At 41.8% G+C, this 95,929-nt stretch carries 93 protein-coding genes, 19 tRNA genes, 1 rRNA gene, 1 pseudogene, 1 riboswitch and 2 other annotated features (1 of these 117 only partly in view); of the genes and pseudogenes, 88 read left to right on the top strand and 26 right to left on the bottom strand.

What is annotated here, in order from left to right:
- Positions 1-46 precede the first annotated feature (46 nt).
- The 18 genes from rrf to ACUW6H_RS05015 all read left to right on the top strand — a co-directional run bounded on the left by rrf (position 47) and on the right by ACUW6H_RS05015 (position 1,658).
- Positions 47-162, top strand: a 5S ribosomal RNA gene (gene rrf, locus ACUW6H_RS05100).
- Positions 163-167: 5 nt separating this feature from the next.
- Positions 168-240, top strand: a tRNA-Val gene (locus tag ACUW6H_RS05095).
- Between the two features lie 2 nt (positions 241-242).
- Positions 243-315: transfer RNA gene (locus tag ACUW6H_RS05090), tRNA-Asp, on the top strand.
- 24 nt (positions 316-339) lie between these two features.
- Positions 340-412, top strand: a tRNA-Lys gene (locus ACUW6H_RS05085).
- A gap of 5 nt (positions 413-417) precedes the next feature.
- Positions 418-499 (top strand) — tRNA-Leu (locus ACUW6H_RS05080).
- Positions 500-511: 12 nt separating this feature from the next.
- A tRNA-Thr gene (locus ACUW6H_RS05075) sits at positions 512-584 on the top strand.
- Between the two features lie 22 nt (positions 585-606).
- Positions 607-678: transfer RNA gene (locus tag ACUW6H_RS05070), tRNA-Gly, on the top strand.
- A gap of 7 nt (positions 679-685) precedes the next feature.
- Positions 686-771 (top strand) — tRNA-Leu (locus ACUW6H_RS05065).
- Between the two features lie 11 nt (positions 772-782).
- Positions 783-856, top strand: a tRNA-Arg gene (locus ACUW6H_RS05060).
- Positions 857-871: 15 nt separating this feature from the next.
- Positions 872-945, top strand: a tRNA-Pro gene (locus ACUW6H_RS05055).
- Between the two features lie 5 nt (positions 946-950).
- A tRNA-Met gene (locus ACUW6H_RS05050) sits at positions 951-1,024 on the top strand.
- A 13-nt stretch (positions 1,025-1,037) separates the two neighbouring features.
- Positions 1,038-1,111, top strand: a tRNA-Ile gene (locus ACUW6H_RS05045).
- A gap of 9 nt (positions 1,112-1,120) precedes the next feature.
- Positions 1,121-1,210, top strand: a tRNA-Ser gene (locus ACUW6H_RS05040).
- Between the two features lie 11 nt (positions 1,211-1,221).
- Positions 1,222-1,295 (top strand) — tRNA-Met (locus ACUW6H_RS05035).
- 3 nt (positions 1,296-1,298) lie between these two features.
- Positions 1,299-1,371 (top strand) — tRNA-Phe (locus tag ACUW6H_RS05030).
- Between the two features lie 15 nt (positions 1,372-1,386).
- Positions 1,387-1,457: transfer RNA gene (locus ACUW6H_RS05025), tRNA-Gly, on the top strand.
- A gap of 33 nt (positions 1,458-1,490) precedes the next feature.
- Positions 1,491-1,564: transfer RNA gene (locus ACUW6H_RS05020), tRNA-Ile, on the top strand.
- A gap of 6 nt (positions 1,565-1,570) precedes the next feature.
- A tRNA-Ser gene (locus tag ACUW6H_RS05015) sits at positions 1,571-1,658 on the top strand.
- An 84-nt stretch (positions 1,659-1,742) separates the two neighbouring features.
- Here ACUW6H_RS05015 and birA read toward each other — a convergent pair.
- The gene (gene birA / locus ACUW6H_RS05010) at positions 1,743-2,678 is read right to left on the bottom strand and encodes a bifunctional biotin--[acetyl-CoA-carboxylase] ligase/biotin operon repressor BirA (RefSeq protein WP_454362091.1); all 936 of its coding nucleotides are present in this window, start codon (positions 2,676-2,678) and stop codon (positions 1,743-1,745) included.
- 275 nt (positions 2,679-2,953) lie between these two features.
- Here birA and ACUW6H_RS05005 point away from each other — a divergent pair, with 275 nt between their 5' ends.
- The 4 genes from ACUW6H_RS05005 (at position 2,954) to ACUW6H_RS04990 (ending at position 7,049) form a co-directional block, all read left to right on the top strand.
- Entirely contained in the window at positions 2,954-4,147 is a 1,194-nt protein-coding gene (locus tag ACUW6H_RS05005) for an O-antigen ligase family protein (RefSeq protein WP_454362104.1), read from the top strand.
- Positions 4,148-4,291: 144 nt separating this feature from the next.
- A complete protein-coding gene (locus ACUW6H_RS05000) occupies positions 4,292-4,735 on the top strand; it encodes a MarR family winged helix-turn-helix transcriptional regulator (RefSeq protein WP_084938931.1) in 444 nt (147 codons plus the stop codon).
- Between the two features lie 72 nt (positions 4,736-4,807).
- Positions 4,808-5,536: an ATP-binding cassette domain-containing protein gene (locus tag ACUW6H_RS04995; protein WP_447266585.1), complete on the top strand. Its 729-nt coding sequence runs from the start codon at positions 4,808-4,810 to the stop codon at positions 5,534-5,536.
- Complete coding sequence (locus tag ACUW6H_RS04990; protein WP_454362088.1) at positions 5,529-7,049, top strand: ABC transporter permease/substrate-binding protein; 1,521 nt, start codon at positions 5,529-5,531, stop codon at positions 7,047-7,049. The genes ACUW6H_RS04995 and ACUW6H_RS04990 overlap by 8 nt, the downstream gene beginning before the upstream one ends.
- An 85-nt stretch (positions 7,050-7,134) precedes the next feature.
- On the opposite strand, the gene ACUW6H_RS04985 is transcribed toward ACUW6H_RS04990, so the two are convergent.
- Together ACUW6H_RS04985 and ACUW6H_RS04980 are read right to left on the bottom strand one after the other, a co-directional pair.
- Entirely contained in the window at positions 7,135-7,467 is a 333-nt protein-coding gene (locus ACUW6H_RS04985) for a glucuronide permease (RefSeq protein ID WP_454362086.1), read from the bottom strand.
- Between the two features lie 26 nt (positions 7,468-7,493).
- Positions 7,494-8,048, bottom strand: a complete 555-nt coding sequence (locus tag ACUW6H_RS04980) for a TetR/AcrR family transcriptional regulator (RefSeq protein WP_454362084.1) — start codon at positions 8,046-8,048, stop codon at positions 7,494-7,496.
- A 132-nt stretch (positions 8,049-8,180) separates the two neighbouring features.
- Here ACUW6H_RS04980 and ACUW6H_RS04975 point away from each other — a divergent pair, with 132 nt between their 5' ends.
- A complete protein-coding gene (locus ACUW6H_RS04975; protein WP_454362082.1) occupies positions 8,181-9,071 on the top strand; it encodes a cation diffusion facilitator family transporter in 891 nt (296 codons plus the stop codon).
- A gap of 35 nt (positions 9,072-9,106) precedes the next feature.
- Here the strand turns inward: ACUW6H_RS04975 and galR are convergent, their stop codons facing one another.
- Complete coding sequence (gene galR / locus ACUW6H_RS04970) at positions 9,107-10,111, bottom strand: DNA-binding transcriptional regulator GalR (protein ID WP_454362080.1); 1,005 nt, start codon at positions 10,109-10,111, stop codon at positions 9,107-9,109.
- A 164-nt stretch (positions 10,112-10,275) separates the two neighbouring features.
- On the opposite strand from galR, the gene ACUW6H_RS04965 reads away from it, so the two are divergent.
- From ACUW6H_RS04965 to ACUW6H_RS04955, 3 genes are all read left to right on the top strand, one after another.
- Positions 10,276-11,454 carry a galactokinase gene (locus ACUW6H_RS04965; RefSeq protein ID WP_454362078.1) on the top strand — a complete coding sequence of 393 codons (1,179 nt, stop codon included), beginning with the start codon at positions 10,276-10,278 and terminating at the stop codon, positions 11,452-11,454.
- 18 nt (positions 11,455-11,472) lie between these two features.
- Positions 11,473-12,954 (top strand): UDP-glucose--hexose-1-phosphate uridylyltransferase, encoded by a 1,482-nt coding sequence (locus ACUW6H_RS04960; RefSeq protein WP_454362076.1) that lies wholly within the window; start codon positions 11,473-11,475, stop codon positions 12,952-12,954.
- Between the two features lie 69 nt (positions 12,955-13,023).
- The gene (locus ACUW6H_RS04955) at positions 13,024-13,428 is read left to right on the top strand and encodes a PaaI family thioesterase (RefSeq protein ID WP_454362074.1); all 405 of its coding nucleotides are present in this window, start codon (positions 13,024-13,026) and stop codon (positions 13,426-13,428) included.
- Positions 13,429-13,455: 27 nt separating this feature from the next.
- Here ACUW6H_RS04955 and ACUW6H_RS04950 read toward each other — a convergent pair whose 3' ends face one another.
- From ACUW6H_RS04950 to ACUW6H_RS04935, 4 genes are all read right to left on the bottom strand, one after another.
- Positions 13,456-14,718, bottom strand: coding sequence for a nucleobase:cation symporter-2 family protein (locus ACUW6H_RS04950; protein ID WP_454362072.1), 1,263 nt, complete (start codon positions 14,716-14,718; stop codon positions 13,456-13,458).
- Entirely contained in the window at positions 14,718-15,299 is a 582-nt protein-coding gene (locus tag ACUW6H_RS04945) for a xanthine phosphoribosyltransferase (protein WP_447266576.1), read from the bottom strand. Before ACUW6H_RS04945 ends, ACUW6H_RS04950 begins: the two co-directional genes overlap by 1 nt.
- A 120-nt stretch (positions 15,300-15,419) precedes the next feature.
- Positions 15,420-15,515: riboswitch (purine riboswitch) on the bottom strand.
- 133 nt (positions 15,516-15,648) lie between these two features.
- Positions 15,649-16,035, bottom strand: coding sequence for a bleomycin resistance protein (locus ACUW6H_RS04940; protein WP_454362069.1), 387 nt, complete (start codon positions 16,033-16,035; stop codon positions 15,649-15,651).
- Between the two features lie 11 nt (positions 16,036-16,046).
- A complete protein-coding gene (locus ACUW6H_RS04935) occupies positions 16,047-16,874 on the bottom strand; it encodes an exodeoxyribonuclease III (RefSeq protein WP_454362067.1) in 828 nt (275 codons plus the stop codon).
- 133 nt (positions 16,875-17,007) lie between these two features.
- Between ACUW6H_RS04935 and ACUW6H_RS04930 the strand changes: the two genes are divergently transcribed.
- From ACUW6H_RS04930 to trpA, 14 genes are all read left to right on the top strand, one after another.
- Complete coding sequence (locus ACUW6H_RS04930) at positions 17,008-17,463, top strand: DUF3290 family protein (protein ID WP_000675331.1); 456 nt, start codon at positions 17,008-17,010, stop codon at positions 17,461-17,463.
- Entirely contained in the window at positions 17,460-18,095 is a 636-nt protein-coding gene (locus tag ACUW6H_RS04925; protein WP_000174450.1) for a DUF421 domain-containing protein, read from the top strand. Before ACUW6H_RS04930 ends, ACUW6H_RS04925 begins: the two co-directional genes overlap by 4 nt.
- 54 nt (positions 18,096-18,149) lie before the next feature.
- Positions 18,150-19,895 carry an ABC transporter ATP-binding protein gene (locus ACUW6H_RS04920; RefSeq protein WP_000022585.1) on the top strand — a complete coding sequence of 582 codons (1,746 nt, stop codon included), beginning with the start codon at positions 18,150-18,152 and terminating at the stop codon, positions 19,893-19,895.
- Positions 19,885-21,627, top strand: coding sequence for an ABC transporter ATP-binding protein (locus tag ACUW6H_RS04915; protein ID WP_454362064.1), 1,743 nt, complete (start codon positions 19,885-19,887; stop codon positions 21,625-21,627). The genes ACUW6H_RS04920 and ACUW6H_RS04915 overlap by 11 nt, the downstream gene beginning before the upstream one ends.
- A 104-nt stretch (positions 21,628-21,731) precedes the next feature.
- Complete coding sequence (locus ACUW6H_RS04910) at positions 21,732-22,424, top strand: sugar transferase (protein ID WP_454362062.1); 693 nt, start codon at positions 21,732-21,734, stop codon at positions 22,422-22,424.
- 42 nt (positions 22,425-22,466) lie between these two features.
- Complete coding sequence (locus ACUW6H_RS04905) at positions 22,467-23,693, top strand: DegT/DnrJ/EryC1/StrS family aminotransferase (protein ID WP_454362060.1); 1,227 nt, start codon at positions 22,467-22,469, stop codon at positions 23,691-23,693.
- Between the two features lie 42 nt (positions 23,694-23,735).
- Positions 23,736-23,961, top strand: a binding site (T-box leader).
- Positions 23,962-24,122: 161 nt separating this feature from the next.
- On the top strand, positions 24,123-25,301 hold the full coding sequence (gene trpB / locus ACUW6H_RS04900) for a tryptophan synthase subunit beta (protein WP_049484649.1): 1,179 nt from the start codon (positions 24,123-24,125) through the stop codon (positions 25,299-25,301).
- Positions 25,298-25,523: a binding site (T-box leader), on the top strand. It overlaps the preceding gene by 4 nt.
- 71 nt (positions 25,524-25,594) lie before the next feature.
- On the top strand, positions 25,595-26,956 hold the full coding sequence (trpE, locus tag ACUW6H_RS04895) for an anthranilate synthase component I (RefSeq protein ID WP_454362057.1): 1,362 nt from the start codon (positions 25,595-25,597) through the stop codon (positions 26,954-26,956).
- A complete protein-coding gene (locus ACUW6H_RS04890) occupies positions 26,953-27,519 on the top strand; it encodes an aminodeoxychorismate/anthranilate synthase component II (RefSeq protein WP_454362055.1) in 567 nt (188 codons plus the stop codon). Before trpE ends, ACUW6H_RS04890 begins: the two co-directional genes overlap by 4 nt.
- 10 nt (positions 27,520-27,529) lie before the next feature.
- Positions 27,530-28,534 carry an anthranilate phosphoribosyltransferase gene (gene trpD / locus ACUW6H_RS04885; protein ID WP_454362053.1) on the top strand — a complete coding sequence of 335 codons (1,005 nt, stop codon included), beginning with the start codon at positions 27,530-27,532 and terminating at the stop codon, positions 28,532-28,534.
- Complete coding sequence (trpC, locus tag ACUW6H_RS04880) at positions 28,531-29,298, top strand: indole-3-glycerol phosphate synthase TrpC (protein WP_454362051.1); 768 nt, start codon at positions 28,531-28,533, stop codon at positions 29,296-29,298. The genes trpD and trpC overlap by 4 nt, the downstream gene beginning before the upstream one ends.
- Positions 29,285-29,884, top strand: a complete 600-nt coding sequence (locus ACUW6H_RS04875; RefSeq protein WP_454362049.1) for a phosphoribosylanthranilate isomerase — start codon at positions 29,285-29,287, stop codon at positions 29,882-29,884. The genes trpC and ACUW6H_RS04875 overlap by 14 nt, the downstream gene beginning before the upstream one ends.
- On the top strand, positions 29,862-31,085 hold the full coding sequence (gene trpB / locus ACUW6H_RS04870) for a tryptophan synthase subunit beta (RefSeq protein WP_454362047.1): 1,224 nt from the start codon (positions 29,862-29,864) through the stop codon (positions 31,083-31,085). The genes ACUW6H_RS04875 and trpB (ACUW6H_RS04870) overlap by 23 nt, the downstream gene beginning before the upstream one ends.
- On the top strand, positions 31,078-31,854 hold the full coding sequence (gene trpA, locus ACUW6H_RS04865) for a tryptophan synthase subunit alpha (protein WP_454362045.1): 777 nt from the start codon (positions 31,078-31,080) through the stop codon (positions 31,852-31,854). Before trpB (ACUW6H_RS04870) ends, trpA begins: the two co-directional genes overlap by 8 nt.
- Here trpA and ACUW6H_RS04860 read toward each other — a convergent pair.
- On the bottom strand, positions 31,826-32,485 hold the full coding sequence (locus ACUW6H_RS04860) for a prepilin peptidase (protein WP_454362043.1): 660 nt from the start codon (positions 32,483-32,485) through the stop codon (positions 31,826-31,828). The genes trpA and ACUW6H_RS04860 overlap by 29 nt on opposite strands.
- Before the next feature lie 69 nt (positions 32,486-32,554).
- Between ACUW6H_RS04860 and ACUW6H_RS04855 the strand changes: the two genes are divergently transcribed.
- The 3 genes from ACUW6H_RS04855 to ACUW6H_RS04845 all read left to right on the top strand — a co-directional run bounded on the left by ACUW6H_RS04855 (position 32,555) and on the right by ACUW6H_RS04845 (position 34,228).
- Positions 32,555-33,010: a GNAT family N-acetyltransferase gene (locus ACUW6H_RS04855; protein WP_454362041.1), complete on the top strand. Its 456-nt coding sequence runs from the start codon at positions 32,555-32,557 to the stop codon at positions 33,008-33,010.
- Positions 33,011-33,112: 102 nt separating this feature from the next.
- Entirely contained in the window at positions 33,113-33,637 is a 525-nt protein-coding gene (locus tag ACUW6H_RS04850) for a thiol-disulfide isomerase (RefSeq protein WP_217970971.1), read from the top strand.
- Positions 33,638-33,706: 69 nt separating this feature from the next.
- Positions 33,707-34,228, top strand: coding sequence for a hypothetical protein (locus tag ACUW6H_RS04845; RefSeq protein WP_217970970.1), 522 nt, complete (start codon positions 33,707-33,709; stop codon positions 34,226-34,228).
- 217 nt (positions 34,229-34,445) lie between these two features.
- On the opposite strand, the gene ACUW6H_RS04840 is transcribed toward ACUW6H_RS04845, so the two are convergent.
- From ACUW6H_RS04840 to ACUW6H_RS04820, 5 genes are all read right to left on the bottom strand, one after another.
- Positions 34,446-34,649 (bottom strand): CsbD family protein, encoded by a 204-nt coding sequence (locus ACUW6H_RS04840; protein ID WP_000102421.1) that lies wholly within the window; start codon positions 34,647-34,649, stop codon positions 34,446-34,448.
- Between the two features lie 41 nt (positions 34,650-34,690).
- Complete coding sequence (locus tag ACUW6H_RS04835) at positions 34,691-35,275, bottom strand: Asp23/Gls24 family envelope stress response protein (RefSeq protein ID WP_000072931.1); 585 nt, start codon at positions 35,273-35,275, stop codon at positions 34,691-34,693.
- An 11-nt stretch (positions 35,276-35,286) separates the two neighbouring features.
- Entirely contained in the window at positions 35,287-35,457 is a 171-nt protein-coding gene (locus ACUW6H_RS04830; protein WP_000454669.1) for a DUF2273 domain-containing protein, read from the bottom strand.
- A gap of 10 nt (positions 35,458-35,467) precedes the next feature.
- Positions 35,468-36,031: an alkaline shock response membrane anchor protein AmaP gene (gene amaP / locus ACUW6H_RS04825; protein WP_000045615.1), complete on the bottom strand. Its 564-nt coding sequence runs from the start codon at positions 36,029-36,031 to the stop codon at positions 35,468-35,470.
- Between the two features lie 98 nt (positions 36,032-36,129).
- On the bottom strand, positions 36,130-36,366 hold the full coding sequence (locus ACUW6H_RS04820; RefSeq protein WP_033630119.1) for a GlsB/YeaQ/YmgE family stress response membrane protein: 237 nt from the start codon (positions 36,364-36,366) through the stop codon (positions 36,130-36,132).
- A gap of 296 nt (positions 36,367-36,662) precedes the next feature.
- Here ACUW6H_RS04820 and ACUW6H_RS04815 point away from each other — a divergent pair, with 296 nt between their 5' ends.
- Complete coding sequence (locus ACUW6H_RS04815; RefSeq protein WP_454362036.1) at positions 36,663-38,144, top strand: M protein trans-acting positive regulator PRD domain-containing protein; 1,482 nt, start codon at positions 36,663-36,665, stop codon at positions 38,142-38,144.
- Positions 38,145-38,299: 155 nt separating this feature from the next.
- Here ACUW6H_RS04815 and ACUW6H_RS04810 read toward each other — a convergent pair whose 3' ends face one another.
- A complete protein-coding gene (locus ACUW6H_RS04810; RefSeq protein ID WP_454362034.1) occupies positions 38,300-39,445 on the bottom strand; it encodes a low temperature requirement protein A in 1,146 nt (381 codons plus the stop codon).
- Between the two features lie 803 nt (positions 39,446-40,248).
- On the opposite strand from ACUW6H_RS04810, the gene ACUW6H_RS04805 reads away from it, so the two are divergent.
- Positions 40,249-41,538, top strand: a complete 1,290-nt coding sequence (locus ACUW6H_RS04805) for a membrane protein (protein WP_001062787.1) — start codon at positions 40,249-40,251, stop codon at positions 41,536-41,538.
- Between the two features lie 9 nt (positions 41,539-41,547).
- A complete protein-coding gene (locus ACUW6H_RS04800; protein ID WP_001055021.1) occupies positions 41,548-42,636 on the top strand; it encodes an AI-2E family transporter in 1,089 nt (362 codons plus the stop codon).
- A gap of 140 nt (positions 42,637-42,776) precedes the next feature.
- On the opposite strand, the gene ACUW6H_RS04795 is transcribed toward ACUW6H_RS04800, so the two are convergent.
- The 4 genes from ACUW6H_RS04795 to ACUW6H_RS04780 all read right to left on the bottom strand — a co-directional run bounded on the left by ACUW6H_RS04795 (position 42,777) and on the right by ACUW6H_RS04780 (position 45,390).
- A tRNA-Lys gene (locus ACUW6H_RS04795) sits at positions 42,777-42,849 on the bottom strand.
- Positions 42,850-42,911: 62 nt separating this feature from the next.
- Positions 42,912-43,427 carry a DUF308 domain-containing protein gene (locus tag ACUW6H_RS04790; protein ID WP_000672739.1) on the bottom strand — a complete coding sequence of 172 codons (516 nt, stop codon included), beginning with the start codon at positions 43,425-43,427 and terminating at the stop codon, positions 42,912-42,914.
- Between the two features lie 354 nt (positions 43,428-43,781).
- A tRNA-Lys gene (locus ACUW6H_RS04785) sits at positions 43,782-43,854 on the bottom strand.
- Positions 43,855-44,118: 264 nt separating this feature from the next.
- A complete protein-coding gene (locus ACUW6H_RS04780) occupies positions 44,119-45,390 on the bottom strand; it encodes a replication-associated recombination protein A (protein ID WP_454362102.1) in 1,272 nt (423 codons plus the stop codon).
- Positions 45,391-45,505: 115 nt separating this feature from the next.
- Between ACUW6H_RS04780 and ACUW6H_RS04775 the strand changes: the two genes are divergently transcribed.
- From ACUW6H_RS04775 to ACUW6H_RS04735, 9 genes are all read left to right on the top strand, one after another.
- Positions 45,506-45,976: a DUF3013 family protein gene (locus tag ACUW6H_RS04775; protein ID WP_454362031.1), complete on the top strand. Its 471-nt coding sequence runs from the start codon at positions 45,506-45,508 to the stop codon at positions 45,974-45,976.
- Between the two features lie 18 nt (positions 45,977-45,994).
- On the top strand, positions 45,995-47,056 hold the full coding sequence (locus ACUW6H_RS04770; RefSeq protein WP_454362029.1) for a site-2 protease family protein: 1,062 nt from the start codon (positions 45,995-45,997) through the stop codon (positions 47,054-47,056).
- Position 47,057: 1 nt separating this feature from the next.
- Positions 47,058-47,489, top strand: coding sequence for an NUDIX hydrolase (locus ACUW6H_RS04765; RefSeq protein WP_454362027.1), 432 nt, complete (start codon positions 47,058-47,060; stop codon positions 47,487-47,489).
- The gene (locus ACUW6H_RS04760; RefSeq protein ID WP_454362025.1) at positions 47,482-47,955 is read left to right on the top strand and encodes a GNAT family N-acetyltransferase; all 474 of its coding nucleotides are present in this window, start codon (positions 47,482-47,484) and stop codon (positions 47,953-47,955) included. The genes ACUW6H_RS04765 and ACUW6H_RS04760 overlap by 8 nt, the downstream gene beginning before the upstream one ends.
- Before the next feature lie 137 nt (positions 47,956-48,092).
- Positions 48,093-49,043 (top strand): 50S ribosomal protein L11 methyltransferase, encoded by a 951-nt coding sequence (gene prmA, locus ACUW6H_RS04755; protein ID WP_454362100.1) that lies wholly within the window; start codon positions 48,093-48,095, stop codon positions 49,041-49,043.
- A gap of 1 nt (position 49,044) precedes the next feature.
- Entirely contained in the window at positions 49,045-49,788 is a 744-nt protein-coding gene (locus ACUW6H_RS04750) for a 16S rRNA (uracil(1498)-N(3))-methyltransferase (protein ID WP_454362023.1), read from the top strand.
- 10 nt (positions 49,789-49,798) lie between these two features.
- On the top strand, positions 49,799-51,595 hold the full coding sequence (gene pepF / locus ACUW6H_RS04745) for an oligoendopeptidase F (RefSeq protein ID WP_454362021.1): 1,797 nt from the start codon (positions 49,799-49,801) through the stop codon (positions 51,593-51,595).
- Positions 51,596-51,928: 333 nt separating this feature from the next.
- Positions 51,929-54,487, top strand: coding sequence for a hypothetical protein (locus ACUW6H_RS04740; RefSeq protein ID WP_269456850.1), 2,559 nt, complete (start codon positions 51,929-51,931; stop codon positions 54,485-54,487).
- Positions 54,488-54,705: 218 nt separating this feature from the next.
- Positions 54,706-55,374, top strand: coding sequence for an MIP/aquaporin family protein (locus tag ACUW6H_RS04735; RefSeq protein ID WP_000714829.1), 669 nt, complete (start codon positions 54,706-54,708; stop codon positions 55,372-55,374).
- Positions 55,375-55,469: 95 nt separating this feature from the next.
- On the opposite strand, the gene trxA is transcribed toward ACUW6H_RS04735, so the two are convergent.
- The 3 genes from trxA to ACUW6H_RS04720 form a co-directional block, all read right to left on the bottom strand.
- A complete protein-coding gene (trxA, locus tag ACUW6H_RS04730; RefSeq protein ID WP_454362019.1) occupies positions 55,470-55,784 on the bottom strand; it encodes a thioredoxin in 315 nt (104 codons plus the stop codon).
- A gap of 14 nt (positions 55,785-55,798) precedes the next feature.
- On the bottom strand, positions 55,799-56,020 hold the full coding sequence (locus ACUW6H_RS04725) for a DUF4649 family protein (RefSeq protein ID WP_000570263.1): 222 nt from the start codon (positions 56,018-56,020) through the stop codon (positions 55,799-55,801).
- A 100-nt stretch (positions 56,021-56,120) separates the two neighbouring features.
- Positions 56,121-56,501: a MarR family winged helix-turn-helix transcriptional regulator gene (locus ACUW6H_RS04720; protein WP_454362016.1), complete on the bottom strand. Its 381-nt coding sequence runs from the start codon at positions 56,499-56,501 to the stop codon at positions 56,121-56,123.
- Positions 56,502-56,697: 196 nt separating this feature from the next.
- Here ACUW6H_RS04720 and ACUW6H_RS04715 point away from each other — a divergent pair, with 196 nt between their 5' ends.
- Positions 56,698-57,072 carry a CidA/LrgA family protein gene (locus ACUW6H_RS04715; RefSeq protein ID WP_000781325.1) on the top strand — a complete coding sequence of 125 codons (375 nt, stop codon included), beginning with the start codon at positions 56,698-56,700 and terminating at the stop codon, positions 57,070-57,072.
- Positions 57,069-57,764, top strand: coding sequence for an LrgB family protein (locus ACUW6H_RS04710; protein ID WP_454362013.1), 696 nt, complete (start codon positions 57,069-57,071; stop codon positions 57,762-57,764). Before ACUW6H_RS04715 ends, ACUW6H_RS04710 begins: the two co-directional genes overlap by 4 nt.
- A 31-nt stretch (positions 57,765-57,795) precedes the next feature.
- Here the strand turns inward: ACUW6H_RS04710 and ACUW6H_RS04705 are convergent, their stop codons facing one another.
- Genes ACUW6H_RS04705 through ACUW6H_RS04695 form a run of 3 tightly spaced genes read right to left on the bottom strand, consistent with a single transcriptional unit; the run spans position 57,796 to position 59,605 of the window.
- Positions 57,796-58,524 (bottom strand): hypothetical protein, encoded by a 729-nt coding sequence (locus ACUW6H_RS04705; protein ID WP_454362011.1) that lies wholly within the window; start codon positions 58,522-58,524, stop codon positions 57,796-57,798.
- Between the two features lie 15 nt (positions 58,525-58,539).
- Complete coding sequence (locus ACUW6H_RS04700; protein WP_096406263.1) at positions 58,540-59,235, bottom strand: ABC transporter ATP-binding protein; 696 nt, start codon at positions 59,233-59,235, stop codon at positions 58,540-58,542.
- 4 nt (positions 59,236-59,239) lie between these two features.
- On the bottom strand, positions 59,240-59,605 hold the full coding sequence (locus tag ACUW6H_RS04695; protein ID WP_049505637.1) for a GntR family transcriptional regulator: 366 nt from the start codon (positions 59,603-59,605) through the stop codon (positions 59,240-59,242).
- A gap of 140 nt (positions 59,606-59,745) precedes the next feature.
- Between ACUW6H_RS04695 and nrdR the strand changes: the two genes are divergently transcribed.
- From nrdR to ACUW6H_RS04555, 28 genes are all read left to right on the top strand, one after another.
- Positions 59,746-60,219 (top strand): transcriptional regulator NrdR, encoded by a 474-nt coding sequence (gene nrdR / locus ACUW6H_RS04690; protein WP_454362009.1) that lies wholly within the window; start codon positions 59,746-59,748, stop codon positions 60,217-60,219.
- Positions 60,220-61,383, top strand: a complete 1,164-nt coding sequence (locus ACUW6H_RS04685; protein ID WP_454362007.1) for a DnaD domain protein — start codon at positions 60,220-60,222, stop codon at positions 61,381-61,383.
- Entirely contained in the window at positions 61,384-62,280 is an 897-nt protein-coding gene (dnaI, locus tag ACUW6H_RS04680; RefSeq protein ID WP_454362005.1) for a primosomal protein DnaI, read from the top strand.
- Positions 62,277-62,990: an NADPH-dependent oxidoreductase gene (locus tag ACUW6H_RS04675; protein WP_454362003.1), complete on the top strand. Its 714-nt coding sequence runs from the start codon at positions 62,277-62,279 to the stop codon at positions 62,988-62,990. The genes dnaI and ACUW6H_RS04675 overlap by 4 nt, the downstream gene beginning before the upstream one ends.
- Before the next feature lie 13 nt (positions 62,991-63,003).
- Positions 63,004-64,314: a ribosome biogenesis GTPase Der gene (gene der / locus ACUW6H_RS04670; protein WP_454362001.1), complete on the top strand. Its 1,311-nt coding sequence runs from the start codon at positions 63,004-63,006 to the stop codon at positions 64,312-64,314.
- A 227-nt stretch (positions 64,315-64,541) separates the two neighbouring features.
- Complete coding sequence (locus tag ACUW6H_RS04665) at positions 64,542-65,393, top strand: TPM domain-containing protein (protein WP_454361999.1); 852 nt, start codon at positions 64,542-64,544, stop codon at positions 65,391-65,393.
- Between the two features lie 160 nt (positions 65,394-65,553).
- Complete coding sequence (locus ACUW6H_RS04660; RefSeq protein WP_454361997.1) at positions 65,554-66,150, top strand: LemA family protein; 597 nt, start codon at positions 65,554-65,556, stop codon at positions 66,148-66,150.
- Positions 66,151-66,273: 123 nt separating this feature from the next.
- Positions 66,274-66,612 carry a hypothetical protein gene (locus tag ACUW6H_RS04655; protein WP_454362098.1) on the top strand — a complete coding sequence of 113 codons (339 nt, stop codon included), beginning with the start codon at positions 66,274-66,276 and terminating at the stop codon, positions 66,610-66,612.
- A 19-nt stretch (positions 66,613-66,631) separates the two neighbouring features.
- Entirely contained in the window at positions 66,632-66,922 is a 291-nt protein-coding gene (locus ACUW6H_RS04650; RefSeq protein WP_454361995.1) for a hypothetical protein, read from the top strand.
- A 143-nt stretch (positions 66,923-67,065) separates the two neighbouring features.
- On the top strand, positions 67,066-67,821 hold the full coding sequence (locus tag ACUW6H_RS04645) for a DNA alkylation repair protein (RefSeq protein WP_454361993.1): 756 nt from the start codon (positions 67,066-67,068) through the stop codon (positions 67,819-67,821).
- Positions 67,822-67,952: 131 nt separating this feature from the next.
- Entirely contained in the window at positions 67,953-70,466 is a 2,514-nt protein-coding gene (secA, locus tag ACUW6H_RS04640) for a preprotein translocase subunit SecA (protein WP_454361991.1), read from the top strand.
- Positions 70,467-70,545: 79 nt separating this feature from the next.
- The gene (locus ACUW6H_RS04635) at positions 70,546-71,577 is read left to right on the top strand and encodes a 3-deoxy-7-phosphoheptulonate synthase (protein ID WP_454361989.1); all 1,032 of its coding nucleotides are present in this window, start codon (positions 70,546-70,548) and stop codon (positions 71,575-71,577) included.
- 1 nt (position 71,578) lies between these two features.
- On the top strand, positions 71,579-72,610 hold the full coding sequence (locus tag ACUW6H_RS04630) for a 3-deoxy-7-phosphoheptulonate synthase (RefSeq protein WP_000864036.1): 1,032 nt from the start codon (positions 71,579-71,581) through the stop codon (positions 72,608-72,610).
- A gap of 45 nt (positions 72,611-72,655) precedes the next feature.
- Positions 72,656-73,018 (top strand): holo-ACP synthase, encoded by a 363-nt coding sequence (acpS, locus tag ACUW6H_RS04625; protein ID WP_454362096.1) that lies wholly within the window; start codon positions 72,656-72,658, stop codon positions 73,016-73,018.
- The gene (gene alr, locus ACUW6H_RS04620) at positions 73,008-74,111 is read left to right on the top strand and encodes an alanine racemase (RefSeq protein ID WP_454361987.1); all 1,104 of its coding nucleotides are present in this window, start codon (positions 73,008-73,010) and stop codon (positions 74,109-74,111) included. The genes acpS and alr overlap by 11 nt, the downstream gene beginning before the upstream one ends.
- Positions 74,112-74,131: 20 nt before the next feature.
- On the top strand, positions 74,132-76,147 hold the full coding sequence (recG, locus tag ACUW6H_RS04615; protein ID WP_454361985.1) for an ATP-dependent DNA helicase RecG: 2,016 nt from the start codon (positions 74,132-74,134) through the stop codon (positions 76,145-76,147).
- Between the two features lie 310 nt (positions 76,148-76,457).
- Entirely contained in the window at positions 76,458-76,940 is a 483-nt protein-coding gene (locus tag ACUW6H_RS04610) for an acyl-CoA thioesterase (protein ID WP_000894824.1), read from the top strand.
- A gap of 255 nt (positions 76,941-77,195) precedes the next feature.
- Positions 77,196-78,179 (top strand): acetylxylan esterase, encoded by a 984-nt coding sequence (locus ACUW6H_RS04605; RefSeq protein ID WP_454361982.1) that lies wholly within the window; start codon positions 77,196-77,198, stop codon positions 78,177-78,179.
- Positions 78,180-78,504: 325 nt separating this feature from the next.
- On the top strand, positions 78,505-82,005 hold the full coding sequence (locus ACUW6H_RS04600; protein ID WP_454361980.1) for an SIALI-17 repeat-containing surface protein: 3,501 nt from the start codon (positions 78,505-78,507) through the stop codon (positions 82,003-82,005).
- A gap of 229 nt (positions 82,006-82,234) precedes the next feature.
- Complete coding sequence (locus ACUW6H_RS04595; protein WP_001135647.1) at positions 82,235-82,933, top strand: N-acetylmannosamine-6-phosphate 2-epimerase; 699 nt, start codon at positions 82,235-82,237, stop codon at positions 82,931-82,933.
- A 114-nt stretch (positions 82,934-83,047) separates the two neighbouring features.
- Complete coding sequence (locus ACUW6H_RS04590) at positions 83,048-84,376, top strand: ABC transporter substrate-binding protein (RefSeq protein WP_049537111.1); 1,329 nt, start codon at positions 83,048-83,050, stop codon at positions 84,374-84,376.
- A 218-nt stretch (positions 84,377-84,594) separates the two neighbouring features.
- Positions 84,595-85,461 carry a carbohydrate ABC transporter permease gene (locus tag ACUW6H_RS04585; RefSeq protein ID WP_001209416.1) on the top strand — a complete coding sequence of 289 codons (867 nt, stop codon included), beginning with the start codon at positions 84,595-84,597 and terminating at the stop codon, positions 85,459-85,461.
- A gap of 15 nt (positions 85,462-85,476) precedes the next feature.
- Positions 85,477-86,316, top strand: coding sequence for a carbohydrate ABC transporter permease (locus ACUW6H_RS04580; RefSeq protein ID WP_001192118.1), 840 nt, complete (start codon positions 85,477-85,479; stop codon positions 86,314-86,316).
- Between the two features lie 444 nt (positions 86,317-86,760).
- The gene (locus ACUW6H_RS04575) at positions 86,761-87,213 is read left to right on the top strand and encodes a YhcH/YjgK/YiaL family protein (RefSeq protein ID WP_000575446.1); all 453 of its coding nucleotides are present in this window, start codon (positions 86,761-86,763) and stop codon (positions 87,211-87,213) included.
- A 20-nt stretch (positions 87,214-87,233) separates the two neighbouring features.
- Positions 87,234-87,878, top strand: coding sequence for a YesL family protein (locus tag ACUW6H_RS04570; RefSeq protein ID WP_454361976.1), 645 nt, complete (start codon positions 87,234-87,236; stop codon positions 87,876-87,878).
- Between the two features lie 170 nt (positions 87,879-88,048).
- The gene (locus tag ACUW6H_RS04565; RefSeq protein WP_454361974.1) at positions 88,049-88,966 is read left to right on the top strand and encodes a dihydrodipicolinate synthase family protein; all 918 of its coding nucleotides are present in this window, start codon (positions 88,049-88,051) and stop codon (positions 88,964-88,966) included.
- A gap of 17 nt (positions 88,967-88,983) precedes the next feature.
- The gene (locus ACUW6H_RS04560; RefSeq protein ID WP_125828291.1) at positions 88,984-89,868 is read left to right on the top strand and encodes an ROK family protein; all 885 of its coding nucleotides are present in this window, start codon (positions 88,984-88,986) and stop codon (positions 89,866-89,868) included.
- A 369-nt stretch (positions 89,869-90,237) separates the two neighbouring features.
- Positions 90,238-91,002 (top strand): class I SAM-dependent methyltransferase, encoded by a 765-nt coding sequence (locus ACUW6H_RS04555; protein ID WP_454361971.1) that lies wholly within the window; start codon positions 90,238-90,240, stop codon positions 91,000-91,002.
- Between the two features lie 291 nt (positions 91,003-91,293).
- Here ACUW6H_RS04555 and ACUW6H_RS04550 read toward each other — a convergent pair whose 3' ends face one another.
- On the bottom strand, positions 91,294-92,145 hold the full coding sequence (locus tag ACUW6H_RS04550; RefSeq protein WP_125828289.1) for a MurR/RpiR family transcriptional regulator: 852 nt from the start codon (positions 92,143-92,145) through the stop codon (positions 91,294-91,296).
- Between the two features lie 255 nt (positions 92,146-92,400).
- On the opposite strand from ACUW6H_RS04550, the pseudogene pbp2b reads away from it, so the two are divergent.
- The 3 genes and pseudogenes from pbp2b to ACUW6H_RS04535 all read left to right on the top strand — a co-directional run.
- Positions 92,401-94,442: pseudogene (gene pbp2b, locus ACUW6H_RS04545) on the top strand (penicillin-binding protein PBP2B).
- Positions 94,443-94,452: 10 nt separating this feature from the next.
- Positions 94,453-95,049 carry a recombination mediator RecR gene (gene recR / locus ACUW6H_RS04540; RefSeq protein WP_454361969.1) on the top strand — a complete coding sequence of 199 codons (597 nt, stop codon included), beginning with the start codon at positions 94,453-94,455 and terminating at the stop codon, positions 95,047-95,049.
- Positions 95,050-95,224: 175 nt separating this feature from the next.
- Positions 95,225-95,929: the 5' portion of a D-alanine--D-alanine ligase gene (locus ACUW6H_RS04535; RefSeq protein ID WP_454361967.1), read on the top strand. The gene runs 339 nt beyond the window's last position; only the first 705 of its 1,044 coding nucleotides appear in the window; its start codon is at positions 95,225-95,227; its stop codon lies off the right edge, out of view.

Genomic DNA, 95,929 nt, shown 5'->3' with positions numbered 1-95,929 from the left:
CTTGTGATTTGATAGATATTCAATTTTGAGTAGGTATTACTCAGAGTTAAGTGACGATAGCCTAGGAGATACACCTGTACCCATGCCGAACACAGCAGTTAAGCCCTAGAACGCCGGAAGTAGTTGGGGGTTGCCCCCTGTGAGATATGGAAGTCGCTTAGCTCTTTGGGAGTTTAGCTCAGCTGGGAGAGCATCTGCCTTACAAGCAGAGGGTCAGCGGTTCGATCCCGTTAACTCCCATAGGTCCCGTAGTGTAGCGGTTATCACGTCGCCCTGTCACGGCGAAGATCGCGGGTTCGATTCCCGTCGGGACCGTTTAAGATAACGGAAGTTATTTTAGACTCGTTAGCTCAGTTGGTAGAGCAATTGACTTTTAATCAATGGGTCACTGGTTCGAGCCCAGTACGGGTCATCTTTGCGGGTTTGGCGGAATTGGCAGACGCACCAGATTTAGGATCTGGCGCTTAACGGCGTGGGGGTTCAAGTCCCTTAACCCGCATAATAGAAATCAGCCGGCTTAGCTCAGTTGGTAGAGCATCTGATTTGTAATCAGAGGGTCGCGTGTTCAAGTCATGTAGCCGGCATTTTTTTATATAAGAGGTCGATGCGAACGTAGTTCAGTGGTAGAACACCACCTTGCCAAGGTGGGGGTCGCGGGTTCGAATCCCGTCGTTCGCTTAGAGAGGCCGGGGTGGCGGAACTGGCAGACGCACAGGACTTAAAATCCTGCGATTGGTAACGATCGTACCGGTTCGATTCCGGTCCTCGGCATATATTGATGGGCACCCTTAGCTCAACTGGATAGAGTACCTGACTACGAATCAGGCGGTTAGAGGTTCGACTCCTCTAGGGTGCATTTTTCTATTTAACTCGGGAAGTAGCTCAGCTTGGTAGAGTACTTGGTTTGGGACCAAGGTGTCGCAGGTTCGAATCCTGTCTTCCCGATTGATGGCGGTGTAGCTCAGCTGGCTAGAGCGTCCGGTTCATACCCGGGAGGTCGGGGGTTCGATCCCCTTCGCCGCTATAATGATCTTGTTGGACCTTTAGCTCAGCTGGTTAGAGCTCTCGGCTCATAACCGAGTGGTCGTAGGTTCAAGTCCTACAAGGTCCATTCAAAAATGGAGGATTACCCAAGTCCGGCTGAAGGGAACGGTCTTGAAAACCGTCAGGCGTGTAAAAGCGTGCGTGGGTTCGAATCCCACATCCTCCTTTTTATATTAACGCGGGATGGAGCAGCTCGGTAGCTCGTCGGGCTCATAACCCGAAGGTCGTAGGTTCAAATCCTGCTCCCGCAATTTGGCTCGGTAGCTCAGTTGGTAGAGCAATGGATTGAAGCTCCATGTGTCGGCGGTTCGATTCCGTCTCGCGCCATATTTAATCTTCTATGCGGGTGTAGTTTAGTGGTAAAACTACAGCCTTCCAAGCTGTTGTCGCGAGTTCGATTCTCGTCACCCGCTTTGAACTTTGTTCAAATACCAAGTTTTTAACTTGGGCGCGTAGCTCAGGTGGTTAGAGCGCACGCCTGATAAGCGTGAGGTCGGTGGTTCGAGTCCACTCGTGCCCATTAATAGGAGAATTACTCAAGAGGCTGAAGAGGACGGTTTGCTAAATCGTTAGGTCGGGTAACTGGCGCGGGGGTTCGAATCCCCCATTCTCCGTAATTTAAGAGTGTTAACTCTTTTTTTGTTGCCTTTGTAAGATAAGTTATCCCCCTCTTAGTTTATAAGAGGGGGGATTTTTAATTACCAACTTGTTAGGGAAATCTCTCCACTATTTAGCCAAATGCTTTTTTTGTCTTCTAGTTCGACTTGAAGTTGACCGGTGTTTGAGATATCTTTTGCCATTCCTTTTTCATTTTGTCCATTTCGCTGGAAGGTGATTTTCTTTCCCAGTACGATTGATCTCTCTTTATAGAGATAGAATAGCTCGTCTGGATCCGTATTGTAGAAACAATTCCATATTTCGCTGATGAGCTCATTACGACTAATTGGTGCAGGTGGCATAAATAGGCTACCTGCTTTTTCTTTTAGTTCTTCTGGAAAGTCTTCTATAGAAAAATTTATACCAAGTCCGATAATGACATCTGTAACCAAGCCTGTCTCAACTGAAGTCATTGCTTCGGTGAGGATACCTGCTATCTTTTTATTTTTAAAGTAGATGTCATTTACCCATTTGATATCGACTTCTATCATAGTTAGATTTTTAATGGCTTTGTAGACTGCTGAGGCAACAAGGAGTGTATAGGATGGAAGTTTTTCATAGGGAAGATTGGGTTGAATATGCAGAGACATATAGATCCCACCCTGAGATGGGGAATAGTAGGGACGCTGAAAGCGGCCACGACCTGCTGTTTGACAGGTTGAAAGATAGAGTGTATTTCCTTTGTTTCCAGCTTCAATCCCTTCTTTTGCATCTGTTTGTGTTGATTTGGTCTCAGGTTTGTAGCGAATGGTTAAGTTGGTTTTCTCCTGAATCAAACCAGGCAATATCAGATCGCCTTGGATAAGCTTGTAACCTCTATTTTTAATACTGTCGATCATGAGCCCTTCTTGTTGGAGGCGTTGGATTGCTTTCCATATGGATGTCCGACTTAGATTCAGTTCTTCGCCAATTTTTTCTCCGCTGACATAGTCGTTTTCTCTGGTTAGTATTTGGTAGACTAGTTGGTGTGATTTCATTGATTTTCCTTTTTAACTGTCGTTCAATAGTAGTTATTTTCAACTTTATTATATTCTACCATAGCTTTTCCTTTTTTAGAAGTTTCCTTCTTTTTCTCTAGCAACTACTGGACTGGAATGTCTTTGAATATAACAGAGTATACTTTGATACTTCCGTAAAAGTTTTTTCTTTTTGATAACGTGTTCATTGTTCCCAAATGACGGAAAAAATGGTAGAATATAAAGATAGTTTAGCATTTATCTTCTGGAGAAATCCAGAACAGAAAGGATCCGTTTTGAAATCAATTGGATTACTGGATAAGATAAGAGGGCTTTCGAGAAAAGATTTCTTTTTGTATCTGATGATCATGAGTATCTTTTTACCTTTTTATTTGTTCTTAGCACTCTTTGCTTTATATTTGATAGGTTTACTTGTTACTGGGGAGATGAAGGGAATTATCAAAGGATTAGCCAAACATCCTGTACTTCTCTTTTTTATTGCCTACAGTAGTGTCATTTCCATTGTTGCCAAGAACTGGCTTGGTCTAGCAGCATCTTTCCTGATGCTCCTATTTCTTATTTTCTTTAGTTTTTACCAGAAGCGTCTGACGCATGCTTTCTTTCGACTGATACTCCAGACGGTTTTGTTTGGTAGTGTTGTCTCTGCCGCTTTTGCTACTTTGGAGCATTTCCAAATTGTAAAGAAATTTAACTACGCCTTTCTTTCGCCCAATATGCAAGTATGGCACCAAAACCGTGCAGAGGTCACCTTCTTTAATCCTAACTACTATGGGATCATTTGTTGCTTCTGTATCATGATTGCCTTTTATCTCTTTACAACGACGAAGCTAAGATGGTTGAAAGTCTTTTGTGTGCTAGCAGGTTTTGTGAATCTATTTGGTTTGAATTTTACACAAAATAGAACAGCATTTCCTGCCATCATCGCTGGTGCCATCATTTATCTCTTTACAACCATTAAAAACTGGCGTGCCTTTTGGCTCAGTATTGGAGTTTTCGGGATTGGCCTTTGTTTCCTCTTCTCAAGCGATTTGGGTGTCCGTATGGGAACGCTAGATTCTTCAATGGAAGAGCGTGTTTCAATTTGGAATGCGGGTATGACTTTGTTTAAACAAAATCCGATCTGGGGTGAGGGACCACTAACCTATATGAATTCCTATCCTAGAATTCATGCACCTTACCACGAACACGCGCATAGTCTTTACATCGATACTATTTTAAGTTATGGTTTAATTGGAACCATTCTCCTATCCATTTCTTCGGTTATCCCGGTTCACATGATGATGGATATGAGTCAGGAGTCTGGTAAACGACCAATTATCGGTCTTTATCTCTCCTTCCTGACAGTAGTCGCTGTACATGGAATTTTTGACTTGGCTCTCTTCTGGGTACAGTCAGGATTCATCTTCTTGCTAGTTATGTGCAGTTTACCACTGGAACATCGAACCTTGGTATCCGAAATGACAGATTAAGTTAATAAATAGTGAAGATCTTCTACTTTAGGTAGGAGGTCTTTTTTGTTGGTGGAAATTATTTCTAAATCGAAATAGTTGACAGATGGAATGATAAGTATTACAATGAAATATAATTCGATATAGAAATAAATTGGAGAGGTCATGAAAGATAGTCATTTAGTAGCCCACCATATTCGTTTATTGAATGGGCGGCTATTTCAAAAGTTATTAAGTCAGGATTCTGAGGCTCTTTATCGGAGTGAACAGGGTAAGATTCTCACGGTGTTATGGAAGAGTGAAACGGGTTGCGCTACGGCGACAGATATTGCACTTGCGACAGGATTGACCAATAATACGCTGACAAGCATGATTAAGAAACTTGAGGAGCAAAATCTGGTCATCATTAGCCCATGTGGAATAGATAAGCGAAAGAAATATGTCAAGTTGACAGAGCAAGGTTGGTCCCAGAAAGAAGTTGGCAATCGTGTCAGTAAAAAATTGGATGCTATTTTTTATAAAGGTTTCTCTGAGGAAGAAATTCGTCAGTTTGAAAATTATCAGGAACGTATTTTAGAAAATTTGAAAGAAAAAGCTAATGAGGTTTAGAATGGGGTAAATTAGTTATTAAAAGTTTGGTAACTTGACAAACCGAGGAAAATTTTAAATTGAGGACAAAGAATGATAGAATACAAAAATGTAGCGCTACGCTACACAGAAAAAGATGTTTTGAGAGATGTCAATTTACGGATTGAGAATGGGGAGTTCATGGTTTTAGTTGGACCTTCTGGGTCCGGTAAGACGACCATGATCAAGATGATTAACCGTCTCTTGGAACCAACTGATGGAAATATTTATATGGATGGCAAGCGCATCAAAGACTATGATGAGCGTGAACTTCGTCTTTCTACTGGTTATGTTTTACAGGCTATTGCTCTGTTTCCCAATCTAACAGTTGCGGAAAATATTTCCCTCATTCCTGAGATGAAGGGCTGGACTAAGGAAGAAATAGCGACGAAAACAGAAGAGCTTTTGGCTAAGGTTGGCTTGCCAGTAGCTGAGTATGGGCATCGACTTCCAAGTGAACTGTCTGGTGGGGAGCAGCAACGGGTCGGCATTGTCCGTGCCATGATTGGTCAGCCTAAGATTTTGCTTATGGATGAGCCCTTTTCGGCTTTGGATGCTATTTCGAGAAAACAGTTGCAGGTTCTGACGAAAGAATTGCATAAAGAGTTTGGGATGACAACTGTTTTCGTCACTCATGATACGGATGAGGCATTGAAATTAGGTGATCGTATTGCTGTTTTGCAAGATGGAGAGATTCGTCAGGTGGCGAATCCCGAGACGATTTTAAAAGCGCCTGCCACGGACTTTGTAGCAGACTTGTTTGGAGGTAGTGTTCATGGCTAATTTGATATCAACTTTTCAGGATCGTTTTGGTGATTGGGTAACAGCCCTATCTCAACATTTGCAGTTGTCACTTTTGACCTTGTTACTGGCTATTTTGCTTGCAGTCCCCTTAGCGGTATTTCTTCGTTATCATGAAAAGTTGGCAGATTGGGTTTTGCAGATTGCAGGGATTTTCCAGACCATCCCGTCTCTTGCCTTGTTGGGACTCTTCATCCCCTTGATGGGAATTGGGACCTTACCGGCCTTGACAGCTCTAGTGATCTATGCGATTTTCCCGATTTTGCAAAATACCATCACGGGGTTAAAGGGAATTGATCCAAGTCTGCAAGAGGCTGGGATTGCCTTTGGGATGACCAGGTGGGAGCGCCTCAAGAAGTTTGAAATTCCACTTGCCATGCCTGTTATGATGTCAGGTATTCGGACAGCAGCGGTCTTGATTATCGGTACGGCAACCTTGGCAGCCTTGATTGGGGCAGGAGGGCTGGGATCCTTTATCCTTTTAGGAATCGACCGCAATAATACCAGTCTGATTTTGATTGGGGCCCTTTCTTCAGCAGTGCTAGCCATTGCCTTTAACTTCCTACTAAAAGTGATGGAAAAAGCGAAATTGCGGACGATTTTCTCTGGTTTTGCCTTGGTGACAATCTTGCTCGGTTTGTCTTATAGTCCAGCTCTATTAGCCCAAAAAGAGAAAGAGAACTTGGTGATTGCTGGGAAATTGGGGCCTGAACCAGAAATTTTGGCCAATATGTATAAACTCTTGATTGAAGAAAATACAGAGATGACGGCAACGGTTAAACCGAATTTTGGGAAAACAAGTTTCCTCTATGAAGCTCTGAAAAAAGGGGATATTGACATCTATCCTGAATTTACCGGTACGGTGACTGAAAGTTTGCTTCAACCCTCACCTCAAGTGGGGCATGAGCCAGAACAGGTTTATCAGGTGGCGCGTGATGGTATTGCCAAACAGGATCATCTGGCTTATCTCAAACCTATGTCTTATCAAAATACCTACGCTGTAGCTGTTCCGAAAAAGATTGCTCAAGAATATGGCTTGAAGACCATTTCGGACTTGAAAAAAGTGGAAGGGCAGCTGAAGGCTGGGTTTACTCTGGAGTTTAATGACCGTGAGGATGGCAATAAGGGCTTGCAATCAATGTATGGTCTCAATCTCAACGTAGCGACCATGGAGCCAGCTCTTCGCTATCAGGCAATTCAGTCAGGCGATATTCAAATTACGGATGCCTATTCGACGGATGCAGAATTGGCGCGTTATGATTTGCAGGTCTTGGAAGATGACAAGCAACTCTTCCCACCTTATCAAGGGGCTCCTCTGATGAAAGAAGCTCTTCTCAAGAAACACCCTGAGTTGGAGAAAGTTCTCAATAAATTGGCTGGTAAAATTACTGAAAGCCAGATGAGCCAGCTCAACTACCAAGTTGGTGTAGAAGGCAAGTCAGCAGAACAAGTAGCCAAAGAATTTCTACAAGAACAAGGCTTGTTGAAGAAATAAAAGGAAAGTCAGTGGTAGTCACTAGCTCCCTTCTTTAGCAGGCAAAATCCCATCTCGTCTATAATTCGAGATGGGATTTTTAATGTTAGAGTAAGATAAACAAGAGCGTGATCAAAGCCGCTAGTGTGCCCCTTATAATGTGGTGCGATATATGTTGACTTTCTTGCTGTTGCCCATTCCAGTAAGCACCGTAGCAGATGATGCTAGAGCCCACTATCCATAAGACGACAGTTGCAAGCGGGATAAAGAAAAAGATAGCAAGAGCTAGTGAGGTGAGACAGCTCCCTACCAAGATACACATATTTCCCCGACAGTAGTTTTTTTCTTTCATGGCTGCGAAAGCAGCTGCGAGATGGAGAAGTGAAAAACCGAGAGCTAGTACAATTGTCAGAATTCCTAGGATAATAGAAGTTAACATGGTTGATTCCTTTCTTCGTAACAGGATTAGATATCAAGTGATTTTGTAGAAGTCATCTCAATCACATCTAAGTAAAATCTCACTACTTGATCTTCTGTATAAGATTTTCCTTTTTTTAGCCACCAGGTTAGTGTTTCGATAAAATTAGTTACTACAAAATGTTTGAGGTAGGAGGCTGGTATGTTCGGATAGGCCTCTTGCAAATCCTCCGCTACCATGGGGTAAACATGGTGTTCGAGTTCCTTGTGTAGTTGGCGGAGAAAGTAGTCGTTTTTTGAAAAAAGAAGACTAGTGACATGGTCCTGGTTTTTTTGAAAATGTAAAAAGATATGTGCGAGGTAGCCTTCTGTAGTTAAGTGTTCTTCCCTTTCAAAGAGATGATGAAAGAGGTAGCGACAGAGCTCATCTAAAAGCAGTTCCTTGCTCTCGTAGTGACAGTAAAAGGTCGAGCGCCCAACATCTGCCAAGTCAATGATATCTTGGACAGTAGTGGCATCATAGCCCTTGTCGTTCAAAACTTGTAGAAAAGCTTGATAAATGGCTTTTTTCGTCTTACTAACCCGACGATCTCTTTTTTGCATATAGACACTTGAGGCTAACTGTTCAGAACTGAATAAGGCTGACAGTTTGCTTCTATCCTTTCTTTGGATTTTATTAGATAATACAAATGAAAGAAGTATGTATATACCCATTATACCAAAGGAGGAGGAGAAATGAGTTCTAAAACATCTATCTGGCTAGCCTTTTTCTTGAATCTATCATTTTCTGTTATCGAATTTATTTTTGGGGTCATCTTCAATTCAAGCGCTGTATTAGCGGATGCGGTTCATGATTTGGGTGATGCCCTTGCCATAGGCGTATCAGCTTGCTTGGAAACTATTTCCAATCGTCAGGAAGACAAACGTTACACTCTTGGTTACAAACGTTTCAGTCTGCTAGGTGCCATGCTGACTGCCTTGATCCTTTTGACAGGATCTGTCATGGTGCTCTTGGAGAATATTCCTCGCCTCCTATCCCCCCAACCTGTCAACTACCAAGGGATGCTGTGGTTGGGGTTTCTTGCGATTCTTATCAATCTCTTGGCTAGTTTGGTCGTTCGTAAGGGTCAGACCAAGAACGAAGCTATCCTGACCTTGCATTTTCTAGAAGATATTCTGGGTTGGCTAGCGGTCATTCTGGTTGCTGGTATTTTGTATGTTACTGACTGGTATTTTCTTGATCCGCTTTTATCGCTTTTGATTTCTTGCTTTATTCTCTGGAAAGCCATTCCTCGCTTTTGGAGCGCACTGAAAATTTTCCTAGATGCTGTGCCAGAAGGGGTTGAGACAAGTGATTTGGAGAAGGATTTAGAGGCTCTACCCAATGTCAAAAGTGTCAATCAACTTAGCATTTGGTCCATGGATGGTCTAGAGAACAATGCCATTGTCCACATTTGTATCAAAGACTGGGAGCAGATGATGGAAACCAAAGAAGCAGTGCGTCAACTCCTAGAAGAAAGAGGCGTGCAGAATATTACTATTGAAGTAGATAGCAGTCAAAGCAACCATGCGCAACATAAGCGGAGGGTAACAGCCTTAGAGCAGAATCATGGGCATCATCATTAGAAAAGACGACCTCTTATTGAGGTCGTTTTGATATCCTATTCATTCCTTGTACTCTCTCTCAATGTCAGTCTGGTGCCCAGCATGGTTAGGCTAGGGATTTTGCGACCGTGAAGGACTTCTTTGTTAAGAATATCCATACCTGCTCGGCCCATTTCTTCGGTATAGACGGTAATGCTAGAAAGAGGAGGATAGACCTGCTTGGTCAGGCTAGTATCGTTAAAAGAAATGAGACTGACACGGTCTGGCAAGCTAATTCCAGCTTCTTGAAGGGCACGAAGGGCACCGATGGCTAAACTATCGCTGGCTGCGAAAAAGGCTGGTGGTAGTTGTTCTCCTAGCTTGTGAATGGCCTCCTTCATCAAGTCATAGCCAGACTGGGCAGTAAAGCTCCCCTGAAAGACCAGTTCTTCATGGTAGATTCCTTTTGCTTGGGCAATGTCTTTGAAATTTTCAAGTCGCTTATCCTGGATAATTTCTTCCTGGTCGGTTGTTTCCTCAAGGCCTGTGAGAATCCCGATACGATCAAGCCCTTGTCTGAGGAAGTGATCGACAACTTGTTTTACAGCAGTGTGAAAGTCAGTGATAATACAGGTATGTCCTAATGAGAGGGTATCGCTGTCTATAAAGACTAGAGGTTTTTGGTATTCTTCAAAAGCAGAAATCTGAGCTCGGCTAAATTTTCCGATGCAGAGAATGCCAATCACTTCCTCGCTTAATGTAAAAGGATGGTCATTAAAATAGCGCAAGATGTCATAGTCCAACTCTTGGGCTCTTTTTTCAATACCGAGACGAATCTGATAATAGTAGAGGTCGTCTAGCTCCCCTTGTTCGCTGACCCATTGGATAATGGCAATCTTCTGCTTGGGTTTGTGGGATTCGCCTGTCTTGAGGTGCTTGGTATAGCCCAGCTCTTCAGCAACGGTTAAAATACGATGTCTGGTTTCTTCTGTGACAGATAGGCTCTGGTCGCGATTGAGGACACGGGATACGGTCGCGATAGAGACAGAGGCTAGCTGTGCAATGTCTTTTAAGGTAGCCATAAATCCTCCTCCTTTTAGGTTAGTATATCATATTTTTCTTCTTTTTACCGGTTGTTTAGTAAAACTTTAGTAAAAAGGATTGACCTTGGTAAAAGCCTCGGATACAATAGAAGAAAACGATTACACGTTAAGGTGACTTAACGGACAGTCAAAGGAGAATTTATATGACACAACATCTTACTGCTGAAGCCCTTCGCAAAGACTTTCTTGCCGTTTTTGGTCAAGAAGCAGACCAAACTTTCTTTTCACCAGGTCGTATCAATTTGATTGGTGAACACACGGATTACAATGGTGGACATGTTTTCCCAGCGGCTATTTCCTTGGGAACCTATGGAGCGGCTCGCAAGCGTGACGACCAAATCTTGCGTTTCTACTCAGCCAACTTTGAGGACAAGGGTATCATCGAAGTGCCTCTTGCTGACCTCAAGTTTGAAAAAGAGCACAACTGGACCAACTATCCAAAAGGTGTCCTTCATTTCTTGCAAGAAGCTGGCCATGTCATTGACAAAGGTTTTGATTTCTATGTCTTTGGGAATATCCCAAATGGTGCTGGTTTGTCTTCTTCAGCATCCTTGGAACTCTTGACAGGGGTTGTGGCAGAGCATCTCTTTGATTTAAAACTAGAGCGTTTGGATTTGGTTAAAATCGGAAAACAGACAGAAAACAACTTTATCGGAGTCAACTCAGGCATCATGGACCAATTTGCTATTGGTATGGGAGCTGACCAACGTGCCATTTACTTAGATACCAACACTTTGGAATACGACTTGGTACCACTTGATTTGAAAGACAATGTCGTTGTTATTATGAACACCAATAAACGTCGTGAATTGGCAGATTCCAAATACAATGAACGCCGTGCTGAATGTGAAAAAGCTGTGGAAGAATTGCAAGTTGCCTTGGATATTCAGACCTTGGGTGAATTGGATGAGTGGGCATTTGATCAATACAGCTACCTGATTAAAGACGAAAATCGTTTGAAACGTGCTCGCCATGCTGTGCTTGAAAACCAACGTACCCTTAAAGCTCAAGCAGCCCTTCAAGCAGGTGATTTGGAAACATTTGGACGCTTGATGAATGCTTCTCACGTCTCTCTAGAACATGACTATGAAGTAACTGGTTTGGAATTGGATACCCTTGTTCACACAGCTTGGGCTCAAGAAGGTGTTCTCGGTGCTCGTATGACAGGGGCAGGTTTTGGCGGATGTGCCATTGCCTTGGTTCAAAAAGACGCTGTTGAGGCATTTAAGGAAGCTGTAGGTAAACACTACGAGGAAGTAGTTGGATATGCTCCAAGCTTCTATATCGCTGAAGTTGCAGGTGGCACTCGCATCCTTGATTAATCAAAAGGAGGCTCTATAGTGACATTAGTAGATAAATTTGTAACACATATCATTTCTGAAAGTTCATTTGAGGAAATGGATCGAATCTATCTGACCAACCGTGTCTTGGCACTAGTGGGCGATGGTGTTTTGGAAATTGAGACGGATTTGGATAAAGTGATTGACCTCAAAGACAAGTTGATTGAGGAAGCGGTTCGATTAGAGACGATTGAGGATAGTCAGACTGCGCGTGAGATTCTCGGTGTTGAACTGATGGACTTGGTAACGCCTTGTCCAAGTCAGGTCAATCGTGACTTCTGGGCAACCTATGCCCAATCTCCCGAACAGGCAATAGCAGATTTTTACCAACTTAGTCAAAAAAATGACTACATCAAACTCAAGGCCATTGCTAAAAACATTGCTTATCGTGTGCCGTCTGATTACGGAGAACTGGAAATCACGATTAATCTCTCTAAGCCTGAAAAGGATCCTAAGGAGATTGCTGCGGCTAAGTTGGTGCAAGCTAGCAATTATCCTCAGTGTCAGCTTTGTTTAGAGAATGAGGGCTACTATGGCCGGATCAACCACCCAGCTCGAAGCAACCACCGTATTATCCGTTTTGAAATGGCGGGTCAGGAGTGGGGCTTCCAGTATTCGCCCTATGCTTACTTTAATGAGCACTGTATTTTCTTAGATGGACAGCATCGTCCCATGGCCATTAGTCGGCAGAGCTTTGAGCGTTTGTTGGCTATCGTAGAGCAGTTTCCAGGCTATTTTGCGGGTTCAAATGCGGACTTACCAATCGTTGGTGGTTCTATCCTAACCCATGACCACTATCAGGGAGGGCGTCATATCTTTCCTATGGAATTGGCTCCTCTGCAAAAGGCCTTCCGATTTACTGGTTTTGAACAGGTCAAGGCTGGGATTGTCAAGTGGCCTATGTCAGTGCTTCGTTTGGCTTCGGATTCCAAAGAGGATTTGACCAACTTGGCTGACAAGATTTTGCAGGAATGGCGCCAGTATTCAGATCCTAGTGTGCAGATTTTAGCAGAGACAGACGGGATACCGCATCATACTATCACACCGATTGCCCGCAAACGTGATGGACAGTTTGAGTTGGACTTGGTCTTGCGGGACAATCAGACTTCGGCAGAGCATCCTGACGGCATCTATCATCCTCACAAGGATGTCCAACATATCAAGAAGGAAAATATCGGCTTGATTGAGGTCATGGGCTTGGCTATCCTTCCACCACGTCTGAAAGAAGAAGTGGAGCAAGTCGCTAACTACCTAGTGGGAGAAGATGTCTCAGTTACCGCTTATCATCAGGAATGGGCAGATCAACTCAAATTCCAACATCCAGATCTGACGGATAAAGAAAAAGCCCTTGAAATCGTTAAGGACTCTGTGGGTGCTATCTTTGCTCGTGTACTTGAGGATGCGGGAGTCTACAAGCAAACGGAGCAGGGACATGCAGCCTTTATGCGCTTTGTTGAACAGGTTGGAATTTTACCAGACTAAGAAATTTTTCTTGCCTAGTCTTGTAAAAAGTAGTAGTATGATATAGTGTTTGAAATTTAGGAGGAAAATATGAAAGATTTTCATTTTGACGCTATATCAGCTTTTGAAAATTATGAAATTAAAGAGATGAAAGATGGCCACGTTGAGGTGACGACCAAAGTAGTGGACTCGTCGCTCAACTACTATGGCAATGCTCATGGTGGCTATCTCTTTACCCTCTGTGATCAGATTAGTGGATTGGTGCTCATCTCGCTAGGACTAGACGTAGTGACGCTCCAATCCTCCATCAACTATCTCAAGGCAGGGAAACGCGATGATGTGTTGACCATAAAAGGAGAATGTGTCCATCAAGGCCGTACAACCTGTGTCGTGGATGTTGCTATCACCAATCAAGAGGGTAAAAATGTCTGTAAGGCAACCTTTACCATGTTTGTTACAGGCCAGCGTTCAGATGAGAGACAGGTGAGGATATAGAAAAAAAGAGGTTTTCACCTCTTTTTCTTATTTCTTTTTCCGATTTAATACGGCATTGAGTACAATGGCAAGTAGGCTGGCTACGACGATTCCGTTTGAGAAGAACATTTGGAAGGCTGTTGGCATGCTAACAAAGAGATTACTGTTATTTAGACCTACACCAGCGGCGATTGATACAGCTGCGATAAGGAAGTTGTGTTCATTGTTAGCAAAGTCAACGCGGGCTAGGATTTGCATCCCTTGAAGGGAAACAAAACCAAACATGACTAGCATGGCACCACCAAGGACAGGACTCGGAATGATTTGGGCAAGGGCACCAAACTTAGGTAGGAGTCCAAGGAGGACTAGGAAACCAGCTGCATAATAGATTGGCAGGCGAGTCTTGATACCTGACAATTTAACCAAACCAACGTTTTGTGAAAATCCTGTATAAGGGAAGGTGTTAAAAATTCCTCCGAGAAGTACGGCTAAACCTTCTGCACGGTAACCGTTGCGAAGGCGCGTGCTGTCGATTGGGTCATTGGTGATATCAGACAAGGCTAGGTAAACACCAGTCGACTCCACCATGGAAACCGTTGCGATGATACACATCATGACAATAGATGAGATTTCAAAGGTTGGCATTCCAAAGTAGAGTGGAGTTGGGACATGGACAAGCGGTGCTGCTGCAACAGGGGAGAAATCAACCAAGCCCATGGCAGCAGCAATGGCAGTTCCAACAACCAGACCAATCAAAATAGAGATAGACTTGATAAATCCTTTGGTAAAGATGTTGATCAAGAGGATGATTAGAACAGTGATGGCTGCAAGCAAGAGACTTTGACCAGTTGGCTCTGGAACGTTATTTCCCATATTTCCAATAGCGACAGGAATCAAGGTTAAACCAATCGTGGTAATGACAGAGCCTGTTACGATAGAAGGGAAAAGATTAGCTACTTTTGAGAAGATGCCTGAAATCAGAACTACATAAATCCCTGAAACGATAAGAGCACCAAACATAGCACCGCTACCGTGGCTTTGCCCAATCATAATCAAGGGAGCGACTGACTGGAAGGCCACTCCGAGAACGACTGGTAGTCCAATCCCAAAGTATTTGTTGAGTTGGAGTTGGAGGAAGGTCGCCACCCCACACATGAAGATATCTGTGGAGATTAGGTAGGTCAACTGCTCAGCTGAATAGCCAAGAGCTGTCGCAATCATGATAGGAACCAGGATAGAACCTGAGTACATGGCGAGAAGGTGCTGAAGCCCTAGAACCGCGGCTTGCGAGTGTTTTTCTTGTTGTTGCATTAGAGATCTGCCTCCTTAAATACGACCTGACCGTTTTCAAAACGTTCTAAACGAGCGAGTGATAGAACTGGATAGCCAGCTTTCTCGAGCAAATCACGACCATCTTGGAAGGATTTTTCAATCACGATTCCGATGGCTTCGACTTTGGCGCCAGCTTGTTCGATGATGTGGATCAAGCCTTTGGCAGCTTGTCCATTTGCTAGGAAATCATCGATAATCAAGACCTTGTCCTCAGGTGAGAGGAATTTTCCAGCGATAGAAACGGTGCTGGTCACTTGCTTGGTAAAGGAGTAAACTTCGGCAGTTAAGATGCCTTCGTTCATAGTGATGTTTTTAGCTTTTTTGGCGAAAATCATGGGAACGTTTAAGGCTTCAGCTGTAAAAATGGCTGGGGTAATACCTGACGCTTCAATCGTTACAACCTTGGTAATGCCAGCAGAAGCAAATTTGTCCGCAAATACCTTACCAATCTCTCGCATCAAGCTAAAGTCAACTTGGTGGGTTAAAAAGGAATCTACCTTGAGGATGTTGTCACCCAAGATATGCCCATCCTGAAGGATGCGCTCTTCTAATAATTTCATAAGACCTCCTAAAGTCTAAAAGATGCTTCATTTGCTTGTCCAGAGATTCTAGTATGTAATAGAAAAAGGACCTACTTAATCCCCTAAGCAAGTCCCCAAAATAGGCATGGCCAAAACCATACCTTCAGCTGACATACTCATTGTTAGGTGTTCCGGCACCTTGTAGAAACGTCGTGCCAATTCACGACATAAACAAGTAAAATGATATTCAATTTTAAATAGGCTGCTGCCAATGTTTTTATTTTACACCAATTAGCTTTATAAATCAAATATTTCATTAGCAAACAGATTATAAAAGCGAACGAATAAAAGGCTGCAACGCTAGAAAGTATTGTAGCCTTTTGTTCTTTTATTCGCTAAATCTTAAAAAATAACCATCTGGATCCAAAACTGCAAATTCGTGAGGATAGATATAATGATCCCCAACACGAAATGTTCGTTTAGTCAAAGGACGATAAATAGGATAGTTGGCTTCCAGCAGTTTTTGGTGGAGCTGAGGGACATCTTCAATGCCAAAGGAAATGTTGACACCGCGCCCGAAAGGATAGGTTAGTTGGGCTAATTCTTCAGTGCTGCCTTCTTCTAGCATAAGTTGGCAGTCTTTAAGCGAGAGGAAGAGAAATTTCTCCTCTGGACGCTCGTATTCGACAGAAAATCCCAGCAAGTCGCAGTAGAAGTGGCGTGACTTTTCGAGGTCAGATACTACAAATTCAGGAATGACAGCTTGATAGTCCATTAGCTTTCTCCTTAGAGTTCAATTTCCAATACAATGGGCGTATGGTCTTGACGAGTTCCTGAGTCAATCATGTCAGACTTGGTCACCTTGTCAGCCATGCGATTGCTGGTGAGCCAGTAGTCGATTCTCCAGCCTGTATTGTTGATTTTAGAAGTCTTACTGCGTTGCGCCCACCAGGTGTAACGCTCAGGGATATCGCCGTGCAAATGGCGGAAGGTATCGGTAAAGCCTTTAGCTAGCAGGTTGGTGAAGCCAGCGCGTTCTTCGTCAGTAAAGCCTGGTGAACGGCGGTTGCTGGCAGGGTTTGCAAGGTCGATTTCCTTGTGGGCTACGTTGTAGTCACCCGTCGCAAGGACCGGTTTTTGTTGATCTAGTGTTGCCAAGTATTCAGCGTATTTAGCGTCCCAGACTTGACGCTCTTCCAAGCGTTTGAGACCGTCTCCAGCGTTTGGTGTGTATACTTGGGTTACGAAAAATGCATCAAATTCCAAGGTGATGATGCGACCTTCCAAATCCATGGTAGAAGGAGCACCGATTTCTGGGAAGCTGATCGTTGGTGTGAGTTCTTTTTTATAGAGGAACATGGTTCCAGCATAGCCTTTACGAGCAGGTTCTTGGGAAGAACGCCAAGTGTTTTCATAACCTGGGAAGAGTTCTTCAAGTACTTCTAGGTGTTTCTTTGTAGGGCCCTTGGCAGAAAGCTTGGTTTCCTGAATAGCGATAATATCAGCATTTTCGGCTACCAAGGTTTGTAGGACTTCTTGGGACAATTTTGCACGAGCTGAGTCGCTCGTTAGGGCTGCATTGAGGGAATCAATATTCCATGAGATGAGTTTCATAAAGTTACCTTTTTCATTCAGATTATAGATTTTATTATACCAAAAAAAGGTCCATTTCCCCAACGTATGGCTTGAAAAATCACTCTCTTTCGTTTATAATTAAGAATGATTTTATGAAAGGGAGTGAAAATAAATGAAATTTTACTCATATGACTATGTACTTAGCCAAATCAGTCAGCAAAATGGCATCATGATTGGCTTTGGAATTGTTCTCCTAGCTATCACAGGATTTTTTGCTTTTAAAGCCTATCGAGATAAAAAGGGGACCAAGTTTCGGGAATTGGTCATGATTTTGGCCTTGACCTTGGTGGCCATGCTTTTGGTGACAATCTCAAAATACCAGACCAATCAAGCCTCTAACAACCAATTTCAAACTTCACTTCATTTCATAGAGGTTGTTTCCAAAGACTTGGGAGTGGATAAATCAGAAGTTTATGTCAATACTTCTGCAGCCACTGATGGAGCGCTTGTCAAGGTAGGTCCAAATTTCTACCGCGCCATGAACGGGAGCCAACCAGACAAGTATCTTTTAGAGAAATTAGAATTGCATCAAACAGACGCTATTGAATTGGTGGAGGTAAATAAATGACACTCAATTATATGGAAATTTTAATCAAACTGGCCTTGGGTCTTTTCTCGCTTGTTTTTGTTATCAATGTGACAGGAAAGGGAAATCTGGCGCCTAACTCTGCGACAGACCAAATTCAGAACTATGTTCTCGGTGGTATTATCGGTGGGGTGATTTACAATAGTTCTATTAGCATTCTGCAGTACGCAGTGATTTTGATGATGTGGACGATTTTGGTCTTGACCCTCAAGTGGCTCAATAACAATGTTCGTTTTGTCAAACGCTTGATTGATGGAAAACCAACTCTCCTTATCAAAAATGGGCAGATTGACCCAGAAGCCTGTCGTTCAGTTGGTTTGTCTGCAGCAGAAGTTGCTCTCAAACTTCGTAGCCAAGGGATTTTCCAGATGAAACAGGTCAAATGCGCTGTGCAGGAGCAAAATGGCCAACTCATCGTGGTCCAAATGGGGGATGAAAATCCTAAGTATCCAGTTGTGACTGACGGTGTGATACAAGTCGATGTTTTGGAGTCGATTGGTCGTAACGAAGAGTGGTTGCTTGATAACCTCAGCAAGCAAGGGCATGACAATGTAGCCAATATCTTTATCGCTGAGTATGACAAGGGTGCGGTCACAGTCGTAACCTATGAATAAGAAAAACCTGGGGTCTTGGCCTCAGGTTTCTATTTGCAATCAGAAAGGGATGTTATGTCCATTATTCAAAAACTTTGGTGGTTTTTCAAGTTAGAAAAACGCCGTTATCTAGTCGGGATTGTGGCCCTGGTTTTGGTTTCCGTTCTCAATCTCATTCCACCTATGGTTATGGGACGAGTCATTGATGCTATCACATCAGGGCAATTAACCCAGCAGGCCCTCCTTCTTGACCTATTTTACTTGCTTCTTGCGGCCTTTGGGATGTACTATCTGCGCTATGTTTGGCGTATGTATATCCTTGGGACTTCCTACCGTTTGGGACAGATTATGCGCTCTCGCTTGTTTGAGCATTTCACAAAAATGTCTCCAGCCTTTTATCAAACCTATCGGACTGGGGACCTGATGGCACACGCAACCAACGATATCAATGCCCTAACGCGTCTGGCAGGGGGCGGTGTTATGTCTGCCGTGGATGCCTCTATCACGGCTTTGGTGACCTTGCTGACCATGCTCTTTAGCATTTCGTGGCAAATGACGCTAGTTGCCATTCTACCCTTACCTTTCATGGCTTATGCGACCAGTCGTCTAGGGAGAAAGACCCACAAGGCTTTTGGCGAATCGCAAGCCGCCTTTTCTGAACTCAATAACAAGGTGCAGGAGTCCGTATCAGGTATTAAAGTGACCAAGTCTTTCGGTTACCAGGCGGACGAGTTGAAGTCCTTTCAGGCAGTCAATGAATTGACCTTCCAGAAGAACCTGCAAACCATGAAATACGATAGTCTCTTTGACCCTATGGTTCTCTTGTTTGTTGGTTCATCCTATGTCTTAACCCTCTTGGTCGGTTCTTTGATGGTTCAGAAAGGGCAAATCACGGTTGGGAATCTGGTCACCTTTATCAGTTATTTGGATATGTTGGTCTGGCCTCTTATGGCTATTGGTTTCCTCTTTAATATTACTCAGCGAGGAAAGGTTTCTTATCAGCGGATTGAGGATCTTTTATCTCAGGAATCACCTATAAAAGATCCTGAATGTCCTCTGGACAGTATCGAAAATGGACGTTTGGAGTACGCCATTGACAGCTTTGCCTTTGAAAATGAGGAGACACTGACGGATGTTCACTTTAGTCTGGAAAAAGGGCAAACCCTAGGCTTAGTCGGGCAGACAGGCTCTGGGAAAACGTCCTTGATTAACCTTCTCTTGCGAGAATACGATGTGGATAAGGGAGCTATTTATCTAAACGGTCATGATATTCGGGACTATCGTCTGACAGACCTTCGCAGTCTCATGGGCTATGTCCCTCAGGATCAGTTTCTCTTTGCGACCTCTATCTTAGACAATATCCGCTTCGGTAATCCGAACTTGCCCCTTTCAGCAGTTGAGGAAGCGACTAAGCTAGCTCAAGTTTACCAAGATATTGTAGACATGCCTCAGGGCTTTGATACAGTTATCGGTGAAAAAGGAGTCAGTCTTTCAGGTGGTCAAAAGCAACGTCTGGCTATGAGTCGGGCTATGATTTTAGACCCTGATATCTTGATTCTAGATGATTCCTTGTCCGCCGTGGATGCCAAGACGGAGTATGCCATCATCGACAATCTCAAGGAGACGCGGAGGGATAAGACAACCATTATCACAGCCCATCGCCTCAGTGCAGTTGTCCATGCAGATCTGATTTTGGTTCTGCAAAATGGCCAAATCATAGAACGGGGCACGCACGAAGACCTGCTAGTCCTAGATGGCTGGTATGCCCAAACCTACCAGTCTCAGCAGTTGGAAATGAAAGGAGAAGAAGATGCAGAATAAGAAAGAACAATGGGCTGTATTGAAGCGCTTGATGTCCTATCTCAAGCCCTACGGCCTCCTGACCTTTTTGGCACTCAGTTTTCTCCTAGCGACGACGGTCATTAAAAGTGTCATTCCCCTTGTGGCTTCCCACTTTATCGATCAGTACCTCAGCAATATTAATCAACTGGCCGTGACCGTTTTGCTGGTCTACTATGGTCTTTATATCCTACAAACTCTGGTCCAGTATGTCGGGAATCTTCTCTTTGCGCGGGTGTCCTACAGTATTGTTAGAGATATTCGTCGCGATGCCTTTGCCAATATGGAGAAACTGGGTATGTCTTACTTTGACAAGACGCCAGCAGGCTCCATCGTTTCTCGTTTGACAAATGATACCGAAACCATCAGTGATATGTTTTCGGGGATTTTATCCAGCTTTATCTCAGCAGTTTTCATTTTTCTAACAACCCTTTATACCATGTTGGTGCTGGATTTTCGTTTGACAGCTTTAGTCCTGCTCTTTCTACCCTTGATTTTCCTGTTGGTCAATCTCTATCGGAAAAAGTCAGTGAAAATCATCGAAAAAACCAGAAGTCTCTTGTCAGATATCAATAGTAAGCTGGCAGAGAATATCGAGGGAATCAGGATTATCCAGGCCTTTAATCAAGAGAAGCGCCTGCAGGCAGAATTTGATGAAATCAACCAAGAACATTTGGTCTATGCCAACCGTTCTGTAGCCTTGGATGCCCTCTTTTTGAGACCTGCCATGAGTTTGTTGAAACTCCTAGGCTACGCAGTTTTGATGGCCTATTTTGGCTACCGTGGGCTTTATCTGGGAATAACAGCAGGAACTATGTATGCCTTTATCCAGTACATCAATCGTCTCTTTGACCCCTTGATTGAGGTGACGCAAAACTTTTCAACCCTTCAAACTTCTATGGTTTCTGCAGGCCGTGTTTTTGCCTTGATTGATGAGAGGACCTATGAGCCTCTTCAAGAAAATGGACAAGCCAAAGTCCAAGAGGGTAATATCCGTTTTGAACATGTGTGTTTCTCATATGATGGCAAACACCAGATCCTAGATGATATTTCCTTTTCGGTTAAGAAGGGAGAAACCATTGCCTTTGTAGGACATACAGGTTCCGGGAAATCTTCGATTATCAATGTTCTCATGCGTTTTTATGAATTTCAGTCAGGCCGCGTTCTCTTGGATGGTGTGGATATCCGAAACTACAGTCAGGAAGAGCTGAGAAAGAACATTGGTCTGGTCTTACAGGATCCCTTCCTCTATCATGGAACCATCAAGTCCAATATCGCCATGTATCAAGATCTTAGTGATGATCAGGTCCAGGCTGCGGCTGCCTTTGTAGATGCAGATTCCTTTATTCAGGACCTTCCGCAGGGTTATGATGCACCTGTGTCTGAGCGTGGTTCGAGCTTTTCTACTGGTCAGCGCCAGCTTCTTGCCTTTGCTAGAACAGTCGCCAGTCAGCCTAAAATCCTGATTTTGGATGAAGCGACAGCCAATATTGACTCTGAAACAGAAAGTTTGGTTCAAGATTCCCTAGCCAAGATGAGACAGGGGCGGACAACCATTGCTATTGCTCATCGCCTTTCGACCATCCAAGACGCCAACTGCATCTATGTCTTGGACAAGGGGCGCATCATCGAGAGTGGAACCCATGAGGAACTCTTGGCCTTGGAAGGAATCTATCACAAGATGTATAGCTTACAGGCAGGGGCCCTATCATAAAGAAGAATTCCTCTAAATCACAGATTTCTTGCACCGCCTTTTCCATTTTGTGGTATAATGAAAAATGTTGATAAATAGTATAATAAAAACAAAGGAGAAACAGCATGCTGAAATGGGAAGACTTGCCCGTGGAAATGCAATCAAGCGAGGTTGAGTCTTATTACCAGCTTGTCTCTAAAAGGAAGGGTTCGCTGATTTTCAAGCGTTTCCTGGATTGGGTTCTGGCCCTGTTTTTGCTAGTTTTGACTTCTCCCGTCTTTCTTATCTTGAGCATTTGGATCAAGTTGGATAGCAAGGGACCTGTCATTTACAAGCAAGAGCGCGTGACCCAGTACAACCGTCCGTTCAAGATTTGGAAGTTCCGTACTATGGTGACGGATGCGGATAAAAAAGGAAGTCTGGTGACTTCAGCTAACGACAGCCGCATTACCAAAGTGGGAAATTTCATTCGCCGTGTGCGCTTGGACGAACTGCCTCAGCTGGTCAATGTCCTTAAGGGCGAGATGTCCTTTGTCGGTACACGACCTGAAGTGCCACGTTACACCGAGCAGTATAGTCCTGAAATGATGGCGACCTTGCTCTTACCAGCAGGAATCACCTCTCCAGCCAGCATCAACTACAAGGATGAGGATACGATCATCAGTCAAATGACGGAGAAAGGTCTGTCAGTTGACCAGGCCTATGTCGAACACGTCCTTCCTGAAAAGATGCGCTATAACCTCGCCTATCTCCGAGAGTTTAGTTTCCTTGGAGACATCAAAATCATGTTTCAAACCGTGTTTGAAGTGCTAAAATAAAGTAATCATGAGAAAATGAGTACAGATAAAAGGAGCAAATCAATGCCAAATTACAATATTCCATTTTCACCACCCGATATTACCGAAGCTGAAATTGCTGAAGTAGCGGATACCCTGCGTTCTGGTTGGATCACAACAGGTCCGAAGACAAAAGAACTAGAGCGTCGCTTATCTCAATACACACAGACACCTAAGACTGTCTGCCTTAACTCTGCGACTGCCGCTCTTGAGTTGATTTTGCGTGTTTTGGAAGTGGGACCTGGTGATGAGGTCATCGTTCCAGCTATGACTTATACAGCTTCTTGCAGTGTCATCACACACGTAGGAGCGACACCTGTCATGGTGGATATCCAAGCAGATACGTTTGAGATGGATTATGACCTACTTGAGCAAGCTATCACTGAGAAAACTAAGGTTATCATCCCAGTAGAGCTTGCAGGGATTGTGTGCGACTATGACCGTTTGTTCCAAGTTGTGGAGAAGAAACGGGACCTCTTTACAGCTACTAGCAAGTGGCAAAAGGCCTTTAACCGTATCGTGATTGTATCAGATAGTGCCCATGCTTTGGGATCTACTTACAAAGGGCAACCGGCTGGTTCCATCGCTGACTTTACTTCCTTCTCATTCCATGCCGTTAAAAACTTTACAACTGCTGAGGGAGGAAGTGCGACTTGGAAAGCCAATCCAGCGATTGACGATGAAGAGATGTACAAGGAATTCCAAATCCTTTCCCTTCATGGTCAAACCAAAGAAGCCCTTGCCAAGATGCAACTTGGCTCATGGGAATACGATATCGTAACCCCTGCCTACAAGTGCAACATGACAGATATCATGGCTTCCCTTGGTCTAGTACAATTGGATCGTTACCCAAGTTTGCTTAACCGTCGTAAGGAAATCGTAGACCGTTATGATCGCGGATTTGCGGGTACTCGTATTCACCCACTTGCACACAAGACTGATACTGTCGAATCTTCACGCCACCTCTACATCACCCATGTAGAAGGAGCAAGTTTAGAAGAACGCAACCTTATCATTCAAGAATTGGCCAAGGCGGGAATTGCAAGTAATGTTCACTACAAACCGCTTCCACTCTTGACAGCCTATAAGAATCTTGGCTTTGATATGGCAGATTATCCAAGATCCTATGCCTTCTTTGAAAATGAAATCACACTTCCTCTTCACACTAAATTAAGCGATGAAGAAGTTGATTACATCGTTCAGACTTTGGTGAGAATTTCTGAAGAAATCCTCGGTTCTGGAAAAAAATAATAAAAAATCTTGACAAAAAGCGGACAATAGCATATAATATTCTCAACAAATCAGAAAAGTAACTATTTTTGATCTTCAGGGAGCCTGTGGTGATTGTGAACAGGTGGTTGGAAGTAGTGAAAGTGGGCTGATTTTAAAAATGAATTTGAAACAATGAAAATTCGGTGCGCACACCTTACAGTGCAACTTGTTGTTAGACAAGGCAGAGATGTAAAGGGGAATAGTCCCTTTATAATTGAGGTGGCACCGCGTTACCAACGCCCTCACATGGAATAATTTTCTGTGTGTGGGCTTTTTCTTTCGGTCATTTTGTTTATCTTTTATTAGGGCGTTAAGTCGCTTTGATGAACTTGAGTTCTATCTGCAGCTCCTTGCCTACTACTAAAAGCAAACAAAAAGCTGAATTAATATGGAAAGAGGAAAAATTTTATGACAACTAAAGGTTATTTTGGACAATTTGGTGGTAGTTTTGTACCGGAGCCGATTCAGGCTTTGTTGGATGAGTTGGAAATGACATTTGACAAATACAAGGATGATCCAGAGTTTTTGGCAGAATTTCGCCATTACTTGAAGGATTATTCTGGTCGTGAAACACCGCTTTATTTTGCGGAAAGTTTGACAGACCACCTAGGTGGAGCTAAGATTTATCTCAAGCGCGAAGACCTTAATCACCTTGGTTCTCACAAGCTCAACAACGTTTTAGGACAAATCCTTCTTGCCAAACGTATGGGCAAAAAACGAGTGATCGCAGAAACAGGAGCTGGTCAGCACGGTGTTGCGACTGCAGCTGCTGCAGCCAAGTTTGGTATGGCCTGTGATGTCTTTATGGGGGCAGAGGATGTGGAGCGTCAACGTCTCAATGTTTTCCGTATGGAGATGATGGGAGCAACTGTTCACGCAGTTGAAACGGGAACGCGAACTCTCAAGGATGCGGTTGATGCAGCCTTTGGAGCATGGATGAATGACCTTGAAGCCTTCTACGTTTTGGGATCTGCTGTAGGCCCTCATCCTTATCCTACCATTGTTCATGAATTCCAAAAAGTCATCAGTGAGGAATCTCGTCGTCAAATCTTAGAAAAAGAAGGACGCTTGCCAGACTACGTTATTGCCTGTGTAGGTGGTGGTTCCAATGCCATCGGTGCTTTTTCGCAGTATGTGGCTGATGAAGAAGTCAAATTGGTTGGGGTTGAAGCTGCTGGGCATGGACTTGATACAGACAAGCACGCAGCAACTATGACAAAAGGTAGTGTCGGAATTGTTGACGGAATGAAGACCTATGCAGTCTTTAAGGAAGATGGAGAGCTGGCGCCAGTTTACTCTATCTCAGCTGGTTTGGACTATCCAGGGGTTGGCCCAGAACACGCCTACTTCAAAGATTCTGGCCGCGTAGAATACGTAGCAGCGACAGATGAAGAAGCTGTTCAAGCCTTGCTTTTACTAAGCAAGACTGAAGGGATTATCCCAGCGATTGAAAGTTCGCACGCCATCGCAGAAGCGGTTAAACGTGCACCGAAACTAAGTAAGGATGAGATTATCATCATCAATGTCTCTGGTCGTGGAGACAAGGACGTAGCTGCTATTGCAGACTACCTAGAAGCTAAAAAATAAAAGATGGAAAAATTACAGTCTTTTCTCTCACAGAGAGCTTGTGGTTGCTGGAAACAAGCAGAGAAAGCTGTAAGGTTGGGTCTATCTGAAACGAGAGAAGAAAACATAATTCTCAAGGGAGTGCCCTTTATCGCACAGCCTGTTGCAGGAATGTTCTGAGACAGGAATGAGAGATAGGAGAAATCCTATAATTGAGGTGGCACCGCGAATTTCGTCCTCACGCAAGTTATTTTGCGTGGGGATTTTTCATACAGTCGCCACGGACTAGAAGTAGAACTGAAAGGGAAATTACAATGGAACGAATCATTCATGGGGATGTCTTATCACCAATCTTGGCTTATATGCGCTTAAAAGGACAACACAAGGTGATCTTAGAAAGTATTCCGAGAGACAAGGAAACCGCTCGTTTTTCTATCCTAGCCTATAATCCAGTTTTTGAGATTCAGTTTGAAAATGGAGTCCTTTATCAAAATGGTCAAGTGATTGATCGGGATCCTTTGGATTTCCTTTATGAAGTGACTCATAAGAGCCAACACCATTCAGATCTCCCTTTTGGTGGGGGAGCTATTGGCTTTGTCGGTTACGATATGATTTCGCTTTATGAAGAAATTGGCCAAATCCCTGAGGATACCATTGGAACGCCAGACATGCATTTCTTTGTCTATGAGAGTTATATGGTCTTTGACCACAAGAAAGAAAAAATTCATGTCATAGAGGATGCTCTTTATAGCGATCGCAGTCAAGAAGATTTGGAAGCAGCCTTGAAGCAAGTGCTGGAGGAATTACGCATTCCTGCTCCAAATGAATTTGAAGATTTGGATCTATCTCCGTTGAACTTCAAACCGCATATCGCTCCTCAGAAGTTTGAGGAAATGGTGGAAACTTCTCGTGACTTGATTCGTAATGGTGATATGTTCCAATGCGTGCTCAGCCAGCGTTTCTCAGCAGAAGTTACTGGAAATCCATTTGACTTCTACAGAAATCTCCGCGTGACCAATCCATCTAATTACCTCTATTTCTATGATTTTGGGGATTATCAAATCATCGGTGCTAGTCCAGAAAGTTTGGTTTCTGTCAAAAACGGTATCGTGACAACCAATCCGATTGCAGGTACGCGACCAAGAGGAGCTACGGATGAAGAAGACAAGGCCTTGGCGACAGACCTGCTTTCTGATGAGAAGGAAACAGCAGAACATCGGATGTTGGTAGACTTGGGGCGTAACGATATTGGCCGCATTTCTGAAACAGCCAGTGTTCAAGTCACCAAGTATATGGAAGTGGAGCTCTTCCGATATGTCATGCATTTGACCAGCGTGGTCAAGGGACGTTTGCTTCCAGACCTCACTGCCATGGATGCTTTGAAAGCTACACTTCCAGCTGGAACAGTTTCAGGAGCACCAAAGATTCGGGCCATGAGACGGATCTATGAACTGGAAACAGAAAAACGCGGTGTATACGCAGGAGCAATCGGCTACTTGTCTGCGACGGGTGATATGGATTTCGCCATTGCCATTCGAACTATGATTCTCAAAAATCAAACAGCCTATGTTCAGGCTGGGGCAGGGATTGTCTATGACTCTATTGCCCAAAGCGAATACCAAGAAACCATTAACAAGGCTAAATCTATGACTAGAATTGGAGAACTAAGACCATGATTTTATTGATTGACAACTATGATTCTTTTACTTATAACTTGGCGCAGTACATTGGGAATTTCGCAGAAGTGCAGGTCTTGAGAAATGATAATCCTAAGCTGTATGAAGAAGCTGAAAAAGCAGATGGCCTGGTCTTTTCTCCCGGTCCTGGTTGGCCAGTGGATGCCGGAAAGATGGAAGACATGATTCGTGACTTTGCAGGTAAGAAGCCAATGCTAGGGATTTGTTTGGGTCATCAAGCTATCGCAGAAGTCTTTGGTGGGAAGCTAGGTTTGGCCCCAAAAGTCATGCATGGGAAACAGAGCCATATCAGCTTTGAAGCGCCATCTGTTCTCTATCAAGGCATTGAGGATGGTCGTCCAGTCATGCGTTATCACAGTATTTTGATTGAAGAAATGCCAGAAGAGTTTGAAGTGACAGCTCGTTCGACTGATGACCAAGCTATTATGGGAATTCAACACAAAAACCTTCCAATTTATGGATTCCAGTACCATCCAGAAAGTATCGGAACGCCAGATGGCTTGTCTTCTATTCGGAATTTTATCGAGAAGGTTGTAAAGTGAGGAAACTAGGATGAAAGAGATTATTGAAAAATTAGCAAAATTTAAAAATTTATCAGGTGTGGAAATGACGGATGTCATCGAGCGTATCGTAACTGGGCGTGTAACCGAAGCGCAGATTGCTTCTCTCCTCTTGGCCCTTAAGATGAAGGGGGAAACACCTGAAGAACGCACAGCCATTGCACAAGTCATGAGAGGGCATGCCCAACACATTCCAACTGAAATTCATGATGCTATGGACAACTGTGGTACAGGTGGGGACAAGTCCTTCAGCTTTAACATTTCCACAACTGCAGCCTTTGTCTTGGCTGGCGGCGGCATTCATATGGCCAAGCACGGTAACCGTTCGATTTCTTCTAAATCGGGTTCGGCAGATGTCCTTCAAGCATTAGGCATCAATCTTGACCTCAAACCAGCTGAACTAGGTAAGGTTTTCGATAAAACTGGAATCGTCTTTCTCTTTGCTAAAAATATGCACCCAGCTATGAAGTACATCATGCCCGCTCGTTTGGAGTTGGGAATTCCAACGATTATGAACTTGACTGGTCCCCTGATTCACCCAATGGCTTTGGAAACACAGCTTCTTGGCATTAGTCGTCCAGAACTGCTAGAAAGTACAGCTCAGGTTTTGAAAAATATGGGTCGCAAACGTGCCATTGTGGTTGCTGGACCAGAAGGGCTAGATGAAGCAGGCTTGAATGGAACAACCAAGATTGCTCTTCTTGAAAATGGCGAAATCACCTTGTCAAGCTTCACTCCAGAGGATTTGGGGATGGAGCGCTACGCTATCGAAGATATTCGTGGAGGGAATGCTCAGGAAAATGCAGAAATCTTGCTTAGCGTTCTTAAAAACGAACCAAGTCCATTCTTGGAAACGACAGTTTTAAATGCTGGTCTTGGTTTCTATGCCAATGGTAAGGTAGCTAGTATCAAGGAAGGAGTTGCCTTGGCCCGTCAAGTAATTGCTAGTGGCAAGGCCCTTGAAAAACTCAGACTGTTACAGGAGTACCAAAAATGAGTCAGGAATTTTTAGCACGAATCTTAGAGCAGAAGGCGCGTGAGGTCGAGCAGATGGAGCTGGAGCAAATCCAGCCCTTGCGTCAGACCTATCGCTTGGCAGAATTTTTGAAGAATCACCGTGACCGTTTGCAGGTAATTGCTGAGGTCAAGAAGGCTAGCCCTAGTTTGGGAGATATCAATCTCGATGTGGATATTGTGCAACAGGCCCAGACTTATGAAGCAAATGGAGCAGTGATGATTTCGGTTTTGACAGATGAAGTTTTCTTTAAAGGGCATTTGGATTATCTGCGGGAGATTTCTAGTCAGGTACAGATTCCGACGCTCAACAAGGACTTTATCATCGATGAAAAGCAAATCATCCGTGCTCGCAATGCCGGCGCGACAGTTATCCTGCTCATCGTGGCTGCTTTGTCAGAAGAACGCCTCAAGGAACTATATGACTACGCGACAGAGCTTGGTCTGGAAGTCTTGGTGGAGACTCACAATCTTGCTGAACTAGAGGTGGCCCACAGACTGGGTGCTGAGATTATTGGGGTTAATAACCGCAACTTGACCACCTTTGAAGTCGACTTGCAGACCAGTGTAGACTTGGCTCAGCACTTTAAGAAAGGTCACTATTACATTTCTGAATCTGCTATTTTCACAGGGCAGGATGCAGAACGAGTAGCAGAATCCTTTAACGGAATTTTGGTGGGGACAGCTCTCATGAAGGCAGAAGATGTGGCCCAGAGAATCAAGGAGTTGCAGATTGACAAAGGTTAAGATTTGTGGACTATCGACCAAAGAAGCGGTGGAGACAGCCATTTCAGCAGGGGCAGATTACATTGGTTTTGTCTTTGCACCTAGTAAAAGACAGGTGACCTTGGAAGAGGCTACAGAGCTGGCAAAGCTCATTCCTGTAGATGTAAAAAAGGTTGGTGTATTTGTTTCACCAAGTCGAGCTCAACTGCTAGAAGCGATTGAAAAAGTTGGCTTGGACTTGGTTCAAGTTCACGGTCAGGTAGCAGATAATTTGTTTGAGGATTTACCTTGTGCCAGCATTCAGGCTGTGCAGGTAGATGGAAATGGTCATGTCCCCAATTCTCAGGCAGATTATTTACTCTTTGATGCCCCTGTGGCAGGGAGTGGCCAGAATTTTGACTGGGGTCAACTGGATACGACAGGACTAGCTCAGCCCTTCTTTATCGCAGGTGGGCTTAATGAAGACAATGTAGCAAAAGCAATTCAACACTTTACTCCCTATGCAGTAGATGTATCAAGTGGAGTGGAGACAGATGGACAAAAAGATCATGAAAAGATTAGAAGATTTATAGAGAGGGTAAAGCATGGCATATCAAGAACCAAATAAAGAAGGATTTTACGGAAAATTCGGCGGACGTTTCGTCCCAGAAACATTGATGACAGCAGTTTTAGAGTTGGAGAAGGCTTACCGTGAAAGTCAGGCGGACCCAAGTTTCCAAGAGGAATTAAACCAGCTCTTACGCCAGTATGTAGGACGTGAAACTCCCCTTTACTACGCAAAAAACTTGACCCAGCATATTGGCGGAGCCAAGATTTATCTCAAACGGGAAGACCTCAACCATACAGGGGCTCACAAGATTAACAATGCCTTGGGACAGGTTCTTCTGGCTAAACGCATGGGCAAAAAGAAAATTATCGCAGAAACAGGTGCTGGTCAGCACGGTGTAGCAACTGCAACAGCTGCAGCCCTCTTTAACATGGAATGTACCATCTATATGGGTGAGGAAGATGTCAAACGCCAAGCCCTCAATGTCTTCCGTATGGAGCTTTTGGGAGCCAAGGTCGAGGCAGTGACAGATGGTTCGCGCGTGCTCAAGGATGCGGTCAATGCAGCCCTTCGTTCATGGGTGGCTAATATTGATGATACCCACTATATCCTAGGCTCTGCCTTGGGACCTCATCCCTTCCCAGAAATCGTTCGTGACTTCCAAAGTGTCATCGGTCGAGAAGCTAAACAACAGTACCGTGACTTGACAGGTCAAGATTTACCAGATGCCCTAGTAGCCTGTGTTGGTGGTGGTTCTAATGCTATCGGCCTTTTCCATCCCTTTGTAGAAGATGAGTCAGTAGCCATGTATGGGGCTGAAGCAGCTGGACTTGGTGTGGACACGGAGCACCACGCAGCTACCTTGACCAAGGGTCGTCCAGGTGTTCTCCATGGTTCCCTCATGGATGTGCTCCAAGATGCCCATGGTCAAATTCTTGAAGCCTTCTCTATCTCAGCAGGTTTGGACTATCCTGGTATCGGTCCAGAACATTCACACTACCACGATATCAAACGTGCCAGCTATGTTCCTGTGACGGACGAGGAAGCCTTGGAAGGATTCAAACTCTTGTCTCGCGTGGAAGGAATTATCCCAGCCTTGGAATCTAGCCATGCCATTGCCTTCGCGGTGAAATTGGCCAAAGAACTTGGTCCAGACAAGTCTATGATTGTCTGCCTATCTGGTCGTGGGGACAAGGATGTGGTTCAAGTCAAAGACCGCTTGGAAGCAGATGCAGCAAAGAAGGGAGAAGCCCATGTCTAAGACACTAACAGAAAAATTGAACGCTATCAAAGCAGCAGGAAAAGGAATTTTCGTTCCCTATATCATGGCTGGGGACCATGAGAAAGGATTAGATGGTCTTGGTGAAACAATCCACTTTTTAGAAGATTTGGGTGTTTCTGCTATTGAAGTGGGTATTCCCTTTTCAGACCCTGTTGCAGATGGACCTGTAATCGAAGAAGCAGGCTTGCGCAGTCTAGCTCATGGAACTTCTACCCAGGCTTTGGTTGAAACCTTGAAAACCATTCAAACAGAAGTTCCGCTTGTCATCATGACCTACTTCAACCCCCTCTTTCAGTACGGTGTGGAGAAATTTGTCAAAGATCTGGCAGATACAGCAGTTAAGGGCTTGATTATCCCAGACCTGCCTCATGAGCATGCCAACTTTGTAGAGCCCTTTTTGGCAGACACAGATATCGCCTTGATTCCCCTAGTTAGTTTGACCACAGGACTCGAGCGCCAAAAAGAGTTAATCAAGGGAGCTGAGGGATTTGTCTATGCCGTTGCCATCAATGGGGTGACAGGGAGGTCAGGAAATTACCGTGCAGACTTGGACAAGCACTTGGCACAATTGCATCAAGTAGCTGACATCCCAGTCTTGACAGGTTTTGGTGTGTCTAGCCAGGCTGATGTAGAACGCTTTAATGCGGTGTCAGATGGCGTTATTGTCGGTTCGAAAATCGTAAAAGCTCTCCACCAAGGAGAGCCGATTGAGAACTTTATCAAACAAGCAGTAGCTTACCAAAAATAATCACACAAGTAGCAAGTAAGAGGAAAGGCACAAAAGGAAGTCTTTCCTTTTTCTTTTGCAGTAGAAAGGCCAGAATGCCCATCGCAGAAGCGAACTGGATCAAGATGAGTAATTCTGTCACGCTAAAGACGAGCGCACAAGAAGCCAGAAAGAGAAAATCCCCTGCGCCCATGCGAATATCGATAAAATGGGCCATGATTCCGAGGACAAGGAAGAAAATCATAACCAGATTCCAGCCACAGAAAGCCATGAGGATTAGGTGAAACGTCAGCCAGACCAGCAAGGGATATTCCTGATGGAGAAGGTCGTAGATGCCTAAGGTCAAGCCAGCAGTGATTAGGATGACTTGGCCCAAGGAAATCCAGCCCCAAGACCAAGTCAGAAAGAGGAGTCCTAAGCCGAATTCAAAAAGGGCATACCAGAATGGATAGTGAATCTTGCAGTAGCGACAGCGAAAGCGATTGAAGACCTGCGAGAGGATAGGAATCAAATCTAGCGGTCGCAAGCGAGTCTGACAGGAATTACAGTGGCTAGCTGGTCGAATAATGGATTGCTCAGGGAAACGGTCAATGACCAAACCTAGAAAGGAAGCGAGAATGCTCCCGACAAGAAAAAAATAAAGATCAATCATACTTATCTATTCGTAAAAAATAGAAGAAGTAGTATAATAAAGAAACATTGATAAGATGGTGAGGTCAAGATGATGATTCGTTTTGAAGAAAATATGAGTACAGAAAACGCTCAATTCGTATGCCAATGGTCCAACTCCATAGGCAAATCCTTTCAAGAACAATGGATGGGAACAATGATTCCTTTTCCCTTGACAATTCAAGTCTTGCAAGATTTGGAAGGGATCTTTTCAATCTTTGATGGACAAGAGTTTGTGGGGCTTATCCAGAAAATCAGGCTAGAAGACAGGAATCTTCATATCGGGAGATTTTTTATCAACCCCCAGAAGCAGGGGCAAGGCTTAGGTAGCCAGGCTTTAAGGAAATTTGTTAGTTTGGCATTTGAAAATGAAGACATAGATACTATTTCTCTAAATGTTTACGAGGCAAATCACACAGCTTACAATCTTTACCAAAAAGAAGGATTTGAAATCGTTCAAATGGTTGAAACACCTATACGAAAATACATCATGAAAAAGGGTAGATAGCAGTCACTTGAGTTAGAGTTCCAAGGATATCCGGGGATAAGACAGTTACCTTTCAAAGTTGGAAACAAAATTTCTATGATTTCTTAGATAGAGGAGATAAACATGTCGAGATGTAGAAAAATACGAATCTTGCTCGCTTCTGTACTTGCCTTAGTTGTTGGTATCAATCTTTATTTTCAGTATCAAAACCACCAAGAACGCTTCCAATTAAAGACCTCCTTTGAAGAAAAGGACAGTATAGCTGTCTTACAACATTTAATGGATTCAGGAAAATATGCGTCTGACATGCGAAAAGCAGGCTATATTGTTCCTCCCGACGGTGCTATCCGTTTGGATGGAGGAATTGACTCCATAGGGATAAAAGGAGACATCGATTTGAAAATGTTGAATCCTAGTAGGGATGAAGTCTCTGTTTTATTTGAAACAATGGTAAATGAGGAAAAAATAAATGTCTACTATATTTTAGACAATCAATTAACCCTAAAACGTAGCTACTATTCTCATATTAGTAATCAAAATAAAGAAAGTGTGAACATCTCTCAAGCCGAAGAAGAACGCTTGTTAAAGATTGTTCAAAAAGAGTTGAAAGCTTTTCTAGCTAAGATGTATCAGACTTTGTATGGTTGAGGTTACTAGTGAGAAATGGATGCGAGACTCTGTGCAGAATGTCAACGATGATGAGAAAGGGGGGACAAAATGTTTACAGAATTGCTCTTTATTGTCTCTTTTGTCTTACTTTTACGTTTGTTTAAAAGTAGGCGCTCACGAATGATTATAGGAGTCTTGTATAGTTTGCTGCTAGTTTGGTTTGTCTTTTCCGTTTTGAACTATGGCAAATACACTCCTCAACCAGGTCAATCCGTCAGCTTAAGAGTAAATCCCAGAACACAAGATTTGGAATACTATTCAATCTTCATCTTGAAGAAAAAAGATTCTAGCAGAATTAAATTAACTGGCTCTAGTGTTTGGAGTGAGAGAAATGGTGATGTTTACTATGAAGTAGAGGGACAAAAAATTATAAAAAGCCATGGTTTGGACGAGGTGGACGAAGAACTTCCAAACAAGCAAGCAGAAATTTATTTAGAAAAAGATGGAGTTGTTGTGAGTTACCAAGGTGAAAAAGTGTTTGATGCCACCAATAACAAGCCCTACACGATAACCATTACCAATGTAGACAACCAACCAGCCCAATTTGAGGCTCAGGTGGTGGATAAGTAAGCCAGCCTAGTAGTGTGCAAGCTTTTAAATTTTCTTTCTTTAAAAGGGAAATCTTATTGTCAACAGGAAAAAGCCTTGAAACCAAGGCTTTTTCCTGTTGACAATACCTTTTAGCGAAAATTGAGAAGCGTGTTTAGAATCCGATCTACAAAAAAAGAGGACCGTAAATGTCCTCTTTTTGACTACTATGGATGAAAAGGTCAATTAAGGTTTAGCCTTATTTTTCATCTTTGTGAAGCATGTTTTTCACACCTTCAATAGCGCCTTCGACAGCGTCTTTAGCATCTTCAGCAACTTCTTTTACTTTAGAAACAACTTTTTCAGCTGTTCCTTCTTTTTCCATTTTTTCATCGCCGATCATTTTGCCGACACCTTCTTTAATGGAACCTTTTGCTTGATTTAATTTTTCTTCTGTTGACATGATTCTGCCCCCTTTAAATTGATTGATTTTGACAAGATAAATTAGTGTACGCGAGCATTTTCCTTTGCTTCGCCCTTAACGGCTTCAACACCTTCGCCTACTTTTTCTTGAACAGCAGCAACACCTGAACCGATACCAGATTTTACTTTTTCAAATTGTTCTGAAGCAAATTCTCCTGTTGAAGAAGCCACGTCAGTTACTCGGTCTTGGAGGCTAACTGAATCTGCTTCATGCTGTTCCTTCGTTTTGATATCAACAACATTCACATTGACTTCAACAACTTCTAGATCAGTCATTTTTGTAACTTGTGATACGACAACATCTTTGATTTCTTTGTACAAAGCAGGGACATTCTTTTGGTACTCAACAACAATGTTCAAGTCAACTGCAACTTGTTCTTTCCCAACTTCAACATTGACACCATGAGTGACATTATCTGTATTGATAATTTTTTCTGTTAGATTAGAGAAGAATCCTCCATCCACATCCAAAAGTCCAGGTACTTTTTCAAGTGAAAGACCAATGATTTTTTGGATGACTTTGTCTTCATAAGTGAGTTCCCCTTTAACATCTTGAGAAACAACAGCAACATCTTTTTTTTCTACATTTTTATCTACGTTTGACATACGAGACTCCTTTATTTATTTAAATATTTTTCCTTAACATAGTATCCAGCAAATGCTCCTAAGGCTCCACAAATTAGTACAAATAGTGTTTTGAAAAAGCCAAAGGATAAGATAAAGCAAGCGAGAATGACACCTACTAAACCTGCAATAATTGGATACTGATATTTTTTAAACCATTCCATTTTTACTTCCTTACTTTACACGACTAACAGTCTTTTTGGTCGTTTTTCGAGGTTCAACTTCTTTAACTTTAACTTCAAGTTTTACCTCACGTTCAATACCAAAGAACTGCTTTAATCCATGAGTTATTTCATTCTGAATGACTAGACATCGATTTGAGATGTTGTCTGAAGGAAGAATTTTTCCTTCTACAGTAACGAAACATTTATTTTTGCGGCTATTTACATGGACCGTTGGTTCTTTCATCAACTGATGATCAATGACCAAACATCGAACAAAGCCTTCGATAGCTGAATTTTTTAGTTTTAATGTATCTTCTTGAGTTTCTAATTGAATCTCTAAATATTGTTTAGGATAAAAGAGTATCACTAACATTGAAATTAAAACTAAAACCGATAGGACAAGTGTCCCCCAAAAGACATATCTAGCAATCAGAAATTCAGCGTAGAAATCTCTCCAACTGAATAAGTGGATATCTAAATCACTGACCTGATGATAATCTATGAGAATAGGAAGGAAAATAGTCAAGATTAAGATACAGAAAATAAGTAACAATATTTTCTTTGATTTTGACATATTAAATCCTTTCAATTGAAAAGCTTTAAACCATAATTTTACCCGTCTACAGAATTCAAAATTATGGCTTATCACTTTAATTTCTTATTAGGTAATGCTTATTTTTTACCAAATAGAAATGAAACGACTGCAACAACAATCACTGCACCTACGATTGACGGAATAATAGCCATTCCAGCCAATGAAGGTCCCCAGCTTCCTAGAAGTGATTGCCCTACAGACGAACCGATAAGACCTGCAAAGATATTCGCAATCAGTCCCATTGAACCACCTTTTTTAGTGATTGCACCTGCGGCGAGACCAATAAGACCTCCTACAATAATGGACCACAACATAGTGTATCCTCCTTTTCTATTTCTAAATCAAAGAATCATTTTCTTTGATTACACTAATTATATAGTATTTCAATTTGGAAAGAAAATAGTTCGTCTTAAAATCCGTACTGTAAATATGTACTTTAGATACAGATAAATAAGAAAAGTTTGATTCTACTGAGGTTCTAGGTGATGAAGCGAGTCTTTTCATCGCAAGCAAAAGTCGTTATAAGAGGATAAATGCACTCTATATGGTATAATTGCATGAAGATTGAAAGACAATCATTTAGTTTATTATAAAGAAAGAAAAGTTATACATGAGAGATTTATTATCGAAAAAAAGTCACAGACAATTAGAATTATTAGAATTACTATTTGAAAACAAACGCTGGTTTCATATTTCAGAACTAGCAGAATTATTGAACTGTACAGAACGTTCTGTAAAAGATGACTTGTCTCAACTCAGATCTTCTTTTCCTGACTTGATATTTCATTCTTCAACAAACGGCATCCGTATCATTAATACTGATGATAGTGATATTGAGATGGTCTATCATCATTTTTTTAAGCATTCAACCCACTTTTCAATTTTAGAATTTGTCTTCTTTAATGAAGGATGTGATACTGATAGTATTTGCAAAGAGTTTTATATCAGTTCTTCCTCTCTTTACCGTATCATCAGTCATATTAATAAAATTATTAAGAAACAATATCGTTTTGAAATTAGCCTCAATCCAGTTCGAATCACTGGAAATGAGATTGATATCCGTTACTTTTTTGCCCAGTATTTTTCAGAGAAATATTATTTCCTTGAATGGCCCTTTGAAGATTTTTCTCAAGAACCCTTGTCTCAATTATTGGAATTAGTCTATAAAGCAACTTCTTTCCCGATGAATTTATCAACTCACAGAATGTTAAAATTACTTCTGGTTACAAATTTATATCGCATAAAGTTTGGTCATTTCATGGAAGTTGAGAGAGACTCTTTTAACAATCAATTGTTGGAATCGTTTATGCAGGCAGAAGGAATCAACGAGATTGTAGCGAGTTTTGATTCTGAATATCAGATCTCACTGAATAAAGAAGTGATCGGTCAACTATTTGTATCCTATTTTCAAAAAATGTTTTTCATAGATGAAGAATTATTCTTGAACTATGCAAAAACTGACAGCTATGTAAAAAAATCGTATCAGTTATTGGAAGATTTAGTGGATCAGGTATCAAGAGAGTATAATCTTCAAGTAGACAATAAGGACAATCTGATTTGGCATATGCACAATACGGCACATCTGCATCGCCAGGAATTATCAACAGAGTTTATCTTATTTGATCAAAAAGGCAATACAATCAAGAACTTTCAAAATATTTTCCCTCGCTTTGTTTCAGAGGTGAAGGAAGGGATTGAACACTATCTAGAGGCTTTGGATATGGATCGTAATTCAATGAAGGTCAATCATTTATCCTATACTTTTATCACCCATAGCAAACACTTAGTGTTAAATCTTTTACAAAACCAACCTAAATTAAAGGTTTTGGTCGTGAGTAATTTTGATCAGTATCATGCAAAATCAGTAGCCGAGACACTTGCTTACTATTGCAGTAACAATTTTGAACTGGAGGTCTGGAGTGAATTAGAGTTGTCCATTGATGCTCTAAAAGAATCACCTTACGACATCATTATTTCAAATTTTATTATTCCACCTATTGAAAATAAGAGACTGATCTATTCCAATAATGTCAATACAGTCGCTCTCATCTCTTTGCTTAACGCAATGATGTTTATTCGATTAGACGAGTAACTAAGAATAACAAAAAACGCTAGATAGCGTTTTTTGTTTTATAAGGAAAGAATTTTATCTATACTAAACTCAGAATATCCTAACAATCCTGTCATTTTTTAGTTCAGAACAACAAAAAGCCTTGGTTCCCAAAGCTTTTTTATGTTATAAACTCATTAAAATAACTCCCAGTTAGATTTGGAATATTTTTTATTCTGTGTCATATAAAAATAAATAAAATGAATGGCTATAGCTAGAGCTAAAATGGTTGTAATACTCACTACTATTATAGGATTAGAAGCAAAGATTAAAGAGAGAATCAAGGCAGCCAGATAGAGTGTCGCTTGGACACAGTAGTAACTTTTCGAATAGCGAAGATAGTGTTTGTTACAGGGCCCATTTACTAGGACAGCAACTTGGAAGAGGCCAAATCCGATATAAGAGAAGATGGTTGCAAAGAGACGATTAGCTTCAGGATTCAGAAGAAAACTCATCGAAACGGTCATCATCATAAGTCCAATGAAAATAGGATAGTGACTGTAAATTAGAAATAGTCCCTTTTGATTAGATTTTTCATCAATAGCATGGTCGAATTGACCAAAATAAAACAAGAACAGAGAAAGCATAATAATGAAATAAAGAACCGAATAAATCGAGAAATTCTCGATTGTAAAGAAGTTAGCTAGCTCCATAATCATCTCTCCAAACGTAATAATGACAAGAAGGGAGATGCGCTCGATTAAATGGGGGAGATTTACCTGGTAATGCTTATCTTTACTAAGCAAGATAATTGGCATAATAAATGTTAGCAGAATACTAGCAAATAAGACAGAGACTCCAACGTAAATAGGAAGAAGAGCTGCTAGATAGACTCCTAAACTTCCTAGACCTGTTATCCATAGAAAACCTTTGATACTTTCCCGTTCAACATTATCGGTTGATTTTCTAAAAAATTCAACCAAATATTGTAAAAATAAGGTAAAGGTTAATGTACCAACAGCCCAACAAAGATAATGAAAATATTGTTGCCAATCAGGTCCAATCATATTGGCTATAAAGAGTAAAAGTCCCATTTTGATAAACATGATTACCATGTTAAATAAAGAGTTCTTTCCATAGCGATTGGTATAAACGGTTTGAATCATCCATGAATCAGTGAGAACCAAGACAGCCATGAAAAAATCAAGGAAAGAATTCCAAGTCAAAATACCGTTATGAAGATGCTCAATTAAAGTAGTTACTTTTGAAATTGCAAAAACAAAAACTAGGTCATAAAAAAGTTCTGAAAATTCTACACGTTTATGTTTAATAAGAGTTGTCATCTTAAGACCTTTCTATTTTAGAAGTACAATTTATTATAACAGAAAATGGTAATAAAAGAAAAGGAGATGCTTAAATAACTTTATGTGGCGCGAATGAACTGCGCCACAAAAGTTAGGTTTTTTCTGTCTAACTTTTGGGGTGCAGTTCAGAAGGGGTGTTTTTTCTATCGTTTTTTAGTGCTAAGACTACACAAAAAAGCCTTGATTCCAAGGCTTTTTCCTGTTGATTTAGATGCCCCCTACAGGGATTTGGAAAGGACTTTCATATTGAGAGCAATTAAAAATATTGAAATATAAGTGATTTTAGGTATTTTCAATGTCATGATTTAAAAATGGGACAAAAGTGGGGCAAAAACCATACAGATTCTAAACTGTATGGTTCTTTTTTTATCTAACCAAGAAAGGTTAAAACTTATTAAAACACATGCAATCAACTGTTGAAAACTTTTTAGTCCGTGTAATATAAAAACAAGTAAAAAGTTGAACTATAGGGAATATTGTGTCATAATAGGTAATAGATGAATAATTAATAGATTGGAAATAATGCTTTCTTACCTTAACAAGTTGAATTGGTTATACATTTTTTCGTCGCAATTGTGTCTATCTCTCGAGTTTAGCTAGTTTTTATAAGCTCTGGTTTCTAATCAATATAACAAATTTTAGAAGTGCATAAGACAAGATGGTGACATTATTACAGTCATTTCTAGTCACCATATGTTGCTGGCACAGGCTGTTTGTAGTGTTGGCTATTTACTAGTCAGTTTAATCGGAGTGTTTAATTTTTATTGTTGAAAGGTTTTTATATGGCGAAAATTCTATCTTTAGGTCTGACAGGTAAGAAATTACTTGCTCAGGGGTTCTTGTTTGTTCTGCTAGGTCTCATCTTGATGGTCACGGGGACTTGGTTGCCAGTAACAGTTATTCGCCTGGTTCTGTTTTTAGCTTGGATAGCAACGGTCGTAGATTTGCTATTAAGAGTTTTCAAAAAAAGCCAGTCAACGGATACCTTGGGAGTTGCACTGGTTAAATTGTTAGTGCTGGGATATTTGCTAGGTTCTAATCTTGCGACTGATATACCGATTTATGTTCTGGCTCTTGTGATTGGAGTTTATCAGATTTTTCATGCTAGTATTAACCTTGTCACCTATGTTCTCTACCGCAAAAACAAAATTCGACCTCGTTTTCGTCTCTTACTAGATGGACTCGTACTAGTTTTTCTTGGTGGGACTAGTCTTTTGTCCTCTACAGGAAATTCTGTCTTTCAACTCTTTGTATTAGGGGCTTATTTTTTCCTTTATGGTGTGTCCAATATCCGTGATGGTTTCTTGTTTGAGGAGGAAATTGGGAAAAACCATCTCAAACGTCGTGTAAGAATGAGCTTACCTATTGTCCTAGCCGCTCTCATCCCTGCAAGAACTTTAGCAAAAATTAACAAATTTATGCTGGAAAATGCTGATGAGGAAGAAGATATCCATCTTGGAATAGTGAAGTCTGGTAAGACAGCAGAGCTAGAAATTTTTGTTCATACAGCTGAGACCTCCCTGTTTTCAGCTATTGGTCATGTGGATATCTGCTATCAGGGCCGTGTTATTTCTTATGGCAACTATGATCCGTCTTCTGAGACCTTATTTGGCATGGTAGGAGATGGTGTCTTATATTTCTGTGATCGTGACAAGTACATTGACCTATGTAAACGTGAGAGTCAAAAAACGCTTTTTGGTTATGGGATAGATTTGACGCCTGAAATGGAAAAAGCAGTTCAGAAAAAGTTGGCTGAATTGAAACAACTGACGATTCCATGGGAGCCAAGTGCAGATAAAATCATGACAGGTGATGGTAAGGAAGACTACACCTACGCTTATAAAATCAGACATGAGACAGATGGGGAACTTTATAAATTTATCAAATCTAAGTTTAAATCCTACTTTGTCTTATCTACAAACTGTGTGCTCTTGGCTGATACCATAGTCGGTCAGGCTGGCACCGATATCCTCTCACCCAAAGGATTTATCGCTCCAGGAACTTACCAAGCCTACCTTAATCGAGAGTTTGAAAAACCAAATAGTATAGTCGTATCTAAACATGTTTATTAAGGAAAATTTATGAACTTAGTAAAAAAATACACCCCGTTAATACTTTTTATAGGGCTGGTTGCTCTTGTAATTCTGAATGCATCGAGCTTTATATCAGGAGCAATCTCTCTCTTTGATGTAATATCAACCTTGATTTATGGTGCTGTTATTGCTTTTGTGCTTAATGTTCCTATGAAAAAAATTGAACAGTACTTAGTTAAATTGAAGGTAAAGGCAGAGTTGCGTCGTCCGATTGCCATGGTACTTGTTTTCCTAGCTCTTATCTTAATCGTGATTGCTCTTTTGGTTTTGGTGCTGCCAACCCTAGCCCAGACTATTAGTCAGCTGGGAACAGTCCTTTCAACAGTCCTTACTCAACTTGGGAAATTGCTAGGCAGCTCGGAATTTGTAACCAAAGACATGTTGTCAACTATCGTATCAGGCATACAGGGACAATCTAGTTCTATTAGCCAAGCTTTGATAGGTTTTTTATCAGGTCTGACTAGTAATATCGGCAATATTTTTTCAAGTTTGATGAATGCCTTTTTGATTATAGTCTTCACCTTTTCATTTTTATCCAGTAAGGAACATTTGGCAGCGATGACGAGTCGACTTCTAAAAGTTTTTCTTCCAGAGAAGGTGGTGATAAAGTTGACTTACATTGGACAAGTAGCACTAGAGACTTATGACCAATTTTTGATGAGTCAGCTGATTGAAGCAGTTATCATAGGAGTTATGATAGCGGTTGGTTACAGCGTGTTTGGGATACCCTATGGAGTAATGACAGGTATCTTTGCAGGAGTGCTATCGTTCATTCCTTATGTAGGGCCTATGATTGCTTGTGTTGTGGGAGCGATTTTTATCTTCACAGTGAGTCCTACTCAAGCCTTACTTTCTCTTCTTCTATATCAAGTTATACAGCTGATTGAAGGAAACCTTATTTATCCTAGAGTTGTAGGTCAGTCTATTGGTTTGCCAGCTATTTTCACGCTTGCGGCTGCTAGTATTGGAGGCAATCTCTTTGGCTTACTTGGGATGATATTCTTTACACCGATATTTGCTGTTATCTATCGATTGGTTAAGGAATTTGTCGTTGCAAAGGAAAATCAGCTAGATTAAGAAAAACTAAATTTAATAAGATATACTGAGAAGAGAGTGAGAGATTCTCTTCTCTTTTATTTTTAAATACTTTTCTACAAAAAGCTATTAGACGTTAAAAAAAGCCTTGGTTTCAAGGCTTATTTCTGTTGATTTAGATGTGCCCCCTGCAGGGCTCGAACCTGCGCCCCATAGCTTAAGAGTCTACTGCTCTACCAACTGAGCTAAGGAGGCAACAGAAAAAGCTGAGAATGTAACTTCCCAGCTATTTTAATATGCCCAAAATGGCAGCTAGATTATTTACGAAAGGCATCAAGGATATAGGTGAAACCAACAATTAAAAATGCAAAGGCAACGACATAAACGACAAAGACACTTGTAGCTACTGGATTGAACAAAATCACTAGACCTAGTAAAAATGCAAGCAACGCTATCCACATGATATGGTTGCCAATAATAGGGAAAATCAATCCCAGACGATTGCCTTTAAAGAAAGCTATAATGGCTTCTACAATTAACCAAATTCCTAAAATAGTTGGAATGACAACTGGCAGCGTCACAAAGCCATAGGCAACGAGGTAAAGAGCTAAGAGAAGATTAACAATCCCTTGGAAAAGATGAGCTGGTGAGCGAAGCTCTTTTGGTACAGAGAAATAGCCTAAAATAGCTGCTATAGAAGAAACCAGTAAACCAAATGCAATCCACCAGCTGTAAGCAACAAGATTAGCTACTGGGTTTGTAAATAGGAAAAGTCCTAAAAGGACAAAAACAACTCCTGCAAGGAATAGCAGTAAACGATTAGAAAATTTCATTTCAATACCCCCTATATAGTATAGTATAGTTTGATAATAAAAATATTATACACCTTTTTAGAGGAAATATCAATAAACAAAATGGAAAATTTGGAAGTTTCAGTCTGATTTATGAAAAGAAAATCAGTTTTTATTATTTTGAAAATAAAAAGAGAAGATAAAATTTGTCTTCTCTACATGAAAATATTGTATGGCATCAAAGCAAAAGTAACTGGCTTTACACTATTTGTAAAGATGTAATTTGATTCAAAAAGAAAAGATAGATTTAAAATGTGGGACAAATGATGGGGTAAATCAGTTATAGACAAGCAAAAAAAGCCTTGATTTACAAGGCTTTTTCCTGTTGTATTTAGATGCCCCCTACAGGGATCGAACCTGTGACCCACGGATTAAGAGTCCGCTGCTCTGCCAGCTGAGCTAAGGAGGCAAAGAAAAAAGCTGTATTGGTGCCGAAACTTCACGGTTTGTATTGAACCCGCGCAATTAAGCAGGTGGGCAACTCGCTCTAACTGAAGCTGTTTCCGTGTGAGACGGCCTACATGCTGTTAGAAGACTTTTGTTTCCCTAATAATACAAAAAATAGTCGGTCAACACTTAAGTGTGAAGTCGTACACCACAGCGTTTCTATGTTTATATGATACCACTTTTTCAAAAAAAATCAAGAGGTAAGTGCAATTTTTTGAAAAGGATTTCAGATTTTTCGCAAACGGTCGATAGCTTCCTTTCTTTGAGTCAAAGCTCGCTCATATTTACCAGTATCTTCTGCTTGGAAATAGTGATGATTGCGAATTTTTTCTGGCAGATAGTCTTGCTTGACCCAATTTCCAGGATAGTTGTGTGGATAGAGATAGTCTTGGGCATTTCCAAGTTCCTTGCTTCCGCTGTAATGACCATCACGCAAGTGTCGTGGAATGGGCAAATGACCTGATGTTTTGAGGTCAGCAAGTGCCTTATCCATAGCTATATAGGCTGAGTTGGATTTTGGAGAAAGGGCCAAATCAATCACGACATTGGCGATGAGGATGCGGGCTTCTGGGAAACCAATCTTTTGTGCAGCATCTAGAGCAGTTACGGTATGAATCTGCGCTTCAGGATTGGCCAAACCGATATCTTCATAGGCTATAACGGTCAAACGACGAGCAAGACTAGGCAGATCCCCAGCCTCAATCAAGCGGGCAGCGTAGTGGAGACTGGCATCCACATCCGAGCCGCGGATGGATTTTTGCAGGGCTGAGAGGACATCGTAGTGCCCATCTCCATCCTTGTCCATAGTAATATAGCTCCGCTGGAGGCTATTTTCCATAATATCAAGCGTGATATGGCGGATACCCTTGTCATTCTCAGGGGTAGAGAGAACAGCCAAATCTAGTGAATTAAAGGCAGAACGCAGGTCTCCATTTGTAGAGGTCGCGATGAAATCCAGTGCATCCTCATCTAGCTCAACTGGGAAATCAAAGCCACGTTCAGGGTCAGTTAGAGCGATTTGAATCGCCTCTTTAACATCTTGATTGGCCAAGGGTTCTAACTCAAAAATCTGAACACGACTACGAATGGCTGGAGTGACAGAAAAGAAAGGATTTTCAGTCGTAGCGCCAATCATGACAACCAGACCACTTTCCAAGAGTGGCAGAAGAAAGTCTTGCTTTGTTTTATCCAGACGATGAATCTCGTCTAGTAACAGGACTAATCCTCCTGAGAATTTAGCTTCTTCAGCGATCTCTTGGAGACGTTTTTTGCTATCAACAGTGGCATTGAAGGTCCGAAAGGCATATTTGGTCGTTCCAGCGATGGCAGAGGCAATACTGGTTTTGCCGATTCCTGGAGGTCCGTAGAGAATCATGGAGGACAGACGATTGGCTTCCACCATACGACGGATAATTTTTCCAGGTCCGACCAGATGCTCCTGACCGATGACCTGGTCGATGGTTTTTGGGCGCATGCGAAGCGCGAGGTTGTCTGGCATAGCAGTCCTTTCTAACATGGATTTTCTGATGTATATGTGGTAAGATGGTAGTATCTATTTTAGCATAATTCCGAGTAATCGGGGCGATTTAAGAGTCGCATAGAAAGAGGACAAAATGGCAACATACGGATTTTTAGATGTTTTAGAGGAAGAATTGGACAAGAACTTTCCATTTGACTATGAGATTAGCTGGGACAAGCGCAATCATGCAGTTGAAGTGAGTTTTTTATTGGAAGCACAAAATGCTGCGGGAGTAGAGATGCTGGACGAGGACGGAGAGGTCTCATCAGACGACATTCTCTTCGAGGAAGCAGTCCTTTTCTACAATCCTGCCAAGTCAACAGTCAATGAGGAAGACTATTTGACAGCTATCCCTTACCTACCTAAAAAAGGTTTTTCTCGTGAGTTTTTAGCTTATTTTGCTCTATTCCTCAAAGACACTGCAGAGGTTGGGCTAGATGCACTCATGGACTTTTTGGAAGACCCAGAAGCAGAAGAATTTGTCATGGAATGGAACCAAGAAGTCTTTGAAGAAGGAAAAGTTGGCTTGGAGGAAGGGGAGTTTTATCCTTATCCGAGGTATTAGAAACTAGTGAGGAAGTATATGAAGAAAATAGTCTTGTCTTGTATTTCCGGTCTGTCCTTTGTTTTTTTGATGCTAGGATTTGCTTTTGGGACAATTGCCTTTAAAGAGTTAGATTTTTCGTTTGTCTTTGTTCCAGGTTACCTATTTTCTTTCTTCAGCATCTATCTGATCTTTATCCTTCATGAGCTGGGGCATGCAGTCTGCGGTTACCTGACAGGCTATCGACTGGTGGCTTTTGGATTAGGGAATTTTCTTTTGACCAAAAAGTTAGGCAAGTTTTCTCTTAGCCGAACAGCTGTTCTGAAAAATGTTGGCGCTCAGTATATTGGATTGAAAGAAGATGAAAGCGACCAAAGAATCATCCTGATGCTTGCAGGCGGCTTGATAGTTCATCTTAACTTGATTTTATTGGCGATATTGTATGGATTTTTGACAAGAAGCTGGTATTTTGCGGCTACTTGGATTTGTCTAAATGTATCTTTTCTTCTCATCAATGCTAAGCCAGTTGGGATTACCGATGGAGCGAAAATCTGGGAATTGCTACAACACCCTGAAAATACCAAATACGCCTACTCGGTGTTGAGGCATTCTGCCCAGACCTTGCTAGCTCCTCAAGAATATGATTTGAAAGACTTTATCATTCCTGTTGCTGAGGATGCGAGAGGGAGTTTTGCAGAAAGTGTTCAGACTCTTCAGGGCTTGGTATTCCTATTGGATGATAATATAGAACTTGCTAAGCGACAGTTTCAGTCTTTGCTAGAGAAAACAGATAATCCAATGTCTAAAACGATTTCTCAATTATACCTTCTTCACATTGCCTTGCTAGAAGGAGATCATGAAAAAGCGGAGGAGTATGCAAGTAATCGAGGAGTTAAATCCTTTTTGTCTCTAAAAATGGCAGACATGCAGATCATTCAAGCCTGGTATCAATTTAAGGCAAGGAAAGACATGGCTCAAACTCGCAAGGCTATAAAGATTGCTAGACAGAAAATGAATACTAGTCGCATGTTGCGAGATGAGAAACGTTATTATGAAAACTGGTTAGCAGAATTGGAGAAAGAATTAGCTGAAGGAGTCTGATATGGAAATAGAACTTACTGATTTTACAGGTTGCAAAATTGCCCTCTTTTGTGAGGATAAGCTCTTAACCATCTTACGTGATGACAAGCCCAGCATTCCTTGGCCCAATATGTGGGAATTGCCAGGTGGCGGACGAGAGGGTGATGAAAGTCCTTTTGAGTGCGCGGCGCGTGAAGTTTATGAAGAACTAGGCATTCATCTGACTGAGGATTGTCTGCTTTGGAGTAAGGTGTATCCAAGTATGCTTTTTGAGGGGAAGGAATCCGTCTTTCTAGTTGGAAAATTGGCTCAGGAACAGTTTGACAAGATTGTCTTTGGTGATGAAGGGCAAGGTTACAAGTTGATGAGCATTGAGGAATTTCTTGGCTCAGATAAGGTTGTACCCCAGTTGCAGGATAGAGTGAGGGATTATATGGAGAGTAACTATGATTAGACTAGAACGAGCAGGAGCAGAGGATTTAGAAACCGTAATTGCAATTCAAAGGGCTAGCTTTAAGGCTGTCTATGAGAAATATCAAGATGAGTATGATCCCTATCTAGAGGATCGTGAACGAATCAAGTGGAAATTGGTTGAGCGTCCCAATAGCTATTACTACTTTGTGAAAGAAAAGGACGAAAATATCGGATTTTTACGAGTTCAGACCAATGAGGAATTGACGGAGGCTTGGTTGGGAACGGCAGCGATTTTGCCCCAGTATCAAGGAAAAGGTTATGGTTCTGAGGGATTGAGATTGCTGGAAAAGGAATTTCCAACGATTAAACAGTGGGATTTGTGTACGGTATTACAGGATGCGGGCATGGTCGCTTTTTATGAGAAAAATGGCTACCGTCAAACCCATATCGAGCCTGGAAAAGAAGGTATGGATATGGTTTACATGAATAAAATGATTGATAAATAGAAAGGATGGTTCGGTTACATTTCTAAACTGAACCCGCCCTAAACACTGTGCCAAAAAGATAAACTTATCTTAGACACAAGCGTCTTCAGAGAGTTTCCTATTTTGGCTTTGTGTTTTACGGGCTTGGTATTTTAATGATGGAAACATGGCAAGAGTTAAAAGTTACAGTCAAGCGTGAGGGAGAGGAGCTGGTTTCCAATCTCTTGATCGAGTTAGGTGCCCAAGGGGTAGCAATTGAAGATAGCATGGACTATGTTGGAAATGAGGACCGTTTCGGTGAAATTTTCCCTCAGGTAGAGCAACAGGAAGAAATCGTGGTCACAGCATACTATCCGGAAACGGTTGATGTAGCAGCAGTTGAAGCAGACTTACAGGCTCGCTTAGCAGAATTGACAGACTTTATGGATCTGGGAGAGGTCAAGATGGGGACGACTGCCTTGGCTGAGGAAGACTGGGCAGACAACTGGAAGAAATATTACGAGCCAGCTCGCATTACTCATGACTTGACCATCGTACCGTCCTGGACGGACTATAAGGTGACTGCAGGAGAAAAGATTATCAAGCTAGATCCTGGTATGGCCTTCGGGACAGGAACCCATCCGACGACCAAGATGAGTCTCTTTGCCTTGGAGCAGGTCCTTCGTGGCGGAGAGACAGTAATCGATGTGGGAACTGGTTCAGGTGTCCTTTCTATCGCTAGCTCACTACTAGGAGCTAAGGAAATTTTCGCATATGATCTTGATGATGTGGCGGTTCGTGTGGCTCAGGAAAATATTGAGCTCAATCCAGGCATGGAAAATATCCATGTAGCGCCAGGTGATTTGCTCAAGGGTGTGGAAGTTGAGGCAGACGTCATCGTGGCTAATATCTTAGCGGATATTCTCATTCATCTGACGGATGATGCTTATCGCTTGGTCAAGGATGAAGGCTACCTGATCATGAGTGGCATTATCAAGGACAAGTGGGACATGGTGCGAGAGTCAGCTGAGTCGGCTGGATTTTTCCTCGAAACTCACATGATTCAAGGGGAATGGAATGCTTGTGTCTTTAAGAAAACCAAGGATATTTCAGGTGTGATTGGAGGCTAGCATGCAGCAGTATTTTGTCAAGGGTAATGCTACCTCGCCAGTCACCATTGAGGACAAGGAAACCAGCAAGCATATGTTTCAGGTTATGCGCTTGAAAGAAGGTGATGAGATTACTTTGGTCTTTGATGATGGAATTAAGCGCTTGGCACGCGTGTTGGATGTGGAAACTCGTCAGTTTGAGTTGGTCGAAGAATTAGCTGACAATGTGGAACTACCTGTCCAAGTGACCATCGCATCCGGCTTTCCCAAGGGAGATAAGCTGGAATTCATCACTCAAAAAGTGACCGAACTGGGTGCTAGCCAAATCTGGGCCTTTCCTGCTGATTGGTCGGTCGCCAAGTGGGATGGCAAGAAATTGGGCAAAAAGGTTGAAAAACTAGAAAAAATCGCCCTTGGAGCAGCCGAGCAAAGCAAACGAAATCTGGTGCCGAGTGTCAAACTTTTTGAGAAAAAAGCAGATTTTCTAGCCCAGCTGGACCAGTTTGACTCAATTGTGGTGGCTTATGAAGAATCAGCAAAAGAGGGAGAAGCCGCTGCGCTTCTGCAAGCAGTCACTGGTCTTGAAAAAGGAGCCAAATTGCTCTTTATCTTTGGTCCAGAAGGCGGTCTTTCACCTGCAGAAATTGAGAGTTTTGAAGCCAAAGGAGCCGTCTTGGCAGGACTTGGTCCTCGCATTTTACGAGCAGAAACAGCCCCACTTTATGCCTTATCAGCCATTAGTGTATTATTAGAACTAGAGAAATAAGAGGAAGAAAATGGAACAAAAACACCGTTCAGAATTTCCTGAAAAGGAACTTTGGGATTTAACCGCCCTTTACCAAGACCGTGAGGATTTCTTGCGAGCAATCGAAAAGACTCGCGAAGATATTAACCAATTTAGCCGTGATTACAAGGGAAATCTTCATACTTTTGAAGATTTCGAGAAGGCCTTTGCGGAATTGGAACAAATCTACATTCAGATGAGTCATATTGGTAATTACGCCTTTATGCCTCAGACGACAGACTATAGCAATGAAGATTTTGCCAACATTGCCCAAGCTGGGATGGAATTTGAAACAGATGCCAGTGTAGCCTTGACCTTCTTTGACGATGCCTTGGTGGAAGCTGAAGAGGAAGTTTTGGATCGTTTGGGTGAATTACCACATTTAACAGCTGCCATTCGTCAGGCAAAAATCAAAAAAGCCCACTATCTTGGGGCAGATGTAGAAAAGGCCTTGACCAATCTGGGCGAAGTTTTCTACAGTCCACAGGATATTTACACCAAGATGCGTGCTGGGGATTTTGAAATGGCTGACTTTGAAGCTCATGGCAAGACCTACAAAAACAGCTTTGTAACTTATGAGAATTTCTACCAAAACCACGAGGACGCGGAGGTTCGTGAAAAATCCTTCCGTTCCTTCTCAGAAGGACTCCGTAAGCACCAGAATACAGCAGCTGCAGCCTATCTAGCTCAAGTCAAGTCTGAAAAACTCTTGGCAGATATGAAAGGCTATGCCTCAGTTTTTGACTATCTTCTAGCTGAGCAGGAAGTAGACCGTGACATGTTTGATCGTCAGATTGACCTCATTATGCAGGAATTTGCGCCAGTCGCTCAGAGATACCTCAAGCATGTTGCCAAGGTCAATGGTCTTGAAAAGATGACCTTCGCAGACTGGAAATTGGACTTGGATAGCGCCCTTAATCCTGAAGTGAGCATTGATGATGCCTACGATTTGGTCATGAAGTCAGTCGCACCATTGGGTCAAGAATACACCCAAGAAATTGCCCGCTACCAAGAAGAGCGCTGGGTGGACTTCGCTGCTAATAGTGGCAAGGATTCTGGTGGTTATGCGGCGGATCCATATCGCGTGCACCCTTATGTCCTCATGAGCTGGACAGGCCGTTTGAGCGATGTCTATACCTTGATTCATGAGATCGGGCATTCTGGTCAATTCATCTTTTCAGATAATCACCAAAGTTACTTCAATGCCCATATGTCGACCTACTATGTTGAAGCGCCATCAACCTTCAATGAATTGCTTTTAAGTGATTATTTGGAACATCAGTCTGACGACCCTCGTCAAAAACGCTTTGCTCTTGCCCACCGCTTGACAGACACCTACTTCCATAATTTCATCACCCATCTCTTGGAAGCAGCCTTCCAGCGCAAGGTTTATACATTGATTGAAGAAGGAGAAACCTTCGGAGCAAGCAAACTTAACAGCATTATGAAGGAAGTCTTGACGGACTTCTGGGGAGATGCCATTGAAATTGATGACGATGCGGCTTTGACTTGGATGCGCCAGGCCCACTACTACATGGGCTTGTATAGTTACACTTACTCGGCCGGACTTGTCATCTCGACTGCGGGTTACCTTCATTTGAAACATTCTGAGAATGGAGCTGAAGACTGGCTCAATCTCCTCAAATCAGGTGGTAGCAAAACACCGCTTGAATCAGCCATGATTATCGGAGCCGATATCTCAACGGACAAACCACTCCGTGATACCATCCAATTCTTGTCTGATACAGTTGACCAGATTATCACGTACAGTGCTGAGTTGGGGGAGTAAGGGAATAGAGAGGTCGTTCTAGAATGATGCTAATGGGACTTTTGCTTTATTTGTAGTGATTGTCAAGAAAATTGTTGAGGGTCGTAATTGCAAAGCAGAATTAATAACGGAATCGGTATTACTAATCATCCTTTTTATTTTCTATATGATTGAATTTAGTTAAGAAATTGATGAGGAACTATGTACTACAATTTATAGTTAAGTTGTTTTATGTAATTATAGATGCAAGGTATAGATTTATAAACAATTTCTAAGAATATCGTAATTCTTTAAAAATATAGAAATATATGATAAAATATAAAATGTAAACGCTTAAAAAGAAAGGTTGGATTAATGAAAAAGGAACAAGTATTGCTTGGTTTGGGCCTGGCAACAGCAATGGCAACTGGTTTTACTAATCACGTAAAAGCAGATGAATTAATAAACGAGAAATCTAGCAAAGTTAATGCTACTCAAGTTGAAACAAAAAAGGCAGAAGTGACGGAATCGGACGTTAAAAATGCAGAAGTCAAACTAAACAAAGCAATTGATGAAGAAAAAAATGCTCAGAAGATTGTTGATAAAACGCAACAAGAGTATGCATCTGCTGTAACAAATAAGAACAAAGCAGATGACGCTTTAAAACAAGCTCAAGAATTTGCTGAACAAGCTACTACTGAAAAAATTAAAAATGCTGAAAAGGATCTTGTTGCTAAACAGACAACACTTCGGAAGTCAGAAGAAAGATTGTCAGAAGTAAAACAAGGTGAGAAACAAGCTCAGACAAGTGTCGAGAACCAACAAACAGTTGTTAATAAGGCAAAAACTCAGGTTGATCAAAGAGCAGCAGACGTAAAAAAGGCACAAGACAAAGTAAGGGTAGCAGAGAAAGCTTTTGATTGGAATACACTACGCGAGCTTCAACAAGCAACTGAGAAATTAGATGTGAAGGTGAAAGCTGACCAAGCTAAAGTGAGTTCTTTAACTAGTGAGTTCTCAAAAGCTCAACAAGAAAGAAAAGCACTTGTGGAAAGAGGAAATAAGAACCGTTCTACTCTTGAAAAAAATTTAAAATCAGCTGGGAATGAGTTTTTAACAGTTACGGTCCCTCACGAGATTCAATCAAATTCTGTTAGCGAGAGTGATTCCAAGACTCCTCCACTTGAGGAAAAAACTTTCGTAGGAAGTGATGGGAAGACATACTATGTTGCTGCAAATGAAGATGTGAATTTTAGCGGAGAAAGAACAGAAACTATCGTTGTTTCATCTAAAGATTATGTCAGCGATCCTCATGTGGTTGATTATAAAAAGGTTTCTGAAGAAGTTCGTAAATACTTAATTGAATTGCGTAGAATCAATGGTATTGATATTCCAGTGCCAGCTGTGACTGACAAGGCTTTGAGATATGGAAAAGCAAGAGCGGATGAAATGGTGGCAAATAATAAATTGTCACATGATACAAAATTGAAAAATCAAGATTTTGGTTTTAAGGATGCGACTGAAAATGCAACAGCTGGTTCGGTTCCAGAAAAGAGCCTGTTAAGTGAAAAAGAACTTGCTTATAAAGCGGTCTTATCTTACTTTAATGATTATAGAAATGCCTCGTTATATGGCTCATCAGATCCAAAAGAAGCACATAGACGTAACTATGGTCATAGAATTCCATTGCTAGCAGCTTCTGGGACAGGGATGGCTGTCGGAGCATCCTCTAGCGAAAAAACAAGCTATGGTAATTATGGAGTATTAACATTTATTAGTGAGAATAAAGATGTTTATGGAATACTTCCTTCTGGAGCTAAAGGGTATAGTAGTTATTTTTTAGCAACAGCAGAAAATAAAGATAGTAATCCAGATTATAGCGAATTTTACTTTAATGGGAAACGAGTAAAATTCTTACCTAAAATAATCTTCCGTTATGTTTGGAATGAAATCACACATCCTAAAAATCCAGCCTATACTAAAGCGAAAGAAGCTTTAGATAATTTTAATCGAAAACAAAGAAATGAAGAGACTGTGGCAAATGAAAAACTATCGTCTCTAAACAATAACCTTACCATTGCTAAAACGACTTTAGATAAAGATAAAAAAGAACTAGACAAATCTAAAAAACGTCTTGTGGATTTGACAAAACAAAATGAAGCTAAGCTAAACGTTTTGAAATCAGCACAAGCAGAATTGAGTAAACAACAAACTTTGCTGAGTGCTGCTAAAACTGAGTTTTTGAAACAAGAGATTGAACTAAATCGATTGAAAGTAGTCAAAAACGATAAGATAAAATTCGTTAAGACTGCTGAACAATCACTTAAAAATGCTAAAAAAGAGTTGGATACAGCACATCAATATGTTACAAATCTCAAAAATGCTCCAAAAAAACTCGATGAAGCTAAAAAAAGTTTGATTATCGCTAAACAGAAGTTTGAGGAATCAAAAAAAGCACTTGAAAATGCAAATGCTAAATTAAAAAATGCAAAAGTTAAAAAGGAAACTGCTAAGAAAGAATACATCAAAGTATCTGAAGCCTATAAGTTAAAAGTAAGACTTGCTTCAAAAGGAAGTTGGATTCAATCTTCTGGTCGTTGGTGGTACAGACACAACAATGGTTCCTATACATCTAATGGATGGGAGCTAATCAATGGGAAATGGTACCATTTTGATCGCTCGGGTTGGATGCAGACTGGATGGATTCAATCAGGTAATTCGTGGTATTATCTCAGTGGTTCAGGGGATATGCAAACAGGATGGGTCAAATCAAGTGGCTCATGGTACTATTTGAATAGCTCAGGCTCTATGCAAACAGGATGGTTCACTGTTTCAGGGAAATGGTATTATGCATATGGTTCAGGTGCCTTAGCAGTCAATACAACTACACCTGATGGATATCATGTCAATTACAATGGGGAATGGATTAAATAGAGAGTTCTATGCTATTTAAAAAGATTAATACAAACTCTCATTTTATTCAGTATAGTATAACCATCAAATATAGAGATTTACAACTAATTGTAATACATTAAAAATATACAAAATTTGAAAACAATATTGCAACGTGTATGAACTTTCCAATCAAATTTCTTGAAACCCTTTCCTCCTTCTGATAGACTAATACATAGTTTGAAAAAAGGAGACTTATCATGAAAAAATTTGTTGCTGAATTAATCGGTACATTTATGCTTGTGTTCATCGGAACAGGAGCTGTTGTTTTTGGAAATGGTGTTGAAGGTCTTGGACACCTTGGGATTGCTTTTGCCTTTGGTTTGGCAATTGTGGTTGCAGCTTTCTCAATTGGAACTGTTTCAGGTGCTCACTTGAACCCAGCGGTTTCGATCGCTATGTTTGTAAACAAACGTTTGTCATCTTCAGAACTTGTAAACTACATCCTTGGACAAGTAGTTGGAGCTTTCCTTGCGTCAGCTGCGGTATTCTTCCTCTTGTCTAACTCAGGCATGTCAACTGCTAGTCTTGGTGAAAATGCCTTGGCAAACGGTGTCACTGTCTTTGGCGGTTTCTTGTTTGAAGTCATCGCAACTTTCTTGTTTGTCTTGGTTATCATGACTGTAACATCAGCAAGCAAAGGAAATGGCGCGATTGCTGGTTTGGTAATCGGTTTGTCCTTGATGGCTATGATCCTTGTAGGATTGAACATCACTGGCCTTTCAGTAAACCCAGCTCGTAGTTTGGCTCCAGCTGTCTTGGTTGGTGGCGCAGCTCTTGAACAAGTTTGGATTTTCATCCTTGCTCCAATCGTTGGTGGTGTTCTTGCAGCTCTTGTTGCGAAAAACTGCCTTGGAACAGAAGAATAAGAAACGAAAAAAGAGTCCTGTTCTCAGTTTGAGGAACAGGGCTTTTTCTATGCAAATAAAAAATCACTCCCTTTTGGAATGGGAGTGATTCGTGATTAGCTTAATTCAGCAACGATAGCCTTGATTTGTTCTGCTGTGTGAACACCTGCAACCTGTTTCACAACTTGGCCATCTTTCTTGAAGAGAAGGGTTGGGATAGACATGATTCCAAATGCACGAGCTGTGTTTGGATTTTCATCAACGTCCATTTTAACGATTTTCAAGACATCTTCTGAAAGTTCTTCAGACAATTTGTCCAAGATTGGACCTTGCATACGACATGGACCACACCAAGTTGCCCAGAAGTCTACCAAGACCAAACCGTCTTTTGTTTCTTTTTCAAATGTTGCATCTGTAATTGCTTTTGCCATTGTATTTCTCCTTTTTAATTATATTGGCTTAAATCTTGTTTCATGAGATAGAAGAAGACATCTCCATAAGTCCCATGGTAGTCCAAATCATGACCATTGTAAGTTAATTTTTGGACAGTGTAGTAATCCGCAACGCCGATAAGGCAGGCGTGTTGAGAACGTTCAAAGTCTTGGTAAGACTCGAAAGTCATGGTTCTCTCTTGTTTGCTGGCGTCTAGATAAGTAATTTCGATCATATAAAACTCCTTTGTTGTTCGATCTTGACTTTATTGTACTCCTTGAAAAGAGGAATGTCAAGAAAAATGATTGCGCACGCAACTTTTTTAAAAAATCTGATTAAGAAATGAAGTCAAGACTCGTTTCCAGTCTTTCCTCGACAGCCTTTTGCAGGTAAGCTAGAATTGTCTGTCCCTCGTCAGTCAGGCAGATAAAACTAGCCCGTCTATCCTGATCGCAACACCGGCGACTAAGCAAACCGCAGTTTTTTTCTTCTAGTCGGGCCACCATCCGAGAAACAGCGCTCGGGCTCAGATGAAGTTTATCTGGCAGGTCAATCTGGCGTAGAGATTTTTCTTGGGCCAAGTCCAGATAGTAGAGCAGGTAAAACTCTTTCAAGGTCAGACTTTGGTCACTCTGCTGGGCAATGGTCTCTTCTAAGAGACCTTCGATTTCTTTCTGACGCCGATTGAAGTCAAACCATTTTTCCAAATAGGTCATTGCTTTCTCCTTTCTTTTAAAAGTAAAAATCACAAAGTCATTACTGATTATCTTTGTAACACAAGATGATTGCGCATGCAATGATTATACTACTTTTAACTAATCCTTGCAAGAGAGAAGAATTTCAATATTTCCTTGAAATTTTCTGAAAAAAGAGTAAACTGGTATGCAAGAAGTCTATTTCGTGGAGTTTAGGATGAAATTATATGTTCAATTAATGATTCTCTTTGTGATTTCTCTAATCGGTGAGGGAATCTCCAGTTTCTTTCATCTGCCCATCCCAGGCAGTATTATCGGCTTGATTATTCTCTTTCTAGCCCTACAGTTCAAGTGGCTGAGAACCAGACATGTCAATATGGTCGGGAATTTCTTGCTGGCCAATATGACCATTCTCTTTTTGCCACCAGCAGTGGGAATCATGGAAAAGTTTGATGTGATTGCCCCTTACCTCTTGCCTATCGTTTTGATTGTCTTTTTTGCAGCTGTTATCAATATTATCCTTATAGCCCTAGTGGTTCAGTTCATCAAACGACGGTTTGAGGGAGATTATGAGAAAGGAGACGCCAAATGAGTGAATTTGTTTCCAATCCCCTATTTGGAATTGCATTATCTATCCTAGCTTATCTAGTAGGGATGTTGATTTACAGACGTTTTCCCCATCCTTTGACAACGCCCTTGCTTTTGTCAGCTGTTTTTATCATTATTTTTCTCAAGGTGACTGGTATTTCTTACCAAGACTACTATCAAGGTGGGGTTTATCTGAACAACTTGATAGTCCCATCGACCGTGGCTCTAGGGATTCCGCTTTACAAGAGTTTTCACCTGATGAAGCACCATGCACGGAGTATTCTCTTTGGTAGTCTGTTAGCAGTAGTTGTCAATACTTGCTTTACTGCCATAGTAGCGAAAATATTTGGTATGGACTTTTTCCTAGCCATTTCTCTCTTTCCCAAGTCAGTGACAACCGCCATGGCAGTGGGGATCACAGAAAAATTGCAAGGCTTGACGACTGTGACCTTGGTCGTCGTAGTGGCGACTGGGATTTTGACCAGTGTTATCGGACCAACCCTTTTGAAGTGGTTGAAAATTGATGATCCAGTTGCGGTGGGACTTTCCCTTGGTGGGACAGGTCATGCTGTCGGAACGGGAACGGCCCTTCGCTACGGTTCTGTAGCAGGAGCCATGGGTGGCTTGGCTATAGGCGTCACTGGTATTCTCTACGTCTTTGTCAGTCCCATCGTAGCCAGTTTAATGTTGAGTTAAAGAAAAACCCAGCTTTCTAGCTGGGCATTTTTTATTGCAAGTTAATCTTGTTTTTCAAGATATAGTAGGTGCCGAGATAGTAGATAGCCGATAAGAAGAGATCGCGTAAGATTTCTGTACCAGCCATCACGTAAAAGTCATTGTCAACTCTTAAGAAGAAAGTGATATAACCAATAACGATGGAAATGACGATATAGGCTAGAATTCCCATGGCTGTTCGATACTCGTTAAAGAGTTGCCCGATAGAAATGGAGAGGTAAATGGATAAAATCCATGCGATTGAACCGACAAACAGTGATAGGGCATACAGCCAGCCGTAGCTGAGATAAGGGGAAATGAAGTTATAGAGGGCAGTGAAGTCTTTTTCTATTGGTGTTAAGAAGAAGATAATCAATATACTCAAGATAAAGACGATATAGCTTAAGATGGACCAGACAAGACCACCTAAAAGTTTTGCGGTGATGATTTGGTGTTCAGAGACAGGCAAAGTCAAGGTCAAGTAACCTTGGCGGTCATAAACACTCCCCTTAAATCTTCGGATGATTAAAAAGATTGTTGCAATCCAAAGAGTGACACTGAGTCCTCCGAAGACTAAAATTAAAAAGAAAATGAGATAGCCTGTATTATCAGGGTTGTAACTAGGGCTAAGACTGCTAATAAAAATTCCAATCAAAACTGAAATTGCAAGTACAGCACCGTAGAGTGCAAGATACCATTTATTGATATTTTTAAATTCATAGCGAACTAAATTCCAAAACATAATAATCTCCTTTAACTAAGCCTTGAACTCTTGACGGAAGAGCTGGTCAATGGATTCACCTGACTCGTAACGAATATCATCAACATTTCCTTGTCGGGCGACTTTTCCGTCTTTGAGGAAGATAATCTCATCCAAGATTGGCTCAATATCTGAAATCAAGTGGGTTGAAATCAGCACCGTAGAGGTTGGTGAGTAGTTGTTGATGATGGTATTGAGGATATAATCACGGGCAGCTGGATCCACTCCACCGATCGGTTCATCGAGGACATAAAGACGAGCTTCGCGGCTCATAACCAGGATGAGTTGAACTTTTTCCTTGTTCCCTTTTGATAGTTTCTTGAGGCGGTTGTTCTCATCAATGCCAAGATCAGCTAACAGGTGTTGGGCTCTTTCGAGATTGAAATCTTGATAGAAGGTTTTAAAATAGGTTAGAGCATCCTTAACCTTCATCTCTTCATTGAGATAAGTTGTGTCAGGCAGATAAGAGACAATCGCCTTGGTGGCTGGACTTGGATCCTGTCCGTTAATGAGGACACGTCCTTTATCGGGCTGAAGGAGGCCATTGATCAGTTTGATTAAGGTTGTTTTCCCGGATCCGTTTGGTCCAAGGAGTCCGACAATCTTTCCGGCTGAGATCTCTAGTGAGATATTGTCAAGTGCCGCAGTTGCTCCATAAGATTTTGATACATTCTCAAGTGCTAGTAGTGTCATAGTCTTAAACTCCTTTGATATAATCACTTAATACATTTGGCAGTTCTTCTTTTTGGTAGCCAAATTGGAGCATGCAAGAGACGAAGTGTTGCAGTTGCTCCTCGGAAAGTTGTTTGCGGGACTGAACGATGAGGTCCAAATCCTCGGTGACAAAACGACCAGTTGTTCGCTTGCTGTATACAAATCCTTCACGTTCAAGGTCAGATAAGGCGCGCTGGATGGTATTGGGATTGACCCCAGCCTCGCTCGCCAAATCTCTCACGGTAGGGAGCTGTTGGTTGGGTTCCAGTTCATGGGAAACAATCTGTAGTTTGATTTTTTCCATAATCTGTAAATAAATCGGTTTTGTATTATCAAATGACCAGGACATCATAGTCTCCTTTCTTTGTCTTTCTTGTTCTAATCAAATAATACAATAAAACAAAAAACTTGTCAAGTAAAAATAAGAATTGTTTTGGGAATTGCTCAAAAAATGGTATAATGAAAAGAAAACGACAAGGAGGGAAATGCATGCGTTGTCCAAAATGTGGGGCTACAAAGTCAAGTGTTGTTGATAGTCGACAAGCCGAAGAAGGAAATACCATCCGCCGAAGACGTGAGTGCGATGAGTGTCAGCATCGTTTTACAACCTATGAACGAGTAGAAGAAAGAACATTGGTTGTCGTCAAAAAAGACGGTACGCGAGAGCAGTTTTCGAGAGATAAAATCTTTAATGGGATTATTCGCTCAGCCCAGAAACGTCCTGTTTCGAGTGATGAAATCGGCATGGTGGTCAATCGCATCGAACAAAAACTCCGTAGTCGCAGTGAGAATGAGATCCAAAGTGAATACATTGGTTCTTTAGTCATGGAAGAATTGGCAGATCTGGATGAGATTACCTATGTTCGTTTTGCCAGTGTTTACCGTAGCTTTAAGGATGTGAGTGAGTTGGAGAGTCTGCTCCAGCAAATCACCCAATCCTCTAAAAAGAAAAAGGAAAAATAAATGAAGCCAAATGACCGTTTTTCTTTTCTAAAGAATAATCGGGTGTCGCAAGATACCTCTTCTCTGGTGCAGTGCTACCTCCCGATTATCGGTCAGGAGGCACTGAGCCTCTATCTATACGCCATTACCTTTTGGGATGGTGGGCAAAAGGAACATCTCTTTTCCCATATTCTCAACCACTTAAACTTTGGCATGCCGACCTTGCTCCAATCCTTTAAAATCTTATCTGCTTTGGATTTGTTGACCCTTTATCAGAAGGGGGAGAACTATGAGTTACAGCTTCATTCTCCCCTCTCCAGTCAGGATTTTCTAAGTCATTCTGTCTATAGTAGACTCTTGGAGAAAAAGATAGGGGATACAGCTGTTTCTGCTATGAAGCAGGCTCCAAGTGAGGGAGAAGCACTCTCTGTTTCTTTGAGCCAAGTATTTCCAAATCTGACCGAAGAAGTGACTCCAAGCGAGTCTAAAAGCAAGATGAAAAATGATTTTGATTTGGAACATTTTCAGCGCCTGATGGCTCGAGATGGTTTGCGTTTTGAAAATGAGCAGGCGGATGTTTTGGAATTGTTTGCCATCGCAGATGAAAAAAAATGGACTTGGTTTGAAACTTATCAATTAGCCAAGGCGACAGCGGTGGCTCAGGTTATTTCAGTCAAACGCATGCGTGAAAAGATAGCACAAAAACCAGCGACTTCTGATTTTAGTCCCAAAGAAATGACCATTATCAGGGAAGCCAAAAATAAAACACCCCTGCAATTTTTAGCCGAAATTAAGCAAACACGTAAGGGGAACATCACCCAAAGTGAAAGAGAACTCCTTCATCAGATGGCGTCTTTAGGTTTGTTGGATGAAGTCATCAATATCGTCTTGCTTCTAACCTTTAACAAGGTTGATTCGGCAAATATCAATGAGAAATATGCCATGAAGGTCGCAAATGACTATGCTTACCACAAAATTCGGACAGCAGAAGAGGCTGTGCTTCGGATTCGAGAGCGTCAGCAAAAAGGCCAGGAAGACCAGAAATCGAAAACTAGCTCGACTAAGACAAATGTTCCCAAGTGGAGCAATCCAGAATATAAAAATCAAACCAGTGAGGAGACTCGTCTGGAACTAGAACGTAAAAAACAAGAAATGTTAGCCCGATTAGAAGAAGGAGGAGACTAGATGGAAAGTGTTGGCGACGTTATCAAGCGTCAGACAAGTCGTTTTCAGTATCAGGACCTAGTCCAGCAGATTATGAAAGACCCAGATGTAGCGGCTTTTATCCAGAAAGAATCCCTCAGCCCAGAGGAGTTGAATCGTAGCATCTCCAAGTTTAACCAATATATCACAGAACGGGACAAGTTTCTTCGTGGGGATGCTGACTATATAGCGCGTGGCTACAAGCCTATCTTGGTCATGAATCACGGCTATGCAGATGTATCTTATGAAGAAACACCAGAACTAATCGCGGCTGAAAAAGAGGCGGCCATCAAGAATCGTCTCAAGTTGATTAATCTACCAGCAAGTCTCAAAAAAGCGAAGTTGGCTCAGATTGAGCTAGATGATCTAGGTCGTTTGCCGATTTTTGAGAGACTCTATGCCTTTGTTGATCTTTACCCAAACATCCGAAAAGGCCTCTATCTATACGGAGATTTTGGTGTCGGTAAGAGTTTCATGATGGCGGCCCTAGCCCATGACCTATCTGAAAAACGTGGTGCTTCAACAACCATTCTCCACTATCCAAGTTTTGTCATTGATGTGAAAAATGCCATCGGTGAAGGATCTGTCAAGACCTTGGTGGATGACATCAAGTTAGCAGAAGTCTTGGTCTTGGATGATATTGGTGCAGAACAATCCACCCCTTGGGTGCGTGATGAGATTCTCCAAGTTATTCTCCAGTACCGCATGCAGGAAGATTTGCCGACCTTCTTTACTTCCAACTTTAATTTCCAAGATTTGGAAAAACATTTTGCCAAAGGAAAGAATGGAAATGATGAGACTTGGGAAGCTAGACGGGTCATGGAACGAATCCGTTATTTAGCAGAGGAAACGAGACTAGAAGGAGAAAACCGCCGATGACAGAAACCATTAAACTGATGAAAGCTCATACTTCAGTTCGTCGCTTTAAGGAGCAAGAAATTCCTCAGGCAGACTTGGACGAGATTTTGACTGCTGGACAAATGGCGTCATCTTGGAAAAATTTCCAATCCTACTCTGTGATTCTTGTACGCAACCAAGAGAAGAAAGATGCTCTTTATGAATTGGTTCCGCAGGAAGCCATTCGCCAGTCAGCTGCTTTCCTACTTTTTGTCGGTGACTTGAACCGAGCTGAAAAGGGAGCAAGCCTTCATACGGACACTTTCCAACCCCAAGGAGTGGAAGCTCTCCTTATCACGTCTGTAGACGCTGCGCTTGCTGGGCAAAACACCTTGCTTGCGGCTGAGAGTCTGGGATATGGTGGTGTGATTATCGGCTTGGTCCGTTACAAGTCGGAAGAAGTGGCAGAGCTTTTTAACTTGCCTGACTATACCTACCCTGTTTTTGGGATTGCACTCGGTGTGCCAAATCAACAACATGATGTCAAACCAAGACTGCCTTTGAAGCAAGTGGTATTTGAAGAAGAATACCAAAAACAGCCAGTTGAAGCGATTTTGGACTATGACAAAGTTCAGGCGGACTATGCTGGTGCGCGTGCGACGACCTCTTGGAGTCAACGTTTGGCAGAGCAGTTTGGTCAAGCCGAACCTAGTTCAACTCGGAAGAATCTAGAACAGAAAAAGTTATTGTAGAAAGTGAGAAAACATGGCCTTACCAACTATTGCCATTGTGGGACGTCCCAATGTTGGGAAATCGACCCTATTTAATCGGATCGCTGGTGAGCGGATCTCTATCGTAGAAGATGTCGAGGGTGTGACACGTGACCGTATCTATGCAACGGGTGAGTGGCTCAATCGTTCCTTTAGTATGATTGATACTGGAGGGATTGACGACGTCGATGCTCCCTTCATGGAGCAAATCAAACACCAGGCAGAAATTGCCATGGAAGAAGCAGATGTCATCGTCTTTGTCGTTTCTGGTAAAGAAGGGATTACAGATGCGGACGAGTACGTAGCTCGCAAACTCTATAAAACCCATAAGCCTGTTATCCTAGCAGTTAACAAGGTTGACAATCCTGAGATGCGAAATGATATCTTTGATTTCTATGCGCTAGGATTGGGCGAACCGCTGCCAATTTCATCTGTGCACGGTATCGGTACGGGTGATGTGCTGGATGCCATTGTGGAAAATCTACCACACGAAGTTGAAGAAGAAAATCCAGATGTCATTAAATTTAGCTTGATTGGCCGTCCTAACGTTGGAAAATCAAGTTTGATCAACGCTATTTTGGGAGAAGACCGTGTGATTGCTAGTCCAGTAGCTGGAACAACGCGTGATGCCATTGATACCCATTTTACAGATGCTGATGGTCAAGAGTTTATCATGATTGATACAGCTGGTATGCGTAAGTCTGGTAAAGTTTATGAAAATACGGAGAAATATTCTGTCATGCGTGCCATGCGTGCCATTGACCGTTCTGACGTGGTCTTGATGGTCCTCAATGCCGAAGAAGGTATTCGTGAGTACGACAAGCGTATCGCTGGATTTGCCCACGAAGCTGGTAAAGGAATGATCATCGTGGTCAACAAATGGGATACTCTTGAGAAAGACAACCATACCATGAAGAACTGGGAAGAAGACATCCGTGAGCAGTTCCAATACCTGCCTTACGCACCGATTGTCTTTGTTTCAGCTCTGACCAAGCAACGTCTCCACAAACTACCTGAGATGATCAAGCAAATCAGCGAAAGTCAAAACACACGTATCCCATCAGCTGTCTTGAACGATGTTATCATGGATGCCATTGCTATCAATCCAACACCAACAGACAAAGGAAAACGCCTGAAAATCTTCTACGCGACTCAAGTGGCAACCAAGCCACCAACCTTTGTCATCTTTGTCAACGAAGAAGAACTCATGCATTTCTCTTACCTGCGTTTCTTGGAAAATCAAATCCGCAAGGCCTTTGTCTTTGAAGGAACCCCGATTCATTTGATCGCAAGAAAACGCAAGTAAGCCTTGCTTATTTTTCAATAAGAATAACTGAAAAGAAGACTAGTCTGTCTTCTTTTTTTCTATAAAGTAGGTGAAAAACTTCTGTCAAATCGAAGGAAAAATCTGTCATCAAAATTCAATCATTTTCCTAGCTTTTGTAACCTATTTGTAATGAAATTGCACTTTTTTTGTAAAAATCAAAATGCTATAATTCCTTAAATCAATTTTCCTTTATCAGGGAGGTTATTATGAAAAGAAGCAGATTATTTAAACATAGTTTGTTGGTTCGTTTACTTGGATTGCTGATGGTTTTTCTCTTCTTGTCAGCATTCACAGCACCTGAAAAACCTGAGTACGGGATCTATGACCCGGATCACTATCTAACGGATGAGACTATAAGTCAGATTCGGGAATTGAATAATGTCAATAGTAAAAAATCAGAAAAAATCCAGATGGGTGTTTACGTTGTGAAAAGCTTAAATGGAGAAACAATCGAGACTGTCGCCAATGAAACAGCTAGAGCTTGGAAGATTGGCTACTCGGGAGACAATCATGGTGTCTTGATTGTGGTAGCAGTCCAAGATAGAAAATCACGGATTGAAACCAGTAATAATGTGGCCAGTAAAATCACAGACTATCAGACTCACAGGTTCTTGGCAACAGCACGCCCTTACTTTAAAAATGGTGACAATAACAAGGGTGTTCTCTCAATAGTCAATAATCTCAACTACATGTTCTATAGTGGATCGAGTACAACTGCTTCAAGTTCTAAAAGTAGTTACGACTATACTACCAACTCTAGTCGCTTAAGGGAACTTGAAAGGTATGCTGGTGAGAGCAGTTCTTCGAGACGGCATCGAAAAAGCAGTTCGAGTGACGGAGTTATCGGATTTGGAATTCTCATTTACTTAATCGTGATGATTATCGGATTTATATCTGGAGGTCGTGGTGGCGGTTCACATGGCGATGATTCTGGCGGAGGCTGGTGGGGCGGTGACTCATCAGATTCGGGCTCCTCTTGGTCTGACTCAGGCTCGGATTCATCTGGAGGCTGGGACGGCGGTGGCTTTGATGGTGGCGGTTCGTCTGATGACTGGTGAGTGATTGTATATTGCTCAAACCAATTTCTCCATGCAGTAAGGTGACTCCTTTGCAACAGTTGACTCCTTCATTAAAAATAAAAACAAAGTTTGGGAAATTGATTTAAAATCTGAGTATTTTCTCAGAAATGTTGATAAAAGAAAGTGTTAAGGTTTTGATATGAAACAAAATAAAGTAATTCTCTCAATAGTGGCGATTATCTTTGGACTACTAGTTCTGGGAAGTTGTTCCGCAGTGACGACCTATAACGGTCTGGTTGGTGAACAGACTAAAGTGGAGCAGGCTCAGGCCGATGTCTCGACAGCCCTCCAACGTCGTTCGGACTTGATTGGTAACTTGGTGGAGTCCGTTAAAGGACAAATGAATCATGAAACTGAAGTCTTTACCAAGATTGCGGATGCTAGAGCTAAAATTGGCAGTAGCTCAGTGACATCGGAAGAAAACCAAAAGGCTCAGGGAGAATTGAGCTCCGCTATTTCCCGTTTGATTTCCTTGACGGAGAATTATCCAGAACTCAAGAGTAATCAAAATGTTGAGCAACTAATGGTGGAACTTTCAGGAAGTGAAAATCGTATCTTTGTAGCACGTAAGGACTATAACAAGGTCGCAGCCGATTACAATCAAAAACTGAGAAGTTTTCCAACAGTGCTCTTTGCGAATATGATGAACTTTAAAGAAGCGGAAACCTTCAAAGAAACAGAAGAAGCCAAGACAGTTCCTAAGGTCGATTTTGGAACATCTTCATCTAGTCAATAAAGTGAATCAGTCTATGAATAAAGGGATTTCTCAAGCATGACTAGTGATTTCAAACTCAAACCTGGAAAGCCTTTTCCAGGTTTTTTTGGTATAATAAAATAAAATGAAATCTTGGAGAAAGCTATGCTAGAAAGACTTTTTCAACTTTTGGTCTTGTCACCTTACTTTTATTTTTTTCATTGGATTGAGAAGGCGGATAAAGATAGTAAATATTTCGTGTTTTTCTATTACTTTTACTGGATATATCTCCCTTTGTGGGCTTTGTTCAGTATCGCTTTTACAATTTTTTCTTTGTTAATTTTCAATTTTGTCTTGAAAAATCCCATGGATCTAACAATGTGGGGGATATGGATTCTTTTAGTCTTTTTATCTCTCGTGAATGACTGGAAAGTCTATGTCTGCCTGAAGAGAATGTTCAAGCTGAGACAGATCAATAACAGAGACTCATCACAGAATAGCTAATTTTTAGAGGAGGTTTAAGATGTCAAAGGTAAGGCAGTTTATGTATAGCTATTACAAAATCTATATCCTTACGATTTGCCTTCTCTGGTTCCTCATGTTTTTTCTTCCTTGGGGTTGGCAAATAGGAGGAGTTTCAATTTATTATTTCGTTATGAAAAAAATCTTCATGGTCTTTGGTGTTTTAGCCATTCTATACTCCATACTGATTAAAAAAATCAGTCTCTTTATCTTTGGAGTGCTATTTTGCATGGCCTTCTGGATCAATCTCTTTTTGTACTTTGGCTTATTGCCAGCATTTTTGGGAAATTAAACCTTAAAAAATTTAGGACTAGACTAGCTTCTAGTCCTTTTTATGTTTTTGACAAAATAGTTTGAGAAGTGAAAATGATTTTGTTGACGGGCTATCTGTATGATATAATAAGTTCCGTAAACAGAAGATTAAGGGATTTAAAAATGGCTAAAAAAGTAAAAGATTATTATGACTTGGCTTATGCTAGGGATTTGAGTCGACGGTTGCAAGAAGCGTCCCCTGCCTTTGATGGACAAAAGTTTAGGCTGTTGTTAGAAAAAGACTTGGAAAATTTGGAGTTTAGCCAGCGTCAAGAACTCTTGGCTAAAAGTATCAAAGAATGTCTCCCCCTATCTTATCAGGACTCTCTCAAGGTTTTTGAGAAAATTTTAGGTCCTGAGTTAGAGGGTGGTTTAGGCATGTTTTCAGAAGGGTATTGGCTTTGGCCAATCGGCAAATATGTAGAACTATATGGAGACAAGGAATTTGAATTGAGCGCGGCCTTTAGTAAGGAACTCACCAAGCGGTTTACGGGAGAATTTTCCATGAGGCCCATACTGGCTCGCTATCCTAAGGCTACAATGGCTTTGCTGTTAGAATGGAGTCAGGATGAAAATTTGCGCGTTCGTAGACTTGCCAGCGAGTGCATGCGTATCCGTCTGCCTTGGGCTAAGAGACAAACCGTGGTGTTAGATTATCTTGAGGATTTCACCACTATTCTGACCAATCTAAAGGATGATAGAGACAAGTCTATTCAAAAAAGTGTAGCCAATAATTTAAATGATTTATACAAGGAAGACCCTGATAAGTTTGAAAGGATTCTTCAAACTTGGCAAAAGGAGGAGCTAAGTCCAAGTTGTGCTTGGATCATCAAGCATGCATCTCGAACAAAAAACAAAAAAATAGCAACAGAAGATTGATGCAAAAAAAAGCTGAATTTTGACTGGTCTTTTCCGTTGTAAATTAAGGATTCTTTCTTGAAAAATAATAGTAAATATGCTAAAATGAAAAGAACATTCTAAAATATTCAGAATTAAAAGTAAGGAAAATCATGGCTAATATTTTAAAAACGATTATTGAAAATGATAAAGGAGAACTTCGCCGTCTAGAAAAGATGGCAGATAAGGTTCTTAATTATGAGAGTCAGATGGCTGCGATGTCAGACGAAGAGCTAAAAGCAAAAACTGACGAATTTAAAGAACGATACAACAAGGGTGAATCACTTGATTCATTGCTATATGAGGCTTTTGCGGTAGTACGTGAAGCAGCAAAACGTGTCCTCGGGCTTTTCCCTTATAAGGTTCAGGTCATGGGTGGGATTGTTCTTCACCATGGTGACGTTCCAGAGATGCGTACGGGTGAAGGGAAGACCTTGACAGCGACCATGCCAGTATACCTCAATGCCCTTGCAGGTAAAGGGGTTCACGTAGTTACAGTCAATGAATACCTAACAGAACGTGACGCGACTGAGATGGGTGAGCTTTACTCATGGCTCGGTCTGTCAGTAGGGATCAACTTGGCAGCTAAATCTCCAATGGAGAAAAAAGAGGCTTACCTTTGCGATATTACCTACTCAACAAACTCAGAGATTGGTTTCGACTACCTTCGTGACAACATGGTCGTTCGTGCAGAAAACATGGTGCAACGTCCACTCAATTATGCCTTGGTCGATGAGGTTGACTCAATTTTGATCGACGAAGCCCGTACTCCTTTGATCGTTTCAGGTGCCAACGCAGTTGAAACAAGCCAACTCTACCATATGGCGGATCACTTCGTGAAATCCTTGGACAAGGACGACTATATCATTGACGTGCAGTCTAAGACAATCGGTTTGTCAGACTCTGGTATTGACAAGGCTGAAAGCTACTTCAAACTAGAAAATCTCTACGACATTGAAAATGTAGCTCTTACTCACTTTATTGACAATGCTCTTCGTGCCAACTATATCATGATTCTCGATATCGACTATGTGGTTAGTGAAGAGCAGGAAATCCTAATCGTCGACCAATTTACAGGTCGTACCATGGAAGGTCGCCGTTACTCTGATGGTTTGCACCAAGCGATTGAAGCAAAAGAAGGTGTGCCAATCCAAGACGAGACCAAGACTTCAGCTTCTATTACCTACCAAAACCTCTTCCGTATGTATAAGAAATTGGCAGGGATGACAGGTACTGGTAAAACAGAAGAAGAAGAATTCCGTGAAATCTATAACATTCGTGTTATCCCAATCCCTACTAACCGTCCAATCCAACGTATTGACCACTCAGACCTTCTCTATGCAAGTATCGATGCCAAATTCAAGGCTGTTATTGAGGATGTGAAGGCGCGTTACCAAAAAGGTCAACCTGTCTTGGTTGGTACTGTTGCCGTTGAAACCAGTGATTATATTTCTAAGAAATTGGTAGCAGCAGGCGTTCCTCACGAAGTCTTGAATGCGAAAAACCACTATAGAGAAGCTCAAATTATCATGAACGCTGGTCAACGTGGTGCGGTTACTATTGCAACCAACATGGCCGGTCGTGGTACCGACATTAAGCTTGGTGAAGGGGTTCGTGAACTTGGTGGACTCTGTGTCATTGGTACAGAGCGCCACGAAAGTCGCCGTATTGATAACCAGCTTCGTGGACGTTCAGGACGTCAAGGAGATCCAGGTGAGTCACAATTCTACTTGTCTCTTGAAGATGATTTGATGAAACGTTTCGGTTCAGAACGTTTGAAAGGTGTCTTTGAACGTCTCAATATGTCTGACGAAGCCATCGAATCTCGCATGTTAACGCGTCAGGTTGAAGCAGCTCAAAAACGTGTCGAAGGAAACAACTACGACACTCGTAAACAAGTCCTTCAATACGATGACGTTATGCGAGAACAACGTGAGATTATCTATGCGCAACGTTATGATGTCATTACTGCAGATCGTGACTTGGCACCTGAAATCCATGCTATGATCCGTCGTACCATTGGCCGTATCGTGGATGCACATGCTCGTTCGAAACAAGATGAAAAACTCGAAGCAATCTTGAACTTTGCTAAGTATAACTTGCTTCCAGAAGATTCCATTTCACTTTCAGACCTAGAAGGTTTGTCAGACCAAGCTATCAAGGATGAACTTTACCAACGTGCCTTGAAAGTCTATGACAGCCAAGTTGCTAAGCTTCGTGACGAAGATGCAGTGAAAGAATTCCAAAAAGTCTTGATTCTACGTGTTGTAGACAACAAGTGGACTGACCATATCGATGCCCTTGATCAGTTGCGAAACGCTGTTGGCCTTCGTGGTTATGCACAAAACAACCCTGTTGTAGAATACCAAGCAGAAGGTTTCCGCATGTTTAACGACATGATTGGTTCAATCGAATTCGATGTGACCCGCTTGATGATGAAAGCACAAATCCATGAACAAGAACGTCCGCAAGTTGAACACAATATCAGTACAACTGCGACTCGTAATATCGCAGCTCAGCAGGCAAATCTTCCAGAAGATTTGGACTTGAGCCAAATCGGGCGAAATGACCAATGTCCATGTGGATCTGGTAAGAAATTCAAGAACTGTCATGGTAAGAGACAATAATATGAGATAAGATACAGGCGGATACCTGGTGAAAATCATTTTTTACTTGGTGTCCGTTTGCTTTATAAGGAGATGAATCATGGTATTTACAGCTAAAAGCCCCAAAATTAATATTGAAGAAGTTCGTGCCTTGTCAAAACTAGATGATTTGGCTTATGAGAAAAAATACCAGCGTGATCAAGAACTAGAAGCCATCATCCGTGGAGAAGACCAGCGTATTCTCTTGGTGATTGGACCATGTTCATCTGATAATGAGGATGCAGTCCTTGAGTATGCCAAGCGCTTGTCTGCCTTGCAAGAAGAAGTCAAAGATCGTATCTTTATGGTCATGCGGGTCTATACAGCCAAACCTCGTACCAATGGAGATGGCTATAAGGGCTTGATTCACCAGCCAAACGCGACAGAAGCCCCTAGTTTGATCAATGGAATCAAGGCTGTTCGCCAACTGCACTATCGTGTGATTACCGAGACGGGTATGACAACTGCTGATGAGATGCTCTACCCAGAAAACCTTCCTTTGGTGGATGATTTGATTTCTTATATGGCTGTTGGGGCTCGTTCTGTAGAGGATCAACAACACCGTTTTGTAGCGAGTGGAGCAGGGTTTTCGACAGGTTTTAAAAATCCAACATCTGGAAATCTCAATGTTATGTTTAACGGGATTTATGCGGCGCAAAATAAGCAGAGTTTTCTCTTCCTCGGCAAAGAGGTGGAGACGACTGGAAACCCTTTGTCTCATGCCATTCTTCGCGGTGCCTTGAATGAATACGGGAAAAATATTCCTAACTACTACTATGACAATTTGATGGATACCATTGCCCAGTATGAAAAGATGGGCTTGGAAAATCCCTTTATCATCATTGATACCAATCATGACAATTCGGGCAAGCAGTACATGGATCAAATCCGTATCGTTCGCCAGACCTTGATCAACCGTGACTGGAATGAGAAAATCAAGAAATACGTTCGTGGTTTTATGATTGAGTCCTATCTGGAAGATGGACGTCAAAATGAGCCAGAAGTTTTTGGCAAGTCTATCACGGACCCTTGTCTAGGCTGGGACAATACGGAAGCACTTGTTCGCGAAATCTACCAAACGCTAGGAGAATAAGATGGCATTTATCGAAAAAGGTCAAGAAATAGATATTGAAGCAATCAAGGCTGCAACTCAGCTGTCACCTGAAGTCTTGCGTTATAAGGAAGCACGAGATCGAGAGTTGGCAGCAATCATTTCGGGTGAGGACGACCGAATCCTTTTGGTGATGGGACCTTGCTCTTCTGACAACGAAGAGGCTGTTTTGGAATATGCCCGCCGTTTAGCTGACTTGCAGAAAAAAGTTGCGGATAAAATCTTTATCGTCATGCGAGTCTATACAGCTAAACCTCGTACCAATGGAGATGGCTATAAGGGTTTGATTCATCAGCCAAATGCTAGCGAGGCTCCTAGTCTCATCAATGGTTTGCAAGCTGTTCGTCAGCTCCACTACCGTGTGATTACCGAAACGGGCTTGACGACTGCTGATGAGATGCTTTATCCGTCAAATCTCATTTTGGTCGATGATCTGGTCAGCTACCATGCTGTAGGAGCTCGCTCAGTAGAAGACCAGGAACATCGCTTTGTGGCCTCTGGGATTGATGCTCCAGTTGGGATGAAAAATCCGACATCAGGCAACCTCGGGGTTATGTTTAATGCTATCTATGCAGCTCAAAACAAGCAGACCTTCCTTTACCATGGCCAAGAAGTGGAGACTTCAGGAAATCCCTTGGCCCACGTGATCCTTCGTGGCGCCATGAATGAATACGGAAAAAATGAACCCAACTTCTACTATGAGACCCTCTTAAACGCTATCAACCGTTATGAGACCATGGGACTTGAAAATCCCTTTATCATCATCGATACCAATCATGACAATTCAGGCAAGCAGTACATGGAACAAATCCGCATTGTTCGTCAAGCCTTGCTGAATCGTGATTGGAATGAAAAGATTAAAAAGACGGTTCGAGGCTTTATGATTGAATCTTACCTAGCAGATGGTCGCCAAAACCAACCAGAGGTCTTTGGTTGCTCTATTACTGACCCTTGTCTAGGTTGGGAAAATACTGTGGCCTTGGTAGACGAAATTTATACTACCTTAACAAAATAAGTGAAAAGGATGGAGTTGGGGGAATCTCAACTCCTTTTGATGAAAATGATAGTTGGACATGGAATTGACATCGAAGAATTGGCTTCGATAGAACGCGCAGTTACACGACGTGAGGGCTTTGCCAAGCGCGTGCTAACTGCTAAAGAAATGGAGCGCTTTACCAGTCTCAAAGACCGCAGACAAATCGAATATTTGGCAGGTCGTTGGTCGGCTAAGGAAGCCTTTTCTAAGGCTCTGGGAACGGGTATTGGCAAATTGACCTTTCAGGATTTGGAAGTCTTGAACAACGAAAAAGGGGCTCCCTATTTTAGTCAGGCACCATTTTCAGGCAGGATTTGGCTATCGATCAGCCACACAGATCAGTTTGTGACAGCCAGTGTCATTTTGGAGGAAAATCATGAAAGCTAGTCCACATAGACCGACCAAGGCTCTGATTCGTCTGGGAGCTATTCGAAAAAATATCCAACAGATGGGGAAGCATATCCCTAAAGGGACGCTCAAGTGGGCAGTGGTCAAGGCCAATGCCTATGGACATGGTGCTGTAGCTGTTGCGACAGCTATCCAAGACGATGTCGACGGCTTTTGCGTTTCCAATATTGATGAAGCTATTGAACTTCGTCAGGCTGGAATTAGCAAGAAAATCCTTATCTTAGGAGTTTCTGAAATAGAAGCTATTGACCTAGCTAAAGATTACGACATCACTTTGACGGTGGCTGGACTGGAGTGGATTCGAGCATTGCTTGCCACTGGGGCTGATTTATCTGGCTTATCGGTTCACCTCAAGATTGACTCAGGAATGGGACGAATTGGTTTTCGAGAAGCTAGTGAAGCTGAAGAGGCTCAAGACTTGCTCAAGCAAGAGGGTGTGTGTGTTGAGGGGATCTTTACCCATTTTGCGACGGCAGATGAAGCATCAGATACCTACTTTAATAAGCAGTTAAAACGGTTTAAAACTATTTTGACAAGCATGAAGGAGGTACCAGAGCTGGTACATGCCAGCAATTCTGCCACGACTCTTTGGCATGCAGAGACTATTTTCAATGCAGTCCGTATGGGAGATGCCATGTATGGCCTGAATCCTAGTGGAGAGGTCTTGGACTTGCCCTATGATTTGACACCAGCCTTGAGTTTGGAGTCTGCCCTTGTTCATGTCAAGACAGTGCCAGCTGGAGCTTGCATGGGCTATGGGGCAACTTATCAGGCGGATAGTGAGCAAGTCATTGCGACGGTACCAATCGGCTATGCGGATGGCTGGACACGAGACATGCAGAACTTCTCCGTCTTGGTGGATGGGCAAGCTTGCCCAATCGTCGGCAGGGTTTCGATGGACCAAATCACGATTCGCTTGCCTAAGGTTTACCCGCTAGGAACCAAGGTAATCTTGATCGGCTCTGACGGAGATAAGGAAATCACAGCTACTCAGGTAGCAGTCTACCGTGGCAGCATTAACTATGAGGTGGTTTGTCTTCTCAGCGATCGCATTCCTAGAGAATATTATTAAAACAAAGAAAGGAGTGGAGCATGAATCTACATCAACCCTTGCATGTCTTGCCTGGTGTGGGGCCAAAGTCAGCAGAGAAATATGCCAAACTAGGAATTGAAAACTTGCAAGACCTCTTGCTCTACTTTCCTTTCCGTTATGAAGATTTCAAGACCAAGCAAGTATTGGAACTAGAAGACGGGGAGAAGGCAGTTCTATCTGGTCAAGTCGTGACTCCTGCCAGTGTCCAGTATTATGGTTTTAAGCGTAATCGTCTACGCTTTAGTCTCAAACAGGGAGAAGTCGTTTTTGCGGTGAACTTCTTTAACCAGCCTTATCTAGCAGATAAGATAGAATTGGGAGCAACGCTTGCCGTTTTTGGCAAATGGGATCGTGCTAAGGCCAGTCTGACTGGGATGAAGGTTCTGGCTCAGGTTGAAGATGACCTCCAGCCTGTCTATCGTCTGGCCCAAGGAATCAGTCAGGCAGGACTGGTCAAGGTTATCAAGACAGCCTTTGATCAAGGGTTGGACCTCTTGATAGAGGAAAATCTTCCCCAGTCTTTGCTGGACAAATACAAACTCATGTCCCGTTGCCAGGCTGTTCGTGCCATGCATTTTCCTAAGGATTTGGCAGAATACAAGCAGGCCCTTCGTCGTATCAAGTTTGAGGAGCTTTTTTACTTCCAAATGCAGTTGCAGACGCTCAAGTCTGAAAATAGAGTTCAGGGAAGCGGTCTGGTTCTGAATTGGTCTAAGGAAAAGGTGACAGCTACTAAAGAAAGTCTTCCTTTTGCCCTGACTCAAGCTCAGGAAAAGAGTCTGCAGGAGATTTTGGCCGACATGAAGTCCGACCACCACATGAATCGTCTCCTGCAAGGGGATGTAGGAAGTGGAAAAACGGTAGTCGCTGGCTTGGCCATGTTTGCGGCAGTGACGGCTGGGAACCAAGCGGCTCTCATGGTACCGACCGAAATCCTTGCTGAGCAACACTTTGAAAGTCTACAGAGTCTCTTTCCAGACTTGAAACTCGCTCTCTTGACAGGATCCTTGAAAGCTGCAGAAAAAAGAGAAGTCTTGGAGACCATTGCCAAGGGTGAGGCTGATTTGATTATCGGAACCCATGCTCTGATTCAGGATGGGGTGCAGTATGCTCGTCTTGGCTTGATTATCATTGATGAACAGCACCGATTTGGTGTGGGACAAAGGCGTGTTCTGCGGGAAAAAGGGGACAATCCTGACGTTCTCATGATGACGGCGACGCCCATTCCACGGACGCTGGCTATCACAGCATTTGGCGATATGGATGTTTCCATTATCGACCAGATGCCAGCAGGACGGAAGCCTATTGTGACGCGTTGGATTAAGCATGAGCAGCTGCCTCAGGTCTTGACTTGGCTAGAGGGGGAAATCCAAAAAGGTTCGCAAGCCTATGTCATCTCTCCCCTGATCGAAGAATCTGAAGCTCTGGATCTGAAAAATGCCATTGCCTTATCAGAGGAGTTGACGGCTCATTTTGCAGGCAAGGCCGAAGTGGCTCTTTTACATGGTAAGATGAAGAGTGATGAAAAAGACCAGATTATGCAGGATTTCAAAGAGAGAAAAACAGATATTCTGGTTTCGACAACGGTTATCGAGGTTGGGGTCAATGTTCCCAATGCGACCGTCATGATTATCATGGATGCCGATCGCTTTGGTCTCAGCCAACTTCACCAGCTCAGAGGTCGTGTTGGTCGGGGGGATAAGCAGTCCTATGCGGTTCTCGTTGCCAATCCCAAGACCGAGTCTGGAAAAGACCGCATGCGCATCATGACAGAAACCAGCAATGGATTTGTCCTTGCAGAGGAAGATTTGAAAATGAGGGGTTCTGGTGAGATTTTTGGAACCAGACAGTCAGGTCTTCCAGAGTTCCAAGTGGCGGATATCATCGAAGATTTTCCGATTTTAGAAGAAGCCAGAAAGGTTGCCAGCTACATTAGTTCTATAGAAGGTTGGAAAGAGGATCCAGAATGGCGCATGATTGCTCTCCACCTAGAAAAGAGAGAACATCTGGATTAAGCCTTTTCTAAGAAATCTATAAGCTAGCTTTTAGGTTTGGGTCTTATGCTAGAGTCATCAAAAAGAAACGAGGACTCTCATATGACGATTAAAGTGACCAACCAAAAGAAATTTCAGACTTTCAAACTAGAGAAAGGAGCTAGCACCTATTGATACACAGAGAGCGGAAACGCTCTTTTTATTTTTATAAAATGGTCGGCTATAAATCAAACTTAGTCGAGTGATAAAAAGATATTAGTCTCCAAGCCTATTTACTCTTTGACTGAAGCTTGATATAATTGCCCCATCTGAGTAAGGAGGAGTGAAAAGAATGTTAGAAACCAGAACGATTGCTATCCAAGATAGGTATGGAGAACGATTTCAGCATTGTTGGGGATGTGGTCCCAAGAATGATTTAGGCTTACATTTAAAAACCTATCCAAGTATAGATGGAAAGAGTTGTATTAGTCGGATAAAGCTTGAAAATGCTTATACTGGTGGAGTTCCATCAAATGTCTTTGGAGGAATGATAGCCACTATTTTTGATTGCCATGGCACGGCCTCAGCAGCTTGGTTTGCCCATCATCAAAAAGGGTTGGAACTGACGGAATCTACTGTGATAGGACGTTTTATTACAGCTCGCTTGGAAATTGATTACCTTAGTCCTAGTCCAATTGAAGATGAAATTGTGGTCACTTCTACATTGGAGGAATTAGGGGAAAGAAAAGCAATTATTGCTATGGAGATGACAGTGGCTACTAAAGTCCGTGCCAAAGCCAAAATGGTAGCAGTTGCTGTAAAGGATCATATGTAAAACGGAAGATAAGATTTTAAAACTACTTTCAGACGATCGGTTTGAGGGAGGAGAATCTAAAATCACTTTCTGTTTATACTCAATGAAAATCAAAGAGCAAACTAGGAAGCTAGTCGCAGGCTGTACTTGAGTACGGCAAGGCGAAGCTGACGTAGTTTGAATTTGATTTTCGAAGAGTATTACCCTTCTTTCTTGCATTGCTTTCCCAGATATGCTACAGTTATGATAGCGATTACAAATCAAAAGGAGCATGCTATGAAAAATCCAGCTTTGCTAGAAGAAATCAAGACTTATAAAGGAAGGGATGAGGTTCCAGAAGACTTTGATGCTTTTTGGGATGAAGAGGTCAAAAAAGTTTCAGTCCTTCCTACCTACCAGCTGGAGGAAAGGGATTTTCATATTCCTCAAGTCAAGTGTTATGAGCTGACCTTTGAAGGAACCAATGAAGGCAAGGTCTATGCACGCGTCGTCCTTCCAAAGACTGAGGAGAAGGTTCCGCTAATCTTCCATTTCCATGGATACATGGGGCGTGGTTGGGATTGGACCGACATGCTAGCCTATACTGTGGCTGGTTACGGCGTTGTTTCTATGGACGTTCGAGGCCAGTCGGGCTATTCACAAGATGGCTTACGCTCTCCTTTGGGAAATACCGTTAAGGGCCATATCATCCGTGGTGCTGTTGAAGGTCGAGACCAGCTCTTTTATAAGGATGTCTATCTGGATATTTACCAGTTGATCGAAATTGTTGCTAGTCTGCCACAGGTAGATGAGGAAAGACTTTCTAGCTATGGTGCCTCACAAGGAGGAGCTTTAGCTCTGGTAGCAGCAGCGCTTAATCCTCGGATTCAGCGAACAGTTGCCATCTATCCCTTCTTGTCCGACTTTAGACGAGTGCTTGAGATTGGCAATACCAGTGAAGCCTATGACGAACTTTTCCGTTATTTCAAGTTTCACGATCCCTTCCATGAAACAGAGGATGAAATCATGGCAACTCTTGCCTATATCGATGTGAAGAATCTTGCCCATCGTATCAAAGGAGAGGTCAAGATGATTACGGGCTTTGATGACGATGTTTGCTATCCCATTACCCAGTTTGCGATTTACAACCGTCTGACTTGCGACAAGGCCCATCGTATCATGCCAGAGTATGCTCACGAAGCCATGAATGTTTTTGTCAATGACCAGGTTTATAACTGGCTCTGTGGAAGTGAGATTCCTTATTCTTATGTAAAAAAATAACTTTGAGAGGGCAGTAGCTCTCTTTTTCGTGTGAAAGGATGAGAAAGTACTTTCTGCAACAATAGAATAAAGTTAGATTTCTGAAAGTAAAATCTTTTCTATAGCAACATGGATATAAATTTAAGACTTGTTGTATAATAGAGTAAAAGTTAAGTAAGAAAGGAGAAGGAATTCTACTGTTTAAAACAGATGACAGTAGGGAGATGGAGGTAAGAATGAGAGAGCTCATTCATTTGTATTGCTTTTTTATTGTATAGTCATAAGGACTAAAAATTTTAGACAAAAAAGAAAGCGCTTTATTTTTATTAAAAATGGAAGGACGAACATGAATTACAAATCTTTACATCGGAACCAGCGATACGGAATTCGAAAATTTGCTGTTGGAGCAGCATCAGTAGTGATTGGTACAGTAGTATTTGGAGTAAATCCAGTCTTAGCTCAAGAGCAAGCCAATGCAGCAGGCGCTAGTACAGAAACAGTCGAATCTGGTCAAGGGCAAGGATTATCAGAGTTACCAAAAGAAGTGTCTTCTGGTAATCTTGAACATTTGGATAAGGACTTGGCTGGTAAATTGGCAGCAGCTCAGGACAACGGAGTTGAAGTGGACCAAGATAAGCTTAAATCACAACCAACAGAAGAGACTGAAGTCCCTGCGAATAAAACTGAAGACCCATCTGCAGAAGAAACAGAAGATGAAGGGGCAATTCCAAGAGATTATTATGCAAGAGAGCTCGAAAATGCAAATCCTGTCCTTGAAAAAGAAGATGTGGTAACGGATTCTACAAATGGGCAGAGAGTTGACCTTTCTGGAGAATTAGAAAAATTAAAGACACTCCAGAATGCTACAGTTCACATGGAGTTTAAGCCAGCCGCAAACGCCCCATCATTTTACAACTTATTTTCTTTATCAAGTGATAAAAAAGAAAATGAGTATTTTACGATGGCTGTTCTTAATAACACTGCCTTGATTGAAGGACGTGATGCGAACGGAAATCAGTTTTATGACAAATATACCGATGCTCCTCTGAAGATTAAACCAGGTCAATGGAACTCTGTGACCTTTACAGTTGAAAGACCAAGTGCAGAGCATCCAAATGGTAAGGTTAGACTCTACGTAAATGGTGTGCTTTCTCGCACTAGTTTGAAATCTGGTCGATTTATCAAGGATTTGCCAAATGTCAACCAAGCTCAAATTGGAGCAACTAAACGTGGAAACAAGACATTTTGGGCTTCAAATTTGCAAGTTCGTAATCTTACCGTTTATGATCGCACCTTGACACCAGAAGAAGTTAAAAAACGTAGCCAACTATTTGAGCGTTCTGAATTGGAGAGAAAGCTTCCTGAGGGTGCTAAAGTTACAGAAAAATATGATGTTTTTGAAGGTGGATCTAATCGCCAACCAAATAAAGATGGTATCAATAGTTATCGTATTCCAGCCCTTCTCAAAACAGACAAGGGAACTCTGATTGCTGGAACAGATGAGAGACGCTTGCACCATTCTGACTGGGGCGATATCGGAATGGTTATCCGTCGTAGTGATGACAATGGTAAGACATGGGGAGATAGAATCGTGGTTTCTAATCCTCGTGACAACGAAAATGCCAAGGATCCAAATGCACCATCTCCAGTGAATATCGATATGGCTCTGGTACAAGATCCAGAAACCAAGAGAATCTTTGCCATTTACGATATGTTCTTAGAAGGGAAAGCTGTTTTTGCTTTGCCAGGTCAAGCACCCAAAGCCTACGAGCAAATCGGAGATAAGGTTTATCAAATTTTGTATAAACAAGGGGAAACAGGACAGTACACTATTCGTGAAAATGGTGATGTTTATGATCCTCAAAATCAGAAGACAGACTACCGTGTTGTTGTAAATCCTAAGAAACCTGCTTATAGTGACAAGGGAGACCTATACAAGGGTGATGAATTAGTTGGCAATATTTACTTTGCTTATAGTGAAAAGAATATCTTTAGAGTAGCAAATACTAGCTATCTATGGATGTCATACAGTGATGATGATGGTAAAACTTGGTCTGCGCCTCAAGATATTACACACGGAATTCGCAAGGAATGGATGCATTTCTTAGGAACAGGACCTGGTACAGGTATTGCCTTGCGTACAGGCCCTCATAAAGGACGTCTTGTGATTCCGGTTTATACAACCAATAATGTATCACATCTAAGGGGTTCTCAGTCTTCACGTGTTATCTATTCGGATGATCATGGTAAAACATGGCATGCAGGAGCTGCAGTCAATGACAATCGTCCTGTCGGAAATCAAACTATCCACTCTTCCAATATGGATAATGCTGGTGCTCAAAACACAGAATCTACGGTTGTTCAATTGAATAACGGAGACCTCAAACTCTTTATGCGTGGATTGACAGGAGATCTTCAAGTTGCCACAAGTAAAGATGGTGGTGCAACGTGGGAGAAGGAAATCAAACGCTATCCTCAAGTTAAAGATGTCTATGTTCAAATGTCTGCTATTCATACCATGCATGAAGGTAAGGAGTATATTGTACTCAGCAATGCAGGGGGACCTGGACGTTACAATGGTTTGGTGCATTTAGCTCGTGTAGAAGAGAATGGTGAGTTGACATGGCTCAAACACAACCCCATCCAAAGTGGTAAATTTGCTTACAACTCCCTCCAAGACCTTGGAAAGGGAGAATATGGTTTGCTTTACGAAACAGCGGATAGCAACCAAAATGAATATACCTTATCTTATAAGAAATTTAACTGGGATTTCTTGAGCAAGGATATGATCGTTGCAAAAGAAGCTAGAGTGAAGCAAGCTATCGAAATGGGACAAGGAATTGTTGCCATGGAGTTTGATTCGGAAGTATTGGTGAATGAAGCGCCAACACTGAAATTGGCAAATGGCAAAACTGCTAACTTTGTTACCCAATATGATAGTAAAACTCTCTTGTTCTCAATTGATAAAGAGGATATTGGTCAGAAAATCACAGAGATCATTGATGGCCGTATTGAAAGCATCCATAATCTTGCCGTAACTGTAGCAGGCTCAAAAATTACCAACGGTGTTAATTCAGCTGAGCCAGCAGTTGAAGAAGTTCCGGAGTTCGCAGGTGGTGTCAATGCTGAGGAAGCAGCGGTTCATGAAGTTCCGGAGTATACAGGTCCAATGGCAACAGTGGGTGAAGAAGCAACTCCAACAGTAGATCAGCCTGAATTCACAGGAGGTGTAAATGCAGAAGAAGCTGCTGTGACAGAAAACCCAGAGTACACAGGTCCATTAGCAACAGTAGGCGAAGAAGCAGCTCCAACGGTTGAAAAACCTGAATTCACAGGAGGTGTAAATGCAGAAGAAGCTGCTGTGACAGAAAACTCAGAGTACACAGGTCCTTTGGCAACAGTAGGCGAAGAAGCAGCTCCAACGGTTGAAAAACCTGAATTTACAGGTGGGGTCAACGCTGTTGAAGCAGCAGTCCATGAACTGCCAGAGTTTAAAGGTGGCGTTAATGCGGTTCTAGCTGCATCTAACGAGCTTCCTGAATATAGAGGAGGCGCTAACTTTGTCTTAGCAGCTTCAAATGACCTACCAGAGTATGTAGGTGGCGTCAATGGCGCTGAGGCGGCAGTCCATGAACTTCCAGAGTTTAAGGGAGAAACCAAACCAGTCTTAGCGGCTGCAAATGACAAACTATCTCTAGGAAAAGATGTTACCTATCAAGCTCCAGCAGTTAAACAAACGGATCTACCAAATACTGGAAGCAAGGAAACAAGCTCACTGATTTCCCTTGGTCTTGCAGGTGTTCTTTTATCCTTGTTTGCATTTGGCAAGAAGAGAAAAGAATCGTAAGTAAAAGTATTTGAGTAATTCTCAGAAGAGATAGCAGGTTTTTCAGCCTGCTATCTTTCTTTATTACATTCAGGTTGATTCGAAATCATAAGAAGTCTGAAACTACTTTCAGGATAGTCTGTTCTATAAAATAGTTTTGAAACTGAAATCTATTCTATCACAATCTATTGAAAGCGCTTAACAAATGATATATAATAAGCCCATAAGAACAAGAAAGGGAGGAAAGAGGATGCCACAGATCAGCAAAGAAGCCTTGATTGAACAGATCAAAGATGGAATCATTGTCTCTTGCCAGGCACTTCCTCACGAACCGCTTTATACAGAAGCGGGAGGGGTTATCCCCTTGCTAGTCAAAGCGGCTGAGCAAGGTGGAGCAGTCGGTATCCGAGCAAACAGTGTTCGTGATATCAAGGAGATCAAGGAGGTTACGAAACTTCCGATTATCGGGATCATCAAACGTGACTATCCGCCACAGGAGCCATTCATTACAGCGACTATGAAAGAAGTTGATGAGTTGGCTGAACTAGACATTGAGGTTATTGCTCTGGATTGTACCAAACGTGAACGTTACGACGGTTTGGAAATTCAGGACTTCATCCGACAAGTCAAAGAAAAGTATCCACATCAACTTTTAATGGCTGATACCAGTACTTTTGAAGAAGGGCTAGCAGCAGTCGAAGCAGGGATTGATTTTGTTGGAACAACCCTATCAGGCTACACTTCATATAGTCCAAAAGTAGATGGTCCAGACTTTGAACTAATCAAAAAACTTTGTGAAGCAGGAGTGGATGTCATCGCTGAAGGGAAAATTCATACACCTGAACAAGCCAAACAAATCCTTGAATATGGGGTGCGAGGCATCGTTGTTGGTGGAGCGATTACTAGACCAAAAGAGATTACGGAGCGCTTTGTTGCCGGTCTTAAATAACACAATCTCAAAAAAGAGGAGAGTGGTTGATGCGTCGGAGAAAATGAAAACGTATACAAATATAAACTTGCTCATTATCCAATATGGATACGCTTATCAATTAGGAGAATACAAATGAAATTTAGAAAACTAGCTTGTACAGTACTTGCAGGTGCTGCGATTCTTGGCCTTGCTGCTTGTGGTAACTCTGGTGGAAGTAAAGATGCTGCAAATTCTGGTAGCGATAGCGGAAAAACAGAAATCACTTGGTGGGCATTCCCAGTCTTCACACAAGAAAAAACTGGTGACGGTGTTGGAACTTATGAAAAATCAATCATCGAAGCTTTTGAAAAAGCAAATCCAGATGTAAAAGTGAAATTGGAAACCATCGACTTTAAGTCAGGTCCAGAAAAGATTACAACAGCTATCGAAGCAGGAACAGCGCCAGACGTACTCTTTGACGCACCAGGACGTATCATCCAATACGGTAAAAATGGTAAATTGGCTGAGTTGAACGACCTCTTCACAGACGAATTCGTCAAAGATGTTAACAACGAAAACATCGTACAAGCAAGTAAGGCTGGAGACAAAGCTTACATGTATCCAATCAGTTCAGCACCATTCTATATGGCAATGAACAAGAAAATGTTGGAAGATGCTGGAGTTGCAAACCTTGTAAAAGAAGGTTGGACAACTGATGACTTTGAAAAAGTTTTGAAAGCGCTTAAAGATAAAGGCTACACTCCAGGTTCATTGTTCAGTTCTGGTCAAGGGGGAGACCAAGGAACACGTGCCTTCATTGCAAACCTTTATGGCGGCTCTGTAACAGATGAAAAAGTAACGAAATATACAACTGACGATCCTAAATTCGTCAAAGGTCTTGAAAAAGCTGCTAGCTGGATCAAAGACGGTTTGTTGAACAATGGTTCACAATTTGACGGTGGAGCAGACATCCAAAACTTTGCGAACGGTCAAACTTCATACACAATCCTTTGGGCACCAGCTCAAAACGGTATCCAAGCGAAACTCTTGGAAGCAAGTAAGGTAGATGTGGTAGAAGTACCATTCCCATCAGACTCAGGTAAACCATCTCTTGAATACCTTGTAAACGGATTTGCAGTATTTAACAACAAAGACGATAAGAAAATCGCAGCTGCTAAGAAATTCGTTCAATTCATCGCAGATGACAAAGAATGGGGTCCTAAAGACGTAGTTCGTACAGGTGCCTTCCCAGTTCGTACTTCATTTGGCAAACTTTATGAAGACAAACGTATGGAAACAATCAGTGGTTGGACTAAATACTACTCACCTTACTACAACACAATTGACGGTTTTGCTGAAATGAGAACACTTTGGTTCCCAATGTTGCAATCTGTATCTAATGGTGACGAAAAACCAGCGGATGCTTTGAAAACCTTCACTGAAAAAGCTAACGAAACAATCAAAAAAGCTACAAAACAATAAGCACTAAGTCAGATTGATTCCCCCTTTTCCCTGTGCACTAAAGTGTAAGAAAAGGGGGACTTTTGTTTGAAATGGTAGGAACTGTCACGAAATTAAAATGAAGTTCTTACATAAGCGAACCTTAAAAAATTTCATTTTGATTTTAAAACAGTTTAAGAAAATCAAAAAATATTCTATTTGAAAGAGAGGTGCCGACTGTGAAAGTCAATAAAATTCGCATGCGGGAAACAGTGATTTCCTATGCTTTCCTAGCACCAGTATTATTCTTCTTTGTGATCTTTGTCTTGGCTCCTATGATTATGGGATTCATTACAAGTTTCTTTAACTACTCCATGACGAAATTTGAGTTTGTAGGCTTGGACAACTACATTCGTATGTTTAAAGATCCTGTCTTTACCAAGTCTTTGATCAATACCGTTATCCTGGTTATTGGATCTGTTCCGATTGTAGTTCTCTTCTCGCTCTTTGTAGCATCTCAAACCTATCATCAAAATGCCATTGCCCGTTCTTTCTATCGTTTCGTCTTCTTCCTACCGGTTGTAACAGGTAGTGTTGCCGTAACGGTTGTATGGAAATGGATCTATGACCCACTATCAGGGATTCTAAACTTTGTTCTTAAGTCAAGTCATATCATCAGCCAAAACATTTCTTGGTTGGGTGATAAAAACTGGGCTTTGCTAGCGATTATGATCATCCTTTTGACAACATCTGTTGGTCAACCGATTATCCTTTATATCGCTGCTATGGGAAATATTGATAACTCACTAGTTGAAGCAGCGCGTGTTGATGGTGCGACTGAATTTCAAGTCTTCTGGAAGATCAAATGGCCTAGCCTTCTTCCAACAACACTTTACATCGCAATCATTACGACTATCAACTCATTCCAATGTTTTGCCTTGATTCAGCTCTTGACATCTGGTGGTCCAAACTACTCAACAAGTACCTTGATGTACTACCTTTACGAAAAAGCCTTCCAATTGACAGAATACGGCTATGCAAACACTATCGGTGTCTTCTTGGCAATTATGATTGCGATCGTAAGTTTTGTTCAATTTAAAGTACTTGGAAACGACGTAGAATACTAAAGAAAGGAGACAGCTATGCAATCTACACAAAAGAAACCCTTAACAGCTTTCACTGTTATTTCAACGATTATCTTGCTCTTGTTGACCGTGCTGTTCATCTTTCCATTCTACTGGATTTTGACAGGGGCCTTCAAATCACAGCCTGATACCATTATGATCCCACCACAATGGTTCCCTAAAGCTCCAACAATGGAAAACTTCCAACAACTCATGGTGCAAAACCCTGCCATGCAGTGGATGTGGAACTCTGTATTTATTTCATTGGTAACTATGTTCTTGGTTTGTGCAACCTCTTCCCTAGCAGGTTATGTACTAGCTAAAAAACGTTTCTATGGTCAGCGCATTCTCTTTGCAGTCTTTATCGCTGCCATGGCTCTTCCAAAACAAGTTGTCCTTGTACCATTGGTACGTATCGTCAACTTCATGGGAATTCACGATACTCTTTGGGCAGTTATCCTGCCTTTGATTGGATGGCCATTTGGGGTCTTCCTCATGAAACAGTTCAGTGAAAATATTCCAACAGAATTGCTTGAATCAGCTAAAATCGACGGTTGTGGTGAAATTCGTACTTTCTGGAGCGTAGCCTTCCCTATTGTGAAGCCAGGATTTGCAGCCCTTGCAATCTTTACCTTCATCAATACTTGGAACGACTACTTCATGCAGTTGGTTATGTTGACTTCACGTCAAAACTTGACCATCTCACTCGGGGTTGCGACCATGCAGGCCGAAATGGCAACCAACTATGGTTTGATCATGGCTGGTGCAGCTCTTGCAGCCGTACCAATCGTAACCGTCTTCCTTGTCTTCCAAAAATCCTTCACACAGGGGATTACTATGGGAGCTGTTAAAGGATAAGATCCTGCGAAAATCGAATTCAGACAATGTCAGCATCACCTCGCCATACTTAAGTATGACCTGCAGTTAGCTTCCTGGTTTGTTCTTCAATTTTTATTGAGTATAAAAGAATACAGAGTTATAAGTGTCTACAAAATGTTGGGTATTTGTATGCCATAGAGATTTTGTCAGACACTTATAAACTTAAGAATGAACTCTTTTCATGATACTAGTTAGAGTAGGTTCGTTTTATGGTAACTATTTCCCGCTATAGTGGTATCTAAGATAAGCATCTTACGCTTATCTTAGACGGAATTTTTGAGACTGACGATGAAAGAGCAAAGGGCTCAAAAATTAGGAATGAAATTCCGAAAGAATTTTCTTCCGTCCGCACTATTACAGGGAAATAGAAAAAGGAACATTCGAAACTGAAAAATAGGAACTATCAGAAACGAAGGAAATAGTATGATTTTTGACGATTTAAAAAATATCACCTTTTACAAAGGGATTCATCCCAATCTAGACAAGGCTATCGACTATCTCTATCAGCACCGTAAGGATTCTTTCGAACTCGGTAAGTATGAGATTGACGGGGACAAGGTCTTTCTAGTTGTTCAGGAAAATGTCCTCAATCAAGCTGAAAATGATCAGTTTGAGCACCATAAACACTATGCAGATTTGCATTTGCTGGTAGAAGGACATGAATATTCGAGCTACGGTTCACGTATCAAAGACGAAGCGGTAGCATTCGATGAAGCGAGTGACATTGGTTTTGTTCATTGTCATGAACGCTACCCACTCTTGTTGGGTTATCACAATTTTGCGATTTTCTTCCCAGGAGAACCGCATCAGCCAAATGGCTATGCAGGTATGGAAGAGAAGGTTCGCAAATATCTCTTTAAAATTTTGATTGATTAAAAGAATCAGGAGGAGAAAACATGGCACAAAAAGGAGTAAGCCTGATCAAGGCAGCATTTGATACAGATAATTTTCTCATGCGTTTCAGTGAGAAGGTCTTGGATATCGTGACAGCCAATCTTCTTTTTGTTGTCTCTTGTTTGCCTATCGTGACGATTGGAGTGGCAAAAATCAGCCTCTATGAGACTATGTTTGAGATTAAGAGAAGCAGACGGGTACCAGTCTTTAGAACTTATATAAGGGCCTTCAAGCAAAATCTGAAACTGGGTTTCCAGTTAGGTTTGCTAGAGTTAGGCATTGTTTCGCTGAGTCTTTTAGACCTCTATCTTTTCTGGGGCCAGACAGCTTTGCCTTTCCAGATTGTGAAAGCTATTTGTTTGGGGATTCTCATCTTCCTCACTCTCGTGATGCTGGCTAGTTATCCCATCGCTGCGCGCTATGATTTGTCTTGGAAAGAAGTGCTGCAAAAAGGGCTTATCTTGGCAAGTTTTAACTTTCCGTGGTTCTTCCTCATGTTAGCCATTCTCTTTCTCATTGTGATGGTTCTTTATCTATCCGCATTCACTCTCCTCTTGGGTGGATCAGCTTTTATCCTCTTTGGTTTTGGTTTGCTAGTCTTTCTCCAAGCAGGATTGATGGAGAAAATTTTCGCCAAATACCAGTAGGATGAGGTGTTTCTGAAACTACTTTCAATCGTTAAAGTTTCTAAAATACAAGTAGAAACTAAAATCTAAGTGTATACAAGATATTGAAAGCGATTTTCGCAAGGTGTATACTAAACTTGTAAAGAATAGAACTGCTCTCAGCAGAAAAAAGAAATCTTAGGAGAAAATCTATGTCAGATTTGAAAAAATACGAAGGTGTCATTCCAGCCTTCTACGCATGTTATGATGATCAAGGAGAAGTCAGTCCAGAGCGTACGCGTGCCTTGGTTCAATACTTCATTGATAAGGGAGTTCAAGGTCTCTATGTCAACGGTTCTTCTGGGGAATGTATCTACCAAAGCGTAGAGGACCGCAAGTTGATCTTGGAAGAAGTCATGGCAGTTGCTAAAGGTAAATTGACCATTATCGCTCACGTGGCTTGCAACAATACAAAAGACAGTATCGAGCTTGCTCGCCATGCGGAAAGCTTGGGTGTTGATGCGATTGCAACAATCCCGCCAATTTACTTCCGTTTACCTGAGTACTCAGTAGCAAAATATTGGAACGACATCGGTGCAGCAGCACCAAATACAGACTATGTGATCTACAACATTCCTCAGTTGGCAGGTGTCGCTTTGACTCCAAGTCTTTACACAGAAATGTTGAAAAACCCACGTGTTATCGGTGTTAAAAACTCTTCAATGCCAGTTCAAGATATCCAAACTTTTGTCAGCCTTGGTGGTGATGATCATATTGTCTTTAATGGTCCAGACGAGCAGTTCTTAGGTGGACGTCTCATGGGAGCAAAAGCTGGTATCGGTGGTACTTATGGTGCGATGCCAGAACTCTTCTTGAAACTCAATGAGTTGATTGCGGATAAAGACCTAGAAACAGCGCGTGAATTGCAATACGCTATCAACGCTATCATCGGTAAATTGACTGCTGCACATGGAAATATGTACTGTGTCATCAAAGAAGTTTTGAAGATCAATGAAGGTTTGAACATTGGTTCAGTTCGTTCGCCATTGACACCAGTGACTGAAGAAGATCGTCCAGTTGTAGAAGCAGCTGCTCAATTGATTCGTGAAACCAAGGAGCGCTTCCTCTAATCCATAAGGAGGTATTTATGACACACTACGTTGCAATTGATATTGGCGGAACCAACATCAAATATGGTTTAATCGACCAAGAAGGCCAACTTGTTGAATCGCATGAAATGCCAACTGAGGCGCAAAAGGGTGGACCCCATATCTTACAAAAGACAAAAGATATCGTTTCCAGCTATTTAGAAAAAGGCCCAGTAGCAGGTGTTGCCATTTCTTCTGCTGGGATGGTGGATCCTGCCAAGGGTGAGATTTTCTACGCTGGCCCGCAAATTCCTAACTACGCAGGAACCCAGTTCAAGAAGGAAATCGAGACTAGCTTTGCGATTCCTTGCGAAATTGAAAATGATGTCAACTGCGCAGGTCTTGCTGAGGCAGTATCTGGTTCAGGCAAGGGAGCGAGTGTGACACTTTGTTTGACCATTGGAACAGGTATCGGTGGTTGCTTGATTATGGATGGGAAAGTTTTCCATGGATTTAGCAATTCAGCCTGCGAAGTCGGTTATATGTATATGCAGGATGGGGCTTTCCAAGATTTGGCTTCTACGACAGCCTTGGTAGAGTATGTAGCAGCAGCTCATGGAGATCCAGTTGACCAGTGGAATGGGCGACGCATTTTCAAGGAAGCTACTGAAGGAAACAAGATCTGTATGGCTGGCATTGACCGCATGGTAGACTACCTTGGAAAAGGTCTGGCAAATATTTGCTACGTTGCCAATCCAGAAGTGGTCATTCTCGGTGGCGGTATCATGGGACAAGAGGCTATCCTCAAACCAAAGATCCGCACAGCCTTGAAGGCGGCCTTGGTACCAAGTCTAGCTGAAAAAACACGATTAGAATTTGCCCATCACCAAAATACAGCAGGTATGTTGGGAGCTTATTATCATTTTAAAACAAAACAATCCTAGTTTGAAATTATAGAATTAAGAAGAACACTTAGTCACTTATCGAGTGAGAAGTGTTCTGCTTAATTCTTTTTTTGATGATAGAAAAACTGTCCAGTATATGAAAACTAGCGGAAAGACAAATATGAATTACAAAAAAGTAGGATAGGAGGAGAATTCCTACCATCGAAAAATATATGAGAGGAGATAGCTCTAGAAGACGGTACAAGCACTCTACTTTGTTTCTAAATACTAAACCCAAGCCAAGAAGAAAAAATGATATAATAAGATGGACGAAAAATTGACAAATTAGAATTTCTAGAGGTGAGAAAGTGTAGTGGCAGCACATCCAGCTTAAATCGAAATAGTATAACATTACGAGGAGATTATCAGATGAACAATTATATAAAATGTAATCAAGATAGATGGAATAATGTAAAAAATGATTATACTGAGCCATTGACACATGAAGAATTAGAAGAAGTTAGAAAGCATCCAATTTCTGTTGCCTTAACTGTTGGAAAAAAAGTCCCCACAGAATGGTTTGAAAAAGCCAAGGGAAAAAAGATATTAGGGTTAGCTTGTGGTGGTGGACAGCAGGGTCCCGTTTTTGCTGCAAAAGGTTATGATGTCACCATCATGGATTTTTCTAAATCACAATTACAAAGAGATGAGCTGGTTGCTGAAAGAGAAGGCTTAAAGATTACTACCGTTCAAGGCGATCTGACAAAACCATTTCCATTTGAAGATGAAATCTTTGATATTATTTTTAATCCAGTTTCAAATGTATATATAGAGGATTTAGAAAACATGTATAAAGAAGCCTCTCGCGTATTGAAAAAGGGCGGTTTGTTAATGGTTGGATTTATGAATCCTTGGATATACATGTATGATGCTGACATAGTATGGGACAAACCTGATGAGGAATTACTGTTACAGTTTTCACTACCTTTTAATTCAAGAGAGCTTGAAGCGGAAGGCAAAATAACCATAGATCCAGAGTATGGCTATGAATTTAGTCATACCTTAGAAACTCAGATTAGAGGACAACTGAAGAATGGTCTCGCTATGATCGATTTTTATGAATCATGTGATAAAAGAAATAGATTATCGCGTTATGGAAATGACTATATAGCTACACTTTGCATTAAACTATAATGTTAAAGAACATACTTCAGGAGAGTAGCTCGTTTCATTTTCCTGAAGGGTTAAAATCTAAATCCCAGTTTGTCGAAGTAAAACAACTAAATAAAATGATAGAGGGGAAGTAAAAGCAATTAGCCGATACTTCCTTTTTGTTGTCAAAAATTCAAAAACGGAAAGGAGAATTTATGGAAGAAATGAAAAACATAGATAAAAAAGTATTGATACAAAGAGACAGATAGGAAAGACCACCTATGTGCCTATTATCATTTCAAAACAAAACAATCCTAGTTTGGTTGGACCAAACTAGGATTTTCTAGCGCGTTTTTGTCTACGATAGCCGTTGAGTTTTTTATTTTCCCAATAGCTATTAAAGATTTTTTCTTTGCTCTCACGATTGATTTCTAAAAAGTAGGCATAAATCAAATCTGTTAAAAAGAGCATAGGAAGTTGAGCGGAAATACGTTGGATGTAAGAAGATTGGCTATGACTTGCGACTAGGACTGTTTCGGTGTAGGCCTGACAGTCTTTGCTAGGAGAACTGGTAAAGAGAATGGTCTTGGCGCCCATATCCTTGGCATCCAGCAAACTATCTAGGACGGATTGGGTAGTGCCAGACAAGGAAAAACCTAGCACCAAACAATTTTCATCCATGATACTGGTCGTCCAAGCAAAGCCATCCCGATCGGTCAAAGCTTCACAGACAACACCTAGACGCATAAAGCGCAATTTCATCTCACGGGCAATCAGACCAGAACTTCCCGTCCCAAAAAAGTAAACCCGTTCAGCATCATCAATTAGCTGGGCAACTCGTTCAAGCTGCGCTTCATCAATCAAATCCTGCGTTTGTTCCCTCATGATGCTGTAGCTTCGCAAAACACGTTTGGTCAAGGGACTGTGTTTGTGTGAATGGATGTCCTGTTTACTAGCCTGGTGTTGGTATTGAAAAACAAATTCTCGGTAGCCTGTAAAACCACACTTTTTGGCAAAGCGAGTCAGAGCTGCTTGAGAGATATGTAATTTTTGGGTAACTTGCTGAGAAGAAAGATCATCTTGGATCGTATCAGACTGCAAAAAATAGCGAGCGATTTCTTGCTCGAGCTCGGTTAATTCTTCAAAGTGGAGGTCGATTATGGTTGCGATATCTGGCTTGTTCATGAGGCTCCTTTTTATGAGTCAAAGTCTTAAAAGTTGACGCTTCCCTAACTATTACTATCATTATATCATAGAAGGTTGGATAACAAAATAAAAAGGCGTTTTGGATGAAATCTCAAAAAAGAAATAGACTTTTCCAAGAGTTTCTCCATAAAATATGGTACAATGAAAAGTACTGGTCTTCTGTCAAATCCTAGCAATTTTTAGCTGAAATTTATCCGGAAGATCTGCAATTTTCTAGAAAAGAGTCTTAGTTGTATGAGAAAATTTAATAGCCATTCGATTCCGATTCGGCTTAATTTACTATTTGCGATTGTCATCCTGCTCTTTATGGCCATTATTGGTCGATTGTTATACATGCAGGTACTGAATAAAGACTTCTATGAGGCAAAGTTGGCATCAGCCAGCCAGACTAGGGTAACAACCAGTTCAGCTCGTGGCCAAATCTACGATGCAACAGGCAAACCCTTGGTAGAAAACACACTCAAGCAAGTTGTTTCTTTCACACGAAACAATAAGATGACGGCAGCAGAGTTAAAGAGACGGCTAAAAAACTGCTGACGTATGTGAATGTCACTTCCCCTGAACTCACAGACCGTCAGATTGCTGACTATTACTTAGCTGACCAAGAAATCTACAAGAAGACAGTCGAGGCCCTTCCAAGTGACAAACGCCTGGATTCAGATGGAAATCGCTTATCGGAAGCGACCCTCTATAATAATGCGGTTGAAAGTATTGACGTGAGTCAGCTTAACTATACGGATGATCAGAAAAAGGAAATCTATCTGTTTAGCCAGCTCAATGCAGTTGGAAATTTCGCAACTGGAACCATTTCAACAGATGCCTTGGATGATACGCAAGTTGCACTTGTAGCTTCTGCGTCCAAGGAATTACCGGGCATTAGCATTTCAACCTCATGGGACCGAAAAGTACTGGACACTTCTTTATCGTCTATCGTCGGTAGTGTTTCCAGTGAAAAGTCAGGTCTTCCAGCAGAGGAAGTTGACGCTTATCTCAAGAAAGGATACTCTCTCAATGACCGAGTGGGGACTTCCTATCTTGAAAAGCAATATGAAGACGTCCTTCAAGGCAAACGCTCCGTAAAGGAAATCCACCTCGACAAGCACGGAAATATGGAAAGTGTGGAAAATGTCGAAGAAGGAAGCAAAGGAAACAATATCAAGTTAACGATTGACCTAGCTTTCCAGAATAGTGTGGATGACCTACTCAAGAGCTACTTCAACTCAGAGTTGGGTAACGGTGGAGCCAAATATTCTGAAGGAGTCTACGCTGTAGCCCTCAATCCTAAAACCGGTGCAGTTCTGGCGATGTCAGGTGTCAAGCATGATGTCGAATCCGGGAAATTAAGTTCAGATTCGCTTGGAACGATAACCAATGTCTTTGTGCCAGGGTCTGTTGTTAAGGCAGCGACCATCAGCTCTGGTTGGGAAAACGGAGTCTTGTCAGGCAATCAAACCTTGACAGACCAGCCGATTGTTTTCCAAGGTTCGGCCCCTATCAATTCATGGTACACCTTGTCCTATGGCTCTTTCCCGATCACAGCAGTTGAGGCTCTAGAGTACTCTTCTAATACCTACATGGTTCAAACCGCGCTAGGAATCATGGGACAGACCTACACGCCAAACATGGTGGCTGCAACGGGACAGTTAGAGACTGCAATGGGCAAATTGCGATCAACCTTTGGGGAATACGGACTCGGAGCTTCAACAGGGATTGACCTCCCAGATGAATCCACAGGATTCACGCCAAAAGAATTTGATTTGGGGAACTATATCAATAATTCCTTTGGTCAGTTTGATAACTATACACCGATGCAGTTAGCCCAGTATGTCGCAACCATTGCAAACAATGGTGTGCGTTTAGCTCCTCACATCGTTGAAGGAATCTATGGCAACAATGACCAAGGTGGCTTAGGCAGTCTAGTTCAGGAAACAGCTGCCAAGGAAATGAACAAGGTCAATATCTCAGAAGCCGATATGGCTATCTTGCACCAAGGTTTCTATCAAGTTTCGCATGGAACGAGTGCCCTTACGACAGGTCGTGCCTTTTCAAATGGCGCAGCCGTATCCATCAGTGGGAAAACGGGGACGGCCGAAAGTTATGTTAATGGTGGTCAAAAAGCTAATAACACCAATGCCGTCGCCTATGCACCGTCGGATAATCCCCAAATTGCGGTCGCAGTCGTCTTTCCTCATAACACCAATCTAACAAACGGTGTTGGACCTTCCATTGCGCGCGACATTATCAACCTTTATAACCAACACCATCCAATGAATTAGAAAGGAACTTATGCTGTATCCAACACCTATTGCCAAGCTGATTGATAGCTATTCCAAGCTTCCGGGTATCGGGATCAAAACGGCTACCCGCCTAGCCTTCTATACCATTGGAATGTCCGATGACGATGTCAATGAATTTGCCAAAAATCTCCTGTCTGCTAAGCGGGAATTGACCTATTGTTCCATCTGTGGTCGTTTGACCGATGATGATCCTTGCTCGATCTGTACGGATCCGACTCGAGACCAGACAACTATCTTGGTGATAGAGGATAGTCGCGATGTGGCGGCTATGGAAAACATCCAAGAATACCACGGACTCTATCATGTCTTGCATGGACTCATTTCTCCTATGAATGGCATCAGTCCAGATGATATCAATCTCAAGAGTCTCATGACCCGTCTCATGGATAACGAGGTTTCAGAGGTTATTGTGGCAACCAATGCTACGGCAGATGGGGAAGCGACCTCTATGTATCTCTCTCGTCTCCTCAAGCCAGCTGGTATTAAGGTCACTCGCCTGGCACGAGGCCTGGCCGTGGGGGCAGATATCGAATATGCGGATGAAGTCACACTCTTACGAGCCATTGAAAATCGGACAGAGTTGTAAGTTTGGACAAATTTACGAACTTCAATTCATTTAGTTAAAAACCAAGGAGACCGAGTTTGATGTTAACGGTCTCTTTTTATCTCTCTGAAATTCTAGTACCATCTTCAAGTTTCAAAAAAGAAGCAAATATGATATACTAAAGAACGAGTATTCTATTAGAATTGGAACAAATAATATGAAACAAACGATTATTCTTTTATACGGTGGACGAAGTGCAGAGCGTGAAGTCTCTGTCCTTTCAGCTGAGAGTGTGATGCGTGCGGTCAACTACGATCGTTTCACAGTCAAGACTTTCTTCATCAGCCAGTCAGGCGACTTTATCAAAACGCAAGAGTTTAGCCAGACTCCAGGTCAAGAGGATCGTCTCATGACTAATGAGACCATTGACTGGGACAAGAAAATCGCGCCAAGTACTATCTACGAAGAAGGCGCTGTGGTCTTTCCAGTTCTTCATGGACCGATGGGAGAAGACGGATCTGTTCAAGGATTTTTAGAAGTTTTGAAAATGCCTTATGTTGGCTGTGATATCTTGTCATCCAGCCTTGCCATGGATAAAATCACGACCAAGCGTGTCTTGGAGTCTGCTGGGATTGCCCAAGTTCCTTATGTAGCCATTGTCGAAGGTGATGATGTGACTGCTAAAATCGCTGAAGTTGAAGAAAAATTGACTTATCCAGTCTTCACGAAGCCGTCAAACATGGGTTCCAGTGTCGGTATTTCTAAGTCTGAAAATCAAGAAGAACTCCGCCAAGCTTTGGAACTTGCCTTTCAATATGACAGCCGTGTCTTAGTAGAGCAAGGGGTGAATGCGCGTGAAATTGAGGTTGGTCTCTTAGGTAACTATGATGTTAAGAGCACTTTGCCAGGTGAAGTGGTCAAG

The sequence above is a fragment of the Streptococcus sp. 151470009-6 genome, assembly GCF_053628175.1.
The sequence above is the reverse complement of the archived record's forward strand: the minus strand, read 5'-3'. Positions and strand labels throughout refer to the sequence as shown.

Coding starts and splice junctions, on each gene's coding strand:
- ACUW6H_RS04565 (WP_454361974.1), top strand. CDS start 88,049: ATGTCAGATTTGAAAAAATACGAAGGTGTCATTCCAGCCTTCTACGCA.
- ACUW6H_RS04950 (WP_454362072.1), bottom strand. CDS start 14,718: ATGCAACAACAAGAAAAACACTCGCAAGCCGCGGTTCTAGGGCTTCAG.
- ACUW6H_RS04855 (WP_454362041.1), top strand. CDS start 32,555: ATGATGATTCGTTTTGAAGAAAATATGAGTACAGAAAACGCTCAATTC.
- ACUW6H_RS04955 (WP_454362074.1), top strand. CDS start 13,024: ATGAAAGATTTTCATTTTGACGCTATATCAGCTTTTGAAAATTATGAA.
- birA (WP_454362091.1), bottom strand. CDS start 2,678: ATGAAATCACACCAACTAGTCTACCAAATACTAACCAGAGAAAACGAC.
- ACUW6H_RS04990 (WP_454362088.1), top strand. CDS start 5,529: ATGGCTAATTTGATATCAACTTTTCAGGATCGTTTTGGTGATTGGGTA.
- ACUW6H_RS04920 (WP_000022585.1), top strand. CDS start 18,150: ATGTCCATTATTCAAAAACTTTGGTGGTTTTTCAAGTTAGAAAAACGC.
- der (WP_454362001.1), top strand. CDS start 63,004: ATGGCCTTACCAACTATTGCCATTGTGGGACGTCCCAATGTTGGGAAA.
- trpB (WP_049484649.1), top strand. CDS start 24,123: ATGACAACTAAAGGTTATTTTGGACAATTTGGTGGTAGTTTTGTACCG.
- ACUW6H_RS04800 (WP_001055021.1), top strand. CDS start 41,548: ATGAACTTAGTAAAAAAATACACCCCGTTAATACTTTTTATAGGGCTG.
- ACUW6H_RS04945 (WP_447266576.1), bottom strand. CDS start 15,299: ATGAAATTATTAGAAGAGCGCATCCTTCAGGATGGGCATATCTTGGGT.
- ACUW6H_RS04700 (WP_096406263.1), bottom strand. CDS start 59,235: ATGACACTACTAGCACTTGAGAATGTATCAAAATCTTATGGAGCAACT.
- ACUW6H_RS04815 (WP_454362036.1), top strand. CDS start 36,663: ATGAGAGATTTATTATCGAAAAAAAGTCACAGACAATTAGAATTATTA.
- ACUW6H_RS04595 (WP_001135647.1), top strand. CDS start 82,235: ATGCCACAGATCAGCAAAGAAGCCTTGATTGAACAGATCAAAGATGGA.
- ACUW6H_RS04710 (WP_454362013.1), top strand. CDS start 57,069: ATGAGTGAATTTGTTTCCAATCCCCTATTTGGAATTGCATTATCTATC.
- trpD (WP_454362053.1), top strand. CDS start 27,530: ATGAAAGAGATTATTGAAAAATTAGCAAAATTTAAAAATTTATCAGGT.
- ACUW6H_RS04890 (WP_454362055.1), top strand. CDS start 26,953: ATGATTTTATTGATTGACAACTATGATTCTTTTACTTATAACTTGGCG.
- ACUW6H_RS04705 (WP_454362011.1), bottom strand. CDS start 58,524: ATGTTTTGGAATTTAGTTCGCTATGAATTTAAAAATATCAATAAATGG.
- trpC (WP_454362051.1), top strand. CDS start 28,531: ATGAGTCAGGAATTTTTAGCACGAATCTTAGAGCAGAAGGCGCGTGAG.
- acpS (WP_454362096.1), top strand. CDS start 72,656: ATGATAGTTGGACATGGAATTGACATCGAAGAATTGGCTTCGATAGAA.
- ACUW6H_RS04665 (WP_454361999.1), top strand. CDS start 64,542: ATGAAAAGAAGCAGATTATTTAAACATAGTTTGTTGGTTCGTTTACTT.
- ACUW6H_RS04930 (WP_000675331.1), top strand. CDS start 17,008: ATGAAATTTTACTCATATGACTATGTACTTAGCCAAATCAGTCAGCAA.
- ACUW6H_RS04645 (WP_454361993.1), top strand. CDS start 67,066: ATGGCTAAAAAAGTAAAAGATTATTATGACTTGGCTTATGCTAGGGAT.
- ACUW6H_RS04780 (WP_454362102.1), bottom strand. CDS start 45,390: ATGCCAGACAACCTCGCGCTTCGCATGCGCCCAAAAACCATCGACCAG.
- ACUW6H_RS04760 (WP_454362025.1), top strand. CDS start 47,482: ATGATTAGACTAGAACGAGCAGGAGCAGAGGATTTAGAAACCGTAATT.
- secA (WP_454361991.1), top strand. CDS start 67,953: ATGGCTAATATTTTAAAAACGATTATTGAAAATGATAAAGGAGAACTT.
- ACUW6H_RS04630 (WP_000864036.1), top strand. CDS start 71,579: ATGGCATTTATCGAAAAAGGTCAAGAAATAGATATTGAAGCAATCAAG.
- ACUW6H_RS04655 (WP_454362098.1), top strand. CDS start 66,274: ATGCTAGAAAGACTTTTTCAACTTTTGGTCTTGTCACCTTACTTTTAT.
- ACUW6H_RS04720 (WP_454362016.1), bottom strand. CDS start 56,501: ATGACCTATTTGGAAAAATGGTTTGACTTCAATCGGCGTCAGAAAGAA.
- ACUW6H_RS04905 (WP_454362060.1), top strand. CDS start 22,467: ATGCCAAATTACAATATTCCATTTTCACCACCCGATATTACCGAAGCT.
- ACUW6H_RS04560 (WP_125828291.1), top strand. CDS start 88,984: ATGACACACTACGTTGCAATTGATATTGGCGGAACCAACATCAAATAT.
- ACUW6H_RS04600 (WP_454361980.1), top strand. CDS start 78,505: ATGAATTACAAATCTTTACATCGGAACCAGCGATACGGAATTCGAAAA.
- ACUW6H_RS04915 (WP_454362064.1), top strand. CDS start 19,885: ATGCAGAATAAGAAAGAACAATGGGCTGTATTGAAGCGCTTGATGTCC.
- ACUW6H_RS04660 (WP_454361997.1), top strand. CDS start 65,554: ATGAAACAAAATAAAGTAATTCTCTCAATAGTGGCGATTATCTTTGGA.
- galR (WP_454362080.1), bottom strand. CDS start 10,111: ATGGCTACCTTAAAAGACATTGCACAGCTAGCCTCTGTCTCTATCGCG.
- ACUW6H_RS04685 (WP_454362007.1), top strand. CDS start 60,220: ATGAAGCCAAATGACCGTTTTTCTTTTCTAAAGAATAATCGGGTGTCG.
- ACUW6H_RS04585 (WP_001209416.1), top strand. CDS start 84,595: ATGCGGGAAACAGTGATTTCCTATGCTTTCCTAGCACCAGTATTATTC.
- ACUW6H_RS04605 (WP_454361982.1), top strand. CDS start 77,196: ATGAAAAATCCAGCTTTGCTAGAAGAAATCAAGACTTATAAAGGAAGG.
- ACUW6H_RS04975 (WP_454362082.1), top strand. CDS start 8,181: ATGAGTTCTAAAACATCTATCTGGCTAGCCTTTTTCTTGAATCTATCA.
- ACUW6H_RS04910 (WP_454362062.1), top strand. CDS start 21,732: ATGCTGAAATGGGAAGACTTGCCCGTGGAAATGCAATCAAGCGAGGTT.
- ACUW6H_RS04805 (WP_001062787.1), top strand. CDS start 40,249: ATGGCGAAAATTCTATCTTTAGGTCTGACAGGTAAGAAATTACTTGCT.
- ACUW6H_RS04965 (WP_454362078.1), top strand. CDS start 10,276: ATGACACAACATCTTACTGCTGAAGCCCTTCGCAAAGACTTTCTTGCC.
- trxA (WP_454362019.1), bottom strand. CDS start 55,784: ATGGCAAAAGCAATTACAGATGCAACATTTGAAAAAGAAACAAAAGAC.
- ACUW6H_RS04635 (WP_454361989.1), top strand. CDS start 70,546: ATGGTATTTACAGCTAAAAGCCCCAAAATTAATATTGAAGAAGTTCGT.
- recR (WP_454361969.1), top strand. CDS start 94,453: ATGCTGTATCCAACACCTATTGCCAAGCTGATTGATAGCTATTCCAAG.
- ACUW6H_RS04740 (WP_269456850.1), top strand. CDS start 51,929: ATGAAAAAGGAACAAGTATTGCTTGGTTTGGGCCTGGCAACAGCAATG.
- amaP (WP_000045615.1), bottom strand. CDS start 36,031: ATGTCAAAATCAAAGAAAATATTGTTACTTATTTTCTGTATCTTAATC.
- ACUW6H_RS04860 (WP_454362043.1), bottom strand. CDS start 32,485: ATGATTGATCTTTATTTTTTTCTTGTCGGGAGCATTCTCGCTTCCTTT.
- ACUW6H_RS04725 (WP_000570263.1), bottom strand. CDS start 56,020: ATGATCGAAATTACTTATCTAGACGCCAGCAAACAAGAGAGAACCATG.
- ACUW6H_RS04820 (WP_033630119.1), bottom strand. CDS start 36,366: ATGTTGTGGTCCATTATTGTAGGAGGTCTTATTGGTCTCGCCGCAGGT.
- nrdR (WP_454362009.1), top strand. CDS start 59,746: ATGCGTTGTCCAAAATGTGGGGCTACAAAGTCAAGTGTTGTTGATAGT.
- ACUW6H_RS04580 (WP_001192118.1), top strand. CDS start 85,477: ATGCAATCTACACAAAAGAAACCCTTAACAGCTTTCACTGTTATTTCA.
- ACUW6H_RS04840 (WP_000102421.1), bottom strand. CDS start 34,649: ATGTCAACAGAAGAAAAATTAAATCAAGCAAAAGGTTCCATTAAAGAA.
- ACUW6H_RS04555 (WP_454361971.1), top strand. CDS start 90,238: ATGAACAATTATATAAAATGTAATCAAGATAGATGGAATAATGTAAAA.
- ACUW6H_RS04650 (WP_454361995.1), top strand. CDS start 66,632: ATGTCAAAGGTAAGGCAGTTTATGTATAGCTATTACAAAATCTATATC.
- ACUW6H_RS04790 (WP_000672739.1), bottom strand. CDS start 43,427: ATGAAATTTTCTAATCGTTTACTGCTATTCCTTGCAGGAGTTGTTTTT.
- pepF (WP_454362021.1), top strand. CDS start 49,799: ATGGAACAAAAACACCGTTCAGAATTTCCTGAAAAGGAACTTTGGGAT.
- ACUW6H_RS04940 (WP_454362069.1), bottom strand. CDS start 16,035: ATGGACTATCAAGCTGTCATTCCTGAATTTGTAGTATCTGACCTCGAA.
- trpB (WP_454362047.1), top strand. CDS start 29,862: ATGGCATATCAAGAACCAAATAAAGAAGGATTTTACGGAAAATTCGGC.
- trpA (WP_454362045.1), top strand. CDS start 31,078: ATGTCTAAGACACTAACAGAAAAATTGAACGCTATCAAAGCAGCAGGA.
- ACUW6H_RS04750 (WP_454362023.1), top strand. CDS start 49,045: ATGCAGCAGTATTTTGTCAAGGGTAATGCTACCTCGCCAGTCACCATT.
- ACUW6H_RS04925 (WP_000174450.1), top strand. CDS start 17,460: ATGACACTCAATTATATGGAAATTTTAATCAAACTGGCCTTGGGTCTT.
- ACUW6H_RS05000 (WP_084938931.1), top strand. CDS start 4,292: ATGAAAGATAGTCATTTAGTAGCCCACCATATTCGTTTATTGAATGGG.
- ACUW6H_RS04830 (WP_000454669.1), bottom strand. CDS start 35,457: ATGGAATGGTTTAAAAAATATCAGTATCCAATTATTGCAGGTTTAGTA.
- alr (WP_454361987.1), top strand. CDS start 73,008: ATGAAAGCTAGTCCACATAGACCGACCAAGGCTCTGATTCGTCTGGGA.
- trpE (WP_454362057.1), top strand. CDS start 25,595: ATGGAACGAATCATTCATGGGGATGTCTTATCACCAATCTTGGCTTAT.
- prmA (WP_454362100.1), top strand. CDS start 48,093: ATGGAAACATGGCAAGAGTTAAAAGTTACAGTCAAGCGTGAGGGAGAG.
- ACUW6H_RS04985 (WP_454362086.1), bottom strand. CDS start 7,467: ATGTTAACTTCTATTATCCTAGGAATTCTGACAATTGTACTAGCTCTC.
- ACUW6H_RS04610 (WP_000894824.1), top strand. CDS start 76,458: ATGTTAGAAACCAGAACGATTGCTATCCAAGATAGGTATGGAGAACGA.
- ACUW6H_RS04715 (WP_000781325.1), top strand. CDS start 56,698: ATGAAATTATATGTTCAATTAATGATTCTCTTTGTGATTTCTCTAATC.
- ACUW6H_RS04935 (WP_454362067.1), bottom strand. CDS start 16,874: ATGAAACTCATCTCATGGAATATTGATTCCCTCAATGCAGCCCTAACG.
- ACUW6H_RS04570 (WP_454361976.1), top strand. CDS start 87,234: ATGGCACAAAAAGGAGTAAGCCTGATCAAGGCAGCATTTGATACAGAT.
- ACUW6H_RS04850 (WP_217970971.1), top strand. CDS start 33,113: ATGTCGAGATGTAGAAAAATACGAATCTTGCTCGCTTCTGTACTTGCC.
- ACUW6H_RS04765 (WP_454362027.1), top strand. CDS start 47,058: ATGGAAATAGAACTTACTGATTTTACAGGTTGCAAAATTGCCCTCTTT.
- ACUW6H_RS04575 (WP_000575446.1), top strand. CDS start 86,761: ATGATTTTTGACGATTTAAAAAATATCACCTTTTACAAAGGGATTCAT.
- ACUW6H_RS04735 (WP_000714829.1), top strand. CDS start 54,706: ATGAAAAAATTTGTTGCTGAATTAATCGGTACATTTATGCTTGTGTTC.
- ACUW6H_RS04835 (WP_000072931.1), bottom strand. CDS start 35,275: ATGTCAAACGTAGATAAAAATGTAGAAAAAAAAGATGTTGCTGTTGTT.
- ACUW6H_RS04775 (WP_454362031.1), top strand. CDS start 45,506: ATGGCAACATACGGATTTTTAGATGTTTTAGAGGAAGAATTGGACAAG.
- ACUW6H_RS04845 (WP_217970970.1), top strand. CDS start 33,707: ATGTTTACAGAATTGCTCTTTATTGTCTCTTTTGTCTTACTTTTACGT.
- ACUW6H_RS04590 (WP_049537111.1), top strand. CDS start 83,048: ATGAAATTTAGAAAACTAGCTTGTACAGTACTTGCAGGTGCTGCGATT.
- ACUW6H_RS04810 (WP_454362034.1), bottom strand. CDS start 39,445: ATGACAACTCTTATTAAACATAAACGTGTAGAATTTTCAGAACTTTTT.
- dnaI (WP_454362005.1), top strand. CDS start 61,384: ATGGAAAGTGTTGGCGACGTTATCAAGCGTCAGACAAGTCGTTTTCAG.
- ACUW6H_RS04550 (WP_125828289.1), bottom strand. CDS start 92,145: ATGAACAAGCCAGATATCGCAACCATAATCGACCTCCACTTTGAAGAA.
- ACUW6H_RS04695 (WP_049505637.1), bottom strand. CDS start 59,605: ATGTCCTGGTCATTTGATAATACAAAACCGATTTATTTACAGATTATG.
- recG (WP_454361985.1), top strand. CDS start 74,132: ATGAATCTACATCAACCCTTGCATGTCTTGCCTGGTGTGGGGCCAAAG.
- ACUW6H_RS04995 (WP_447266585.1), top strand. CDS start 4,808: ATGATAGAATACAAAAATGTAGCGCTACGCTACACAGAAAAAGATGTT.
- ACUW6H_RS04675 (WP_454362003.1), top strand. CDS start 62,277: ATGACAGAAACCATTAAACTGATGAAAGCTCATACTTCAGTTCGTCGC.
- ACUW6H_RS04980 (WP_454362084.1), bottom strand. CDS start 8,048: ATGCAAAAAAGAGATCGTCGGGTTAGTAAGACGAAAAAAGCCATTTAT.
- ACUW6H_RS04770 (WP_454362029.1), top strand. CDS start 45,995: ATGAAGAAAATAGTCTTGTCTTGTATTTCCGGTCTGTCCTTTGTTTTT.